This window comes from Nonomuraea insulae (assembly GCF_042656245.1).
Map to the genome: position 1 here is coordinate 1 of NZ_JBHSPA010000020.1, position 102372 is coordinate 102372.

Here is a 102372-nt window from a genome sequence, read left to right on the forward strand (position 1 = left end):
CGGCGGACTGACTACACGCACGCCAGACAACCTCGCAACGTGAGCAAGCATCACGGGTCGCCAAAAAGAGCAGCGTGGAAGCACGAGCGTACTCGCTTCAAGTGTATTTGTCCACGCGAAAACAGACCCATCCAGCCGGTCGCATTTTCAGGATTACGCACGCTGCGACGCTTGTCAAGCTTCCAAATTGCGTCGGTCCTTCGCGCCGGTCAGCGGTGGAGGCTGGCCAGGAGGGGAGGCTCAGCAGCAGGTTGAGTGCCGGGAGCGGTCCGCTGGGGAACTGCTGGAGTAGACCGCCTGCACCGAGTTCTATCAGGACGAAGTCAAGCTCATCGACGAACCCCGCCACCTGTTTGCGCGAGTCATCGTCGCCCGACATGAAGATCACTCGTCGGCCCCTCAGGTGACGGGGATCGGCGGCGATCAGGTGAGGCGGCAGCGCATGTTGAGCGCCTTGACGGTGTGAACGGTCGGCGCGAGACCTCCGACACCGGCCGCCGAGGGGGTGCCGCGGAGCGGTGTCGGGCAGAATCCACGCACGATCGCGTTGGTGCCGTGGCGGGCACGTGGCAACGCCGGTAGACGACCAGCGACCCGCCTCGCTCCAGGTGCATCAGTCCTCCGGGATCGTGTACATCGTGTGCGCCGCCTCCAGCCACGCCGCGTCGATCTCCCGGCCGGTCAAACGACCTATGAGGACCAGGGCGGACGTGATGCTCTCCGAGGTTTCTGCTGCGTCGTCCCCGTGCCGCCAGTTGTCACCAAGCCGGAACCGCAGCCCGGCGGCGTGCGAGTCGAGGTAATTCGGCTCCCACCCGCTTCGCGACTCCGGGTCGGTGATGGCGAACTGCGTCATCAGTCTGCCGCCCACGGAGTACTTGACGGAGCCGGCGCCGCTCATGCTCCAGCCCATACCGATCGCCCGCGCCCCCTCGGCGGACAGCATGGCCATGGAGGTGTTGCTCATGCACTCCCCATCACCGATCAGGAGTGTCCAGCCGCCCGCTCTGCCGACCAGGATGACGCGTTCGTCGTAGCCGCCGTACATCGTGATGCTGGTGTTGTCGCGGAAGCTGCCGCGGAATGCCGAGCTCAGGTCCGCGTTCAACCGGCCGGCCACCTCCTGCGGGCTCAGGCCTTCGCACCATACGGCGCAAAAGGCCGGGATGGGCAGCAGATCCTCCACGTCGCCATAGGAGCAAATAAGGTCATAGAGGCATGTCGGGGATGTCATGGATCCTCTGGTGCGACAGAAGAAGGACGGCTGCCCAGCCGGAGCCGGGCGTTGGTGGCGGGCGCTGATGACCCGGATAGCCCAAAGCTAGGGTTGACCTGCGGAACGCCGCTAAGATCATGCCGCATATGCTGCAGACCACAGCAGCCCGCGTATCCGGTGGCAAGCCGACCCGGAGCGCAGGGCCGCCAGGCCCGAGCACCGGAAGTGGCGCGGCAGCTTGAAGGACACCCACAATAGGAGTGGTGGAGTGCATCCTGACTCTCCCCTCTGCGGCATGGGCTTGCACATAAACCGCCCGTGCTCGATCCTATGAGCGTGTCCCTTGAGACGATCACGTATATCGGAAACTTGATGGGGGTGTTCCTAGCCCTTACGATTGGGGTACGTCTCGGATATGTTCTCGCGAATCGCGGCACTAGGCGAGATATCGAGCTAATTGACCGTCACTTCGAGAGTGGTCTGCAGTCAGCTCGACAACAACATGAGCTTCAGCTTGGGGCGGATCGACAGAGACAATTCCGAGAAGAGCTCAAAGCAGCGTATGATGCCCTGGGTATCTGGCTATATGATCTTGAACGTACTTTTGACGAGCTCTACTGGGGCACAAGAACAGAGGACGATCGCGCAAGAAATAAAGCGCGTATGATTCTGGATAAAGGGCCATGGGAAGTAGTGAGAGCTCCGGTCGCGCTCACATCTGCCGAACTCTATTGGAGTGGCGAGGTTCGTCGCCTTATACGGATGCTACAAGGTGCATATATAGACCTCGACGCACGGGTCCGTGTGCGACTGCCCATCGAAGGCGATCAGGGAGGTCAGGGTAAAAGCTGGAGGCCGGATCTAGAGCAGTGGGATGCAAAAGAGAAACTGCTCGAAATCATTGGCGAGATTCGCGATCAGATGAGATCAGATTTGAGTGCTTAGCAAGCTCGCTTTATTGAGTCGCCCTATGGATTTCAAACGCGATGGTTTCGGCTATCCTTGCGACCCATCCACCCAAAGCGCCTTTTAGGGTTCTGCGGTGGAACCTCGACATATAGTGGCGATGCAACGACAAGGCGACGAATCCAATGTCGAGGATTATCAATGTCCATCAGTACGGTTGCATACCCGCGCAATCGGGAGCGTGATCGCGGTGGGTAGTCTCGCGATGTCCAACCGAATACCGCTTGCGCTGCAGCTTCCCGTTCCCTATCGGTGCCTTTGTGGGGAACTATCTCGGTGAGAAACTCGGGAACTACATGTATGCCCTCGGACTCTCGTCGCTCAAGCTCATTTATCAGGTTGTATAGCCATCCCGTATCTGATCCCATACGACCATTAGGGTTGGCTTGCGTTAATAGGTGTCGCACTGACCCGCAAAGCATCAGTCCTATTCCGGGCATGCCATCCATGTAGCTGCCCACGGTTGCTTCGCCGACAAAAAGTGCGATATCCTCAGGCGGGCGGCCACTGTCTTCATGAACCGCAGCATGCGCCATCGACAGGTCAAACTTGATCCACTGGTTGGGCGTTAGGCCCTTCGTTGTAAATTCCTGCGGACTATGAAGTTTGTCAATTTTCTTAATTCCTTTGGCAAGTGCGGCTCGGCTTGCCTGTCCTTCTGTAGTCGTAGTTCTGGCATGAGTTGCTGACCATTCAAGAATTGGAGCCACGGGCGGCAGTTTTATGCCTCCACGCATCTCAGCGTTGGCAGCTACGCTGGGTATGCCGAGCCTTCCGTGCAACTTTTGGCTCGACAAATATATGAGCTCGCTCACGGTTGCACCTTAGCGCGTGGGCGGCGCAGGCCGCGACCGGCCGTAGAGCCGCAGCGCGGCCGGCGGTCGCCCGACGCGCGCCAGGCCGCCGCAGGCGGGCTGGCCTTGAAACCGTGGAGAAAAGTCTCATCCAGTCGATCTAGCCTGCCCCTGAGCTGCTGTTATGTGCCAGATCTCTGCAGCGGGCGTCGCGGTTGATGCTTAACGCTACTGGCTCGGACCGGCTCAGCCGATGTGCGGACTGCCGCCATGGAGGTAGTGACTGATCCTGAGGCGCATGGAGTCGTGCATGCTGTTGCCGACCTCGTGCCGCGGTACCCAGCGAACTTCTCGGGATTCGCTGCTCGGCGTCGGCTCCCCACCGACGAGCCGGGCCGTGATGACGAGGGAGAACTCCTGCCGGACCTCGTCGTTGCTCGTGTAGTGGATGACATGGCCGGGGTCGCTGTAGGTGCCGACCAGGCCTGTGATCTCGCAACGGATCCCGGTCTCTTCGAGAGTCTCCCTGACGGCTGCCTGAGGAATGGACTCGCCGAGATCGATGGCGCCGCCGGGTAGGGCCCAGTTGTCGTTGTCGGAGCGGCGGATGAGCAGCAGTTCGCCGGCCTCGTTGGTGACCACGACGTTCACGGACGGGACGAGGCTGTTGGCGGTAGGCGCGCTCGGGTCGTTGTGGTAGTCGATCCGCTGGCTCACGTGCCGGGAGCCTACCCCGCTGAGGGGCTGTCGTTGAGACGCTCGGTGTCCCTGCTCTACCCGGCCTCGTCGCTGGTCTTAACGAAGCTGCCCAGGTTAGGGACGGTGTAGACCTTGTCGGCATCTCTGAGGCGTTCCATCGCCTTGCGTATGGTTGGGCGGGCGACTCCGAACTCTTCCATGAGCTTGACCTCGGAGATCTTGAACTTGGGACCCCACTCACCCGAGTCGATGCGCTCGATCAGGACTTCGAGGATTTGCTCCCACCGCGAGCGGTCCTCATCGAACTCCCAAGTGCGCGTGTGCTCGACATATCTGGCCACGCTATGAGACTAGGAGGGCGTTTCACGGCCCTTCACGCCGGATCGTGAAGCTTCATGGAATTCCATGGAGTAGACAGGGGCTTACAGGATTGCTAGCTTGGAGGCATGGCGTTGGTGAGCGACGGTCCAGGGCCCCTCCGGGTGGGGCTTCGCAGGTGCGCTCCGGCTGGCCGCCCCGTGAGGGCGCACCATGCGGCTGGAGATGGCTCCTCGCTCACCAACGTCGGTTCATCGATCGCGGTCTTTACGAGCCCAGCCGGCGCCATGTCGGCGATCGCGCACTATGAAGGACGGTGAGCCCCTGTGGCAGAGGATGACGACTTTCACGGCTTGCACCCCGCCTCGCCTCGTCCGGACGCGGTGCCGGTGAGGTGGTACCCCGTGGAGCGGCGCCCGGATCGGGCCCGGGTCCGGGCCCACACCTGCGAGTGCCTGTCTCTGGTCTTCGAGCAGTGCATGGCCGGCGGGCAGGGGTTCATTCGACGCTACGACCGGTCCGTGTTCCCCTGGGGCATCGCAGAGAGCCCGCGCGTGCGGGTCGTCGATGCCCTGGCGCTGTGGCGACAGCTCATGAGCGGGGAAGCGAGGTAACGACGCACAGACCCGCGAGCCATGCACACGTAGCGTCACTTTCTGTATCTGATCAGTGACGAGCGTTTCCGCAGGTCGAAGGCCGACCTGCGGTTTCGCGTGCCCTGCGACTGGCAGTTTTTCTGCCAGTGGCGCAGGCCATCCGCCTTATCGTCGAAGCAAGCGACGGCGAGAGGGAGGGCTCGGACGTGGCAACAGAGTACGTGACGCAGGGCCAGCGGATCGCGAGGGCTCGTTCACCGCAAGGGGTGGGATCAAGCCACCCTCGCTGAGAAGGTCGGCCGTTCCGTCTCCTGGTTGTCGAAGGTGGAGAACGGTCGGTTGCCCCTGGACCGGATGAGCGTGGTCGGCAGCTCGGTGTGGAGGTAGCCGAGCTCACGGGTCAGCCGTACCAGCACGAGACGACGGAGCTCGACTCCGGCCACGCGGCGGTGCCGGGACTGCGGCTCGCGCTTCAGCAAGCCTCACGCCCAGCGGAGTCCTACTGCGGGCGACCAGGGAACCGCGGCGGCTGCAGGAGCTTGAGGCGAATGTCCGCCTCGCCGAGCAGCTCCGCCAGGACGCCAAGTTCACTGCGCTGGGGGAGATGTTGCCCAGCATCCTTACCGATCTCATCGCCAAGACCACGACTCATCCGACGAACGCGATCGGGCCGAAGCGTTGATGCTGCGGGCCTGCCACATGGCACGGGTGTCGTCCAACCTGCTGGGACATCACGACCTCGGCTGGACCGCCGTGCAGCATGAGCTGGTCGCCTCAGCGAGTGAGCGCCCTGACCTGGTGGCTGCGGCAAGCTGGGATCTGTGCGGGGTCTGGCTGCACGAGGCACAGCTCGACCCGCCAAGGACGCGGCGCTATCGGCGCTCGAGTTCCAGTTCTCCGAATCCAAGCTAATTAGCTTGTCTCTACGCGTCTATTTGGCTGCGTCCTGCGCTAGGTCGCTTTAGGGGTGCATTGATGTATTTCGCCATACCGGTCGCGCGCTATGCGGAGCAACGCGATCAGGTCTGTGACCACGTTCCGGTCCTTTCCCACCTCCGAGAAGTCGATGCCCATCCAGGGCCGTTCGTCGCCGCATCGGAACAGCATGAAGGCGACGTAAGGGCCTGTCCTGGGCTCGCCTTCGGTGTAGGCAACCAACCCCTTTCCGAGGTCAGGTGGCAGGTCGGCCAGACGACGGCGACCGAAGTTCTCGTGAGCGAGATCAAGCGCCTCGTCGCCACCACGGATGGACCAGTTGAGGGAGAAGCGGGTGTACTCATTCCTCAGCAAGCATCCACCATGGGTGGTCGGCACGCCATCTTTGCTCTCCTCCAGCGGTATGGACAAGCCGCTGATCAGACGCACTGCCTGCTGCGGGATGACATCACACCAGTAAGGACCTGAGTCACTCACCGGGCGTGGGTCCGCCGTCGCCGTCGCCAGGGGCGGAGGTGGAGGCTCATTCTGCTTGCTACAGCCAGATGTCAACGTTAGTGCGAGCAGAGCGCCTAGGATGGTGGACAGAGTGCGTTTGGCCATATCAGGATTCCCGCTTGATGCCAAGGTTCTCATGAACATCCACGCCGGCGCTGTTGTCCATCGCCTCTTTCACGGTTTGTAAATCGCTCTCGATCTTGGAGTGCCAGCGTGCCCATTTGATGAATTGATCGAACATGGCCGGATCCGCCATGATCTCGTCGAGCGGCTTAAGAGTAGGAGGCTGACCGTCTGTGGCGAAGGATTTTCCTTTGAGATCCGCTCGGGCCTCGTCGCTCCACTGACCGTGTGCGATCCTGGCGCTGAGCATCATCGTCTTGATCATTGACATGGTCATCGTACGATCAGTGCTCGCCTGTTGCATCGCAGATCCTGTGGTCATGCCGTCCTGCAGCATCCGGTCGACCAATAACGCAGAGATTTTCTCAAACACCATCGGTGTGAGTTTCTCATTCGCTTTCTCTCCGAAGAATCCGAAGCGGGTCGCGAACTTCCCCGCAGGCCCGGTCAACTCGCTCAGCACACTGTTTATCAGGCCTTTCATTTCCTCTTTGACCTGCTCATCACTCTTGGCTTGCGCCAGCAAGTACAGCCTCCGGGTTTCGAGGATGTGCCCCATGAAGCGTGCCTCCGGAATGAGAACTTCCTTGATCTGCTCCCCGCCGTCCCGCCGGTAGGATTCCTGGATCATGCTCAGCATTCGTTGGGCCTCGGCCTCTACCAATGCTTTCGTGGCAGCTGCGTCGGTTCCCGCGAAGGTCAGCAGCCGATCCATATCAGCGTGTTCGATGCCTGTCAGCTTTGGCTTGTCTTCATCGAAAACGCCGAAAACTTCATCGATGTGCGCGGCCATAACCGATCCGATCGGCCCAGCCAAGAACGATAGCCGCTCCAACTTCTCCTTGTCTGTGATCTGGAGCTTGCCGTCGCTCCCAGGTCCGAAGACGCCGTCGAGTTCGTCTTTGAGGATGATGAGCGCCTCGTTCGCATATTTGAGCGACTCCTTGTCCTTGCCGCTCAGCGCTGTCCGCAGCAGCGCCGCGAACGGGGCTTGGTTCCCCGTTTTGTTGAAGCCGTCCAGCCGGTCGGTGAGCAGGTACGCCATGATGGTCTTGTTCCAGCCCTTCGGGGTGTGGAAAAGCAATGCCTGTGCCGCCGGCAGTGAATACTGTGCCGCCTGAGCCAGGTCATCGATGACGCTCGCTTTGATCGGTTCTCCCGGCTGGCCCATGCGCGGCCCACCTGGCTGCATGGAGTCGCTGATCCCGAGCACTGTGGCCAGGTCCATGCTGTTGGCGTAGGGAGATCGCGAGTCGGACAGCTCCTTCTGATGCACGATGGCGTCTCTGCCGACCACTTCCATGAACCGCTTGGAGAAGGGCGGCTTGCCGTCGCTGGCTCTCCAGATCAAGGCTTGCGCCTGGTAGCCGACGTAGGTCACTTCGAGCGCCTTGTGCTCCGCCCGTCCTTCCTTGACCAGCTGATCCAGGAAAGCCTCTCCCATGAAGGCCTCGTCTTTGGGATTGGTGCCCTTCGCCAGTGCGGTGGCCAGCAGTTTCATGACCTGCTGGACGTTCTTCACCTGCTGCGGATCACGTTTCGAGGTGACATTCGCGCGAACCTGAAGGCCCAGTGCGGCCGGAAGTTCGGTGATGCCCTTGGCTCCCAGTTTGGCGAGGAAGGTCTTGATGAATTCCTGATCGTTGACCCTGCCCGCGTACTTCTGGAGCTCCGCCATGGCCTTCGAGTCGCCGCGGCCGGCGGCGATCGCCGCCTTGGCAGCCAGCGCGCCGTCGAGTTGTCCTTGGGCTTGGCGGAGCGAGTCCGGCACCGCGATGAGGGATCCCGTCGCTACGGACGCTCCGAGGGTGATCTTGTGGCGCTCTATCTCGCGGACGATGCGCTGCCGTTTGCGAAGGTCTTCGGCTTCCTGACCGACCTGTGCGGCGAGTCTTCTGATCCGTTCCGCAGGGGTGGTGTCGAGTCCTGCGCTGGTGAGCTCCCCATATAACAGGGAGGCTAGCTCTTCCATCTGCATGGCGGCTGCCGTGTGGCGGGTGACGAGAGTGTCGAACTCCGGCAGCTTGACTCCGCTGAAGCTCATTTCGCCCTCGCCAGCTCGTCCTTGGCCATGGTGACGGTCTGGGTGAGCATCGCATGCAGTTCTCGCTGGCAGTTGTGCACCGATTGGCCGAAGCGGTTGCCGGTGGGGCCCACCCATGCGTCGGCTTCCGTGAGCTGACAGGAGGCATGCAGGGTCCACCAGTTGTCGTCGGACAGCTTCTGGATGCGTAACATCGCTGCCTGCATTGCCTCGCGATCAAGACCAGGCATGCCGATCTCCTCGTACCGCTGTCAAGGGCCCCAACCGACGATAACCCCGTACGAGTCGAATGCCCCTGGAACCAACTTTCTCGCGATTCCTCCCCAATGCATTGACCCAAATGGCGGAGTCCTTGCGTACAAGTAGGAATCGCTATGCAGGTGAGCGCGTGAACGGCTTCGAGTCCGACCAGCCCTGCCCATCGCTTGGCTTGATGAGGCAGATGCCCCTGAAGGAGAGGTTGTCGCCACGGCGGCCACGCCGCCGTTCTTCGATGGGCGTGTGCAACTCGTTGGCCGGGGTGTCAGGCGGCAGTCGTACGCTGTCTCGGGATATGTCGGGGGGCGCACGACTTCGAACCGGTCGGCATAGGCTCACCGTCGTGCCTGAGCCGATCATGCGTCCCACCGCCCGCATTCTTCTCATCGACGAACGTGACCGGATCTTCCTCTTCCAAGGCAGAGGACCGACCAAGAACCCGGCCCTGGCGTGGTTTACTCCGGGCGGCGGGGTTCACACGGGAGAGGACCTGGCGGTGGCTGCTGCCCGCGAACTCCGCGAAGAGACCGGCCTGCACGTCGAACCGGAGGTCTTCGGCTCGGTGGTCGCGGTCAGCGGGGGCCACTGGATCGGGCAGGACGACACCATCTACTACGCCACAGATCACTACTTCCTGCTGCGCGTCGAGGCAGTGAGCGTGGACATCTCGGCGATGGAAGAGCTCGAACGTTCCCTGCTGGTGACCTACCGCTGGTGGAGCGTGGAAGAGCTGCGGGCCACGACGGACAAGCAGATCCCACGTGTCCTTCCCGATCTGCTCGAATCACTGCTCACTGGCCACCTGCCGGCCGAGCCGTACATCATTCCCTGGGATCATCCTGAGCCGGTCTCCTTCGTCGCCTCTCGAGTGATCGTCGTCGACGCCGAAGACCGCGTGCTGCTCTATCGTGCGCTGCGGCTGGCAAGAAGCGGTGGGTTCGCTTGGTTCACTCCCGGCGGTCGTCTCGAGTTCGGTGAGACGCCCGCTGCCGCAGCGGCCAGGGAACTGCAGGAAGAGATCGGCTACTGCATCGAGCCCGCCGTACTCGGCCCGGCGGTGGCGCTCAGTGCCGGGATCTGGGTTCGCGACGACGGACTCTTGGTGCGTTCGGAACACCACTTCTTCTTCCACCGAGTCCTCACACTGGAGGTCGATACCTCGGGCATGGAGGAGTTCGAACGGTCCAGGCTCAGCTGTTTCCGCTGGTGGGCCTTAGACGAACTCCAGGCCACCGGTGAGCGCATCCTGCCTACCCGCCTTCCCGATCTCCTCGAGCGCCTGCTCGCGGGTGATGTCTCGTCCGAGCCGCTCGTGGTTACCTGGGATCGCTGAGCTGTAACTGGAAACGTGTGGGCGGTTTGGTTTGGCGCTGCTCGCCATGCCGGGCCTCCTCTATGGACGCGAGGAGTCTGAAAGCGAAAACATGTCAAACCCGGTGAGACGTCATGCTACTTGCGTGTTATGCGGTGAGGTGCCGATCCTGAAGGCCCCGGGCGGCTGGTTGATCCACACCTTGGTCGGCAGCGCCGGTGGACAGAGTCGCCGGCCGCGGAACCGTTCCGGATGCGCCTGGCTGACGTGTTCGTGTTGACGCGGGCGACCGACAATGCCTGATTGTGGGAGCACTCCTGTCGGAGCTATGGCTTGTCAGGCCACTTGTCTCGGGGTGCTACGAAGGTGCCTCGTCCCTGAATGGTGATGACCCAGCCTTCCTCGCGCAGGAGTTCCATGGCGCGCCGAACCGAACCGCGAGCGATGCCGTGCTCCTGCTGCAGCGAACTCTCGGATGGTACGAGTTGCCGCTCCTCCAGTTCGCCGGCCTTGATCTTCTTCCTGATGATCTGCGCTATCTGCTCGTAGATCGGCGTCGGGTCAAGCTGGTCGACTGTCACGAACAGCACGTTAGAGACGGGCATGCACGGGCCTTACGCCCGGTACGTGTTAGACGTACTGGACGAGCTGTACGAGTTGAACGTACGCTGCATGGGAATGCGAGCCCGTCACGGCGGTGGAAGAGCTACGGCGGGCCCTTGATCGGACACAGGAGGTTCGACGCATGAGTAGTCCAACCAAGGATGTGCGATGCGAGTCTGGCCTGGTTTCGGAGGTTCAGGCCGTGCTGGAGAAGCACGGCTATCGACTACCGCGGGGAAGTAGCTACGTCCACCAACTCGTCATGGAGCGTGTCGACGTCGCGCTCAAGAATCTCGTCGAGGTCTTCGAGGGGCGGACGGCCTGACATGGCGGAGATCCCCCGACTACCACGGCCCGCATGCCGAGCCTCCGCAAGCTGGCTGCGTCGAGATCAGCTGGTGCAAACCGACTGATCGAGTGCCGCGCATCCGCGTGGTGGCGCACTCTTGCGAGTGCGTGCCGATCCTGTTCGAACTATGTGCCGCCGGTGGGCGAGGATTCGTCCGCCGGACCGATCGCGCCGAAGGCAGCACGTACGAGTCCGCGTGGATGGCGACCACAGTGGCGAGAAGCCTCTACGGTCAGATCCTGCGCGGTGAGGCTCGCTAGCGCGATGTCCACGAACCTTCACTGCTTTGGCTCTGGCTGGACGCCCCAGCCAGAGCGTCTCCTCGAAGCAGCGGATCAAGGAGGAAGCCCAACCTCGGCGGTTAGCGGTTCTGGAGGGTGGCGAGGAAGTCCGACTGGAGGGAGTTCAGGCGGGCGCGGGCCTCGGCCGGGTCCATGGGCAGGGGGTCGGTGTGGTCGATGCCCACCGCGCGTACCTGCTTCTCCATCTGCTCCCGTACGGACAGCTGGGCCGCGCGCAGGGCCGTCACGATGGCTTCGGACAGTTCGTCGGTGCCCATCGTCCGTAGTACGCGCGGGTCGAGCCGGAGGTCGCGGACCAGGCCGTCGGCCTCCACGGTGGCCTTGATCTTTCCGCCCGCCGTCGTGGCCTCGCCGGTGACGTCACGAAGGTTGCGCATCGCCTCGCCCAGTTTCGTCATGGCCTCGTCGGCTTGTCTGCTGATCTTCTCGAGTTCTTCGGGCGTGACGTCGAACATGATGACGAGTCGATCAAGGTCGTCTGCACCGGTTCCCAGTGAACGATGGCATTCCGCCGAACATCGGGTGAACCGAGACGATCAAGGTCTGGTGAGTCGCGAAGATGACCTTCGACGAACCGCATCATGAGGAGCCGCATGTCTTCCCGGGAAGAGACACGTTTCATCACCTCGAACACGATCAACGCGATGAGCGAGCACTACAACGACATCTGGGATGACTTCCTCCTCAGCAAGAAACGTGTCTGGCTTGAGGCCGACCTCGACGAATCCACCTTGGGCACGACCATGTTGCAGATCTTCAAGCCGGCGTACGACAAGGCGTACGAAGGCTGCGTTGATGCGCTGGACTACGGCCGCTTGGCGGCCGAGGAGATGGCCGGCGCGCTGTCCATCTGCGGGCGCAACTGGCGGAGGGCCGAGCAGGCGAGCGAGGTGAAGTACCGGTGATCGCGCCCAGGGAAACCCTCTTTGCGATCCGGCGGCTCAGCGTCTACGCGGGCGTGCCCCTGGTGGGACTTACCCTGCTGGAGAACTTGAACGTAGACGAGGACAAGATCGAGCAGGCCGCCAAGCTCTGGAGAAATGCGGCCAGAGCCCTTGATCGGCCCGTCGGGACGCTCGACGGGCTTCCCGCTGCGGCGCGGAAGGGCTGGATCGCCGATGATCAGCGGGAGTTCTCCCGGGTGACGGGTCAGATGCACACGTCTACCGAAGACCTGCGGGACGCGCTCGACAAAATGGCTGAGACCCTTGAGATCACGGCCTTCGCGTTCCGGGTGTTCGGGAAGGCGATGGCGGGCTTGGGCCTCACGATCGCGGCGGCCTCCACATATGCGCTCACGATGATGATGACGTCGCCTCTCACCGCTCGCGTGTACCTGAGGTATCTGGCGAGTGCCGCGGACAAGGTGCTGACCGGGATGTGCGCTGTGCTGCTCACGTACGTCATGGGGCAGGCGACCGCTCTTGGCGTCGTCGCCGGCCAGGCCGCGCAGCTGGACGACGTGGCGAAAACGGTATTCGATCAAAGCGGTTTTTCGAGGGCGGAGCTGAGCGAGGTGGACTTCTCCTCCGTGGAGATCGACACCAAGAAGTTCCCCACCTTTACGGAGCTGGAGTCCGATCAGAAGGTGCCCGACGATTTCTGGGTCGCCCCCAAGCCCAAGACGTCCTAGCCTGCAGGCGGTGATCGGCGTGGACTGCTGTCGAAGGGTCCGCGCGACCGGCATCTGGTGCCCGTAGGGCCGTTCCAGTACGGTCGCTCTCGGCGAGCGCGAGCGCGAGCCCGTGTGCGTGTGGAGAGGACCGACATGGACGATTCCAGCCGCGGCAGGCGCGTGCCCACCACCGTGGGCCCTGGATCCGCCGATACGACTGCGTGCGGCGATCGCCTTGAGCAAGATCGGTGATTGTCGAGGGATCGATGGATTTGAGGAGCTGACCGCCGCTCCCGCGATCCCGAGCGCGGTTCGGTTGTCGGCGGCCAACGCTCTGGATCGGCGGTCCGACCAGCGTGCCGTACGCGCGTACGCCGCGCTAGCCACCGACGCCGATGACATGGATCGGTTGTACGCGCTGGCTGCTCTGGCCCGCCACGGGTACATCACGCCTCTGCCCGATCTGTTCGGTGCCCTTGCCGCGGAAGGTCTGATCGACGAGATGGCCAGGCAGCGTGCGGAGGAGTGGTTCGCTCGCCTGGACGACTGACCGATGTGAAGTGTCGGCACGAGGCGGTCGCAGTAGTGACGCATCCCACATGACTCCGTCGATGAGACGAAGCGGCGTCGGCGGTCAGCCAGTCCGTAAGCACGAGACGGGACGTACTGATGAGTGACCTGAACAACCTGCTGAAGACCTACGTCGCCGACGGCTCGATCCCTGGGGCCGTGGGCCTGGTGGCCCGCGGCGACCGGACGGAGGTGGCGGCCGTGGGCTCCGCCGCCCTCGACGGCGTTCCGATGGCCAGGGATTCCATCTTCCGCATCGCCTCGATCACCAAGCCCATCACGGCCGCGGCCGTCATGATGCTGGTCGATGACGGCCGGATCGCGCTGGAGGACCCGGTCGGCCGGTGGCTGCCGGAACTCGCCGAACCGAAGGTCGTCCGCACCCCCGCGAGCCCGGTGGACGATGTGGTTCCCGCCGTCCGGCCGATCACCGTGTTCGACCTGCTCAGCTCCCAGGCCGGGTACGGCTTCGCGTCCGACTTCACCTCGCCGGCGATCCAGGCGCTGTCCACCGTGCAGAAGGACGGCCGCGAGCCGCGAAGCTTCCCTGAGCCGGACGTGTGGATGGCCGAACTCGCCAAGATCCCGCTGCTCTACCAGCCGGGCCAGGCGTGGCTGTACGACACCTGCTCCACCCTCCAAGGCGTGCTGATCACCCGGGTCACCGGCCGGTCACTGCTCGACTTCCTGGCCGAGCGGCTGTTCGAACCGCTGAGCATGACCGACACCGCCTTCCACGTCCCGGACAACAAGCGCGACCGGCTCACCAGCTTCTATCGGGCCTCTCCCGGCGGTGGTCTGGACCAGGCCGACGCACCGGACGGGCAGTGGAGCAGCCCGCCGCCCTTCTCCCTGGGCAACGGCGGCCTGGCGGGAACCGTCGACGACTGGCTCGCCTTCGGCCGCATGCTCCTGAACGGCGGCCGCACCTCCGACGGCCGCCAACTCCTGTCAGCCGAGTCGGTACGCCTGATGACCACCGACCACACCACCTCGGCCCAGCGCGAGATCGGCGCGTTGTTCCTGGAGGGCCTGGGCTGGGGGTTCGGCGGCGCGGTGGACATCGCTCGCACCGACCCGTGGAACGTCCCCGGCCGCTACGGCTGGGTCGGCGGCACCGGGACGTCGGCTCACGTCATTCCGCAGACCGGCACCGTGGCCATCCTGTTCACACAGGTGGGGTACGACAGCCCGATCCCGGCCCCATGGATCCGCGATTTCTGGCGGTACGCCGGGGTTTAGTACGTCCCTGCCGTGTTTCGGTGGTACGCCAGATACTGCGGGTCAATGTCGTGACCGGGGACGGTACGCAAGGGCCCTCGCTGCTCGCCGGTGAGCCGGTTGATCACGGTGAGGTCGTCCTTGATGATGGTCGCGCCCTGGTCGAAGAGCACATGGTCGTTCGGGCACAGGCACAGGAGGTTGCCGGGCACGTCGTGGCCGTCGTGCGGTTGGCCGAGCGGGCGGATGTGTGCGCCCTCGGCGTAGGGGCCGCGGGGGAGCAGCAGCTGAATTCCGCAGATCTGGCAGGTGTGATCGTGCAAGGACTTGATCAGCCGTGAGAGCGCGTTGTCCCGGATGATCCGCCTGACCGTGGTCGGGCGGCGCCCCGGGAGAGGCGGCTCAGCGACCGTGGCGCCAAGACCGACGCGGGTGAGCAGCGCGTTCTGGTCCACATCTGGGAAGTACGTGCTCAGGAGGTACGCGATGGCCTGAGACCGTACCTTCTCGTTCTCCGTCATCAGGTCGTACACCCATGCACGGAGACCCGAGACGGGCTGGTTCCGGTTCATCCACCCCAGAGGCGCGCTGCCAGTGGAACGAGGCGGTTCCTGGTGGTCGGGCAGCGTCCATAACCCGAAGTGAGTGAGCTTCAGGACCGGGTACTCGGGGTTGGGCCGGTCGCCGTCCAGGCCGAACTCCGTGATGAGCGCGCTGATCTCGGCCCGGGTGACATTCCAGGGGACGAGGCGTTCTTCTCGGTGAGCGGCTCGGCCGAGGGCCCAGAGCAGGGTGAGCGGCTGGTGCCGCTTGGGCCGGCCGTTCGAGACGGCGGTATCGAGGGTTCGGACCTTGTCGAGGAACGTCTCAGTAGGGGACGCATCCTGGCGCTGGGTGACGAGGAACCCGAGGTGGCCGAGGGTCCTGCCGACCGTCGCGGCTCCTCCGGAGAACTCCGCCGCACGAAGTGCACGCCCGCCGACGCCACGGTGTGCCACGCCGGCGATGGCCTTGGAGTCGTAGCGGTGCCCGTTGTGAATGATGAAGTAGTCGCGTGCCTCGTGGTAGCCGTACCGCTTGAGGAAGGCGTCGCGGCCCAACTGGTCATATTCCTCGATGGTCGTCAGGACCATCCCGCGATCAAGGTCGGATAATGCCATTGGATCACGATATGTCCAGTGACTGACAGTCCATGGGCGCTCAGTACCTGTTCGGCCGTCGAGGGCAATCCAGACGGGCGAGGTCGCTGCTCACACGCCCGCGACCGCGGCTGAGCTGGCCTGGGCTTGGATCGGGTTCGTCCTGGTTCATGGTCTGGATGTCGGTGGTGCCGATGCCGGGGTGGTGCATGGTGAGGCAGGCGTTTCCCAGTCCAGGGTCGGCAGGATCCCTGGCCGGGCTATCGGGCCGATAGGTGATCATTTCGCCATTATGGTGCCCAGACGTGTGGCGATGCCAATTTTGCATCTATCCGCTATTGCGAAGTGTAATTCCCGTTGTTTATAGGGATGCGTGGGGCGTTTACCGTGATTGGCCGGGTGTGCTTGACTCCTTCCTTGTAACCCACACCCTCGGGGAGGGTCCATGGGGGAGTTCGTCGGGATCGACCCCAGCGGGGCGGAACGGCTGAGCCGCGAGATGAACATCGGCAAGAACGTTCTGGGCCAGACGCGGCCGAAGCTCGAGGCGGCCATCGCCGAGGCCGGCGCGTCGTGGACCGGTCAGCAGGGAGTGGCCGCCTTGCATCGGTCCTGGGCGTTCTTCGACGACACACAGCGGGATCTTCAATGGCGGATGGACACGCTCAAGCAGATGGTCCCGAGCTCGGGAAACGGTCTGTTGAGCGGGTTGTTCACGTTTGACAACGAAGCGGAGGCCGCTCGGCAGGGAAAAGCTGATGCGGCGCCCATCGCCGAGGCACTCAAACAGCATGAAATCGAGAACTCGCTGAAGAGTTGGCAGAAGGTGGCGGCTGCCGTGGCGGCGACGAAAGAGAAGCTGAAGGATCCCGCCTACGCCGCTTCCATGCTGGCTGCACTCGGGCCGGAGAGATTCCGTGCGCTGTTCATGCAGTGGATGAAGGACAAAGGTCTCGCGGCCACGGACAAAGGGCTTCCACCATCTGTTGTTCAGCAGGGTCGTGAGAGTCTGGGTCCGCTGGCTGAGGCTTACGCCAACGCTGAACGTGCCGGCCGGCTGGGTGAGGAGTGGGGCAAGAAGTTCATTGAGAGGACCGATCCCGGCGTCCTGACGACGCTTGTCGCGATGTCCAAACCTTCGAGCACGCTTCTCAACCAGGTGGCGCTACGCGTCCTGGGTCGACCTCTTGCTGCCGATGGGGCGACGAGCCCGAACTGGAATCTCAGTGCGCTCGTGGAGGCATACGACGCCGACCCGGAGGCGCTGCAAACGCTGCTGGCTCAAAACAAGGACGCTGCGGGCTGGTTACTGCACCCGGGACGGTTCCGGCAAACTGGCATTCCCAACTTCGAGGAACGGTTGGCCGGTGTGCTGGACAAGGCATTGAGGCCGGGTGCGGGTGATGATCGCGTACGCGAGCAGGCCTGGATCAATGTTATCAATGGTGTAGGTGCCGAGGATACTCCGTGGCTTGGCGGCCAATGGAATCGGAGAATCTTTGTTCTCCCCAAATTCGAGGACTCACCGGTCAGCCAAATGCTGGCCAGAAACGTGGCACCCTATCTCGATGAGCTGGCGCGTGGCCAGTCCATGCGTGACTCGCCGGACCTTACCGGGGTGTTTCCGAGGCCACCATGGGACAAGCTCGCCCCTGAGACTGCTTCCCGGTTCATGGGAGGGCTGATGCAGGACAACGAAGCGGCGAAGACGTTGCTGAAGGCAGCACAGGACTACGCATCGACCTTGGACATCGGTCGGTTCCGGCCGTTCGGGGACGAGAAGATACAGGACGAATACACCAATCGCGAGGCGCTCGCCGGCGCAGCGGCGAATCTGTTGCTGAGCGGTTCGGCGTATGCGGAGTGGTCTGACGACGAGTACGCAGATTTTGTCGCCACTGTCGTTACGCTACCGATCGACTGGCTTTCTAACAAGTATTGGCATATTGAGGGCGCCACGGCATCAACTGCCCGAGACGCCGGTCTGGATGCATCCAAGGACTCCATAAAAGAAATGGTCAAAAATTACCTCGACAAGGCAACACCTGGCACCGCAGGAAGTCTCGCTGACGAGCTCGTGAGGAAGCTGGCCGAGTGGGTGAATGTATCGCTTGAGGAGCACAACCAGAAACCGCTGACAACCGCCCAGCGGAATCAGACGAGGATGGCGTTGCGCGGACGAATATACGAAGCTTTGAAAAATGCCCTGGAGGCGCGAGGAGGCTGACTGTGACCGTCCCCAATCAAGGTCAGCTGTTCAGGCAGGCCGCCGAGAAGGAACTGCTCGCCACCTCGCTCACTCGATATGCCGATGAGCTGGAAGGAGTCTTCTCGGGCACGCTGGCGAAGCCTCAGGAGGCTCATGCGTTCTGGAAAGGACCGGCCGCAGACCGTTTCGCCACTCAAGCCGGGCAGTTACGTCGCGAGGTCGGCATCCTCGCGGAGAACTGCAGATCGACTGCGCACCATCTTCGTCATCAGGCCCAAATTCTACGGAACGAGGCGGGCCAGCTGCCTGCATGAACAAGCCAGATCACGCGCCGCGCTCGTAGCAGCTGGTCTTGCCGACGATCATGATGTTCGGTTGTTGCCCGTTCCGCACGGTGGCCAGGAATGTGATCCCTGTCTTCGGGTTGAGCAGGACGGTCGTGCCCAGATTCTCGTCCTCAAGATCGAGGTCATCCACGATGGTCTGGTAGCCCTGCGTCGCCAGTAATCCACGAATCAGACCTACCGCCGTGCCCGGTGAGTGCACGTAGGGCGGACCTGTCAGTTGGCCCTGTGCGCGAAAGAATCGCTGGATCTGACCTTTCACACATCCTGCTTCGGTCTCTTGATCGGCGCTTTCTGTCGCGGTCGCCGATCCCGTGGCAGCCAACTCCCTGGAGCTCAGAAGTTTGTTGCCGTCCGCGATGAGCTGCTTTGTTGCTTCGTCCAAGGTGGGCTTGTCGGAGTCTCCACTGCAACCGGTCGCAACCGCAAGAGAGGCGAGCATTGCGGCGACATAGAGTCGGCGGATATCTGAACGCACGCCCCGGAGACTACCTAACCCCTACTCCCACGTACACCTTGTATGCCTGCTATGTACTGAAATCCTCATTCTGCTCGCGAATCAGAAGCGCGGATAGCCTTGATCAGTATCAAGGAAGATGATAGCCCCCGTGTCATCGGTCCTCCGGGCCCGGATGCCTTGTACGGCGGAGACATCGGAATGCTCGGTCCGATCATGAGATGACCGCGGTCGGGGAGCAGCGCCTTCGAGTACGGCGGAATTGGTCGTCGCCGGGCTGTACCGCTATCCACGCCGTAGACCCGCCCTCCCCGAAGAGCAGGTGTGGTTCGACATTGGTACGCGGACGGGAAACGCTGTGGCACCCGGCGCCGTAGGCCGAGGAGCCGCCACCTGGCCCGCGCTCACGTCCTGCCGCGAGCTCAGCAGATCGTCCAGCTACGCATGGTCACACGGACGTTGTAGCACCGGACGGCTGGGCGATCACGACCGGGCACGTCAGGGTTGGAGAGAGCGAGCATGAGGCGGTCGGCCTGTGGAGGTTGCTTTCCTGAACTACGGCGCATGTGACCGATCAGCAATCCACCTACGACACGAAGATCATCGCGACGACGAAACGCTCAGAAGTTGGAGAAGACCGAGGCGAAGACCTCGTCGATCAGGTCGGGATTGGTCGCATTGTAGGCGTGAGCCTCCGTCGCGTCCGCGATGCGCTTGAGCACCTGCTGGTCCGCCTCCTCCCCGTAGCCGATCGTGAAGATCCGCACCGACTCCGCGAGCGGCTTGTCCAAGACCTCCAGCAGGCGGTTCAGATCCCTGCCTGGCTTCCTCTTCTCGTTCTTGCCATCGGTGAGGAAGACGACCGCGTTGATGGCGTCGCCCCGCTTGTCCTTGCGCATCTGCTCGAACGCTGCCGCCATGGTGTCGTACAGGCCGGTCTCGCCCCGTGGCTTGATGGCCTGGATCTGTGTCTTGACCTGCTGCCTGACGCGTGACATCGGCCCGAGCGGCACTAACGGGCGATGGTCGATCTCGCCGTCCAACTCGGAGGAGAACTCCCAAAGCGCTACCTCGTCGTCGGGGCGGAACTGCGCAAGCGTGCCGACGGCCGCCTTCTTGGCCAGGTCGAGCCGGGTCCTGCCGTCACCGGGTACCTGGGTCTTCATGGAGCCTGACTTGTCGATGACAAGAAGGACGCTCGCCTTCTTCCGGAGCTCCGACCAGCTCGACAACACCGCGTTGACCACTTCCGGTGCGGGCATGTTGAGCGTGGCTATCTGGCTGCCGTCCCGCAGACCGGGCGTGCCCTCGACGGGAGGCGCGGCGTTGCCGTCGTCGACGCGGTATCCGGCGTTGTGCAGGTACGGCTTGGCGTCGCTCTTCAGATAGCGCAGGAAGTCGTCGGCCACTGCCTTCTTGCTCGGTGGCATCCAGGTCAGCGGCACGTAGGGGTGGTCGGAGTACATGGTCCCCTCTCGGGGGTAGATGGGGACCAGCCTGGTGCTCGGAGCGGCCTGGGTGCCGCGTGTGTCGGGATCGCCCGTGGGATTGCCGCGGTTGTAGTCGATGACCGAGTTCTCCTCCACGGTCAGCGCGGACATGTATTCCAGGGCCCGCCCGTCCCGGTCGGCGCGGTAGAGGTTCTCCAGGAAGGTCAGTGTGATGTCGCCGTAGTGCTGGATCGAGTCCTCGATGCCTTCGACGAAGCGGCGAACCTCGGCGCGCTGAATGTCGTCCACGGTCATGTCGGAGATGCTGCTGAGGCTGGTCGCGGCGAAATAGGCGCCGATCGTGGCGTTGAGCCCCGAGGTGGAGTAGTGCGGGTTGGTCTTGCCGAGCTTGAACGATCCCCACTCGGGGTGGTCGTACGCGCCCCAGCCCTTCTCATCGACGCTGAGCTTGGCCAGGTCTGCCCATCCCAGCGACTTCTGCGGCCAGCCGAGTGCTCTGGCCTGGGGCTCCGGCATGGCGATGACCAGCGGTGTACGTACGATCGAGGGATGTTGTTGATGTGAGGCGGGGTGCGTGCCGTCCTGGGTCGGCTGCTGATTGAGGATCGTCACCCACACAGAGGAGGCCGGGCTCCAGACATCGGGCCGGGGCCCGTACTTGTCCTCATCCCAGCCGTTGGTCAGCCTGCGCATCGCGGTGCCGGAGTTCACGGCCTTGACAGTCACCGTGGCGCACGAGTCGCCGACCTTGTGCCCGCCGCCCGCGCTGTACGTCTGCGCGACCTTGGCCAGGTCGCGGTCCTTCTCCTGGGAGGAGGCGAGGATCAGCCCCACGCGCTTGCCCTTGCATGCCATCGGCACGGCATCGAGGTCGGGGAGAAGGGCGAGGAAGACGGCCAGGACCACCGCGTGCGCCACCAGCGTCAGGCTGAACACCGCGAGAATGGGCGACGGCCGACCCCCCGGCTGCCGACGGCGGACAAATGACCCCAAATCGCGGATGGAGTGCCGAAACTCCAGGAAAGCCGCCTTCGTATCGACAAATCGCTTTTGTATCCATTCGGCGAATGCGAACGACAGCACCGTCAGGATCACCGCAGTGACCAGGCAGGCGATGACGGCGATGCCCCTGCTGTCGGTGGCCAGGTTGACCAGCACGTTGCTGACGACGGTCACCGTGCAATACGCCACGAGGGCGAGAACGCCAAGGATTGACCGCTTCACACAAACCATTGTCATGCAATGGGTACGGCTGTCGGCGGAATCCTTCGGCGAATATGTGCGCAATCGCAACCTTTGGGGCTCGATTTCGCATCCTGGCTGGTTGGCCGTGTCGCAGGTCAGGAGGTCTCGGGGTGCGGGATCACGTCCGGAGTTGGCGGGTGATGGAAGGGTCGGTGATGGCGGTGTCGTTGGCCAGGAGGAATGCCTTGCTGAGGATGAGGGCCAAGCGGCCGTCCTGCTCGAAGGGGAGGAACAGGCCGGCCTGGGGGGTGCGGGCGGAGACGATGCACAAGTAGGCGTCGTTGGGTTCCATCAGGATGTTCGCCGAGCCCATGTGGATCTTGTAGGTGCGTAGATCGCCTCGGACCACCAGGAAGCGGTCGGTCATGGTGCAGCGGTCGGCGATGGTCGTGCGGCCGATCAGGCGGGACAGTGCGTCGCGGCGTACCTCGGCGGAAGGGGGCAGAGGGGCGAACGAGCCGGTTTGCCAGTAGTTGCGCAGTTCGTCTGGGCCGTGGTCGGCCCACTGGGGGTCGGTCGTGATTGAGGCGACGGCCACGAACAGGTCCACGTCTCGCATTGCTTCGCTGAAGACCAGCTCGGGGACCTCCGTCAGTCGCGTCGGCTGCCATCCGGTTCCGGTCAGTCGGTGGAAGCTGATCTGGTCGGTGATCGCGTGGTGTTCGTCGTACATGCCGTGTTCCAAGGTGGCACGCCAGCGGCCGCCTGCCAGGACGCGGTGGGCCTGGCCGTCGGAGCCGCCGTCCCACGGTCCCAGGAAGTTGGACTGCCAGCCTCGTTGTTTGAACAAGGCACGGAGTTTGCGGTAGTCCACGACGTGGCCGTCGAACCGGTGGGAATGGATTCCGGTCGTCTCCTCTGCCGGGGTGAGCAGGTAGACCTCGCGGAAGGCCTGTTTGAACGGCTGGCGTAGTTCCTTGTCCTGGACCACCTCGCGCCAGGTGCGTACCTCCTCCACTGACGCGCGGGCGGGGTGCCACAGTCGTACGGGTACGTCCGGCACGGTCATTCCCAGCTCGCTGCGCCACACGCCGGGGGAGACCTCGAACTCCCAGATCAGCCGGTCGGTGAGCGAGCGGCCCTCCAGTTGGCGGTACGGCGCGGGCTTCTCGCTGGTGTAGCCGGCTTCCAGTGCTCTGAACAGGGTGGCCTGCTGCTGTACGGTCTGCTTGGCGAGGTCGCGGAGTCGTTTGACCTCGTCGGGGTGGTCCCGTCTGAGGGCGGCCGGGACCGACTTCAGTTTCTTGTCGCCGTGCCACCACGATAGCTCGACCTCGCCGTCGGTCGAGATCACCGCCGTGTGTTCGCCGACGGTCTGTCGTACTCGGCCGTCGGGCAGTCTGAAGGCCACCTCCAGGCGGCTCGCCAGGGCGGGCTCGATGCGCTGGAACTGGCGGTCCAGCTCCTTGGGCACCCCGGCGTGCCGGGTGATCTGGCGGGCGGCGCGCAGTGCGGAGATGGCCTCGGGGGTCGGGAAGTCCCGCACCGCGCGGGCGATCTCGAACAGCAGTCCTTGGGAGGGCAGGGTCTTGGCTTGGGTGGGGGCTACGGCGATCCCGCGCAGCAGGTTGTCGAGCAGGTCGGGGAGCCAGGGCTCGTCCTGGAGGAGCGCCAGTCGCGCGGCCCGGCCGAGGGTCGCCTTCTCGCCGTCGCCGAACGCCTTCTCCGCCTTGTACGGAATCTTCCCGGCGTGGATCGCCGCCACCCGGGCCTCGGCCGCCTCCAGAGCCGGCCGGGTGAAGCCCAGGTAGCCGGGCAGGCCGCTGAGCCATTCGATCAGGGCGGGCGGTGGATCGTAGGATCGCACCGCCTCGGCGAACAGCGCCCGCCGCTCCACGTCCCAGGCCAGCAGCACGTCTATCTCGGCGAGCGCGATCGGGCCGCACCTCTCGGCGAGCCAGGCGCGCACTTCGGTGTCCATGCCCGACAGCCCTGCCGCGACCAGCAGGGGGAAGGGGGTGCTTGCTGCTCTCCGGTCCTGCAGCAGGTGTTCGACCAGCTCGCGAGCCGGCACGACCAGCCGCTGCCTGGCGTGCTCGTTGATCGCGTAGCGCACCGGGATCGGGGTGCCGTGGTCGGCCTGGACCGTGCCGTCCAGCCCGACCAGCCCGACGCTGAGCTGGGAGGCTTCGGGCCAGTAGGTGGGGTCGTCCGCGGTTCCGTCGATCAGTTGGAGCAGGCGCTGCGCGAGGGGGGAGGGGTGCATGCCGAACTTCCTGGTTCGTGAAGATCAGGTGGTTGGGCAATTCATAGCAGCGGTGAACGACAGAAACGTCGGGGACGGCGGTGCTCCGCGGCTCTTCACCCCGTTCGTCAGCCACAGCGCCGAGGCATGGGCGTGGACCAGGCTGTGGAGCCGGTACCGGCCGGGGGCAGGCTCCTGCAGGAGGTGGGCGTCCAGCAGGTGGTCCAGCAGCCTTCTCGCCCCCATCGTGGTCGTGCCCAGCAGGGCGGCGGCCGCGTCGAGGCCGAGGTCTGGGCGGACGGCCGAGCCCAGCAGCCGGTACGCCCGCTGTTGCTCCGCGGGCAGCCGTTCGTAGGAGCGGTCCAGGGCGGCGGCGACACTGTGCCCGCCGGCCGTCAGTTCGGCGAGCCGGTCGCCGGCCAGGCGGTCGAGCAGGTGCCACACGTTCCAGGCGGGGTGCGCCCGGAGCCGGGCGGCGGCGATGCGGATGGCTAGGGGCAGCAGCCCGCAGCGGCGTACGACCTCGGCCAGGACGTCGGCCGGCGTGTCCGCGTCCTGCTCCCGCGCCGGTGTGTCCGCGTCCTGCTTCCGCGTCAGTGTGTCCGCATCCTGCTCCCGCCCGGCCACGCGGGTGAACAGGGCGATCGCCTCCGTCACCGGTAGGACGTCCAGCGAGAGGATTCTGGCGTCGTCGGGGAAGGTCAGGCGGCGACGGCTGGTGATGATCACTCGGCAGTCCGGGGCGGCGGGCAGCAGGGGGCGGAGCTGGTGTTCGTCGGCGGCGTCGTCCAGGACGACGAGGATCTTGCGGCCGGCCAGCACGCTGCGGTAGAGCGCGGCGCGGTCGTCGAGATGTGAGGGGATGTGCTCCTCGGGGACGCCGAGTGCGCGCAGTACGCGGGCGAGGGCCGCGCCCGGTTCGACCGGTTCCGTCCGGGCATGGGCGTGCAGGTCCACGAAGAGTTGCCCGTCGGGGAACAGTGGTGCGAGCTGGTGGGCGGCGTGTACGGCCAGCGCCGTCTTGCCCATCCCCGCCATGCCGTTGACGCAGACGACGCCGTGCCGGTCCAGCACGATCGCCAGCTCGCGCTCCCGGACGGCCGGCGCGGCGATGTCGGCGGGCAACTGGCGGGGAACGGCCCAAGGCCGCGGGCCGCCTACGCCCACCGCCAGTTCGACGTGACCGAGGGGAGGGGGCCAGCCGTGAGTGTCGGCATCGGTGGCGGCGGGCCAGCCGTGAGCGACGGGCTCGGCGGACGGGGCGGGAGAGGCGGACGAGGCGGGAGAGGCGGGAGAGGCGGGTTCGGCGGGTTCGGCGGGGTCGGTGGGAGTGGGTCGGCCGCGGGCGACGGCGTTCAGCGTTGCGCGCTCCCCCCGGCTCAGCTCCAGCGCCTTCGCCAGCAGCAGAACAGAGGTGGCGCGCGGCCGCAGAAGCCCGTTGTTCTCCAGCCGCCGCACCGTCCTGACGTTCAGACCGGCCCGTTCGGCGACCTGTTCCTGAGTAAGCAGCGCCCGCCGCCGCCACATGCGCAGCAGTGCCCCCAACGACATCCCGGCACCGGGATCCACGATTCCGACACCCCCCGTTCTGACCAGCGCGGATAAAGCGGATCAACAGCACCATCGAAACCGTGTTCGGGCTGTTCAGGCCACCAGTCGGACGGAATTGCACGGAATTGGACGGGCAAGACGATTCCGGCTATTCGTCCAAACGTGATTGATGGGGATGCGAGCGATGGCCAGAATGAGCGCCATGGCGGAGCGAGGCGGGGGTTCCCACGATGTGTGCCCTTATCAAGGTCTTGTGCCGTTCGAGGGCGGGAAGGCCGAGCTGTTCTTCGGGCGTACGCGCGCGACCCACAGCCTCCTGGACCGTCTGGGACGGCGACTGACGCGGCACGGCTCCATCCTGCTGGTCTCCGGCGCCTCGGGCGTGGGCAAGTCGTCGCTGCTGCGAGCGGGGCTGATGCCGGCGCTCTCGGAGGGCATGTTGCCGCTCGCCGGATCGCGGGACTGGCCGCGCCTGCTCATCACGCCGACCGCGAAGCCGTTCAACGCGCTCGCGGAGGCATGGGCGCGGGCCTTCGGCGGGAGCGTCGAAACGGTGGAGGCGCGGCTGCGGGACGATCCACAGGCGCCGCTGCGGGACGATCCACAGGTGCGGCTGCGGGACGATCCACGGGCGCGGTTGCCGGACGATCCACGGGCGCGGTTGCGGGACGATCCACGGGCGCGGTTGCGGGACGATCCACGGGCGCGGCTCAGGGACGATCCGCGGGCGGTCGGCCGGTTCGTCCTCGTGGTGGACCAGTTCGAGGAGCTGTTCACCCTGGTGGCCGGCGAGCACGAGCGCCAGGCCTTCGTACGGGCCCTGCACCTCATGGCCGAGGGCCGGGACGGCGCCGCGGTGATCGTCGGGGTGCGCGCGGACTACTGGGATCGGTGCGCCGCCTACCCGCAGTTCGCCGAGGCCATCCAGGACGGTCAGGTCATCGTCGAGCCGATGACGGAGCCGGACCTCCGCCTGGCCATCACCGGCCCCGCGGCCGTGGCGGGCCTGGAGCTCGAACCCGGCCTGGTGCAGATCATCCTGGACGAGCTGCGCGCCGGCGACAGCTACGTCGCCGGCGCCCTGCCCCTGCTCTCGCAGGCACTGCGCAACACCTGGGAGAGACGCGAGAAGGACACCCTGACCGTCCGGGGCTACGAGGACTCCGGCCGGGTCCGCGACTCCGTGCGGCGTACGGCCGACGAGGCTCTCGCGGGGCTGCCGCCGGAGGATCGCAAGGTCGTGCTCAGGTACTTCCGGCGGATGGCGGTGATCATCGCGGGCGGTCAGGTGGCGCGGCGCAGGGCGACGCTGACCGAGCTGTACGCCGCCGCGTCCGCGCACTCGGCGGCGGAACGGGAGCGGGCCGAGGCGCTGCTGTCCGCGTTCGCCGACCGTCGCCTGCTCACCCTGCACGAGGACACCGTCGAGATCGCCCATGACGCGCTCCTGACGGCCTGGCCCACCCTGCGGCAGTGGCTAGAACCCGACCTCGCCGCCCAGTCGGTGTACGACCTGCTGCTCGACGCCGCCACGCAGTGGGCCGACAACCACCGCGACCCCGCCTTCCTCTACCGGGGCCCACGGCTGCTGGGCGTTCAGGACAGCCGGCCACGCTGGGAGCGCGACCCCGACAGCTTCCCCCCGCCAGGCCCCACGGCGGAGAGCTTCATCGCGGCGTCCACGCGGGAGGCGCGGCGGGCGAGCCGCCGCCGTCGGCTCGTCATGTCCGGTCTGATCATGCTGACGGTGCTCGCCCTCACCGCGGCCGGCGCCGCCGTCAACGCGGGGATCGCGGCCGAGCAGCAGCGCGGGCTGGCCAGCTCCCGCCAGCTGGCGGCGCAGAGCGAGGTCACCGGCGACCCCGCCCTGGCCTCGATGCTCGCTGTGGCGGCGTGGCGGATCGCCGACACCAATGAGGCCCGCAACCGCCTGCTGACCGCGGCGACCCGTACCGGCAGGGGGTCGCTCAGCGCGGACACCAAGGGCTTCACGGCGCTGGCGTTCAGCCCCGACGGCTCGATCATCGCGACCGGCAGTGACGGCGGCACCGCGCGGTTCTGGGACGCGGCGACGCGGCGGCAGCTCGGCGCCCCGATCACCCGTGCGAAATACGAATGCACAAAGGTCTACGTGGACTTCAGCCCCGACGGCCGTACGCTGGCCGTGGCCTGCTTCGACAAGGTCCGGTTCTATGACGTGGCCACCCATCGCGAGCTGGGCTCCCCGCTGAAAAGCGAGCGCCTGGTGACGGCGTTCGCGTACAACCCGGACGGGAAGACCTTCGCGATCGGTGACAACGCCGGCGTCGTCCAGCAGTGGGACGCGGCCACACGCCGCCCGTACGGCACTCCCATGGGCCGCCCCGACGAGAGGATGAGCCGCTCGAGCGCCATCCACAGGGTGAGATACAACAGGGACGGGAAGATCCTGGTCACCGCCGGTGAGGACAAGACCGCACGGCTCTGGGACACCGCCGCGTCCCGCCAGCTGGGCGCGCCGTTCGTAGGGCACGCCCAGCCCCTCATCGACGTCGCTCTCAGCCCGGACGGCTCTACGCTGGCGACCGTGAGCTGGGACCGCACCGGCCGGCTGTGGGACGTGGCCACGCGCAAGCAGACGGGGAGGCTCAAGGACCGCACGGCCGGCTACTACTCGATCGCCTTCAGCCCGGACGGCACCCGGATCGTCACCGGCGGCGACAGCGGCCGCACCGTCCTGTGGGACACGGCCAGCCGGCAGCAGCTGGTCGCACTCGCCGACAACTACACCAGCGTCGAGGGCGTGGCGTTCAGCCCGGACGGGAAGTTGCTGGCCGCCGCGGCCGCCGACGGCGTGGTCCGGCTGGCCGACCCGCAGGTCCTCCAGCAGAAGGGGACTCCCATGCCGGCGCTGGCGGCCGTCGCGCTGAGCTCTGACGGACGGATCCTGGCCGCCGGTGTCGCCGACGACCAGAACCCGGACATCCAGCTCTGGGATGTGGCCACCCAGCGTCCCCTCGGCCCGCCGCTGCATCCTGAGGGCGCTCGCCGTTCGGCCTACCAGGTCGCCTTCACCCCCGACGGGCGCACGCTCCTGTCGGAAGGCTCGGACGGCCTGCGGCTCTGGGACGTCGCGAGCCGCCGCGAGATCTTCCGCGAGAAGTCGCTCTCGGGTGCCAGGATCAGCCCGGACGGCAGGTTCATCGTCGCGGAGCGGGACAAGTCGATCGTGTTCTGGGACCTCGCGAGCCGCCGGGAGGTCGGAGCGCGCATCACCGTCCCCGACCACACCGACCTCGTCACCGCGATGGCGATCAGCCCCGGCGGCACGATCGTGGCGACCACGGGTTTCGACAATCGGGTACGGCTCTGGGACGTCGCCACCCGCCGCGAGATCCCGGGTCCGTCGTTCTCGGCCCAGGGCGGATTCGTCAATGCCCTGGCGTTCAGCCCCGACGGCAGGAGGCTGGCCATCACGGCTGCCGACAACAGCGTGCGCCTGTTCGACGTGCCGCGTCGGCGCCCGGTCGGCATCGGCCTGATCACCAAGGAGGGCATGGCGAACACGCTCGCCTTCAGCCCGGACGGCCGGGTCCTGGCCACCGGCCTCACCAACGGCGAGGTGCAGCTATGGGACATGCTGACCTACCGGCCGCTCGGCGCCCGGCTGACCGGTCACACCAAAGGCGTGACCGCGCTCGTCTACAGCCGCGACGGGACGACCGTCGCCACGGTCTCGGGCGACAGGACCGCGCGGCTGTGGAACGTCCGCACACCCCCCGACCTGGTGGCCGCGGCGTGCGCCAACGCGGGCCGCTCCCTCACCCCCGACGAATGGGAGAATCTCGTGCCGCAGGAGGAGTACCGCCAGACGTGTCCGTGACCCTGGAACCGACCACGGAGGCAGCGAGCATGTTCCTGCGAGGCTTACGGCGGCGGACAGGCAGGCCGGTCGCGGAGCTGGTCGCGTTGTTCCGTTCGATCGTCGAAGGCGGCCGCGACTACCATCCGATCGCGTCCGACTTCCTGGAGCACTTCATGGACGGCGCGGGCGCGTCGAGGACGATGTCGCCGCGGTGGCTGCGCTCGTTCAAGGTGATCAAGAAGGCGGAGCGCAGGAACCAGCGCCGGTTCGAACGGCAGCTCGCGGCGAAGGCGAGGTCGTTGCGCGACGGAGAATCGAGCTGGGTGCACGACTACTGGGACGCGCGGATCAACGCGTTCATCGGCACCGAGCTGTTCTACGTCAGCAGGATGAGCCTGCTGCGCTCGCAGGGATCGTTCGTCCTGACCAGGGACGGGCCGGAGGTGCGCGTGTCGGGCACGGTCCGCCACCGCTGGTTCGACCCCTATGACTGGGACCGCGGCCGATGGGTCTACATTCCCCGGCACGGGTTCGTGCCCATCGCGGTCGGCCGCGACCTGGTCGAGGCCGACGAGGCCCGCAACTTCCTGATGGAGTCGCGCCACGTTCAGACACTGGAGGGCCAGTGGTCGCGCCGCGGCGGGGAGCGGTTCCGGTGGTCGCTGGTGCGGACGGAGGAAGGATGACCGAGGAGCGTCCCCGTCCGCCCGATCCCGCCGAGACGGGCGGCCCGGCGGACTTCGTGGCGTCGCTGATCCTGCTCAGGCAGTGGGCGGGCGAGCCGTCCCTGAGCAGGTTGCGCTCCCTCGGCGGCCAGACGGAGGCCTCGGACGGAGCCACCGTCGACGCGTTGCCGAAGAGCACCACCTCGCATGTCCTGCGGCAGACCGACAGGCTGCCGCGGTGGGATTTCGTCCGGGCCTTCGTCACCGCCTGCTTCCACTTCTGCGACTATCCGGCCGAGCTGATCCCCGGCGAGCTCGAACGCTGGCGGGCGGCCAGGACCGCCCTGGCCGGATCGGCCGCCCGTGCCCCCGAGCCTCCTGCGGCCCCGGTGGAGACCGTCTCCAGGCCGGATCCCGTGGTCGAGCTGCTGACCCGGCGCGTGGTCAGGGAGGAGGACAGGGCGCGCAAAGGGCTGCTCGGCGGCTACACCATCGCCTCACTCTCCTTCAGCCTGTACGGCGGCGCCGGCGAGATGGAGCACGACCTGCTCGCGATCGGCCGGTTCTTCGGCGACCTGAACCCGCGGCGCCTGCTGGTCGTGGGCGAGTCGGGGGCGGGCAAGACGGTGCTCGCCATCGAGCTGGTACTGCAACTGCTGGAGCCCGTGCTGGCCGCCGGCGGACACCCCGACCGAGGACAACTGGTGCCGGTACGCCTGAACGCGGCCCGCTGGACCCTGGGCAGACCGTTCGAACCATGGCTGGCCGAGCAGCTGGCGCAGGACTTCGGCCTCTCGGCCAGGGACGCGCAGCGGCTGGTACGGGACCGCCGGGTGCTGCCGGTGGTGGACGGGCTGGACGAGCTGGACCCCGAGCCGTCGTCGGGCCCGCCGCGCCGGGCGATCGGGCTGCTGGCCGAGCTCAACCGCTACAGCGACCTGTCCGGGCGGCGGCCGGGCGCGGTCGTCGTGACCTGCCGCGCCGATCGTCACACCGAGCTGCGCGAGGCCGGGGCCGGGCTCGACAACGCCGTACGCATCCATCTGCACAACCTGACCACCGAGCAGATCGGCACGTACCTGCGCGCCCGCTGGCCGGACGGACATCCCTGCGGCAGGCACCGCGACGCCATCCGCGCGGCGCTGTCAGGACCGGCGGGCAAGGCCGTGCACGCCGCGCTCGCCACACCTTGGCGGTTGTTGCTGACCGTGACCGCCGTGGAGTCCGGCGCCGACCCGGTCGAGCTGCTCCGCGCGGACCCGGACGCCGACCCGGCCGAGGGGGCGGCGCGGATCACCAGGAGGTTGCTGGAGGCGTACGTGCCGGCGGCGACCGTCCTGACGCCCCGGGCCGCCCACAGAGCTCCTTACCAGCCGGACCAGGTGCGATCGTGGCTCGTGCACCTGGCGGCCCACCTCCGCCGCCAGGCCGCGACGGACCGGCCGATGCCCGGTCTGACGGCGATCGACATCGTCCCCCACCTGCTGTGGCCGATCGGCGGCCGGCACCGGGTCCGGGCGTTGCACTGCCTGGTCTGTGTGATCCTCGCGGTCATCGCGATGCTGGCGTTCTGGACGGGTTCGGCGGTCGACGGCCCCGGCGGTCCCGCGGAGGTGCTCACCCTGGCGCTCATGGCGGGCTGGGTGGCCATCGCCACCGGCCTGTCGTTGTCGGCCTGGCCGGCCGCCGCCGGCGGGCGGAGCGAGGTCCCTCGGCGGCGGCGCGTGATCGGTGGCCTGCTGGGCGTCCTGGCGGGGGTGCCCGTCGGGGTGCTCGGTGGGCTGGCCGGGCTCGTACTGACCGAGGGCAAGGTCTTCGGCCCCGTCTTCGCCGTCGCCGCGGGCGGCACCGGGGGACTGGTGCTGGGCGCGGTCATCGGGCTGACCGCGGCCGGCCGGCGGGGAGCCGAGCGCATGACCGTTGCCGAGGCGGTCCGCGCCGAGCCTCTCACCCTGCTGGGCTTCGGACTGTGCGGCGCGCTCACCGGGCTGCCGCCGCTGCGGCTGGCCCACGCGGACCCGCTGCCGCTGGCCGTGGGAGCCGCCGGGGCCTTCGCCCTCGCCTTCGCGCTCGGGGTCGTCTTCAAGATCGCTACCGGGGGCTGGAGCAAGGACGCGGAGCTGGCGCACCCACGGGAGGCCCTGCACCGCAACCCGATGATCGGGCTGGCCTTCGGCCTCACCGGCGGTGTCGCGGCCTTCCTGGTGTTCGTCATGAACCACGACGTCGTCGAGTCGCTGGTGTGCGCGCTCATCGGCGGGGTGACCTTCGGCCTGGCGTTCGGGGCGATCGCCTGGGCCCGCACCATGATCGGCCTGGTCGTCGCGGCCGCGCGCGGCCTGCTTCCGCTGCGCCTGTGGGCGTTTCTCGACTGGGCCTGCGAGGCGCGGCTGCTGCGGGTCAGCGGGGCGACGTACCAGTTCCGGCACCGCGAGTTCCAGGACTTCCTGACGCCCTCCGACCTCAGGGCCGCTCCGCCGAAGGCAGGCAGACCATGAGCGCGCCCGCCGCGGCCCTGGCCTTGATCCGGGTGGTGGGCTCGCGTTCCCCGCCGTCGAGCTCGTACGTCAGCGGGATCCCGAACCGGGCGGACACCTTCTTGGCCCGGGTGATCCGGATGAACGGCGAGTCGTCGGAGCGTCCTAACGTCATCCGGCCGATCACCCGCGCCCATTGGACCGGCCCCTTGGCGGTGGCGACGCCGACCTCCAGCCAGCCGTCGTCGGGCCGCGCGTCGTCGAACGCCTCGATGCCGCCGCCGATCGTGCTCACGTTGCCCAGCAGCAGGCAGCTCGCCTGCCCGTCGAACCAGGTGGTCCCGTCGACCTTGATCTTCATCTGCACCAGCGGCTCGCCGACGTGGCGGACGGCCGTCCTGACGTAGCTCAGCTTGCCGAGCCGCTTCTTGGCCTGGCCGTCGGCGTCGGCGATCATCTCGGCCTCGAAGCCGGCCCCCGCCATCACCGCGAAGTGCTCGCCGTTGAGCAGCCCCAGGTCCAGCTTCTCCCGGCGCCCGTGGAAGCCGATCCGCACCGCCTCGTCGAGATCGGCGGGGATGCCGAGGTTCGTGGCGAACAGGTTGGCCGTCCCCGCGGGGAGCACGGCCATCGGCACGCCCGAGTCGGCCAGCACGTCGGCGCAGCGCTGCACCATGCCGTCGCCGCCCCAGACGAACACCAGGTCGGCGCCCTGGTCGAGGGCTTGGCGGACCTTCTTGGGGGCCTTCTTGCTCTTGGGCACCTCGTACCAGAGGAGCTCGCCGACGCCCTCTTCGGTGATCAGCACGCGCAGTCTGTCCAGACCTGCGCCGAGGACCTTCTTGCGGTGCGCGACGACTGCCACGGTGGGGGACATAGGTCCCCGACTACCCTGGATGCCGGATTTCAGGCGGAGGAATCGAACTGTCGAGCCGGGGTAGCGGTGCGCGGATGCGTACCAGAAAGGGGCGACTGGGGCTGCGGCTGACGCTCGCCGGCCTCGCGGCCGCGCTCGTCATGATCCCGTTCAACCTGCTGCTCGTGGTGGCCAGGAGGCCGGTCAACGCACTGGACGCGGGGGCCGCGTGGAACCTGCACGAGTACGCGCTCGCGCATCCCGATGTGACCAGGCTCCTCATCGTGTGGACTGATCTGTTCGGGCCGTGGCCGTGGCGTATCGCGGTCATCACGTACGCGGCCTGGCTCCTGCACAAGGGCGCGCCGAGACTGGCCGCCTGGGCGGTCACCACGGTGACCGTGGGCGGGCTGCTCGGCCTGGCACTCAAGATCATCTTGGCCCGGGCCAGGCCGCACCTGCCGGACCCCGTCGCGCTGGCGCCGGGCGACTCCTTCCCGTCCGGTCACACGGTCAACGTGACGCTCGGCGCGGGAGTGATCGTCCTGCTCGTCCTGCCCATGTTGTCCCGGTGGGAAAAGGTGCTGGCCTGGGTGCTCGCGTGCTTCCTGGTGGTGTCGGTCGGCTACACGAGGATCGCGCTCGGCGTGCACTGGGTGAGCGACGTGGCCGCCGGGATCGTGCTGGGCGTGGCCGTGATCGCCGCGACGACGGCGGCGTTCGAGACCTGGCGGCGAGAGCAGGGGCGCAGACCCGCCTCGCCGCCGGCGGACGGAGTGGAACCCGAATCCATGAGAGTGACCCATGACCAGAACTGAGCACGTGAAGCGCTACTCGTTATCGATCCTGCTGCCGATGCTCCTGATGGCCGGGGTGACGTACGGCGTCGGCAGGGCGCTCCTCGCCTGGCCGACCGGGGAGGCGTCGGTGAGCCGGATTCTGGCCGCCGACCGCACCCCGCTGTGGAACGGCCTCACCGACTTCGGCAGCAGCCTGTCGGACACCCCGTACATCGTGGCCCTCACCGCGGTCGCCGTCATCGTCTTCAGGCTCGTCTACCGGCGCTGGCGCGAATCGATCTTTCTCATCGCGGCCGTCTGGGGCCAGTCCCTCATCTTCCTGGCCACCACCAACATCGTCGATCGGCACCGGCCGCCCGTGCAGCACATCGACCCGGCCCCGCCCACCTCCAGCTTCCCGTCGGGGCACGTCAGCGCGGCCGTCGCGTTCTACTGCGGGATGGCGCTCGTCCTGTCCACGCACGTCCGCAACAGGGTGCTCCAGGTGCTGATCTGGGCGCTCGGGATCGCCCTCCCGCTCGCCGTCGCCTTCTCGCGCCTGTACCGCGGAATGCACTTCCTCACCGACGTGCTCTGGGGTGTGCTGCTCGGCATCGGCTGCGTCGTCATGGCCGCCCGCGCCATCCTGTACCGGCGCGGGCGGCTCGTATGAACTCCTATGTACGCCGCCAGCGCGCCTCTCCCAGGCAGTACCCGGCGAACAGCAGCAGCCCGCAGGCCACCACCACCAGCAGCCACGGCCCCGCGGGAGTGTCGGCGAACGCCCTGAGCGTCGCGTCGATCCCGCCGGCCTTGTCCTCGTCGAAGGTGACGGCCGCCTGGATCACGAAGACCCCCGCCAGTCCGGCGATCACGCCGCGTGCGAGGTACCCGGCGGTCCCCAGCCGGTCCATCACCGCGCCGGCCCGCGGCGGCATCGGCCTGAGCTCCTCGCGGAACTTCTTCTTGAGGCCGGAGCGCACCCAATAGATGCCGAGCGCGATGACGCCGAGGCCGATCGCGCCCACGATGACCTGACCTGCGGGCAGTTCGAGCAGTGTGCCCGTCAGGTCCTGGGTCTTCTGGTCGTCGGAGCCGGACTTGTGCGACAGCAGCATGGTCAGCAGCGCGGTGCACACGAACGCGTAGACCGCGACCCGGCTGATCGGCTCGATCCGGTCCTTGAGCTTGTGGGCGCCGAAGGCCGCCTCTGACGCCTGCCACACGGTCAGCGCGGCGAATCCGACGACCATGATCCATAAGAGCACGGACCCGAACGGCAGTGACGCGACCGTGCTGATCGCGCCGCTCTTGTCGGCCTGCTCCCCGTCGCTCCCGAAGGCGATCTGCACTGCCAGCACGCCGATCAGCGCGTACAACACGCTGCGGCACACCAGCCCGACCCGCGCCAGCTTGTCCATGGCCTGGCTGTTCGTCGCCCGTCTCGCCGCGGCTTGAGCTTCGCTCATGACCTGCTCCTAACAGTTGCACCAAAAGCGGCGAACTGCCCTGAATTCCGCGTCCTAGGCGTTCGACCTGTCAGATCCCTGTTCTGGAAGCTTCCAGATTGGAAGCCGGCGCGACCCTCCGCACCATGTGACTAGGGCAGCGAGCGCTGCTCATACGGGGAGGATCGATCATGAGCACGAAGAGGATGAGGACTGCCGCAGCCGCTCTGTGTGTCGCCGCGGCGGCGGCATCGGCACTGGCGACGGCGGCTCCGGCGTCGGCGGGGGATAGCACGTACAAGGGATGCCGGGCGGGCAACGTCTGCCTGTACAAGGGCGACCTCAGCGAGAACTACCTCTACTACCAGACCGCCGGAAACATCCCGGACGGGAAGACGTTCTGGGTGATCGTCAACAACGGGCGTCAGCAGCAGGGCGCCGATCACGTGCGCTTCGAGTACCAGTACTACGGCGCCACGAAGTGGTACTCGAAGTGCCTGCACTTCTACCCCGGCAGCGGCTTCAAGCTCGACCTGCGTGACGGGGCGGTGAACGCGAAGATCAGGAACATGTCCTGGGGCGGCGAGTGCTAGCTGCCCCTGCGGACCGCCGCTGACCAGCCCGTACGCTCTACTCTGGGCTGGTCTCGGTGCGGTCGGTGAGGCGTTCGCAGCGCTGCCTGGCGGCCTGCGCGGTGCCCAGCCCGAGCCCGAAGGCGATCTCCTGCCAGGTCATGCCGCGGCCCCGCGCCATCTGCAGGAGGCCGGCCTCCAGCGCGTCCATCTCCCCGCGAACCAGCGGGACGAGGCTCAAGGCCGCGGTGATGTCGGCGTGATCGACTTCCGGCTCGCCGTCCACTGGCTGCGCGGCCCCGCTGAGCAGGAACGACACGAGCCTGACGGCCTCGTGCGGAGCGATGGCCGATGGATGGGTCTGCCGGCTGCGCTGCTCGTCGGTGGCCGCATGCCGCTCGGCGATCCGGAACAACGACGCGTGTACGCGTCGCGCGCGCGCCTGCTCGGGATGCGGCTGGGTGAAGGGGTCTGACATGAGAGCCACGATGCCCTATGAAGCAAATTATTGTCAACTTAATGTGTTGAACAATCTGTTCATAAGCGCGATCGTCGATGTAGCCGTGGTCGTCGGTGCGACGAGGTCCTTCAAGCCAAAGACCTCGGCGGTCGCCTCGTGCGGGTACGGCACGTCCATCGCCTGCGAGGCCATGCGGGCGTAATGGGCCAGCAGCCGCGTCATCGCCGCCCGCCGGTCGTCCGCGCTCACCTCACGGGCCGCCCGGGAGGCGTGATCCCGTACCAGAGGGTGGAAGCGGTAGCGGCCGGGCGCGGGCTCCTGCAGCAGGTGCACATTGAGCAGCTGCTCCAGCAGCCGCTCGGCCCGCGCAGGGGGGATGCCCAGGAGCGCGGCGGCGCCGTCGGCGTCCTGGTCGGCGGGGTGCAGGCTCAGCAGCCGGTACGCGTGCCGCTGCGGCCCGTCGAGATCCCGGTACGACAGCTCAAAGCCGGTGTCCAGCGGCTGGTGGTCGTCGCCGAGGCGGCCGAGCAGGTGGGCGAGGTCCCAGGTGGGGTGGGAGCGCAGCCGGGCGGCGGCCACGCGCACGGCCAGGGGCAGCCGGCCGCATCGTTCGACGGCCGTGGCCAGGAGCGGCCGCGGCTCGCCCGCCACGCGGTCCTCTCCGGCGGTGCGGGTGAACAGGGTGACGGCGTCGGCCTCGGTCAGGACGTCGAGGGACACCGCGCGGGTGGCGGTCAGGCCGGCCAGGCGGCGCCGGCTGGTGATCAGCACGTGGCAGCCCGCGCCGCCGGGAAGCAGCGGCCGTACCTGGGCCTCGCTCGCCGCGTCGTCCAGGACGATCAGCAGGCGCCGGCCGGCCAGCAGGCTGCGGTACAGGCCGGCGCGGTCGTCGAGGTGCGCGGGAATCCGCTCGCCTGGCCGGACCAGGGCGCGCAGCAGGCGGTCGAGGGCGTCGGCGGGGTCGAGCGGGGTGGTGCCCTGGCTGTGCCCGTGAAGGTCCACGAACACCTGCCCGTCGGGGAACCGCGGAGCCAGCAGATGCGCGGCGCGCACAGCCAGGGTGGTCTTGCCGATGCCCGCCATGCCGTCGATCGTGGTGACCACCATCGCGGCGGCGTCCGGGCCGCCGTCCAGCACGGCCAGCTCGTCGGCCCGTCCGACGAACACGGGCACGTCGGCGGGCAGCTGGCGCGGCGGCACGGGTGCGGGCGGAGCGCTCGCCGCCGGGGCTTCGACGGGCTTCTCCATGAGCATGCCCTGGTGGAGGCGGCGCAGCTCGGCGTTCGGGCTGATGCCGAGCTCGTCCTGCAGGAGCCGGAAGACGGTCCGGTAGGTTTCCAGGGCCTCGGCCTGCCGGCCGGTGCGGTAGAGGGCGGTCATGAGCTGCGCCCAGAGCCGCTCCCTGAAGGGGTGTTCGGCGGTCAGGGCCCGCAGCTCCGCGATCAGCGTGGCGTCCTCGCCCTGGTCGGCGTCGATGCCGATGCGGCGTTCGAGGGTGTGCAGGCGCAGCTCGGCGAGGGGCGGGACGTCGATCTGCTGGAGCGTCTCGGACGCGATGCCGGCGCACACCTGGCCGCGCCACAGGTCGAGCGCCTCGTGGAGGAGACGCCGCTCCGTTTCTGGGTCCGTCGCGTGGCCGGCCTCCTGGACCAGCCGGCGGAACTGGAGCAGGTCGAGCTGGTCGGCCTGCAGCCGGGCGAGGTAGCCGCCCGGCATGGTCAGGATCAGGTGACTCAGGCCCAGGGCCTGGCGCAGGCGTACGACGTAGATCTGCAGGACCTTGCGGGGGTTCGCCGGAGCCCGCGGGCCCCATAGCCGCTCGATGAGCAGGTCGGACGGGACGACCTCGTTCGGCCGCAGCAGGAGCGTGGCGAGCAGGATCCGGATCTTGCCGACCGTGATGGGGGCCGGTGTCCCGTCCAGGACCACCGTCAAGGGGCCCAGCACCGAGAACCGTACAGTGGTCACCGGCCTCGCTCCTCAGTCTCGTCGACGCGTTCCGCCGCTCGCACCTCCGTAGTGTGCGGCACCGAGGAAGGCGTGATCGAGGACATGAAGCGGTCATTGTCCGGACATTGCGGTTCAGATGGCGAGTACGCGAGCTGTATGCGCGATCATCGACGAGCGTGGCTTCAGCGCGGCTTCGTCCGGCCTTCTCGCTCCGGTCGCGCAGGACCTTAAGCGATTCGTAAGCAGGTCCCGCGAGGCTGAAGGCACATCAGAACGGCTGGGCCGGACGGCCCGCCCCCCTTACCTGGAGGACGTCATGAGGACGATCGCCGCAAGCCTGTTCATCTCGCTCGATGGGGTCGTCGAGAGCCCGGAGGAGTGGCACTTCCCGTACTTCAACGACGAGATGGGCGCCGCGGTGACGGCGCAGATGGCCGACACCCTGCTGCTGGGGCGCAAGACCTATGACAGCTTCGCCGGAGCGTGGCCGGAGCGGGAGGCCGAGGGCGGCGAGGAGGCCGGCTTCGCGAAGACGATCGGCGACGCACGGAAGATCGTCGTGTCACGCCAGCCGCTGGAGTTCTCCTGGCGGAACTCCGAACTGCTCCAGGGCGACCTCGTCGAGGCCGTGACCGCGGTGAAGAACGAGCCGGGCGGCACCATCGCCATGAGCGGCTCGGTCTCGGTGATCCGCCAGTTGCTGGCCGCGGGACTGCTGGACGAACTGCACCTGCTGGTGCACCCGATCGCCGTCCGCAAGGGCGAGCGCCTGTTCGACGAGGGGGACACCACCGTCCCGCTGGAGCTGATCAAGTCGGAGACGTTCTCGACGGGTGTGCTGTACCTGGTCTACCGGCCCGCGGCAGTGCTCACTCCGGGCGTCTGAGCAGCTTGTCGAGGTCGCGGCGCTCACGCTTGGTGGGACGGCCCGCGCCACGGGCCCGGACGGCCACCGTCACCGCCTCCTCGCGAGGAGGAGGCGGAGGGCTCTTGTCGACGTAGCACTCGGCGGCCACGGCGGCGCCGACGCGCTTGGTGATGATCCGGGAGACGACCACGATGCGTTCGCGCCCCTCGTGCCGGAGCCGGATCTCGTCACCGGCCCGCACGGCGTGCGCGGGCTTGACCCGCACCCCGTTGACCCGGACGTGCCCGCCCCTGCAGGCGTCGGACGCGATCGACCGAGTCCTGGTCAGCCGCACCGACCAGATCCAGCTGTCCACCCGAGCACTCACCTGCTCACCTGCCACCCCGACACTGTACCGAGTGCCGCGGCTGTCAGCCGGTGGGGAGGGTCAGCCGCCACGCGCGGGCTTCGACGGTCCACGTGCGTCCGGTGACGGGGCCGGTGACTTCGCCGTCAGCGTTCACGTGCACCTCGGGGCCGGAGATCCGGATGCGCGTGCCCCGCACGGTGGCCACCTCGGGCCTGCCGGTGTGCCGCCCGAACCGCAGCAGCACGCCGTACAGCAGTCGTTGGAGTGGGCCGGTGGCGAACGAGACGACCACGTCGGCGAGCCCGTCGGCGAGGCGGGCGTCGGGGGTGAGGGGTGTGCCGCCGCCGATGGACCTGCCGTTGCCGATCCCGGCCATCAGCACCCTGCGCCGCCCGTCCGCGACGATCCGGCCGTCCACCTCCACCCTGAGCGGCAACCCTCTGGTACGCACTCCCGCGATCACGCTCCCCACCAGGTAGGCGAACCGGCGCAGCACCGGTTTGAGCGGCTTGGCCGCCCGCACCGCCTCGACACCCACGCCGACGTGCACGGCGTTGACCACGATGTCGCCGTCGTCGTCACGGAGCAGGTCCAGCGACCGGGGCTCGCCCAGGGCCGCCGCCCGCGCCGCCTCGACCGGGTCGAGCGGCACGCCCAGTCCGCGTGCCAGGTCGTTGCCGGTGCCCAGCGGGATCAGCCCGACGGTACGGCTCCCCAGCTCGCCCCTTTCCGCGAGGGCCGCGACGAGGCTGTGCAACGTGCCATCCCCGCCCAGGACGACCGGGTCCCGCCGCGGATGTCCGGCCAGTGCCCCGGGCAGTTCGGCCGGATCGTCGATGCGGACCTCCACCGTGTCGGCGTGCTCGGCCAGCACGGCCAGGACCTTCGACACGACCTCTTCGCCGGCGCTTCCCGCCGACAGGTTGACGATCGCCAGCAACCGGCGCATCCTGCCCCCTCGCCACGTCCTCCGGTGCAGGCGTCTACCCGTCCGCCCACCGGCAAACGCGTGGTCCTACGAGCCGGCCGGTAAGCACCGCGCGGCACTGGCCCGCGCCGTACGGGGGCTCACCGGCCCGGCTCGGGGGCGAGGGGCGGGCCGTCCGGGAGGCCGCCCGGGTCACGCCAGGTGGCGAGGAACCCCTCGGCCACGGCACACGAGCCCGCGAACGGACCGCCGGGATGCTCCAGCGCCGTCGCGGTGAGCAGGCCGACCCGTTCCTCCACCAGGGCCCGCGCCGAGTCGGCGTCGGAGACCAGGCCGGACCGTTCCGAGAGGTAACCGATCGTGGCGCCCGCCCCGCAGACGAAGTCCGCCAGCGTCACCACGCCACGCTCCCGCAGCGTACGCAGCCCGGCCGCCGTGTAGGGCACGTTCGCCGCCGGGGCGACCACGCGGGCGCGTACCCGGGCGGCGCGCTCGGCGGTCAGGGTGCCGGTGCGCGCGCCGGGCACCAGCACGTCCGCGGCCACCTCGTACAGCGCCTCGGCCGGATGCACAGGCAGGCCGAGCCGCCCCACACAGGCGTCACCGTGCTCCGCGCGCAGACCTTCCAGAGCGGCGACGTCCAGCCCGGAGGGGTCGGCCACACAACCGTGCAGCGTCGAGAGGGCGACGATCCGCGCACCCCGCCGCACGGCCTCCCGCACGACGGCGCCACCCACCTTCCCGAACCCCTCCACCGCGAACGTCCGCCCGGCCAGCCCGCCGAGCGCGGCCTCCGCGGCGACGACCACCCCCAAGCCGGTCACGATGGTGTCCACCAACTCGCCGCCGACCTCCTGGTGCATCACCGAGTCCGTACGGTAGCCGGGCAGCGGAGCGAAGTCCTGCGTACGCGTGCCCAGATCCGAGGCCGTGATGAAATCCCCCTTCTCGACCAGCGGAGTGATCTCGTGGCAGTAGCGCGCCACGGTGTCCGCCCGGTTCGCGGCCTCGGCCCGCAACACCGCCTTGGCGCCCCCGATCCGCTCGCCGAGCACGGCCAGCTTGTACGTCATCGCCCGCGCCAGCAGCCCCGCTTCACCACGGGTGACGTCCGGGGCGAGCCGCGTGCCACCCGCGCTCGTCGGGCAGTCCAGGTCGAAGGCGATGTACCCGTCCACCGAGGCGAGTTCCACGATCCTCATGCGCGCTCCTCACGTCGTCCGATCGGCGCCGGCCAGGCGATGCCCACACGATGCCTACGCCTGCCGACCAATCTCGACGCGAACCGCTGCCATGTCCATGGCCGGCCCCTGACCCTGGCCTGCTCGAAGCGAGGGGACGGGTTCTCATGGAGTTCTCAGGCGGACTTTATGGCACTTTTCGCTGATTTTGCGGACTATGGGGCAATGGACCACGTGCCGCAGGAGGCCGGTGCGGCCGAGGCTCAGCGAGCCGTGGCCGGGCGGGCTCGGCGGTTCGCCGTCGGAGGTGGCGCGCTTGTCGTCGTGGCGGTGCTGGCGTACTGGCTGGGAAGTGGCGGTGGGAACGGCGAAGGGGCCGCGCCCAGGCCCAGCGCGACGCCGACGCCCAGTGCGACGCTCACGGTGCCCGACGTCTTCAAGAGGGTCGGGCCGTCGGTGGTGGTCATCCAGGCCGGGCGGTCGCTCGGAACCGGGGTGATCGCGGCCGAGGACGGGACGATTCTGACCGCGTACCACGTCGTCAAAGGCGCGAAGAACGTCAACCTGACGTTCGCTGACGGCACCAAGGCGAAGGCCGTCGTCGCGTCGTCGAACCCCAAGCTCGACGTCGCGGCCCTCAAGCCCGCGGGGCTGCCGGAGATCGTCGTCCCGGCGACGCTCGGCGGCGGCGTGACCGTGGGCGCGCCCGTCGTGGCGATCGGCAATCCGCTGGGCCTGACCTACAGCGTCTCCACCGGCGTCGTGTCGGGCCTGAACCGGGCCGCCGAGGACGGCGACCTGAGCGGGCTCATCCAGTTCGACGCCTCCGTCAACCCGGGCAGCTCCGGCGGTCCGCTCCTGGACGCTCGCGGCCTGGTCATCGGGATCGTCGTCTCGATCGCCGACCCGGGAGGCGACGAGGCGTTCGCCGGCATCGCGTTCGCGGTGCCGATCGGCGTGGCGCTGGGTGGCGGCGAAGGCGACGGACCGCCGGGTGACGGGCCCGAGATCTGACCTCACGAGAAGGAACCCCATGACCTCGACCAAGTCCCCCGAGTCGGCCCATCCGCTCGAACAAGTGTTGTTCGAGGTCAAACGTACGATCGTCGGGCAGGACGTCCTGCTGGAGCGCATGGCCGTCGCGCTGATCGCCGACGGCCACCTGCTCGTCGAGGGCGTGCCCGGCCTGGCCAAGACGCTCGCGGTGCGGTCGCTGGCCGCCGCGATCGACGGGAGTTTCCAGCGCGTCCAGTTCACCCCCGACCTGGTGCCCGCCGACCTCGTGGGCACGCGGGTCTACCACCAGCACTCCGGCGAGTTCCGAACCGAGCTCGGCCCTGTGTTCGCGAACCTGCTGCTCGCCGACGAGATCAACCGCGCCCCCGCCAAGGTGCAGAGCGCCCTGCTGGAGGTGATGCAGGAACATCAGGTGACGATCGGCCGTGAGACGTTCCGGGTGCCCGAGCCGTTCCTGGTCATGGCGACGGAGAACCCGATCGAGTCGGAGGGCACCTACCCGCTGCCGGAGGCGCAGGTCGACCGTTTCATGATGAAGGTGGTCGTCGACTATCCCACGCAGGCAGAGGAGCAGGCGATCGTCGGACGGGCGCTGCACCCGCCCGAGCCGCCACAGCCGATGGTGACGGCCGAGGACCTGATCGCGATGCGGGCCCGCGCCCATCAGGTGTACGTCGATCCGGCGATCGTCGACTACGCGGTCCGGCTCGTCTCCGTGACACGTTCCCCCGCGACGGCCGGGCTCGGCGAGCTGGAGCGGTACGTCACCCACGGGGCGAGCCCGCGGGCGTCCATCGCGCTCGTCACGGGCGCCCGGGCGCTGGCGTTCCTGCGGGGCCGCGACTACGTCCTGCCGCACGACCTGACCGAGCTCGCGCTCGACGTGCTGCGGCACCGCCTCGTGCTGTCCTACGAGGCCCTCGCGGACGACGTCGACGCCGACACGATCATCACCAGGGTGTCCGGGGCCGTCCGGGTGCCCGACGTCGTCCTGCAGAATCGCTGAGCCCATGGCCACCGCCCCCGACAAGCTCCTGCTCCGCCTGGAGTGGAAGGTCGTCCGCAGGCTCGACGGCCGGCTCCAGGGCGCCCACCGCACCGCGCACCGCGGCTCCGGGATCGATTTCACCGGATTGCGCCCCTACAGCGACGGCGACGACGCCCGGCACATCGACTGGAACGTGACCGCCCGGCTGGACGCGCCGCACCTGCGCGTGTTCACCGAGGACCGCGAGCTGACGGTGTGGCTCGTGCTCGACAGATCGGCGTCCATGGCAGCCGGCCGGCCTGGGCGCGGCAAACACGACGTGCTCGCCGAGCTCGCGCTCGTCCTCGCCCGGCTGTTCGGCCGCGGCGGCAACCGCGTCGGCGCCCTGCTGTTCGACGCCGGGATGTTGCGCGTCGTGCCGCCCGGCACCTCACGGCGGCACGCGCTGCGGATCGGCGCCGAGCTGGAACGCACCTCGGAGGCGCGCGGCGGCGCCACCACCGACCTGGCGGAGATGCTCGACGCGGCAGGCCGGCTCGCGCGCCGCCGCGCACTCATCGTCGTGCTGTCGGACTTCATCGGCGACGGCGACTGGGAACGCTCGCTCCAGCGCCTGGCCCGGCGGCACGAGGTGGTCGCCCTGCGGATCGTGGACACCGCCGACGACGTGCTGCCGGAAGCAGGACTGATCGTGGTCGAGGACGCCGAGACCGGCGAGCAGCTCATCGTCGACTCCGCCGACCCGCTGCTGCGGGTACGCTTCCGCGCCGCCGTCGACGCCCGCGACGCCCGGCTCACGGCGGGCATGCGCCGGGCCGGGGTGCCCGTCCACCGCATCGACACCGACCGCGATCTGGCCGAGGCGCTCGTCGAGGTCGTCGCCCGAACCCGGGACCGGTCGCCATGACCGGGGCCGCCGCAGGAGGCGTCCTGCCCCTGAACTCGCCGCTCTTGCCGGCCGTCGAACTGCGGGAGGCGTCGTGACCCTGAGCTCGCCGCTCCTGCTGGCCGTCGGACTGCTCATGACCGCGGCGCTCGCCTGGGCGGGCATCGTCTCGGCGCGCCGCCGTCCGGCCGCGCTCGGCGCGGCCGGCGTCGCGACGCCGGGCGGCGGCCGGGCGCACCTCGGCATCGGCCTGACGATCGCCGGCGTCGGGGTGCTCGCGATCGCCACCGCGGGACCTGCGGCGATGGTGCCGGTCCCGCGGACCGCGGGCACCGTCATCCTCGCCATGGACGTCTCCAACAGCATGGGGGCCGACGACGTCGCGCCCACCCGGCTGGCGGCCGCGCAGCGGGCGGCCCGCGCGTTCGTGGCGGCGCAGCCCGGCAGCGTCGACATCGGAGTCGTCGCGTTCGAGCGGGGCGCGCTCACCACCGCACGGCCCGACGCCGACCACTCCGTCGCGCTCGCGGCCATCGCCCGGCTGAAGGTCACCGGCAGCACCTCGCTGGGGACGGCCATCACGGCGTCGCTGATGGCGATCACCGGCAAGCCGGTGGCCATCGGCCGTGACGGCACCGCCCCGGACATCGGCTACTGGCCGTCGGCGACGATCGTGATGTTCTCCGACGGCCAGAACCGGGGCGCGGACGTCGAACCGGCCGCGGCCGTGGCCCAGAAGGCCGGCGTCCAGATCCACACCGTCGGGGTCGGCACCACGGCCGGGGCGACGGTGGAGGTCGACGGCTACCACCTGCAGACCTCGCTCGAAGAGGACACCCTCACCTTGATCGCGCAGACCACCGGCGGCGGCTACCACCCCGCCTCCGACACCGCGCGGCTCGACGGGATCGCCGACACGATCGATCTGCGGCTCACCGTCTCCGACGAGCCGCTGCCCCTCGCCGGCGGGCTGATCGGGCTCGCCCTCGTGCTGCTCGCCGCGGGAGCGGCGCTCACCGTGCTCCGGTCAGGACGGGTGATCTGAATGGTGTTCTCATGGCCGTGGGCGCTGCTGTCGGTCCTGGTCATCCCGCTGATCCTCGCCATCCGCTGGTGGGCGCTGCGCCGCCGCCGGCGGGCCGCCGTGCGCGTCACCTCGATCGCGCTCGTACGCAGCGCCCTGCCCGGCCGTACGCGCTGGACGCGGAAGATCCCCGCGGCACTGCTCATAGCCGGGCTCGCGCTGCTCGCGGTCGGAGCAGCGCGACCGCAGGCGTCGGTGCCGGTGCCGCAGACGTCGGCGACGATCCTGCTCGCGCTCGACACCTCCGCCTCCATGTGTTCCACGGACGTCGACCCCAACCGCATCACCGCCGCGAGGAAGGCCGCCGCGGAGTTCATCGAGTCGCAGCGGGGCGGGCCGCGCATCGGCCTGGTCACCTTCGCGGGCACCTCGGGCCTGCTCGTGCCGCCCACCGATGACACGGACTCGCTGATCGAGGCGCTGGAGAACCTCACCGTGTCCCGCGGCACCGCGATCGGGCAGGCCATGCTCACCTCGATCGACGCGATCGCGGAGGTCGACCCGTCGGTCGCCGCCACCGGGGCGACCCCCGCCGCCGGCGGGGAAGGCTACGCCGGCGCCGCGATCGTCGTGCTCACCGACGGCGCCAACACCCAGGGCGTCGACCCGCAGACCGCCGCCCAGGAGGCGGCCCTGCGCCGCGTCCGCGTCTTCCCCATCGGCTTCGGCACCACGAACCCGGCCCCGTCGGTCTGTGACAGCTCACAGTTCGACGGCGGCTTCGGCGGCGGGTTCGGCGGCCGCGGCCGCGGCGGATTCGACCGAGGCCGCAACCCCCGCACCATCGACGAGCCCGCACTCAAACGGATAGCCGAGACCACCGGCGGCTCCTACCATCGCGCCGAGAACGCCGACCAGCTCCAAAGCGCCCTCCGCGCCCTGCCCGGCAGCTTCACCGTCATCCGTCAGCAGGTCGACACCGCCGCCGCCTTCGCCGCCGGCGGCGCCGTCCTCATCACCGGGGCCCTGTCCCTGTCCCTCTGGTGGAACCGCCCCCGGCCCCTGACTCGCTGACGGTCATGACAGGCGCCTGCGGATCCACCAGAAGCACAACCAGGTGAGGGCGAGGGTGAGCAGGGCGTAGATCCCGGTCTCGATCCACTGGAACGGCCAGAAACGGGCGAGCGGATGGTACGTCACCTGCTGCCGGAACCCGAGCCGGTTCACCTCGACCATGCACCCGTCCCCGCCCCGTGGTCCGCCCGACGGCGCGCAGGGTCCCGACGTGGTGGAGACCGGCAGGGCGGCTTCCTCGTTCCCACCGGCGATCCTGCGTCCGGACGCGTCGATGAGGGCGTTGGTCAGGACCCACGCGCCGCCGTCGCCGGGAACGGCCGACTTCAGCATGATTCGCGCGGGGCCGCTTCCGGCCGGTGGTATGCCGAGATGCTCCACGTTCGCCGGGCCGAGCTCGAAGGTCGAGGTGACCGGAGCGCTGAGGTGGGGCCGGACCAGCAGCGGCATGGTGAGCTGGATCGCGGCGAAGACGGCCAGCGTGAGAGCCATGGCGGGCAACGTGCGGCGCACCAGCATGCCCACGGTCACGCCCAGGACGAAGGCGAAGGCCGCGTACCCCATCGGGGTGATGCCGCGCGCGCCGAACACCAGGGGAGCCATCAGCGCCAGGCTTTGCGTGGCCGACTTGTCCAGCGGGTCGGACCACCAGGTCACGGCCAGGCCGCACAGGCCGACGGCGGCCACGGCGGTCAGGCCGGTGAGCCCGAGCTTGGCCGCCAGCCAGCGGCCGCGGGTGATGCTCTGGTTCCACACCAGCAGGTGCGTGCCCGCCTCCAGCTCGCGGGTGATCAACGGTGCTCCCCAGAAGAGCCCGACGAGAGCGGGCAGGAGCAGCACGAGGAGGCTGACGGCCATGAACGGGATCTGGTGGCCGTCGAAGAAGACGTTGTAGAACCGGTCGCAGGTGTCGTCCGGGCTGCACTGGGCGATCCCGGCAGCGTAAAGGGAGGCCAGGTCCGGGCCGGTCAAGGCCAGGGTGGCGGTGAGGACGACGAGCAGGGCGGCCATCATCGCGGCCGAGCCGCGGAACTGCCGCCAGGTCAGCCAGATCATCGCCGCACCTCCAGCGGGACCCGCCGCTCGTCGGTGGCGCGCTCGTCCATGTAGGCCAGGACGAGGTCCTCCAGGCTGAGCTGGGTGACGGTCCAGGCGGGGTCGTGGATCGGGGCTTCGGTACGGATCACGTACGTGCTCTGCCGGTCGGTGTGCCGTTGGGAGATCACGCGCTGGTCGGCGGGGAGCCGGTCGGGGTCGCGGCGCGGGCCGGTGAGCCGGTGGTGGGTGGCCAGCAGCTGGTCGGTCTCCCCGGCCAACCGCACGCGGGAGTCGACGAGCACGATCAGGAAGTCGCAGACCCGTTCCAGGTCGGAGACCAGGTGGGAGGAGAGCACGACGCTGAACTCGTGCTCGACGGTGGCCTCCATCAGGTGCTGCAGGAACTCGCGGCGGGCCAGCGGGTCGAGCGAGGCCACGGGCTCGTCCAGGATCAGCAGCTCGGGCCGCTTGGCCAGGCCCACGGTGAGGGCCAGCTGGGCGCGCTGCCCACCCGACAGCTTGCCCGCCCGATGGTTGAGTGCCAGACCCAGCCGCGCGATGCGCTCCCGCGCCATGCTGGCGTCCCAGCGGGGGTTGAGCCGTGCTCCCAGCTCCAGGTGCTCGGCGACGGTCAGCCCGGCGTAGATGGGGGTGTCCTGGGCGACGAAGCCGACCTTGGCCAGCTGCGCCGGGCCGCCCGCGGGACGGCCGCCCAACACGGTGATGCCGCCCGCCGTCGGTTCGAGCTGGCCGCAGGCCAGCTTCAGCAGCGTGGTCTTGCCTGCCCCGTTGGGGCCAACCAATCCGACGACGTGGCCCGCCGGGATGTCGATGGTGCAGTCGCGCAGCGCCCAGCGCTTGCCGTATTTCCTGCCCAGACCCTGGGCATGCAGGACAGAAGTCACGCTGTGTCCTCCTGAGAGGTGGTCATGAGGAGGGCCTCGTCGAAACCGGCGCGGCGCCGCAGTCCCTCCATTTATCTAGACTGCTAGCACTTTAGAGGTATAGCTGTTAGTCGGTCGTAAGAAATCGCCGTTTCGTCGTGCCTTCCGGCCGGGCTCGACGCCAGCGGCGCGCTAGAGACGCGCTAGAAGAATCAGGAAATATCCCCTGCCGGCGGGGGCTGTTCATGGAAACGCCGGGGAGTGTGTGATGCCGTACCGCCGTAGGCGCATGATCGCGATCGCCCGGGTGGCCGTGGGGACCGCCGTCCGAGCGGCGCCCGGCCTGACGCTCCTCTACGTCCTGGTGATGCTGGCCGAGGCGGTCGCGCCGATCGCCGTGGCCTGGCTGACCAAATGGTCGTCGACACCTTGGTGGGGATGGTCGGATCACTTCTGGTGATCAGCCCTGTCCTGACCGGCATCGTGCTGGCCACCGGGGGTCCCGCGCTGGTGGCGCAGCTGCGCCTGTCCCGTCGTCGTACGGCGATGATGTGGGACATCGGCCCGGCCGAGCGGCGCCAGCTGTTCTACGGCGACCTGCTGGGCACCGTCGAGGCGGCCAAGGAGATCCGGCTCTTCGCCAGCGGCCGGTTCCTGCACGACCGCATGATGAGCGAGCTGCGGGCGACCAACGCCGCCCGCCGCCGGATGGTCGACCGGCGTCGTGCTACGCCAGATTGTCCCGGCTGCAGGCCAGCGGCTATCACGAGCCGGAGCAGGCGACGGTCCTGTGATGGCCTACACGCTGTCGCCCTGAAGGATCTCCTGATGCCGCCGGCGTAACGCGTCGGCCGGCTCGATGCCGAGCTCGGAGCTGAGGATGTCGCGCAACCGGCGGTAGGCGGCGAGCGCCTCGGCACGGCGGCCACGGCCGGCGAGCGCCTGCAACAGCATCCCCCACGAGGCCTCACGAAAGGGATGGGCCGCGACGAGCCGCTCCAGCTCCGGGATGACCCGGTTGTGGTACCCGAGCCGCAGTTCGGCCTCCACGCACAGCTCGCGTGCGGCCAGATGCAACTCGTCCAGGCGGCGGCGCTCGTCGCGGACGAGCTCGACGTCGATCTCCGGCACCACCGGGCCGCGCCACAGCGTCAGAGCCTCCCGCAGCAGCTTGGCCGCGGCTCCCGCCTCGCCTTCCGTCAGGGCGTCCGCCCCCTCGGTGACAGCCGCCTCGAACGCCCTGACGTCGACCGCCCGGTCCGGGACGACCAAGGTGTAGCCGTTTCCCACGGTGGCCAGGTCCACGCCGTCAGCGGAGAGCGGGGACAGGGCGCGCCGCAGGCGATACACGTACGTCTGCACGCTCGCCTTCGCCGTGGCAGGGGGCTCGTCCTGCCAGAGCTCGGATATCAGCCGATCGATGGTGACCGTCTCGCCCGGACGCAGCACGAGTACGGCGAGAACCGCCTGCTGCTTGGCGGCCCGGACAGTGATCGCCCGGCCGCTGCCATCGGTCACCGTCAGACGTCCCAGCAATGTGAACATGAACCCACCTCCGACCGGCATCATGGTCGAAGGCGGTATGTTCCAGGTATGCCTGTCAACCGGGCGATCGTGGTGGCACGTCAGCCGTCAGCAGCCGTTCTCGCTGATGATCGTGTACTTGGTGCAGCCTCCGTCACAGCAGCGAGCCCGGAGCTTGATGGGGTAGATGCACTTGTAGATGTAGTAACACTCCACGGCCGCGGCGCTCTTCTGCGGGACGATCATCGCCAGCAGTCGGTCGCTGAGCATTCCCAGGGCAGACTTCATGACCCATGCCTCTCTGTAGGTGTGCCTGCTTTCTCCGCCCTGCGCGAAGCACGAGCGAAGATCACTACGTCAAGGCTTGTCCGTCGCCCTAGCCCCTCGATCGCGCGCCGCTGGCGCGGGTGGTCAGTGGTGGTCGGCGTAGTGCCGCGCGAGCAGGTCCCCGCCCCAGTCGTTACGCAGGTCGCGCCACACGGAGTGGATGTGGTTGGCGTCGTCCTGGGTGTTGTCGTACTCCAGCAGGAACGTGGGTCCGGCGACGCAGTAGTAGTGGCCCTGCCCTCGCTGGTCGGATCCCATCCACGCGAACGTCACCTTGTCGAGGCCGGCGTCGAGCGCGTCCCGCCAGCAGGTCTCGCCGTACCCGCCCGGGGCGCGATCGAAGTAGCGGCGGACGAGCCGTTCGAGCAGATCCTTCGACGGCGTGGACATGTCGGCGTAGGACAGCCCGCGGGGGATGCGGTCGAGATCGGCCACCGGGTCGTTGCGGGTGAGGACGTCGTCGGGGGCCATCTCGCCGGTGATCGCGATCGATCGCAGGCGCGGCGGGAGTTCGGCGAGCAGGGCCCGGCCCATTTCCTCCTCGTCGGCGAGCAGCCGCAGACCCCGCCGCGGCCCGGACGGCACCATGGCCGGCTCGGCGCCCAGGAAGCTCGGCGTGACGGCGATCGAGTCGCCCAGGACCGTGATGTGCACCGCGAGGTGGTGGCCGTTGACCCGCCACGCCCACGGGTCCGCTCCTCCCGGCTCGCCGAAGATCCGGAACCAGTAGCGGTCGCCGTCGATCTCGTCGACGCCGGTCACCAGACGGCGCCGGATGCGCTCAAGCTCGATGACGCCTCTCGCCGCGCGCGCACCGGCCGCGCCGCAGCCGGTGTCGAGAACGGCGAGCGCCAGTTCCTGCTGCGCGGAGGTCATCTCGACCAGTGGCAGCCCCGGACGAGGACCGGGGAGATAGGACCACTCGGTGCGCTCGGGCGAGCCGAACGCCGCCGTCGCCGCGGCCCGCCGCTCGGTGTCGAGCGAGCCGAGGAAGCGCAGCACCGCCTGCCGCATTGCATGGACGTCATGAGCACTCATGGGAGGTTCCTTGGAGGGAGGTCAGAACACGGTCTCTGATGCCACATACTGCGACATTATGGTCACCGACGTCTGGTGTCTTCTGGGCGGTTCATGCTCCTTCTCCGCGCGCGACCGCCGAACGCGCCCCGAACGGCGGCGATCACGGCCGAGCCGACCTCGCCCACCAGGGGCTCCCGCTCCTCCTCCGCGGTGGGTCCCGAGTCGGCGTGCGCGGGCTCGGCGCGGCCGGCTCGGCCGGCTTCCAGCTGCGCCGCGAACGGCCATCCCCAGGAAGAGCGCGATCGAGCTGAGGAACGACCACAACCGCGCTCAGGCCGACCAGCGCGATGGCGCCGGGGATGATGGCCAGGCAGAGCTGGAAGGCGAGCGCCCGCGCGTGGCTCATGCCGTCGCCGTACCGGAACCTGGTCAGCGAGTCGCGGGCGAGATGCCAGCCGCCGTACTTGCGGAGCGTTTCCCACGCGTCGTCGGCGGACAGCTCCGCGCCGTTCATCGTGCGCGTCTGGGGGACGCTGACGGTGGATCCCACGGCGGACGTTCTACCCCGGTTTGCGGCATTCAAGTTGCTGGGGGGAGCCCGTGGCCGATGGTCTGGATCGGAGGAGGCGCAGTGTCGCCGTGCCGGCGAGGTAGGCGATCAGTGCCGGCGTCGGCCAGCCGAACAGGGTGGGGCTCGTACTGGGGTACAGGCTGTTGCCGAGAATGCCCGAGGTGACGGCGGCGAACCCCACCACGGCCAGCGCCAGGCGCGGCACCGGGTGGCCCGCCGCCCGGGCCAGGCGCCGGCCCTGGGCGCCGCGGATCTCGATCGGTCCGAAGATCGCGACCAGCAGCATGAGGGTGAGGCTGAGCATGATCAGCAACGGGAGCCGCCAGGCGAACCAGGCCGTCGAGCCGACGCCGGGAGTGGGCAGCACGCCCGCACCATGGAGTGCGGCCGTGAGCAGGATCGCGGCGCTGACATGCCAGAGGAAGATCGTCAAGATCACCGTGTTCACGGCGACCACCGCGATCCACGCGCGCGAGGTCCGCAGCCACCGCTCAGCCCGGTCACGCAGCAGCAGCGCCGCGCCGAGCTGGGCGGTGGCCACCGCCAGCAGGGCCAGGCTCGGCGGCGACATGTTGTGCAGCCGCTCCCCAGGCAGGTTGATCATGCTGACCGGGTAGGGGCCGACGAGGGTGAGCACCAGCAGCGCGCCGATCCCGCCGAACAACAGCGGCAGCGCCACACGGGCGCGGCTCGGCAGCCGGCCGTCGCGCCAGGCGAACCCCATCTGATGGATGGCCAGCCAGCCGAAGAGGTAGTTGCCGTTGCCCCAGAACGGCTCGCCGAGAAGGCGGGCCAGGTCGCCGGCCGCGACGAGGCCGACCAGCACCACGGGAACCGCCAGCCCGTAGCGCCGGTGCAGGGCGTACATCACCGGGGTCAGCACGACCACGAACAGATAGGCGACGAGGAACCACAGCGGGATCGAGGCGAACCACGCCACCAGGCGAACCCGGGCGGGTTCGGCGCCGTACAGCCGCGCGACCAGCGCGCCACCGGCCATGACCAGCACCAGGGCGGTGGTCGGGCGGAGCAACCGGCCGCTCCGGTTGAGCAGCCATTCGGTGGCGTTCCCGCCTCGGCGGCGTTCGGCGGCCAGCGACACCGCGTTGGCGTACCCGCCGACGAGGAAGAACACCGGCATCACCTGCAGCACCCACGTGAGGGGATGCGCCCAGGGCAGGTCCGGCAGCGCCGACCAGCCGGTCAGCTCGCCGTGCCCGTCGTAGCCGACCGCCGTCACCAGCCAGTGTCCGAGGACCACGGCGAGGATGGAGACCCCTCGCAGCAGATCGATGAACCGCTCCCGCGACGGCGGCGCCTGCTCGGCACGCTGTCGAACACCTCGCAGGACGGCGCCCATGCCGTTCATGTCGTACAGACCCTCGTGATCGTAGGTAACGCCGGACCGGACCCCTGCGTCCGATGTTCCCCGACTCCCGCAATCGGTACGGATCGGCTGCCGTTGCTTGGCCGGCCTTTTCCGTGCGGCTGGCACGGGCGGGGCCCGCGTCCCGCCGCGACCTCAGCCGCGCGAGCGGATCAGCATGACCAGCCCGGCGATGAACGACCCGAGCAGGACCGGCGACAGGACCGCGAGGCCGCCCCACACGACGAGGCCGAGATAGCCGAGCGCGGACGAACTGTGCGTCGAGTCGGCGTCAGCGGCCGCGAACAGCCCCAGGCCGAGGACGACACCGGCCACCGTGACCGCGATCGGCGTCCACAGGAGCACGTGGGCCCACACGCGGTACCTCCGGCTGTAGACACGCCGGGCCGGCCGCACGTTCGGCTGCGGGGGATACCCGACGGATTCACTCATGCCCCAGTTGTACCAGTCCGCGTGGACCCCGCACCGCACGGCCGAAGCACCGCATCACGGGCGCGCCGCCCCGGCCCGTCAGTCCTTCCTGCGGTCCCAGGGGTCGCCGAGCCAGCTGTCGAAGGAGGGGATCAGGGCCGCGAGGGCGGCTCCGAGCCGCCAGTCCAGCTCCGGTGCGTACAGATGCACCGTGTCCCCGGACGACCTGAACTCCAGCGGGACCTGTCCGCCGGCGCGCCACTTGATGCGGCGCGGGCCGCGCGGGAAGTCGCCGCCGCCGTTGAACAGGGCGGCCACGAGGATGAGCGGCAGCAGCGGCGAGCAGAGCCACCACACGCACCACCAGAAGAGCCGGCCCTTGTATCCCACCGCGTCGGGGCCGCCGGCGCGGCTCACCGTCCAGCGTGTGCGCAGTCCCCGGCTGAACGCCTTGTCACGGGTGAACATACCGAGCGGTTCGCCCTGCGGGCCGAGCACCTTGAACTGTGCCCGCCCGTTGCCCGCGGCGACGGTGACCAGGGTGGCGACCCGCGCCCGGCGGTGCTCGTCCGCCCACAGGACGAAGGAGCGGGCTCCGCTCTTCCTGGCCGCGAGGTAGGCGGATATGCCGTCGGGCGGCAACTCACGTTCCACATAGGCGACCGGCCGCGAGGTTCCCGGTCCGTCGGAGAAGCTGATCCGGCAGTCGAGCTGCCCACCGGGGGTGGTCCTCAGCCGCCGCAGCGCTTTCAGGCTCAGAGTACTGGTCACCCGACGGGCTCCTTCATGCGTGTCTGTGCCAAATGGTCAGCACGAAGGTAGTCGTGATCGCAGCCGCCCGTACCACTGCAAGCCGAGCTCAATCCCTGCGCAATGCGCCGCCCTTAGCGTCGCAGTGTGTTCAAACGACTGGTTCTCGGCGGCGCCGCCCTCACCGCGGCCGCGACGCTCACGCTCGCCTCCACCGGCCCCGCCTTCGCCGCTCCCGCCTCGACCGGAGCCCCCGCCCCCGGCAAGGTGGCGAACAAGCTGTTCCGCGCCTGGCTGGCCGCCGACCGCACGGCCGCCGCGAAGGTGGCCACCCCCGCCGCGGTCAAGACGATCTTCACCTACGTCTACCGCGCACCCGACCGCCTCGACGGCTGTTCCGGCAATGTGTGCCGGTTCGTGCACACCAGCGTGCGCGTCCCCGGCGGGCTCGACGGCATCGCGATGGTGGTGACCGGCTCGAAGGTCACCAAGGTCTACCTGTCGCGGCACATCACCAAGCCGCCGACCGTGGCCAAGCACCTCTTCGCCGCCTGGAAGCGGGGCGACAGGTACGCCGGCCTCGAGGTCGCCACCTCCGCCACGGTGCGGAAGCTGTTCAAGGTCAGGTACGACCCCCGCGGCGTCACCCACTTCTTCCAGGGCTGCAGCAAGGAGTCGCAGGGCTACTCGTGCGCCTACTCCTACGAGGGCGGCGCGATGCTCATGCACGTACGCGGCTCCAGGACCACCGGCTACGAGGTCCGCTCGATCTCCTACCTCGCCGACTGACGGTTCGACGGCGGGCGGCCAATTTCAGGTTATATTGTGCCTAATCATTACATGCCCATGCCATCAAGTGCGTGATGCGGCGGCGTTCGAGGACGGACGTGAGCGCGTCGCCGAAGATCGCAAAAGGGGTCCCCCCGACATGACCACCACTCCGCAACTCCATCGCGCGGGCCCCGCCCTGCTCGAACGGGCCCGCGATCTGCGACCCCTCATCGAGCGCGAGGCCGACGCGGCCGAAGCGCAGGGCAGGCTCACCGACCCCGTCGTCGACGCCCTGCACGAGGCGGGCATCACCGGCATGTGGGCGCCCGCGCCGCTCGGCGGCGCCGAGCTGGCACCCACGGAGCTGCTCGCCGTCATCGAGGAGCTTTCCTACGCCGACGCCTCCACCGGCTGGGTAGCCATGATCACCACATTCGAGAACGGCGCGGCCGGCGCCTACCTCGGCGACGAGGCCGTCGAGCGGATCTTCAAGGGCCCGTGGATCCCGCTGTTCGCGGGCCAGGGCACCCGCCCCGGCACCGCCGTGCCTGTGGACGGCGGCTTCCGCCTCACCGGGCGGTGGAGCTTCGGCTCCGGCATGTCGCACGCCCAGTACACCCACAGCCTGGCCATCGTCGAGGGCACCGGCGAGCCCCGGATGTTCGTCACCCCCGTCGAGAACGTCACGATGCTCGGCAACTGGGACGTCCTGGGCCTGCGCGCCACGGGCAGCATCGACTACGCCATCGAGGACGTCTTCGTACCGGAGTCGCAGACGCACTCGCTCGCGCAGAACGAGCCGCTGCGCGGCGGCGCGATCTACCGGCTCGGCGTGCTCGACGAGGCCATGCTCTGCCACTCTGGCTGGGCGCTCGGCGTCGGCCGCCGCCTGCTCGACGAGCTGATCCGCCACACGGGCGCGCGCGCCGGGCGGCCCGGCCAGATCGCCGGCAGTGACGCCTTCCACACCGACGTCGCCCGTACGGAGGCCGAGTTCCGGGCCGCGGCGGCGCTCGTACACCAGACCTGGCACGACATCGAGCGCACCCTGGAGTCGGGCGGCCGGCTCGACGTGCGCCAGGAGACGATGGTGCGGCTCGCACTCAACCACATCACCTCGACCGTCGCCGAGGTGTCCAGGTTCGTCTACACCTCGGGCGGCACCACGGCGCTGCGTAGCGGGCTGATCCAGCGACTGTTCAGGGATGTGCACGCCGGCATGGCGCACATCACCTCCGGGCCCGCGGTGCTCGCCGCGTGCGGCAGGGAGCTGGCCGGGCTGGCACCCGGGGAGTCCTGGGTCGTCCTCGGGCTGGAGGCGTAGGCAGGCGGGCCGGCCGAACCCGGCTTCGCGCTCGCTAACGTACACGCTATGCGAACATATGCTTACTCCCGCGGTTCGCTCCTCGGCAGGCAGCACGAGATCCGGCGCATCGACGAGCTCACCGGCGCCGTTCGGGCCGGCCTGGGCGGAGTGCTGGTCCTGCGCGGTGAGGCGGGCATCGGCAAGAGCGCGCTGCTGGACCATGCCCGGCAGGCCGCGTCCGGGCTCCGGGTCATCGACGCGTCCGGGTCCCAGTACGAGGCTGAGCTGCCGTTCGCCGCACTGCACCAGCTGTGCCTGCCGGTGCTGGGGCATCTCGACGAGCTGCCCGCTCAGCACCGAGACGCCCTCCGGGTCGCCTTCGGGCTGGCCACCGGCACGCCGGACGCGTTCCGCATCGGCCTGGCGACCCTTGGCCTGCTCGCGGCCGCGGCTCGGGAACGCCCGCTGCTGTGCCTGGTCGACGACGCCCAGTGGCTGGACGCGGCGTCGTCGAAGGCGCTGACGTTCCTCGCCCGGCGCGTCGCCGCCGAGCCCGTCGCCATGATGTTCGGGGTCCGGCTGCCCTCTGTGCCGGGCGAGCTGGACGAGCTGCCGAGCCTGACCGTCGAAGGGCTGAGCGACGCCGACGCCCGGGCGCTGCTCGCCGCGCAGAGTCACGAGACGCTCGACGAGCAGGTGCGTGACCGGATCGTGGCCGAGGCCCGCGGGAACCCGCTGGCGCTGCTCTCGCTGCCCAGGGCCGGTGGTTTCGCCCCGCCCGACACGTCCCCGGTGTCGGCCCGGGTCGAGCGCGGCTTCGAGGCCAAGCTGGCCGACCTGCGCACCGAGGCACGGATGCTGCTGACGATCGCGAGCGCCGACCCGACCGGCGACCCCGGACTGCTGTGGCCCGCGGCGCAGCGGCTGGAGATCGACCTGCCGACCGCCGGCGCGGAGGCGACCGCCACCGGTCTCGTCGAGTTCGGCACCCGCGTCCGCTTCTTCCACCCGCTGGCCAGGACGGCGGCTTATCAGGCCGCTGAGGTGAGCGAACGCCGGCTGGCTCATCGGGTGCTCGCCGAGGTCACCGATCCGGTAGTGGATCCGGACCGGCGCGCCTGGCACCGCGCCCAGGCGGGCCCGGGCCCCGACGACGACGTCGCCGCCGAGCTGGAGCGTTCGGCGTCCCGTGCCAGGGCGCGGGGCGGTGTGGTGGCCGCGGCGGCCTTCCTCGAACGCGCGGCGGATCTGTCGCTGGACACCGCCAAGCGCATCGAGCGGACGCTCGCCGCGGTCCGGGCACAGCTCGACGCGGGCGCCGCCGACAGAGCGGCGGAGCTGCTCGCGACTGTCGAGAGCTCGGGCCTGGACGAGTTCCAGCACGCCGAGGCCGACCTGCTGCGGGGTCAGGTCTCCTTCGTGCGAGCGGGCAACGGCGACGGTCCGGGGTTCATGCTGCGCGCGGCGCGACGGTTCGCGGTGCTGGACCCGGAGCGGTCCCGTGACTGCTATCTGGAAGCGCTCGAGATGAGCCTGCTCGTCGGCCGGGCGAGCGGCGTGATGGACATGGTCCTGGACGCTGCGCAGTCGTCGTCGGTGCCGCGTGACCTCCAAGCCCTGGACGCTGCGCAGTCGTCGGCGCCGCGTGACCCCGATGTCCTCGACGCTGCGCAGTCGTCGGCGCCGCGTGACCCCGATGTCCTCGACGCGCTGACGGTGCTTGCCACGCAAGGACACCGTGCGGCGGTTCCCTTGATCAGAGACGTCCTCGACGGCGCCGACGGTGCGATGTGGACCCGATGCCCCGCGCTCGCGGTCATACTCGCGGCAGAGCTGTGGGATCCGCAGGCCCACGCGATGATCATCGAGTGGCTCATGAAGAACGGCCGGGAGTCGGGATCACCACTGGTGTTGCGCCTCGGTCTGGCGCAGGCGGCGTCGGGCGCCGCGCTGTCCGGCGACCTCGATCGGGCGATGGCCGCGATCGCCGAGGAAGAGGCGATCGCCGACGCGACCGGCGGCCCCCCGATCATGTATCACCGGCTACAGCTGGCGGCGATGCGCGGCCGCGGTCAGGAAGCGTTCGAGCTGTTCGAGAGCGCCACGGCGGCGGCGACCGCACAGGGCGCGGGGCAACTGGTCGCCAACGTCCACTGGGCGGCGGCCGTGCTGAACAACGGCCTTGGCGACTACCAGGCCGCGCTGGCTGCGGCCCGGCAGGCTGCCGGCCTCGGGGATCTCTTCATCGCCGGATTCTCCCTGCCCGAGCTGGTGGAGGCCGCGGTCCGGTGCGACGAGCACGACGCCGCCGTCGCCGCGCTGGCCTCGCTGACCGAGCGGACCGAAGCCGCAGGAACCGCGACTGGCCTGGGCATCGCGGCGTACGCGCGAGGACTGGTGACCGGAGCCGAGGACGACTACCGGGAGGCCATCGACCACCTCGCGGACAGCCCGCTGCTCCCGTATCGGGCCAGAGCCCACCTCCTGTACGGGGAGTGGCTGCGCCGCGCGGGTCGCAGACGGGACTGCCGCCCGCACCTGCGCACCGCCCACGAACTGCTGTCCGGCGCGGGGCTCGAAGCGTTCGCCCGGCGCGCCGCCGACGAGCTGCGTGCCACCGGTGAGACGGCCCGCAGCCGGTCCGGGCACACCCGCGACCAGCTCACCATGCAGGAGTTGCACATCGCGCGCCTGGTCGCCACCGGTGCGACGTCCAGCGAGGTGGCCGGCCGGCTGTTCATCAGCCCCCGCACTGTCGACGCCCACCTGCGCAACATCTTCCGCAAGCTTGGGATCAACTCCCGCCGGCAGCTCAGGGACCAGCCGGACCTCGGTTCTACGTAGCTCTCGCCGACGCGACGGCGGCTCCTTTCGCGGGACGGTCGTACCATGAGACGCCGCACAGCCCTGAAGGTCTTCGGCATCGGCATCGGGGGCGCGTTCGTCCTCGGCGGCGGTGGTCTGGGCGCCTACTACTTCGCCGCGAAGGAGGACACCGCCGGAGAGATCGCTTTCGACACGGCCCTGTTCATCCCCTCGCTGGCCGAGTCGGAGAGCGGCGCGTCGGGAGCCCGGGTGTTCACGCTCGGCATCCAGCCGGGCGAGACCCGGTTCAAGGACGGGCAGGCCACTCGCACCTGGGGCGTGAACGGCACCTACCTCGGCCCGACGATCCGCGCCCGGCGCGGCGAGCGGGTCGAGTTCGCCGTGCACAACGGCCTGGACCAGGCGACCTCGCTCCACTGGCACGGCATGCACCTGCCGGCGGCCATGGACGGCGGCCCGCACCAGACCGTCCCGAACGGAGGGACATGGAAACCGCGGTGGACGATCGACCAGCCCGCCGCGACGCTGTGGTACCACCCTCACGTGCACGGCTCGACCGCCGACCACATGTACCGGGGCCTGACCGGGCTATTCATCGTCGACGACGAGGACGCCGAGGCGCTGAAGCTCCCGTCCGAGTACGGCGTCGACGACGTCCCGATGATCGTCCAGGATCGCGCGTTCGACGGGGACAACCAGTTCGAGGAGCGGGTCCCGCTGGCGGGCTCGCTGGGCGTGATCGGTGACGAGATCCTGGTCAACGGCACGATCGGACCGTACTTCGACGTCACGACCAGGCTCGTGCGGCTGCGGCTGCTGAACGGCTCCAACGCGCGCCTGTACAACTTCGGGTTCTCCGACGACCGGAGCTTCTCGCTCGTCGCCACGGACGGCGGCCTGCTCGCCAAGCCGTGGGAGACCGACCGCCTGTACCTCTCGCCGGGCGAGCGCGCCGAGATCGTCGTGGCGTTCAAGCCGGGGGAGCGGGTCGAGCTGCGCTCCTACCCGTCCGAGTACGGCGGTGCGTCGGGACGGCTCGAAGGCTTCGACGACCGCCTCGACATCTGCCAGTTCCGCGCCGCGGGCACCCTGTCCGGTGATGCCAAGCTGCCCGCCGCGCTCGGCGCCGCCCCGGACCTCGCCGGCGGCGCGGTCGCGGCGGAACGCTCCTTCGTGCTCGCGTCGGACCAGATCAACGGCCGGTCGATGGCGATGGACCGCATCGACTTCGGCGTCCGCGAGGGCACCGTCGAGGTGTGGGAGGTGACCAACGACAACGGCTACCTGCACAACTTCCACGTCCACGACGTGCGGTTCCAGGTCCTGACGGTCGACGGCAAGCCGCCGGAACCACCCCTGCGCGGCTGGAAGGACACCGTCCTGCTGGCCCAGGGGAAGCGCTACCGCCTGGCGATGCGATTCAGCGACCACACCGACCCGAACATGCCGTACATGTACCACTGCCACCTGCTGCAGCACGAGGACGACGGAATGATGGGCCAGTTCGTCGTCCTGGGCGAGGGCGAGCAGGTCGGCGTCGTGCCGCGGACGCACGACCACTCCTGAGGTTCGCCGGAGTGACCAGACAGCTTCTGCTCGCCACCTCGGGTGCGCGGCAACACATCAAAGGATCGAGGATCGACTTGTACGTCTCCAACTCGCCGCATCGCCCCGCCACGAAGACCGCCATCGCGGTCGCCGTCGGGATGACCATCGCCGTCACCGGATGCGGCTCCGGCAGCGGCTCCGATCAGAGCGCCGCCGCCGGCACCCAGCCTGCCGCCACCGCATCGGCTTCCGCGTCGGCTTCTGCGTCTGCCTCCCCGTCTGCCTCTGCGTCTGCCTCTGCGTCTGCTTCTGCGTCTGCCTCTGCGTCGGCCCAGGACAAGCAGTGCGGCGGGATGAGCATCGACCATGCGGCGACCATCACCCGCGCCACCGACATCGTGATCGACGCACCCCTCGAACGAGTCTGGGACGTGCACACCGACGTGGAGAGCTGGGACGAGTGGCAGGACGCGGTCCTGACCGTCAAGCGCCTTGACTCCGGCGCCTTCTCGTCCGACTCGCGGTTCCGGTGGACCACCCCCGTGCCGAAGTCGCAGTTCGCTCCGGCCGACAAACTGACGATCACCTCGAGCGTCAAGCAGATGGAACCCGGCACCTGCGTGCTCTGGGAAGGCCCCGGGATCGGCAAGGCGATCACCATCGACAAGGGGACCCACCTGTGGATCTTCACCGAGACCGACGAAGGAACCCACGTACACACCGAGGAGTCCTGGGACGCCAAGCTGCTGGACTCGCTGAAAGGGCCTGACCGCGATGCCGTGGCCGCCATGCTCGGCGGAGGGCTGGACGTATGGCTCCAGGCCCTGAAGACCAGGGCCGAGGCCCTCAAGAGCTGAGGCTCGCCGGCACGATTGCCGGCGGCATTCCACAGTGAGCCACCGACCCTCGATGACCTCGTTGAGTGGCCGCCGACCGGTTCCTGAGCGCTTCGCGCGAAGTCCGGCCAAGGTCTTTAGAGGTGCGGTCACCCGCGAAGTTCGGCCAAGGTCTCCAGGGGTGCGGTCACCCGCGAGAGTTCCCCACACCCCTTCAGGGCACGAACCGCGGCGAGCCTCGCCGAAACTAGACTCCACGGACGCCGACAACCAGCCAGGGAGGCGCCCGGTGCACAACCATGAACCCGCCGACTACCACTGCCCGTTCTGCCACCTCACCCCGGACCGTGAACCCGACGTGGTCTACCGTGACGAGCGCGTCTTCGCGTTGATCTGCCCCCGCTGGTGGCCGCGGAACGCGGGTCATCTGCTGATCATCCCCGTCGCCCATCACGAGAACCTCTACGATCTCCCCGCCGCCGACGGCCACGCGATCTTCGACGCCACCCGGATGCTCGCCCGCGCGATGCGTACCGCCTACGACTGCGCGGGCGTTTCCACCCGCCAGCACAACGAGCCCGCAGGCAACCAAGATGTCTGGCACTTCCACCAGCACCTCTTCCCCCGCTACCCCGGCGACGACCTCTACGGCACGCCCCCGCAGCCCGACTGGCTTCCTGTCGACCGCCGCCGCGCCTACGCGGAGCGGCTGCGCGCCGCACTCAACCCGCGACACGACGACACGTAGGAGGCTTTGCGGGCCAGGGGCGAGCAGGGACGAGTCTCCATGAGCCATCCCTTTTCACCGTCAGCCCGTTGTAGCCGTGCTCGGCCGGCCCGGCGAGGGTCGCCTGCCGTACGGCGTCGCGCACACGGGCGCTGCGACCGCCAGGACGTCTGCCCAAAGTCTACTCCAGTTGCGTTAAAGGTCGCCCTCGTGTTAGCTTAAAGCTACCGACGTTGCAATTGGAGTTCTTCTGACTACACAGCTTTCCCTGCGGGGAGTTTCGAAGTCCTACGGCGAGCGCCCCGTCCTGGACCAACTCACCTTCAGCATCAAGCCCGGCGAGTGCGCCGGGATCGTGGGCGAGAACGGTTCCGGCAAGTCCACGCTGCTCAGGATCATCGCCGGGGTGGACCAGCCGGACGACGGCGAGGTGACGGTGACGGCCGCCGGCGGCGTCGGCTACCTGGGCCAGACTCTCGACCTGCCCGGCGACCACACCGTCCAGCAGGCCGTCGACGCCGCGCTGGCCGAGTTGCGCGCGCTCGAGCGCGGCATCCAGCGGGCCGCCGAGGCGCAGGACCTGGCGGCGTACGGCGAGCTGCTCGCCGCGTTCGAGGCCCGCGACGGATACGAGGCCGACGCCCGCGTCGACAAGGCCATGCACGGGCTCGGCCTGGCCCGGATCGAGCGCTCGCGCCGGCTGTCGACCCTGTCAGGCGGCGAGCAGGCCCGGCTCGGCCTGGCCTGCGTGCTGGCCGCCTCGCCGGAGATCCTGCTGCTCGACGAGCCCACCAACCACCTGGACGAGGCGGCGCTCGCCTGGCTGGAGGACCGGCTGCGCGCGCACAAGGGCACGGTGGTGGCAGTCTCCCACGACCGGGTCTTCCTCGACCGGGTGGCGACGGCGATCATCGAGGTCGAGGGCGGCACGATCACCAGGTTCGGCGGCGGCTACACCGGCTTCCTGGCCGGCAAGGCGGCCGCGCGGCAGCGCTGGGAGCAGGCCTACGCCGCCTGGCGGGAGGAGATCGAGCAGGTCGAGGAGTTCGCCGCGACCACGGCGCGCCGCGTCGCGGTGGGCCGCGACATGAAGGACAACAACAAGATGGCCTACGACCGCAACGCCGGCCGCGTGCAGAGCTCGGTGGCCTCGCGGGTGCGGCAGGCCCAGGAACGCCTGCGCCGTCTGGAGGCCGACCCGGTGCCTCACCCGCCCGAGCCCCTGCGCTTCGGGGGCCGGTTCGCGGGCACCGGCACGCCCGTGGAGCACGGCGGGCTGCGGATCGAGCCGGGCGACCGGCTGCTGATCACCGGGCCGAACGGCGCGGGCAAGTCGACGCTGCTGGCCGCGATCGCGGCCGAGGCCGGCGAGCGGGCCGGCTACCTCGCACAGGAGGTCGCCTTCGACCCCGACAGCACAGTCCTCGACACCTATGGCGGCCGGCCCGACGCCCTGCTCGCGACGGGCCTGTTCCGCCCCGAGGCGCTGCACCTCAAGGTCGGCGCCCTGTCCGTGGGCCAGCGGCGACGGCTCGCGCTGGCCAGACTGCTGGCGGACGAGCACGACCTGCTCCTGCTGGACGAGCCCACCAACCACCTCTCGCTCGCCCTGGTCGAGGAGCTCGAGCAGGCGCTACGGGATTACCGAGGCACGCTCGTGGTGGTCACACACGACCGGGCGCTGCGGCGCCGCTTCACCGGCAGGGAGATCTCTCTTCCTTACGACATCACCCACGGCGCGATGGAGTCCGGCGCCCTGACACCTCACAGCGTGTAGACGAGCGTGAGCACCTGAAACTCGAACTCCATCGCCTGGCCGGAGATCCCAGCCAGGCCCCCGGTCCCGGAGTTGGGGACGATGCTCCCGTAGCTGGACTGGTCAGGCCCGTCGGCCAGGCCGCCGTGCTGGATGACGAAGGTGCCGTGCCGGCCGTCCAGCGTGCCCTCGATCCGTTCGGAGGCCACGTAGCCGCCGCCCGCCGTACCCTGCGCGGTGAGCACCTCGGCGACGCCCGTCCCGTCGATCGTGCCCTGGTAGCGCTTCTGAATCGTGACCCGGGTCAGCTTCGGGCCCTCAGTGGGCTCCTCGTACACGGACTCGTCGAACTTCGCGATCTCGAATCCGGCTTTGATGGTGCGTTCCGTCATGCGGCCGAGGGTAGCCGCTCCTGACCTGGTAGTTCACAGCGGGCCCAGGACACCGAAGGCGCCTGCCCGGACGCCTCCAAGCCCGCCGAATGGTCCCTGACCTGCAAGGGCAACGAGTACGTCCTCGACACCCGCACCGCGCCACGGGCCGGGCAGACGCGGCCTACGGCAGGAGGGCCCGGCACGGATCGCCGATGAGGGCGTCGAGGTCGGGGTCGGCGTCGGCGGCCCAGGCCGCGTAGCCGTCGGGGCGGACCAGGATCGCGTGGGGCAGGCCGTCCACCGGCTGGGCGCGCGTGGCGCCGAGGTCGGGCGGGAGGATCCCGGCCAGGTCGAGCAGGACGGGCTTGCCGGCCAGGAACAGCGACGGGTCGAGGCCGGCGACCCGGTGGCCGACCAGGGGGTGGTCGCCGGGCAGGTCGTAGGAGTGTGACAGCCCCGACATCAGCCCCGCCAGGTGCCTGTTGGCCTCGGGCAGCCGTATCAGGTCGGTGAAGACCTCGCGCAGTTCGCTGACGTCCGCGCTGGGCCCGGGTGTGGCGAAGACACGCTGCGCCTGGGTGATGTGCAGGATCCAGGCCCCGGCGGGGTGCCGTTCGGCGTGGTAGGTGTCCAGGAGGTTCGCCGAGGCGTGGCCGCGCAGCACCGCGGCCATCTTCCAGCCCAGATTGAAGGCGTCCTGCACACCCAGGTTCAGTCCTTGCCCGCCGAAGGGCGGGTGGATGTGCGCGGCGTCGCCGGCGAAGAACACGTTGCCGGCCCGGTAGCTCTCGACCTGCCGGGTGGCGTCGCCGAACCGCGAGGCGTTGTCCACGGCGGCCGGCACGGTTTGCTCGCCGTACACGATGCGCAACTGTTCGGCGATCTCCTCGAACGTGACCGGCCTGTCCTTGGCCTGCTCCTGCTCGCCTGCTACGCCGCCGGTGAAGCGGTAGCGGTCGCCGCCCACCGGCACCAGCATCACCCAGCGGTCGTCGGTGTGGCGGCTGAGCGTGCTGATGTGGCCGATGCTCTTCGGTACGAGGTCGGACACCGACGACAGTCGTACATCGGCCAGCACCGCCGTGTACGTCCCCGGCCTTCCGGGGAACGGCACGCCGAGCAGCTTCCTGACGGTGCTGTGCCCGCCGTCGCAGGCGACCAGGTAGCGGGCCTCGATCCGCCGGTCGCCGGCGGTCACGATCACGCCGTCGTCCGACTGCTCGACCGCCGTCACCGGGGCCTCGCGCAGCACCTTGACCCCCAGCGCCGTGGCACGTTCCTCCAGCACCTCCTCGACCTCCCACTGCGGGATCGAGAGCGGGTAGGGGTGGGCGGTGTCCCACGCCGTGCAGTCGAGCGGTACGGGCAACATCGCGAAGTGCCCGCCCACCGGCTCGCGTGAGATCGCCCTGGCCCGCATCGGCTCCAGCAGCCCGCGCAGTTCGAGCAGTTCCTGGGTGCGCGGCTGGAGAGAGCCGCCCTTGGTCTGCTCGATCCGGTACGGCAGGCGCTCCACCACCAGGACGTCCACCCCGGCCAGGGCCAGCTCGCAGGCCAGCGAAAGCCCGGTGGGGCCGGCGCCCGCCACGATCACCTCGGTCATCGTTCTCCTCCAATACTCGACTAGGTGCAAATGTATACCAAGGGCAATAAACGTGCGAGTGCGAGTTTTGCTAGCCTGGGGACATGACGGGGTTGCGGGAGCGCAAACGGGCACGGACCCATGCCGCCATCTCGGAGGCGGCCATCGCGCTCTTCCTGGAGCGCGGGTTCGACGAGGTGTCGGTGGCGCAGGTGGCGGAGGCCGCCGAGGTGTCGAAGCGGACCCTGTTCGCCTACTTCGCCGCCAAGGAGGACCTGGTCGTCCACCGCTTCGCCGACCACGAGAGCGAGGCGGCCCGCGTGGTGCGCGCTCGCCCGCCGGACGCGGAGCCGCTGGCAGCCCTCCGCGATCACTTCCTGGACGGCCTGCGCAGACGCGATCCGATCACCGGCCTCAACGACGTCCCGGAGATCCTCGCGCTCACCCGCATGCTCCTGGAGACTCCGGCGCTGCGAACGAGGATGATCCGCTTCCAGCAGGGTGCGGAACAGGCGCTCGCCGAGGCCCTCCAGGACACGGTCGGCGTCCCCGCTCTGACCGCGCGCCTGGCGGCCGTCCAGGTGGTGGGCACGAGCCGGCTGCTGTTGATGGACAACTCCCGGGCGCTGGTCGGCGGCCAGTCCGCCGACGAGCGCTACCCGGAGGCGGCCGCCGACGCCGAACACGCCTTCACGGTGTTGTCCGAGGGTCTGGCCGCGTACATGTGAAACGTTCGACCATCCAACGGGGCCTCTGACGCCTGCGGGCGACGGCGCTCAGCTACCGCTCCGTGCCCGGCCGCTCGAAAGCTGGTGCAGAGTGCCGCCGGTCACCTGCTTGAACAGGTACTCGGCGCGCTCGTAGGACAGGCGGCCCCGGCCCGTCTCCGGGCACAGGTCGGCCGGCGCGGGCATGCGGGCGGGAGCCGGGCGCCGGTCCGCGCGGAACAGCGGGCCGCGGGCCCGAGCCGCCACCAGCTCCGCCAGCAGGTCGGCGGTCTCACGCCCCCAGGAGATCCATCCGGCGGCGACGCGGGCGCGCCGCCCCTCCAGGTCGAGGTCTTCGACGTTGAGCGACAGGGCCGTCCTGGCGGCGGCGCCCGACTCGTGGAGCAGTCGCCAGAACGTCCTCTCGCGCAGCGACGGATGCCGCCAGAGGGCTTCGAGGTGCGTGCCGTCGATGGCGGGGCGGCGTTCGCGGTTCTCCGGCTTCCTGTCCAGCTTCGCCGACAGGTCCGCGACGGAGGCCCACGTGGAGAAGGAGCGGACGGCGGCGCGGTGCCGGTTCCAGGTCTTGGGCGCGGCCGTGCCCCAGGCGACGGCGAACACCCTGGCCACCTGCTCGGCGGTGACGTCGGTCAGCGGGGTGTCGGGGCCGAGGTCCAGGCGCAGGCGGCGCAGGGTCTGGCCGTAGGAGCGGACCGTCCCGGGGCCGAGTTCCTGGCGGGCGAGGAACTCCTGCGCGGCCCCGCCCAGCGTGACGTCCGCCGCCCGCGTCCCGCCGGTGGCGGCGCGGGCGCGGAGGAGCACGCGTTCGTCCGCCTGGGTCCTGGTGGCGTGGGCGCGGAGGGACACGCGTTCGTCCGCCCGGGTCCTGGCGGCGCGGGTGCGGAGGAACGCGCGTTCGGCCTCGTTGCGGGTGAGGGCGGCGGCGCGCTCGAACTCCCTGCCGGCCTCGTCGTTCCGGCCGAGCCTGGCCAGCAGGTCGCCGCGGACGACCGACAACAGGTGGTAGTCCTTGAGCGCCGGGTCGGTGACCAGCGTGTCCGCGAGGTCCAGGCCCGCCTGGGGCCCGTGGGCCATGCCCAGCGCCACGGCGCGGTTGAGCTGCACCACGGGCGACGGCATCAGGCCTACCAGCGCCTCGTACAAGGTGGCGATCTGGACCCAGTTCGTTTCCGCCGCGGTCCTCGCCTGGGCGTGGGAGACGGCGATGGCGGCCTGCAGCACGTAGCGGCCGGGCGAGCCGCCGGCCTGCCGGGCCCGCAACATCGCGGCGAACCCGCGGCGGATCAGGAGCTGGTCCCAGCGGCCCCGGTTCTGCTCGTGGAGCTGGACGGGCTCGCCCGCCGGGCCGGTACGCGCGGACGAGCGCGACTGCTGGATCTCCATCAGCGCGACCAGCCCGTGCACCTCGGCCTCGTGCGGCGCCAGCTCGGCCAGCAGCCGGCCCAGGCGCAGCGCCTCCAGGCAGAGCGACGGGCGCATCAGGTCGTCGCCGGAGGTCGCCGAGTACCCCTCGTTGAAGATCAGGTAGATGACCTCCAGCACGGAGGCGAGCCGGTCGGCGAGTTCCGGCCCCGACGGCAGCTCGAAGGACACCTGTTCCCGCGCGAGCGTGCGCTTGGCCTGGGCGACGCGCTGGGCGACGACCTGCTCGGAGACGAGGAACGCGCGGGCGATCTCCTGGGAGGTCAGACCGCCGATCAGCCGGAGCGTCAGCGCGGCCCGTTCCCGGGTGGGCAGCACGGGATGGCAGGAGATGAACATCAGGCGCAGTACGTCGTCGTCCACGCCCTGGCCGAGGCCCGGCTGCTCCAGGGCGTGGGCGATCTCCTCCTGCTTGCGCCGCAGGCGCGCGTCGCGCCGGATGTGGTCGATGGCGCGGCGTTTGGCGGCGGTCATGAGCCATGCGCCGGGATTGTCCGGCACGCCCTGCCCCGGCCACTGTTCCAGCGCGGCGACCAGCGCGTCCTGGGTCAGCTCCTCGGCCAGGCCGACGTCGCGGACCATCCTGGTGAGCCCCGCGACGATCCGGGCGGACTCGAGCTTCCAGACCGCGTCGATCGCCGCGCGGGCGGCCTCGGGCGTCGTCACCCGTAGATCTGCTGCATCCGGCCCTCACCATCGCCGATGATCTTGAAGAAGCGCCGGGCGACCTCGATCGCCTCCTCGTGGGACCTCACCTCGATCAGCGCGAACCCACCCGCCATCTCCTTGGCCTCGGCGAAGGGGCCGTCGGTCAGGGTGATCTCGCCGCCGGCCGACTTGATCACGGTGCCGCCCAGCTCCATCCCGCCCGTGGCCAGCACCACACCCGCGCTGGTCAGCTCCTCGATGAACTTGCCCATCTCGATCTGCAGCGTCTCGTCCGGCGTGTTGTTGTCGCTCACGCTCGTCATGAGGAATCGCATGTCGTACTCCCTTGTCGTCGGTCTTCGCCCATGCGTCGGCCAACCCTATGTGACAGGGAACGGCCCCGCGTTCCCTGTCACATCGCTCCAGCGACGCATGGGCAAACCACCGAAGGGAACGCAGAAATGACCACCGCCACAGTTGCCGGCGACACCACCGTCTCCACCCGCACGCTGCTCACCGCCGCTGCCGTCGCCACTCCCGTCTGGGCGCTCGTGTCGCTGGGCCAGGTGCTCACCCGCGAGGGCTTCGACCCGATCCGCCACCCGCTGAGCGCGCTGTCCACCGGCTCGCTCGGTTGGATCCAGATCGCCAACTTCCTGGTCGTCGGCGCTCTGGTGATCGCCGGTTCGTTCGGGCTCCGCCGTGCCCTGTCGGACCGGCCAGGCGGGACCTGGGCACCCCGCCTGATGCTGGTGAACGGCATCGGCATGATCGCAGCGGGCGTCTTCGTCATGGACCCGGCGGACGGCTTCCCCATCGGCACCCCGGCCGGGATGCCGGCCGCGATGAGCTGGCACAGCATCCTGCACCTGGTGTCGGGGTCGATGGCGTTCATCGCCCTCGCCGCGGCCTGCTTCGTCCTGGGCCGCCACTTCAGCCGCGCCGGCGCGCGCGGCACGGCCGTCGCCTCCCGGATCGCCGGTCTGGCCCTGATCGTGGGCGACGGCTGGGCGATGACCGGTGGCCACGCCGGCTCCCTGACGCTCGCGGTGGGCGTCACGACCGCGATGGCCTGGGTGTCCCTGGTAGCCGCCCGCCTGCGCAAGTCCGCTTGAACCCGAGGAACCGTCATGAGCAAGCCCACCGCCTGGCTGCGCGCCGCCCGTGACCTGGAAGGCTGACCCCGGCCCCGCCGTAGGAAAGCCTGAAGCGATCCGTAACCCGGCTACGCGAAACTCTGAGCACAGGTCAGGGGCGGACGAGCCCCCCAGAACAAACAGACAGAGGAGTGCGCGATGGCGAGCAGGCTTGTGGTGGCGGCGTTCGTTTCGCTGGACGGCATCATGCAGGCTCCCGGCGGGCCGGGCGAGGACGACGACAACGACTTCCCCCACGGCGGCTGGCTGGCCCCTCATGTGGACGAGGGCTTCGGCGAGATCATGGGCGAGGTGTTCGCGAACTCGACCGGCATGCTGCTGGGGCACAGGTCGTACGACATCCTGTCCTCGCACTGGCCCAACGTGCCGGAGGAGGAGGGCGGCTGGATCAACGACATGCCCAAGTACGTCACCACGCGTTCGCCCATGACGGCCACGTGGCGCAACACCGAGGTGCTGGTGGGCGAGGCCGCCGAGACGGTCGCCGAGCTCAAGCGGCGTACCGACGGCGAGATCGTCAGCCAGGGCAGCAGCCGGCTCATCCACACGCTGCAGCAGGCCGATCTGGTCGACGAGTACCGGCTGCTGGTCTTCCCCGTCGTCCTCGGCGAGGGCAAGCGGCTCTTCGCCGAGGGCACGGTCCCGGCCGGCCTGAAGCTGACCGGGACGCGAGCCACCGGCTCCGGCATCGTGTACGTCACCTACGAGTGCGGCGGCAAGCCCCTCATCGGCTCCGTCGCCTGACACCGGCTGAAGGAGCCGAACTGGCCACGGCATCTGGCCTGGAGCGCACTCCAGGTCTTTAGGGTTGAGAGCATGGAATACGTGAACCTCGGACGCAGCGGCCTCCAGGTGAGCCCGCTCTGCCTCGGCACCATGAACTTCGGCCCGGAGACCTCGGAGGAAGACTCCTTCGCGATCATGGACAGGGCCCTCGATCTGGGCATCAACTTCTTCGACACGGCCAACGTGTACGGCTGGAAGCTGGGCGAGGGCATCACGGAGCAGATCGTCGGCCGGTGGTTCGCCCAGGGCGGCGGACGCCGGGAGAAGACTGTCATCGCGACCAAGCTCAACGGCGCGATGAGTGACTGGCCCAACGACCAGAAGCTGTCCGCGCTCAACATCCGCCGGGCCTGCGACGCCTCGCTGAAGCGTCTGCAGACCGACTACATCGACATCTACCAGGCTCACCACGTCGACAGGGACACCCCGTTCGACGAGTTCTGGGAGGCCATGGAGATCCTGCGCCAGCAGGGCAAGATTGTTTACGTCGGCTCGTCCAACTTCGCGGGCTGGCACATCGCCAAGGCCCAGGAGACGGCCGCCAGGCGCAACTTCACCGGGCTCATCAGCGAGCAGTCCCACTACAACCTGCTCACCCGCAAGGTCGAGCTGGAGGTGCTGCCCGCCTGCGAGGACTACGGCCTCGGCGTGATCCCGTGGAGCCCGCTGGCCGGCGGCCTGCTCGGCGGCGTGCTGCGCAAGATCGACAAGGGCCGCTCGGCCTCCGACCGCATGGTCAAGGAGCTGGACAAGCACCGCGACAAGATCGAGCGGTACGAGAAGTTCTGCGACGAGCTCGGCGAGGACCCGGCGCACGTGGCCCTGGCCTGGCTGCTCAAGCAGCGGGCGGTCACCGGCCCGATCATCGGCCCGCGCACCATGGAGCAGCTCGAAGGCAGCCTGCGCACCCTGGAGATCGAGCTCGACGACGCCGCTCTGGCCCGCCTCGACGAGATCTTCCCCGGCCACAAGACGGCCCCGGAGGACTACGCCTGGTAACAGGCAGACGATGAGAGCCCTCTCCCCCGTGGGAGAGGGCTTTCATGTTGTCCGGGCAAGGAAACCCCTGGTCAGTCACGTTTCGGTCGGCCCCGGGAACATACAACAGATTGCCCTAATGTCTTAACAAACGTTGACATCTCGTTCATCGGATGGATAGAAATCGTTCATCGAAGGACGGATGGAGGCGGACACCGCATGATCGGGGCGACCGAGTTGCTCTCGGTACAGACCACCCTGCCTGAACCGGCGTTCGACCTGCACTATCTGCACTATCCGCTGGACGTGCCCGCCGGGACCACCGAGCTGGAACTGGCCCTGGAGTACGACAAGATCGTCGATGTCGTCCAGATCTACGCGGTGCTGCTGGAGCCCGACGGGACCTTTCGTGGCCACGTCCAGTGCCCGGGCGGCCCTGGCCCCCGGCGGCTGGTGATCGGGGTGGGCACGGCCGGCGCCACGCCGGGGTGCGTGCCCGGGCCCATCCCGCCGGGCCGCTGGACGGTGCGGCTCGATCTCGACAGGCACAAGGCGGCGGCGCCGTACAAGCTGACGGTGAGCGCGGCCAGCGTGGCGGCGGCGTCATCGGCTCGGTCACCACCGCGCGGGCCGAGCAGCGCCGGGTCCAGGGCCTCAAGGACGCCGGCTTCAACGCCATCCGCATGTCGCACCAGCCGATGAGCCGCGCCATGCTGGAGGACTGCGACCGCCTGGGCATGCTCGTCGTCGATGAGACGTTCGACATGTGGACCGCCACCAAGAGCGACTTCGAGGCGATGGTGGCCAAGGACTACAACCACCCCAGCGTCATCATGTACTCGATCGGCAACGAGATCCCCGAGGCCGGCTCTCCGGCCGGCGCGGTCTGGGGCCGCGAGCTCGCCGAGAGGATCCGCACCCTCGATTCCACGCGGTACGTCACCAACGCGGTCAACAACATGCTGGCCGTCCTGGGCGAGCTGGCAGCCCAGGCGCAGCGGGCCGGCCGGCAGCTCGACGAGGGCGCGGGGATCAACACGCTGATGTCCCAGGCGGGTGTACTCATGAACCAGATCGCCGCTTCCGAGCTGGTCACCAGCCGCACCGCCGAGTCGTACGCGGTGCTCGACGTGGCGGGCATGAACTACTCCGACAGCCGCTACGCGATGGACCGCGAGCTCTTCCCTGACCGGATCATCCTCGGCACCGAGACGTTCCCGACCCGTATCGCCGAGCTCTGGGACCTCGTCCAGGAGCACGATCACGTGATCGGCGACTTCACCTGGACCGGCTGGGATTACCTCGGCGAGGCCGGCATCGGCCGTCCGCAGTACGCCGGCCCGGATGCCGCGCCGGGTCTCACCGGCCCTTACCCCCACCTTCTCGCCGGCGCCGGTGACATCGACATCCTCGGCCACCGCCGCCCGGCGTCCTACTACCGGGAGATCGTCTACGGGCTGCGCTCCCTGCCCTACCTCGCGGTCCGCCGGCCCGAGCACCACGGCAAGACCTTCACGGGTTCACCGTGGGCGTGGAGCGACGCCATCGCCTCGTGGACGTGGCCCGGGTTCGAGGGCAAGCCGATCGCTGTCGAGGTGTACGCCGCCGCCGACGAGGTCGAGCTCCTGGTCAACGGCGAGTCCGCGGGTCGCCGGGCGATCGAGCGGTTCCGCGCGGAGTTCGACATCACCTACGAGCCCGGGGAACTGGTCGTCATCGCCTATGCCGAAGGGGCGGAAACCGGTCGCGACCTCCTGCGCACCGCGAGCGGGCCGATCAGCCTGCACGCGGAAGCCGACCGGCCGGTGATCGCCGCTTCCGGTGGTGACCTCGCCTACGTCACGCTGGCCCTCGCCGACGCCGCGGGCGTCGTGCACACTGCGGCGGACCGGCCGATCACCGTCGAGGCCGGTGGGGACGGCGTCCTGCTGGGCTTCGGCAGCGCCGCCCCGGTGAGCGAGGAACGCTTCGACGCCGCCACCCACACCAGCTACGAAGGCCGTGCGCTCGCCGTGGTGCGTCCGACCGGGCCGGGAAAGATCCGGCTGCTCGCCTCCGCCGCGAAGTGCGAACCGGTCGAGGTACTCATCGCCGTCGAGGGCCGGGGCGCCCGCTGACGAGCAGCAAGGCGGCCGGCCGATCACTCGCTCTCTGATCGCAGCGCGTTGAGCAGGAAGGGAGTGACCACCTCCGCCGTCGCGTCCGCCGTGCCCGGGGCACGCACCACGCGGAGCACGGCGGCGTGCATGGTGCCCACCATCAGCTCGAAGGTCAGCTCCGCATCGGCGACCGGCGCGAACTGTCCCGCGTCGATGCCGTCCACGACGATCCGCAGCACGTGTGTCCGTACGGCGTCGAAGGGTGCGGCGAGCTTGGCCCGCTCGGCGGCCGGCAGCGCCGCGGACACGTCGTGCAGGAGCAGCAGGCGGCGTGTCCCACTGGCGAATGAGACCAGCAGCAGCCTGACGACGTTGCTCAGACGCATCGCGGCGGGGCTGTCGCGATCCTCGGCGATGCGCCCGATCTCCTCGCTCAGTGAGCGGCCCGACCGTTCGAACGCCGCGGCGAGCAGCCCTGCCTTGTCGTCGACGTAGTTGTAGATGGTGTTCCTCGCCATGCCGGCGCGCGTGGCCACGTCTGACAGCGAGATCGCCTCATATCCGCGCTCGTCCAGCAACGCGTCGAACGAATCGAGCAGCGCGTTCCAGGTCAGGGTGCGGTGTTCGGCCAGGTTGCCGGCGCGGATCTTCGGCATGTCTCTCGTTCTCACGGCGGAAGGACGGCTTGGTTTTTACGACACTGTATCGTAAAGCTTTGCGACGCACCGTCGGAACGATTGATGAGGTGAGCGGCATGAGCAGCGGCAAGCGTGTACTCGTGGTGGGATTGGGCATCGCCGGAATGTCGGCGGCGGTGCGGCTGGAGCGGGCGGGGTGGACTCCGGTGATCGTCGAACGCGCACCGGAGCGGCGTACCGGTGGCTACTTCATCGGCCTGTTCGCCGAAGGCAAGCAGGCCGCGCAGGCGCTGGGCATCTCCGACGTGCTGCACACGCGCACGCCGGAGCGCAAGCGCAGCTGGGAGGTCGGCCGCTACGGCGAGCGTCACCGCGGTGTCGGCTTCCTGGAGCAGCCGGGCGAGCCGGAGGCGGTGCTGCGCGGCGATATCGAGCAGGCCCTGTGGTCGCGCATCGACGGGCGCGTCGAGGTTCGCTTCGAAACCGTCCCCGCCTCCATCAGCCCCCACGGCGACGGCGTGTCCGTCACGCTCCGCGGCGGCTCCGGAATGACCACCGAAGAGGAGTTCGATCTCGTCGTCGGCGCCGACGGCCTGCGCTCCACCGTGCGGGAGCTGGTCTTCGGGCCGCACGAGCGGTTCATGAAGCCGCTCGGCGCGGTCATCTGCGCCTTCCAGATGAGCCGGCAGATCCCCGAGTTCCGCTCCGAGGACGCGCTCGTGATCGCCGAGGCCCGGCGTTCACTGTGGGTCTTCCCACTGGGCGACAGCGCGCCCACCGCGCTGTTCACCTACCGGCCCGACAACGTCGACGCCCAGTTCTCACGGCCCCCCGTCGAAGTGCTCCGGGGCGCCTACGCGGGGCTGTCCGCGGACGGAGCCGTGGAGGTCGCGCTCAACGAACTGGCCCACGCCCCGCAGTACCTGTTCGACTCCGTGCACTATGTCGAGATGCCGTCCTGGCACCGCGGCCGGGTCGTGCTGCTGGGTGATGCGGCCTGGTGCCTGACCCTGTACTCCGGCATGGGCGCCACCTCGGCGATGCGGGGAGCGGCGCTGCTCGGCGACATGCTCGACAAGCACGGCGGGAGCATCGAGCAGGCGCTGCAGGAGTGGGAACAACAACTGCGGCCCTTCATCCGCAAACACCGGCGGCAGGCGAGCTTCAAAGCGCAGGTGTTCGTCCCCTCCAGTCGCCTGCTCAACCGTGCCCGCTCGGCCCTGCTGGCCTGGGGCGCCAGGCGCAAGCTCAGGGCCGCACTGGCCGCCCAGACGGCCGGCTGATGCGCCGTGCCTCGCCGAGGAAGGCCTCACCGGCCGGCGTGAGCGCCACGTGCCGGTTGTCGCGTTCCAGCAATCGCACGCCCACGACCGATTCGAGTTTGCGGATCTGCCGGCTCAGCGGCGGCTGCGTCATGCGAAGCCGCACGGCTGCCCGGCCGAAGTGCAATTCCTCGGCCACAGCGACAAAGCCTCGGAGTTGCTCCAAGGTGTACATCATTCGGGGAAGGTATCACTCGATGCCCAAATGGTGTCGGGCCGGCATTTTAGGCGGTCAGAATGCGCGTCCGGGCACGGCTGTGGGGTGGTGGCAAGGAAGCTCATGCTGGTTCACACAGCCGGACGGAGACGCCGACGATCTCGTCTCAGCCCTGTTCATGCGATCGGCCCACGCACTCGCACTGGAGACACGGCTGCCGACCGGGCTCGGGCCGATGCAGAACGACGAGTGCCGCTACCCCAACCTCACCGCTGGCGCGTCCGGGCCTTTGGAGGTTTCCGGGCGTTCGATGCGGGTCGGGTTGCCGCGTACAAGCTCGTCGTGGATGCGCCACCGGGCGGTGGTGACGGCGCGCTCTGCCACCTCGTCGCTGTGTTCGATGCGTTGTCGCAGGAGCTGTATGGCGATGCGGCGGTTGAGGCTGAACTGCCGCTCGGTGTCGACCACGATGACGATCCCGGTAGGCCGGTGGGTCGCGCGTACGGCCGTGCTGGCCTTGTTGCGGTGTTGACCGCCGGGGCCGCCGGTGCGGCAGGCGACGATGTCGACGTCTGCTTCCGCGAACGTCGTGCGCGGGGTGTCGACCTGGCACGGCCGGGCGATGACGTACCAGTTCTTTCGGCTGGTGTTGGACCGGTAGGGGCTGGGGGCCTGCCAGCACAGGGTTCCTGTCCACGAGGCGGCGAAGGTCTCGGCGCCGTCTCCGGTGATGCGGATGAGGACCGATCGGTGGGTGCCGGGCCGGTCGCCGGGGACGGTCTCGGCCCGGTGGGTCTGCAGGTTGTGCCGGGTGGCGTCGGTTTCCAGGCGGTGCAGCAGCTGGGCCAGCGCCCAGGCGCATTCCTGGGGGCCGCGCCCGGCAGACAGGAGCAGGTGGACGCTCATGGCCGGCCCCGCCTGCGGCGCCGGTCTCTTCGGGGTGTGGACCCGAGGTCGGGCGTCTTGTAGGTGACCAGCGGGATCGTGGTGGCCACAGGTGTGGCCAGGTCATGGTGGACGAGGTCGTCGATCACCTGCTCGATGCGCTTGTAGGCCGTCGGCGCCTCCTCGAAGAGCAGTTGGCGGTCGCCGCACACCACCAGCGATCCCACCGGGGTTCGGCGCAGCTCCTCGACGGTGTGCTTGGCCCGGCCGCGGCGCAGGGCGTCGGCGCGTGACATCTTGCGGCCCGCGCCGTGCGCCACGGAGTGGCCGGCGTCCGGCCCGGCGTGGGCGGCCACGAGGTAGGAGGGGGTGCCTCGCGTGCCGGCGATGAGCACGTCGCGGCCGTCACCGGGCGCCGCCCCCTTGCGGTGCAGGTAGGCCCCGTCGCGGAGCTCGACCAGGTTGTGGCATTGGTCGACGATCGGCTCGGTGGGCTCGGCCCCCAGGGCATAGGCGACGCGGGCGGCCAGCAGCCGCCGGTTGAGTGATCCCCAGCGTACGGCGTCGTCGTGCATGGCCAGGTAGGCGCCGGGGTCAGGGGCGGGGCCGGCGCCGTGGACCTCGGTGTGCGCCCGCAGGATCCGTTCGCCCAGCCCTCGGGAACCGCTGTGGACGATGAGCACCAGGTCGCCGGCGGAGAGTCCGAGGCGGCTGGCGTGGTCCGGTTCGAGGACGGTGCCGATGCGGGCCAGCTCGACGAAGTGGTTGCCCCGGCCGACCGTCCCGAGGCCTTCGAGGTGACCTGCGGGGATGTCGCCCTTCACCACGTCCCAGGCGGGGTCGTCGGCATCCTGCTCGGGGTCGAGCGCGCGATCGAGGTCGGGGAAGCGGGCGGCGAGCTTCTCGGGTACGGCGCGTTTGAGCTTGACGGGGAACACGGCGATGCCGCAGCCGATGTCGGAGCCGACCAGGAAGGGGTACAGCACGGTCGAGGTCATGGCGGCGCCGATGGGGGCGCCCTTGCCGGGGTGCAGGTCCGGCATGGCGGCGACGTGCGTCATGCCGTCGAGGGCGGCCACCTGGTGGCATTGCGCGACGGCATCGGACTCGATCCAGCTCGTGGGGGAGGCGAACACGGTGACCGTGGCCGGGGTGGACGGCGGGGAGGGTTGCTGAGACAAGACGCTCTCTTCGCTGAACAGGGGTGTGGGCATGCGGCATCACGGCGTGAATGGGTGCCGTGGCATCTCGAAATAGCGCTGTCCGTCAAAGCCTCATGGACACCACGTTCCCCGAGGCCCACCACCCGAGGCAAGCGATTTTCGGCCGGACCCGATCGCGGAGCCGACGATACGAGCCGTCCCATCACCGTTGATCGTGTGCGCGCCGTCGTGTCACAGGGGTTCGAAGCAGGCCCCTGTGACACGAGGCTGACACCCCATCAGGCGGCGTCGAGAGCTTCGGTGATCTTGCGGGCCATCTCGGCCATGGTGGGGCTGGGCTCGCCCTTCTGGCCGTGGCCGGCAGCTTCGATGGCCACGGTGACGGTGCGGCGGAAGTTGTCGGCCTCGGCGGCGTCCAGCTGCTGGAGCAGGGTCATGGACGCGGTGAGGGCGGGCAGCACCTGGTCGGCGAGTGCGGCCGTGGTCTTGCTGCCGTACAGACCTTTGGGGGCCTTGGTGAGCACGTGCCCGACGGCGCCGGTGGCGGAGGTCAGGGCGATGGAGGCCTCGGTGGCTGCCTTGTGCGGGGAGCCGGCGGCGCCGGCGGCGGTGATCAGGGAGACGGCGCCCCAGGCGGCGGTGCGGAGGGTCTGCTGGTCCTGCTCGGAGAGGGTGATGGCCATGGTGTGCTCCTTGAGAGATGTGCTGGTGCCCGGCGGCCTCTTGGTCAGGATCGCCGCGCCGTTCATGGCTTTACGATCGCCGACCGCTCTGATACAGGGCCGTTGCCGTGCTGACGCGACCGCTGACACGGCACGCGTGGCCGGCGCCGGAACTCTCAGCTCCGATGACCTCAAGGGCCATCTCGGACAGGAACATGGCCACAAATAGGCTGCTCAGGGCGCACAATCTGCGACGTTGTCCCGCAAACCCAGACGGCCCTCGTAGATGGCCACCTTGTGGGTGATCAGCTTGAGGCACTCGTCGAGTTCGTGCATCTGGGTGAGCACCCGTTCCCGATGTTCGCGCAACACCTCCAGCCGTTCCACCTCGTTGCCTTGGCCCACCCTGACGAGCTCGGTATAGCGCCGAATGTCGGTCAGGGGCATGCCGGAGGCCCGCAGCCGGATGCACACGCCCAGCCAGTCGACGTCATCCTCGCTGTAGACCCGGTGCCCTGCGGCGCCCCGCCGTACCGGCTGGGCCAGCAGCCCCTCCCGCTCGTAGAACCGGAGCGTGTGTACGCTGAGCCCGGTGCGCTCGGCGACCTGGCCGATGCTCAAACCCGACATGTGGCTCAGTTTGCCCTAGAGTCGGCTCTAGATCCTACGGTTCCGAAGCATGAGATATCGCATCCTCGGCGGCACCGGCATCGAGGTCAGCACCCACTGCCTCGGCACCATGATGTTCGGCTCGGCCGGCAACCCCGACCACGATGACAGCATCCGCATCATCCACACCGCCCTCGACCACGGGATCAACTTCGTCGACAGCGCTGACATGTACTCGGCGGGCGAGTCCGAGGAGATCGTGGGCAAGGCACTGCAGGGCAGGCGGGACGAGGTAGTGCTGGCGACCAAGGTGCACTTCCCCATGGGGGAGGGGCCCAACAGGGGCGGCAACTCGCGGCGTTGGATCACGCACGCGGTCGAGGCGAGTCTCAAGCGGTTGCGCACCGACTGGATCGACCTCTACCAGATCCACCGCCCCGACTCCCGGACCGACATCGAGGAGACCCTCTCCGCACTGACCGATCTGGTACGGCAGGGCAAAATCCGGGCCTTCGGCACCTCGGCCTTCCCGGCGCACGAGACGGTTGAGGCCTACCATGTGGCCCGGCAGCGCGGCTTGTACCGGTTCCGCACCGAGCAGCCGCCGTACAACATCCTGGCCCGCGGCATCGAGGGCGACGTCCTTCCCACGGCGCAGCGGCTCGGCATGGGCGTGCTCACCTACAGCCCGCTGGGCTGGGGGTTCCTGACCGGCCGTTACCGCAAGGGGCAGCAGGTCGACATGTCGCGGGGCCGCGCCGCGCGTGCGCCCGAACGGTTCGACCCGTCCATCCCGGTCAACGCGACCAAGTTGGAGATCGTCGAGGAGCTGGTGAAACTGGCGGACGAGCTCGGCTGCACCCTGCCGGCGCTGGCCGTCGCCTTCGCCGCGTCACATCCGGCGGTCACCTCGGTCATCCTCGGCCCGCGCACGATGGAGCAGTTGGAGGGCTTGCTGAAGGGCACCTCGCTGGTGCTCGACGACACCGTGCTCGACCGGATCGACGAGCTCGTGCCGCCCGGCACCAACGTCTACCACCCCGTCGGTCTGTGGAGCCCGGCGCCCCTGAGCAACCCCGCATTGCGCCGCCGCCCGCTCGGCGACCGCGCCGCGAGCTGACCCAGGAACGAAATATCGGCGGACGTGACTTTGCCAGCTCGGCCCTTCACGTCCTGGACACGCCTCGCCGACGCTCGGGGCACCTCCGCGTAGGCCGGGGGTGCCCCGATCCGGCTGGCTACCAGTTATGGCCGCCACCAGCCTCGACGCCACCAACGCGTGATTTCAAGATCCAGTAGACGTCTTGAGCATCTTCACCTGCTGGTCTTACCGTCGTGGTCATGCGACACATCGATGACCCGGACGTGCTCAAGGTCATGACCAGCCGGTTTCGGATGAAGCTCTTCAGCCTCTTGTTCCGGATTGGCCCGGTCACGGTGAGCGAGCTCGCCAGGCGGATGGATGCCGACCCCGGTCAGGTGAGCTATCACCTGCGGCAGATGCAGAGACATGACTTGATCGAGGACGTGCCGGAGCTCGCCCGGGACAGTCGGGAACGTTGGGTGCGGGCAGCTATGGGCGGGTTGGCAGTGGTGGATCTTAAAACCCCGGAAGCCAGAGCCGTGGTGCGGGCGTGGAGTTCACAGTGGGTGATCGACCAGTTCGAGCGGCTGCGCGACTTCGAACGCACGCACATGACGCTTCCCGAGGACTGGCAGGACGCGTCCTTCGGAAGCAGCCGCCATTTACGGCTCACCTCGGATGAGCTCGCGCAGCTCGCTGACCAGCTCAATGCCGTGTTGAAGCCATGGCGCGAGCTGACTCAGTCGCGCGTCGAATCGGGCGAGGCTCCGCCGGATACTCGCCCGATCTTCGTCTTCTACCACGCGTTCCCCGAAGATCCCTGAGGAGCTTTCCATGCATGAGGAGATGGTCCGCGCGTACCTCGCTGAGTGGCGGGCCGAGGCCGCACGGTTACGCATGATCCCGCCGCGCTCGCGCCGGCCTGTTTTTCTGCGCCTCCGCGGCAGGTTCGCGATCACCCTCCGCCGCCTCGCCGACCACCTCGAACCTGCCTGATACGTCAGGTTCGCCGAGACGGCGTCAGCTCAGGTGAGACGTCAGCAGCCAGTCGCCGGCGCCTGGCTCCAGTGACCCTAGGTGGCGTCGATGTCGTCGACGAAGGCGAGGACGGCCTTGGCCAGTTCCTCGGGGGCCTCCATCGCGACGTAGTGGCCGACGCCGTCGAGCTGAACGGAGCTGATGCCCGACGACGCGGCCTGGGACATGGTGCTGGCCGTGAATGGGCCGCCGCCGGCTCCGACCGCGAGCCGGTCAGGTGGACACCGAATTGACGCTCGTCGACGGTTGAAGCCGATACGCCAAACCTCTTGTGGGAGAAATGTCCGGTTTGGTATAACGTTTGATCTGGGTGGTCAAACGTTATACCAGGGGAAGGCGGGCTTCGTGCAGGTGATCGAACGGCACTTCGAGGACTACGAGATCGGGGAACGGCGGCAGAGCATGGGCCGGACCGTGACCGAGTCGGACATCGTGCTGCACGCCGGCCAGACCGGTGACTGGTTCCCGCATCACGTCGACGCCGAGTGGTGCGCGACCCAGCCGTTCGGCGCGCGGATCGCGCACGGGACGCTGATCATCTCCATCGCCGTCGGGATGACGGCCGGTGACATCAACCCGGCGTCGATGAGCTATGGCTATGACCGCATCCGGTTCGTCAAGCCGGTCCTCATCGGCGACACGATCACGGTCACCGCGGAGATCGTGGAGAAGCGGCCGCATCCCCGGCGGGAGGACGCCGGTTTCGTCGACGAAAAGGTGACCGTGACCAACCAGCGCGGTGAGGTCGTGCTCACGCTGGTCCACCTCTACCTGGTGACGCGCCGGTGAAGCGGCGTCCGGGACTGTCCACGGTCGCCGAGCGGGCGGGCGTGTCGGTGTCGCTGGTGTCGCGCATTCTCACCGGGGACGCGAACGTCCGGGTCCGGGAGGAGACCAGGCAGCGGGTGCTCCAGGCGGCGGCCGAGCTGAACTACGTGCCGCAGGTGTCCGGACGTGCCCTTCGGCTGGCCAAGTCCGGCGCGATCGGACTGGTGGTGCAGGACGTGAGCAACCCGATCCACGCGGAGATCATCCGTGGTGCGCAGCTCGCCACCGCCGCGCATGGCCAGGTGTTGCTGCTGGCCGACTCGACCGAGCTGTCCTCGCGGCCGGAGGCGTTCGACCGGCTGATCGGCGAGGGCAGGATCGACGGGCTCCTGTGGCAGAGCAGCGGCTTCGCCTCCGACGAGGAACTGTCGAGCCGGGCCGCGAAACTGCTGCCGACGATCCTGGTCAACAACCGGCCGCGGGCGGGGGTCCAGGGGATCAGGCTGGCAGACGAGGAAGCCGCCGCGCTCGCCGTACGGCATCTGATCGAGCTCGGGCACCGCGACATCGGTTTTGTCGGCGGTATGGGGGCCACCGACATCTCGGTACGCCGGTTCGACGGGTTCACCAGGGCCATGCGGGCGCACGACCTCCCGGTCCGGCCCGAGTGGACGGTCTTCAAGGAGTGGGATGCGGCCGCCGGTCATGCCGCGATGTCCGAGCTGCTCGCCGTGCCTGACCGGCCCACCGCGGTGTTCGTGGCCAACGTCGTCGTCTGCGTCGGCGCGCTGGCCGCGGCCAGGGAGAGCGGGCTCGACGTGCCCGGCGACCTGTCGCTCGTCGCGCTGCACGACACCTGGTTCGTCGAGCACGGCGCGCCGCCGCTGACCACGGTACGGCTGCCGCTGCGCGATCTGGGCCGGCAGGCGGCGGAACTCATCATCGCCGGTGACCTCGCCGGGCCCGAAGACGGCTTTCTCATCACCGAACCGCCCCCGGAACTGGTCGTGCGCGCCTCGACCGGCCGACCGTAAGCCTGATTGGACAGTTGGATGCCACATCTGCGCGGGATGACCTGGAACCACACCCGTGGAGTCGACTCGATCGAGGCGGCCACCGCGGCCTTCGTCAAGGATCGCGACGATCTCACCGTGGAATGGGACGCCAGGTCGCTCCAGGAATTCGAGGACACCCCCATCACCGAGCTGGCCGCCCGGTACGACCTGGTGGCGATCGACCACCCGCACGTCGGGCTGGCCGCGGCCGCGGGAGCGCTGCTCGATCTCCACACCCTGCTGCCCGCCGAGGTGATCGACGAGCAGCGGACATACAGCGTGGGGCCCAGCCTGCGCAGCTACGAGCTGGCCGGCGCGCTGTGGGCGCTGCCGATGGACGCGGCGGCGCAGGTCGGCGCCTACCGCTCTGACTTGTTGCCGGGCGAACCGCCTCGGGATCTCGACGCGGCGATCTCGTTGATGGGCGAGGTCAGCGCCCAGGTGCCGGCGAATCCGACGCATCTTTGGGCGACGTTTCTTTCGCTGTGCCAGCACGTCGCCGACGACGTCGCCCCCGGCGCGAGCGGCAGGCCCGCATGGTGGCCCGACGGCGGTATCGATCCCGGTGTCGTCACCGACGCGCTCGCCCTGCTGCGTGCCCTGCTGGCCGTCGCCGATCCGGTCTCGCTCACCCGGGATCCGATTCAGACGTTCGAGGCGATGGCCGACGGCGAGCCGATCGCGTACGTGCCGTTCATCTTCGGCTACTCCAACTACGCCCGCGCCGGTTACCGGCCGCACCTGATCAGGTTCACGGACTCGCCGGTACGGCACGGCACCATGCTCGGCGGCGTCGGGCTGGCCATCTCCGCCCGCTGCGCGCACCCGGCGGCGGCCGCGGAGCTGGCCGGCTGGGTCGTGTCCAGGCAGTGCCAGACCGGGGTGTTCACCACCTCGGGCGGACAACCGGGGCACCGGGCCGCCTGGACGGACGACCAGCTCAACCGCCTGACGCACGGCTTCTTCGCCGATACGCTCACCACGCTCGACCGGGCCTTCGTCCGTGGCCGTACCCCCGGATATCCGCTCTTTCAGCAGCGCGCCGGCGAGGCGCTGCACCGGCTGGTCACCTCCGGGGCCGGGGACAAGGAGGTCCTCTCCGCGATCGGCGAGCTGTGGAGCGCGTCGTGAACACGCTCGCCGCACTGACCAGGAACGCGCACGAACGGTACGCGGACCACCCGGCGGTGTACGACGGCTCGGCCTGGCTGACCTTCGCCGACCTCGGCGCGCGGGCCAGGGGCGTCGCGGCCCGGCTGCGCGAGCGGGGCGTGGGTCCCGGTGACCGGGTCGTCATCGCGCTGCGCAACCGGGCGGAGATCCTGCAGATCGAGCACGCGCTGTTCCTGTCCGGGCTGGTCAGGGTGGCGGTGAGCAGCCGGCTGCACGGCAGGGAGATCGCCGGGATCGCCAGGGACTGCGCGGCCGCCCTGGTCGTCTGCGAGCCGGAGCACGTGAGCGCGCTGGAGTGGCCGCACATCTCCTCCGCGGATCTTGACGAGCTGACCGCGCCCGGGCCGGAGCTGCCTGCCGTATCCGAGCCTGGTCCTGGCGATGTCGCCGCGCTCATGTACACGTCGGGGACCACCGGCGAGCCCAAGGGCGCGATCGTCACCCACCGGCAGTGGCTGGCGATGATCGGGGCGATCAGGGAGCGGCTGCCGGTGCGCGGGCCGGGCGACGTCGTGGTGCACGCGGCGCCGATGAGCCACTTCGGCGGCTCGATCGGTTCCGCGTACACCTTCTCGGGCGCCGCCGCGGTGCCGCTGCCCAAATTCGGGGCCGACGTGGTGCTCGGCGCGGTCGAGGAGTTCCGTGCCACGGTGCTGCCGCTCGTACCGACCATGCTCAAGGAGCTCACCACCGCGGCCGAGCTGGGCAGATACCGGCTCCGCAGCCTGACCGCCGTGCCGTACGGCGGGGCGGCGATCTCGGCGCCGTCGGCGCTACGGGCGGCCGGGGCGTTCGGCGAGGTCCTCTACCAGTGCTACGGCCTGAGCGAGGCGCTCGCCCCGCTGACCGTGCTGCCGCCTGAGGCGCACATGAGGGCCGGCGATTCGCGACTGGCCTCGGCGGGCCGGGCGGTGCCGGGTGTGGAGATCGAGATCGTCGACCCGGTGGGCGGGATCGGTGAGGTGGTGGTGCGGGGCGCGCCCGTCATGCCCGGGTACTGGAACCGGCCGGAGCAGTCGGCCGAGGTGCTCGATCAGGATGGCCGGTTCCGCACCGGCGACATCGGCCGGCTCGACGAGGACGGTTACCTGTACCTGGTCGACCGGCGCCGCGACGTGATCGTCTCCGGCGGGTTCAACGTCTATCCGGGCGAGGTGGAGCGGGCCATCTCCGAGCTCCCCGACGTGCGGGAGGTCGTCGTGTTCGGCATCCCGCACGAGCGCTGGGGCGAGGCCGTGGCCGCCGCGGTGGTGCTCGCGCCGGGCAGCCGGCTCACCGGTGAGGACGTCGTCCAGGCCTGCCGTGATCGGCTGGCCGCCTACAAGAAACCGCTGCACGTCGACCTGGTCGGCGAGCTGCCCATGTCGAGCACAGGAAAGATCAATCGGCGCGAGGTACGCGACCGTTACTGGTCGGTGAGGAGCAGGAATGTCGGCGACTGAGGTGAAGACGGAAAGGGGCGGCCTGCGCTACCGCTGGTTCGTGCTGAGCGCGAACTTTCTCGTCCTCGGGCTCAACTACGCGGATCGGGCGGCGATCGGCGTGGCCGCCCCACTGATCATCGCGGAGTACGGCTTCTCCAAGGCGACCTGGGGCTGGATCTCGGCGATCTTCTTTGTCGGGTACGCGCCGTTCTGTTTCATCGGCGGTTTCACCGCGGACAAGTTCGGCCCGCGCAAGGTCATGGCCTGGGCCATCGGCTGGTGGTCGCTGTTCACGGCGCTGACCGCGACCGGGTTCAGCGCGGCCAGTTTCATGGTCATCCGCTTCCTGTTCGGCTTCGGCGAGGGGCCGCAGGCCTCCGTCACCGCCAAGACCATGTCGAACTGGTTCCCGCAGCGCCGGCTCGGTACCGCGCTCGGCCTCTCCCAGGCCTCGACCCCGCTCGGCGGCGCGATCGGCACCCCTGTCGTCGTGGCGATCATGTCGGCGTTCGGCGGGAGCTGGCGGGCGCCGTTCATCATCCTGGGCGCGCTCGGTGTCTTCTTCCTGATCGGCTGGTGGACGATCGTCCGCGACCGTCCCGCGGAACACCCCAGGGTCTCCGCGGCCGAGGTCGAGGAACTGGCCGCGGACGAGCGCGAACTCGCCGCCGCCCAGAACCTCGCCACCTCCCGGGGCGAGGGAGCGGGCGGCGAGAACGCCTCCCTGACCAGTTACCTCCGCCAGCCGCTCGTGCTCACCACCGCGCTGAGCTACTTCGGCTACTCGTGGGTGTTGTACACCTTCCTCACCTGGTTCCCGATCTTCCTGACCGAGGCGCACGGCGTCGATCTCAAGGGCCTCGCCGTGGCCGGCGCGCTCCCCTGGGTGGCCGGCTTCGTCGGACTGGCGCTCGGCGGAATCTTCACCGACGCTCTCGGCCGCAAGGTCGGCCTGTTCGCCGCGCGCAAGTGGACCGTGGTCGTCGGACTGATCGTGGTGGCGCTCGCCTTCACCCCCGTCGGCATCGTCAGCTCCACCGGTGCCGCGGTCGCCCTGATGGGGGTCGTGGTCTTCGTCCTCTACATCGTCGGGGCCCAGTTCTTCGCACTGATCGGACCGGTCATCCCGAAGGCGAGGTACGGATCCGTCTCGGGCTTCGTGCACTTCATCGCCAACCTGTCCGGCATCTTCGCACCCATCCTCGTGGGCTACCTCGTCGAGGACACCCAGTCGTGGATACTCGCCTTCGGCGTCTCGGCACTGATCGCCGCCGTCCCCGCCGTCCTCCTCGCGTTCTTCGGCCGCGCACAGACCCTCACAACTCGGAGTTAGGGAGCAACCATGCCAGGAGCACTTGACGGAATCCGCATCCTCGACTTCACCCAGATGATGCTCGGCCCGTACGGCACGCAGCTGCTGGCCGACCTCGGCGCCGACGTCATCAAGGTCGAACGGCTCGACGGGGAGTGGGAACGCGGCCTGGAAATGATGGGCGACCTGGTCGCCGGGGAGTCGGCCGCGTTCCTCGCGATGAATCGCAACAAGCGGTCCGTCGCGGTGGACCTCAAGTCGCCCGCCGTACGGGACGCGCTCCTGAAACTGGGCGCCACCTGCGACGTCGTCGTGGAGAACTTCCGCCCCGGGGTCCTCGACAGGATGGGGCTCGGCTACGAGGACCTCAAGGCGGTCAAGCCCGACATCATCTACTGCTCGGGCTCGGGCTGGGGCCAGGACACGGTCTTCGCCAAGGAGGGCAGGCCCGGCCAGGACCTGCTGATCCAGGCCATGTCGGGGCTCGCCGCGGCAGGTGGGCGGGCGGGCGACCCGCCCACCCCCGCGGGCACCTCCATCGTGGACGCCTCCACCGCGCTCTGCCTGGCCAACGGCATCCTCGCCGCGCTGCTCGCCAGGGCCAGGCACGGCATCGGCCAGCGGGTCGAGGTCGACCTCTACTCCACCGCGATCGCCCTGCAGTGCCAGGAGATCTCCGCCATCGTCAATCAGGGTCAGGAATGGGAGCGCTCGCGCGCCGGGATCGGGCAGGCGTGGTTGTCCGCGCCGTTCGGCGTCTACCGGGCCGCGGACGGCTGGATCGCCATCGCCATGGCCCCGGTCGCCAAGGTCGCGGAGACGCTGGGCGTCACCGGACTGGACGGGCTCGACGCCTGGACCGACCGGGACGAGATCAAGGACAGGTTGGAGACGGTCACCGCAGGTCGTACCGCGGGCGAGCTGGTCGAGGTGTTGCTCGGCGCCGGGCTCTGGTGCGCCCGGGTACGCAGCACCCGCGAGGCCGTGGACGAGCTCAGGGAGCAGGGCCACGACCTGATCGTGGAGGTCGACCACCCGAACGCCGGCAAGCTCGAACTGATCGGCTGCCCGATCCGGCTGTCGGAGACGCCGTGGCAGCTCCGCCAGGCGCCGCCGCTGGTGGGCGAGCACACCGACGAGGTGCTCGGCGAGGTCCTGTCCGCCACCGAGATCGCCGCGCTCCGCCAGGCAGAGGTGGCCAGGTGAGGGTGCACGAGAACCTGGTCGAGACCAGGGAAGGCGGTGTCGCCACGCTCCGCGTCGACAGGGAGGAAGCGCTCGGCGCGCTGTCCAAGTCGATGGTCACCGCCCTCGGCGACTACCTGCGCGACCTGCGCGGCTGCCGGGACGTACGCGTGCTCGTGCTGACCGGCACCGGGCGTGGCTTCATCGCGGGCGCCGACATCGGCGAATATCACGGCGTCACGCAGGCCGAATTCGACGCCTACCAGCGCATGTCCAGGGCGGTGTTCGAGGAGCTGGAACAGCTTCCCCAGCCGACGATCGCCGCGGTCAACGGCTACGCGCTGGGCGGCGGCTTCGAGGTCGCCCTCTGCTGCGATCTGATCATCGCGTCCGAGGCCGCCCGGTTCGGCCTGCCCGAGGTCAAGCTCGGCCTGCTGCCCGGCGGCGGGGGCACGCAGCGGCTGTCCAGAGCCATCGGCATCCGCGCGACCAAGGAACTCGTGATGACCGGCCGGATCATGCGCGCCGACGAAGCCGACCGGCACCGGCTGCTGCACAAGGTCACCCCCGTGGACGAGCTCGTACCGGCCGCGATGGAACTCGCGGGACGGCTGGCCACGGCCGCGCCGCTCGCCGTACGGGAAGCCAAACGGCTCATCGACGACGGCGTCCAGCAGGCGCTCGGCGCGGCGCTCACCAGCGAACAGGCCGTGCTCTCCCGCCTCTACGCCACCGCCGACGCGGCGGAAGGCATCGAGGCGTTCGTCGCCAAGCGGGAGCCGCGCTTCACCGGGAACCTGCCCGACTGACAACAGACGTGCCGCCGCGCGCGGCTCCTCGTGGACCTGCGCCGGTTCCAGCCGGTGCTCCAGGGTCCCGCAGCGTCTCCATCAGCTCACCCCGCTGGACCGGCTCGGGTTCGTGCGATGAACCCGTCCTCTGGACCGGCTCGGGTTCGTGCGATGAACCCGTCCTCGGATCGACGGCTGGTCAGGGCATGGGCGTGGACCCCGGGGCGGCGATGGTGATCCCATGGGCGGCCCACACCTCGGAGACACGGTCGGGATCCGGCATGGGGATGTCCGGGCCGGGGATTTCCGTCTGCGGGGCAGGGTCGCCCAGCTCGGGGATGACCTCCTCGAACCCGGCTGGGTTACCGATGAGCAGCAGCCGGCCCGGTCCGTCGTCGGACACCCGGAAACCGTGGGGCACGTCGCGCGGCAGGAACACCAGCGACCCTGGGGTGACCTGCCACGACCGTGCCCCGCACACGAAGGAGAACCGACCGTCGAGGATGTAGAACGTCTCGTCCTTGCCGTTGTGGATGTGCACCGGCGGCGCGTAGCCGGCGGGCACCAAGGATTCGACAATGCTCAGGCCGCCGTGCGTCGATCCTCCGACCACCTTGTTGATGGCCAATGACCCCAACCACCAGAACGCATCGCCCTGGTCCCTGTCGAGGACAAAGCCTTGGGGAGCCGTTTCGGGTTCCGAGGGTGAGCTCACTGTGTGGCCTCCTGTGGCGTCTTGACGGGTTGGTCGACATCGATCCTCACTCTAAGTGATGTATGTCAACGTTTAGTAGTCAGGGTGGCGTCGACTGGAGCGCTCAACGTCAGGAAAGGGCGATGGGCGGTCAGTCACGAGAGGTGGCCGGCGCTGTCGATGTCGACCTCGGTCATCGTGGTTGGCGGTCAACGTGCGACTGCTGGTTCGCGCTATCCGTGGCCCGGAGCGGCGGTGGGCCCCGCGGGCCGACCCAGGGCGGCCAGGACCGAGGTCGGGTCGAAGGCCGGGTCGAGTCGTGCGGCTTGACGGAGTAGCTCGGCCAGGGTGGCAATCACCATCTCGACCAGGTCTTCTGCGGGGAACAGGCGGCCGTCCTGGAGCCAGACGATCGCGGCCGCGCCGACCGCGCCGAACCACGAGCGCAGGGCCAGCCGGACGGCAGGCCGCTCCGGGTCCAGGTCGAGGATTTCGCCGGTGGCCTGGATGGCCAGTTGTGTGGCGGAATCGATGATGGCGCGGCTGTCGGGGTCGGCGCCGAGCATCAGCCCGAGGTAGGCGGCCGGGTTCTGCTGGATGGAAGCGAAATGGTGGTGGACGAACTGCCGGATCCGCGTGCCGGCGGGACCGGGCGGAGGCGGCCCTTGTTCGAGGCCGCGGGCGATCTGCCGCATGGCCTCCAGGTGAATGCCCCGTTTGTTGCCGAAGTGGTGGGCGACCAGCCCGTAGGCGACCCCGGCGGCGCTGGCGAGGTCGTGGACCGACACCTCGTCGTAGGGCTTGTCGAGGAACAACTCGATCGCTGCGTCGAGGAGTTTGCTCCGGGTGGAGGCGGCGCGTTCCGCTCGGGTGGAGGCCATGCCGTCCAGCCTAGTTGATTGGGTATCATTGATTCGAAATCAACAAGGGAGGCGCAATGGCAAACATCGCGATCATCGGAGGCGGACCCGGAGGGTTGACAGCGGCCATCGCGCTGGCCCGGCGCGGCATCCGCAGCACCGTGTTCGAGCGCGATGCCCACCCCGCGCGCATGCCGCGTTTCAACCCCGATCGCTCCTACCCGATCGATATCACCGGCCATGGGCTGCGGGCGCTGCGGCACATCGATGCCCCCGCCCATTTCGACGCCCACCTGACTCGGTTCCGCGGGATCAGGTTCGGCAGCCGGGTGATCGACCGCTGGGCCGAGCCGGGGTGGATCGGCTCGCGGGGCGACATCATGCGGGCGCTCATGTCCCTCGCCGAGGAACGGCACCGCGACCTGATCGACTTCGCCTTCCACAGCGACATACGCGCCCTCGACGTGCACGCCGGCGAGGTGGCCGGGCAGCGCTTCGACCTCGTCATCGGCGCTGACGGCGCGGGCTCGGCGGTGCGTACGGCAATGCGGGAGCAGGTCGAAGGCTTCACCGTCGAAACCTCCAGCATCCCGAACTACGGGCTCATCCTGGAGTTCGACCGGGTCGGCGACCGGCTGGACAAGCACTATCTGAACGGGCTGGCGGCCAGCCCGCTGGTCCTCGCCGGGGTGATCGCTGATGAGGACAAGCCGGAAGGCGTGCGCTGGCTGTGCGTCATCGGGGTGAACAAACCGATCACCTTCGACTCCCCCGCGCAGGCCACCGCGTGGCTGCGCCGGCACGTCCCTCGCGCCCTAAACCTGGCCGGCGAGCAGGCGATCGCCGAGTTCTCCCGGCGTGAGAGCGTCCACCTGGGACAGCGGCTGACCTGCTCCCATCTGCACGGCGGCCGGGCCGTGCTGCTCGGCGACGCCGCGGTCGCCTTCCCGCCGATCGGCCAGGGCGGCAACGCGGCGCTGGAGTCTGCGATGGTGCTCGACCAGTGCCTGGCCTCCGGACCCCTGGACAGCGCCGGCGCCCGCTACGAGGCGGCCTGGAAACCCGAAGCGGACGCGCTCTCCTGGATCGGCTGGCAGATCCGCTACCAGAACCGGTGGGCCGCCGTCCGAGCGATCACCGCCACCGTCTTCGGCGCCCATGTCACCAGCCAGGCCAAGAGCTCCACCCGCTCCTACGCTGACGTGCGACGAGCGGCCCGCCGTCTCGGACCGCTCTGGGCCTGACCTGCCGGCCGAGGGTCAGGATCGACGCCCCACCCAGACAAGGGAGCACACTCATGCCCAGTCAACGTATTGACGTCCACACTCACGCCATGCCGGAGGAAGCGATGGCGGCGGTCGCGGCCCGGGGCTTCCGGCCGACGGGCGGCTACAAGATCTCCGTACGGTGGACGCCGCAGGCCGCACTGGCCTACATGGACCGGCACGACATCGCTGCCCAGATCGTGTCCATGCCCTTGGCGTTCGCGGGGTCGGCCGACGACCCCGAGTTCGGCACCCGCGTCTCCCGGATGATCAACGAGGGACACGCCGAGCTGATCGCCGAACACCCAGACCGCTTCGGAGCCTTTGCCACGCTCCCAGCGGACGGACCCGATGAGGCGTTGACCGAGCTCGGCTACGCCCTCGATGAACTGCGACTCGACGGCGTGGTGCTGACCTCGAACATGGCAGGGCACTACTTCGGCGATCCCTCCCTCGAACCGGTACTGGCGGAGCTGGCCCGCCGAGAGGTACCTGTCTTTGTGCACCCCACCGACTGCCCGCACATCGACGTCCTCGGCTTCGGCCGACCGAGTTCGATCGTGGAATTTCCCTTCGACACGGCACGCACCATCACCAACGCCCTCTACACCGGTGCCTTCCAGCGGACTACGGGGCTGCGCCTGATCCTGGCGCACTGTGGAGGCGTGCTGCCAACACTCGGCTGGCGGATCGGCGAGCACACCATCATGGGACGGGGACCACACGACGCGGACATCGACCCCGCACACGTTGCCGAGGTGCTACGCGGCCTCTACTACGAAACTGCGCTGGCCGGTAGCCGCAACTCACTGCTGCCCACGCTTGAAGTCACCACCGCGGACCACATCCTGTTCGGCACCGACTGGCCCGCCGCCCCGGAGCCCACCGTCGAACACAACATCGCCAACCTCATCAGCTTCGACGGCTTCACCGAGGACGAACTGCGCGGCGTTGAACGGGACAACGCGCTCAGACTTTTCCCCCGCTTCGCTTGACAGCCGGGCACAGAACTACGGGAAACACACACGTCCGATCCGCAACGCCCCCTTAACGGTGACGTTCGAACTCGGTCATGTTCGGTCCGGGAAGGGCGGCGTGAGCGGCTCAGCCTCCGGACGCTCCGCTACCCGCGGATAGGTCGCCCGCACCAGTAGATGCCGTTTTCAGCGTCGGGTGTCGCCGTCCGGGGTGGGCACTCCGGGCCTTGTGAGGCGTTCGGGATTGACGATCTTGTCGTAGGTGTCCTCCGCTATGCCGCATTGGAGTGCGGCGTCTTTGAGCGCCAGACCCTTGTCGAGCGCGTAGTGGGCGATGTGGGCGGCTTGGTCGTAGCCGATGACGGGGCTGAGCGCGGTCACCATCATGATCGAGTGGTCGATATTGTGGTGCAGTCTGTCGGCGTTGAGCTTGGCTCCTTCGATGAGGAACCTGCGGAAGTGGTCCATCATGTCGGCCAGGATGTGCGCCGAGTGCAGGACGTTCTTGATGATGACGGGGCGGAAGGCGTTCAGCTCGAAGTTGCCCTCGGCGCCGGCCATCGACACCGCGGCATCATTGCCCATCACCTGGATGGCGACCATCAACGTGGCCTCGGCCTGGGTCGGGTTGACCTTGCCCGGCATGATCGACGAGCCAGGCTCGTTGGACGGCAGGATCAGCTCGTGCAGGCCGGTACGCGGCCCGGAGCCGAGCCAGCGCAGGTCGTTGGCGAACTTGAACAGCGGCACGGCCAGAGCGCGCAGCGCCGCCGACACTCGCACGAGGTGGTCGCAGGAGGCCTGGGCGGCGAACTTGTTGGGCGCGCCGGTGAAGGGGCGCCCGGTGAGCTCGGTGATCTGCTTGGCCATCTCCTCGCCGAACCCCGGCGGCGCATTCAACCCGGTGCCGACCGCGGTGCCGCCGATCGCCAGCTGGTACAGCCCTGTGCGGGTGCGCTGGAGGTGGTCGATGGCGTCGCCAAGCTGGGCGGCGTAGCCGGACCACTCCTGTCCGACGGTCAGCGGGGTCGCGTCCTCCAGATGGGTACGCCCGATCTTGACGACATGCTCCCATTCCCGGCTCTTGGCCTCGGTGGCCTCGCGCAGCCTGGCCGCGGCGGGCAGCACATGATCGTCGATGGCCTCGACGGCGGCCACATGCATGGCGGTGATGAAGGTGTCGTTGGACGACTGGCCCATGTTCACGTGGTCGTTCGGGTGGATGGGGTCCTTGCTGCCCAGCCGACCGCCCACGAGTTGGATCGCCCGATTGGAGATCACCTCGTTGACGTTCATGTTGGACTGGGTGCCTGAGCCGGTCTGCCAGACGTACAGCGGGAACTCGCCGTCCAACTCGCCGCGGATGACCTCGTCGGCGACCCGGCTGATCAGATCGGCCTTCCACTGGGGTAGTCGGCCGGCGCGGGCGTTGACGATCGCGGCGGCCTTCTTGATGTAGCCGTAGGCGTGGTAGACGGCCTTGGGCATGCGGTCGTCGCCGATGTCGAAGTGGATCAGGGACCGCTGGGTCTGCGCGCCCCAGTAGTGCTCGGCCGGGACTTCCACCTCGCCGAGGGAGTCGCCTTCCGTCCGGGTGCCGGTGGCCTGCAGGCCGATCGGCACATCGCGGACCTGCGGCGCGCTCATCTCCCGTTCCCGTGGATGCGGCGATACGTGGGCTGCCACATGGCGTCCTGGACCTGCTGGACAGTGTTGCGCAGCGTGGTGCCCGCCAGGTGCTCCTCGGCGGCCTGGTCGGCGACGGACACGGCGACCGTGGCCGAGACCTCGCGCAGATTCTCCACCTGGGGCAGCAGGGACGCGCCCGGCGCCGAGACGTCGACCATGCCGCCCACGGCCTCGGCGGCGGCCTGGAACATGCCAGAGCTGACCCGGCGGGCCCGCGCGACCACCACGCCCAGCCCGAGGCCGGGGTAGAGCAGGGCGTTGTTGGCCTGGGCGATGGCGTAGGTGACGCCGTTGTGCGTGATCGGCTCGATCGGGATGCCGGTGGCGATCAGGGCTCGACCGTCGCTCCAGCGGATCAGGTCGGCGGGCATCGCCTCGATCCGCTCGGTCGGGTTGGAGATCGGGAAGATGATCGGGCGGTCCACGCCTGCCGCCATCGTGCGCACGATCTTCTCGGTGAACGCACCGTGGGCGGTCGAGGTGCCCAGCAGCATGGTCGGCTTGACCCGCTCGACGACCTCGGCCAGCGAGATGCCGTGCTCGTCTCGGGGCCAGTCGGCCACCTCGTCGCGCGGGCGGGCATACGGCTGCTGGAAGTCACGCAGGTCGCTCATGTCGTCGATGAGCAGGCCCTGCTTGTCGATAGGCCAGATCCGTCGGGCGGCGGTGTCGTGGTCCAGTCCGTCGCGGACCATGGCGTCGCGCAACTGGTCGGCGATGCCGATGCCGGCCGTACCCGCCCCGAAGATGACTATCCGCTGCTCGCGCATCGGGGTCTGCGACACCTTGACGGCGCTGAGCATGGCTGCCAGCACGATCGCGCCGGTGCCCTGCATGTCGTCGTTGAAGGTGCAGATGTGGCCGGTGTACTTCTCCAGGATCCGGCGGGCGTTGGACGGGCCGAAGTCCTCCCAGTGCAGCAGGGCGCCGGGGAACATCCGGGTGGCAGTGGTGACGTAGGCGTCGATGAAGTCGTCGTAGCGTTTGCCCCGCACCCGCGCGTGCCGGTTCCCGACGTAGGCCGGGTCGTTCAGCAGGGCTTCGTTGTCGGTGCCCACGTCCAGGGCGATCGGGATGACCCGGCCGGGGTCGATGCCCGCGGCGGCGGTGTAGACGGCCAGCTTGCCCGTCGCGATGCCGGCGCCGCCGCCCACTCCCCAATCGCCGATGCCCAGGATCTCCTCGGCGTCGGAGGCCACGATCAGATCGACGTCGTCCGGGCCCAGCCCGACGTTCTTGAACGCCCGCTCGATCCCGCCGACGTCGTCGATGGACAGGTAAACGCCCCGGGGGCGGCGGTACTCATGGCTGTAGAGCTTGATCGCCTCGCCGACGGTCGGGTCGTACACGATGGGCAGCATCTCGCGCAGATGATCATCCAGAAGCCGGTAGTACAGCACCTCATTGCGATCCCGCAGCGCCTCCAGGTAGACGTTCTTGAGCAGGTCGGTCGGCTGCGCCCGGTACTGCACGTACATCCGGCGCGCCTGTTCCTCCAGCGTCTCCACCACCGGCGGAAGCAGGCCGTCCAGGCCCAGCTCTTCCCGCTCCTCAGGCGAGAACGCCGTGCCTTTGTTCAGCAGCGGCTCCGCCAGCACCGCCTGGCCCCGCAGGCACGTCACAAAACTCCCGTCCGCCTGCTCGGCGAACATCAAGCCCACCTGATCCGGTTTCCTCTTCCCAGGTGACATCGTCGTCATCCCCCTATCGAGCACGGCGCCCGGGGAACCCAGCGCCAGTTCAACGGGCAAATACCCCTCCCGCAGACGCTTCCCTGGCCAGGGGCGTGGACACGCAACCGCAGCTCCCGACTGTCCCAAGTCCGCAAAGAACGGGGAGATTGGAGCGGGAGAAGAGCGTGCTTTGCTTATCAACGCGTTCCGCGCCGGCGCTGGCCGCCCCCGAGTTCGGCCGCGCGGCCGCCGCCCGCGACCAGCTCATTCTCACCAGCCGTACCGCGGAGTTCACCGCCGCCGTCATCGGTGCCGGCCGGCTGGACTGGCTGCTGGCCTCGCTCGATGAGGTCCAACGTCAGCCGGCCATGCGGTCCGGTCGCCGATCACCTCATGGCGGACACCAGGCGCCCTTTCATGCGGCGGCCTTTTCGAGTGTCGGCGATTTCGTGCAGGTGCAGCCGATCTCGCACCAGACGCCGGTGTGGTCCGGCTTGTGGGTGATGCCCCAGTCGCGGGAGAGGTGGTCCACGAGGAACAGCCCGCGCCCCCGGGTGGCCTCCGCATCGGCCACGCCGGGCCGCGGCCTGCCCGCGCCACCGTGGTCGTGCACCTCGACGCGGACGGCGTCGGCCAGATGGGTGATCCGCACCTCGAAGTTGTCGTCACAGCTGGCGGCGGAGTGCTCGACGGCGTTGGCGGCCAGTTCGGAGACGGCCAGGACCACGTCGTCCGCGGCGGGGTGGCCGGCCACGACGCCGCCCGCGAAATGACGCACGTGCCCGAGCTCTTCGAGCAGGGCCGGAAACTCTCGCATCTTGGTGCCGATCATTCCCCATCGCCTCCGCGAGTGCATCGGCTGGTACCGCCTGACACCTACAAGGATGCCGATCCCGCTTGTCGGTTCCCTGCCGCCCGCTTGCGGCTCGCTGTCGTCAGGCCGAACCCGCGCCCGGCCGCCTGGCCGGGCGCGGAAATCAGACACCCAGTGAACTCGCTCGGCATCGTCCTGGCGGGCAGGCTCAACAGCATCGACACCCGGCGTCTCCGCCCGCGGACCCTGCTCGAAAGCGGCGTCGGCGGGCGGGCCGGCAGCGCCTCGGCTGTCCTTCTTGGAGGCGAGCCCTGGATCTATGCCGACCGGCTCAACTCCCGGTGACGATCGCGCACCGGTGCCAGCCGCTCGTGGAATCCGCCGTCCGGGGATCGGGTGATGATCCCGGTCTCCACGCCATGCTCGGCCACGTCGCGGTCCGACTGCTGGAGCGCGAGGCAGATCCACCGGGTGACGACGAAGGCGACGACGGGTCCGATGACCACGGCGTACCGGAAGAAGATCGTCACTGTGTTGACGTTGAGGTGGAACTGGTGGGCGAGCTGGTCGTTGGCCGCGGCCGCCCACAGCAGGCCGTAGAAGGTGATGCCGGCGGCGGCGATGGCGGTCTTCACGGGCGTGTCGCGCGGCCGGTCGAGCAGGTCACGCGCGGGGGTCCCGCGGGCGATGCGGCGCGTGCTCTTCGGCCGGCCCAGCGCGTCGTGGCGACCGCGTCGCGCCAGGAGGAAGCGCTCGGCCATCGGGTACGCGGCCAGCGCGGTGAAGAAGACCCCCGGTACCACCACCGTGGGAAGGAGGACCGCGAGGCTGAGCGTGTAGTCCCCGAGGGTGAGCTCCCACCCGGGCATGATGCGCAGGGCGCCGTCGAGGAACCCCATGTACCAGTCGGGCACCGAGCCCGCCGAGATCTGCGTCGGCTTGGACGGGCCGTACAGCCAGATCGGGGCGATCTGGAACCCGAACCCGAGAATGATCAGCATGCCGACCGTCGCGGCCGCCATCAGCGGGCGGGCGCGTCGCCGCGCCGGCTGCGAGGCGACGAACCGCGAGTGGCCGTTTCGCCGCACCAGCAGCCCACGGGCGATCAACAGCGCGCCTATGACGGCCGCGAGCAGCAGGTGCCCCCCGTACATGACTGGAATGATCGTGTCGCCGGGAAAGCCCGAGCCGAACAGCAGCGACATCACCCACGCGCCCACCACCGGGACGGACTGCACGACCGACATGACCAGCCACAGGCTCCCGCCCGACAACATGTCGTCGGGCAGGGCGTTGCCGGTCTCGCCCGCGAACATGCCCAGCGCCAGCAGCGCCACCCAGATCAGCCACTGCCGGGCGCGCGGGCGGCGGAACGCGCCGGTGAGGAACATGCGCAGCAGTTGCGCCACGACGGCCGCCACGAAGATGAGCGCCGACCAGTGGTGCATCTGGCGGATGAGCAGGCCGCCGCGCACCTCCAGGCTCAGGTGCATGGTCGAGTCGAACGCCTTGCTGACGAGGAGCCCGCGCAGCGGCCCGTAGGAACCGTCATAGGTCACCTGGGACATGCCGGGGTCGTAGAACAGCATGAGCATCGCCCCGGTCACCAGCAGGACGACGAACGACCAGACGGCGATTTCGGCGAACATGAACGACCAGTGGGAGAACTGGAACGAGCGGCGTATGCCCGGCAACGAACGCATCTGAGGCCCCCTAACCTTGCCTACACACATGACGAGATCGGGCCGGCAGGTGTGACGTCGGCAGGGGCCCTTGTGACCGTGAATCACGTCACTGTGGAGGCCGGGCCGAGAGCTCTCCGCCGGGTAAATGGCCGCTCAATGTCCGGTGGATGCCCTGGTTCGCCCAGGTCGTGGCTCCCACAATCGTGCCGTGAACCTCCAGCGAATGATCCGGTTATTACACATCACAACCCTCTCCTTCTTATTGGTCGTCTCCTCGGCCGTGCTCTGGGCGGAGGCGACGCCTGCGCATGCGGTGCGGGGCGGGAGCCCGGTCGCCGACGGTACGTGGGGTTTCGTGGCGAAGGTGAACGTCGGTGAGACGCACGGATGCACCGGAGCCCTGGTCAGCCCGCAGTGGGTGATCACCGCCACCAGTTGTTTCGCCGCTGACGGGCAGCCCGTCAAGAGCGGGGCGCCGGCCGTGGCGACGACGGTGACGGTCGGCAGGACGGACCTGTACGGTTCGGGCGGGCGGGTGCTGCCCGTGGAGTGGATCCACCCGAACCGTGACCGGGACATCGTGCTGGTCCGGTTGGCGTTGCGGGTCATGGACGTCACGCCTGTCACGCTCAGCCCCACCGTTCCCGCCGCGGGGGACGCGCTACAGGTCGCCGGCTATGGCCGGACCGCCGAGGAGTGGGCACCCAGCCGCCTGCATGCCGCGCCGGTCACCGCCGGGGCCGTGGCCGCCGGCTCGTTCGGCTGGACCGGAGTGAGCGGCGGCGACGTGAGCGCCTGCCAGGGCGACGCGGGTGCGCCGGTGTTCCGTACGGGCGGGAGCCGTCCGGAGCTCGTCGGGCTCAGCATCGGCGCGGGGCAGGGGGGCTGCCTCGGCGCGGCCGCCGACGGGCCGCGCGGCGCCGACGCGGTACGGGTGGACGACCTGGCGACCTGGATCAGGCAGGTCGCGGCCGAGCCCACCACGTCCTTCCGCAACTACGGGAACAGCGAGACCGGGATCGGCGGCTATGACCTGAAGGATGCCCGGGACCAGGTGGTGGCCTTCGACTACGGGCATTCGGGGAAGGTGGATCACCTGCTGTTGTACCGGCCGGGGACCGGGATGGTCTCCATCGTCAAGCGGGGCGCGGACGGCGCCTACGCTTCGGTCTACTCCTCGGCCGACGGCGGGCTCGGTGGCTACGACCTGAAGAGCCCGGCGGACCGGATCACCGCTTTCGACTACGACGGTTCGGGCAAGCTTGATCATCTGGTGTTGTATCGGCCGGCGACCGGGATGGTACACATCCTCAAGCACGGCAGCGGCACCACGTTCACGCCGGTCTACTCCTCGGCCGACGGCGGGATCGGTGGTTATGACCTGAAGGGCGCGACGGATCAGATCATCGCCTTCGATTACGAGGGCTCGGGGAAGCTGGATCATCTGCTGCTCTACCGTCCGGGCGGGCACACGGCCTGGATCCTCGAACACGGCGCGGGCAACACGTTCAGGGCGGTGTTCCACAGCTCGGCCGGCATCGGTGGCCAGGACCTGATGAACGCGGCGGACCGGATCACCGCTTTTGATTACGACGGTTCGGGCAAGCTTGATCATCTGGTGTTGTATCGGCCGGGGACCGGGATGGTCTCCATCATCAAGCGGGGCGCGAACGGCGCCTACGCTCCGGTCTACTCCTCGGCCGACGGCGGGATCGGTGGTTATGACCTGAAGGGCGCGGCGGACCAGATCATCGCCTTCGATTATGAGGACACGGGGAAGCTGGATCACCTGCTGCTCTACCGGCCGGGCGGGCAGACGGCCTGGATCCTCGAACACGGGACGGGCACCACGTTCAGAGCCGTGTTCCACAGCTCGACCGGCATCGGCAGCTATGACCTGAAGAGCCCGAGGGATCGGATCATCGCCTTCGACCTCCAGGGGTCGGGCGGGCAGAGCCATCTGTTCCTCTACCGGCCGATCGACGGGATCGCGTGGTTCGTGGGCCGGGCCTATCCGTCCGCGATACCGGCTTGGGTCACCGTGCAGCCCGTCATCCGTCCGGACTCCATCCTGGAGAACTTCGCCTATCCCGTGGACTTCCATCACGAGTTCGCAGGCACCTCCGGTCGGGACGACTGGGGCACGGACGAGGCCGAGGCGCAGCACTTCCAGCTGATCTCCGGAAACGGCGGGATCATCTGGGTCTCGTGCACCGCGTCCCCGGAGAACGGGGTCGGTGTGATCAAGGTGTTCCCCGGCCTGTTGAACGGCCAGACCGAGGTCGGCGAGCCGCACCTCGGCGTGACGGCGGTGTGCTTCAAGGTCATCGCACCCAAGGGATACGTGAAGCTCCGGATCCCGAACGTCTACGAGGTCCAGGGGGACAGCCGCTCACCGGGGGCCGGCCACGACGTGGACGCCAAAGTTGTGAACGTGACGTCCGGCGCGGAGCGCACCAAGCGCGTCGAGCGGGACGAGAGCGAGCAGTTCGGACGTACGGACACCACCTGTGACGAGAGTCACCCGGACTATCCGGACAACTGCCGAGAGACCCTCCTGGAACTGCGGGTCGTCAACTGAGAACGGAACGGCCGGCTGACAGATGACAGCCGGCCGTTCCGCCCATTCATGTGTGGAAACAACGGGTGGAAGTGACTGGCATGCGCGACAGCGCCTTATGGCAGAAGACAAGTGTTATCGGCACCGTACTCTCGCTGCTTCTCATGGGCAGCCCCCTCGGCGAAGCACAGGCGGCATCAGCGCCACCCGCCGCGCCGGCCTGCGAACGACAAGTGGCGCTGGATGCGTGGGTCACGGGCGGCCTGAACGTCCGTCCGGCCGCGGAGGAGGCTCTGCTCGGAAACGAGGCGGCGATCTGCGCGTTCACCGCCCAGCTTCCCAGGCTCGCGGCGCAGGACGAGCGCGAGCAGCTCGGCCGCGTCAAGTCCCACGGAGGTCCCGAGGTCTCCGCCGCCGCCAACGCCGCCCTGCTCTCGGACGGCGCCGGTGCCGTGACGGCGTTTCTCGACGGCGGCTGGGAGACCGCTCGGGAGATCGACCTGCGCGCCAGCGTGAACGAGATGAAGGCGGCTGGTGGGCCGGAGGTCAAGGCCGCCGCGAACGCGGTGCTGCGCAACGGGACGCGTGCGGCCTTGGGGACGTTCATCGAGTCGGGATGGCGGCTGCCGTACAGGCTGGACCTGCGGGCGGTCGTCAATCGCGCGATGGCCGACGGCGGCCCGGAGGTGCAGGCCGCGGCGAACCGGGCGCTCGGGGACGGCAGCCTGGAGATGCAGGAGCGATTCATCCAGATCGACTGGGGGGTGGCCCAGGCCAGGGACAACGAGAACCAGACCTTGGGCGATCTGCGGGCGAGCGCCACGGAGGCGACGCGCCGCGCGGCGTTCGAGGCGATCTCCGCGGTCGCGCAGGCCGACCGCGCGAAGGCGGAGTCCCTGGCGGCCAAGAACGACGCGGCGGAGGCGGAACGCCTCGCCTCGCTGGCCGGACAGGCGTCGGCGGAGGCCAAGCGTCAGGCACAACGTGCGGCTGAGGCCGCCGACGGTGCCGCGGTGGCGGCCAGCGTCGCCGTACAAGCCGCGCGGGCGGCGGCGGACGCCGCGCG

98 protein-coding genes and 2 pseudogenes are annotated in these 102372 nt (G+C 69.0%); 53 read left to right on the forward strand and 47 right to left on the reverse strand.

Translation table 11 applies throughout. The annotated features are described in order from the left end of the window. Window positions 1-613 precede the first annotated feature (613 nt). The gene (locus ACFPZ3_RS15340; protein ID WP_379514760.1) at window positions 614-1234 is read right to left on the reverse strand and encodes a DUF6461 domain-containing protein; all 621 of its coding nucleotides are present in this window, start codon (window positions 1232-1234) and stop codon (window positions 614-616) included. Between the two features lie 318 nt (window positions 1235-1552). Between ACFPZ3_RS15340 and ACFPZ3_RS15345 the strand changes: the two genes are divergently transcribed. After that, on the forward strand, window positions 1553-2161 hold the full coding sequence (locus tag ACFPZ3_RS15345) for a hypothetical protein (protein WP_379514761.1): 609 nt from the start codon (window positions 1553-1555) through the stop codon (window positions 2159-2161). 32 nt (window positions 2162-2193) lie between these two features. On the opposite strand, the gene ACFPZ3_RS15350 is transcribed toward ACFPZ3_RS15345, so the two are convergent. From ACFPZ3_RS15350 to ACFPZ3_RS15360, 3 genes are all read right to left on the reverse strand, one after another. After that, on the reverse strand, window positions 2194-2997 hold the full coding sequence (locus ACFPZ3_RS15350; RefSeq protein ID WP_379514762.1) for an SAVMC3_10250 family protein: 804 nt from the start codon (window positions 2995-2997) through the stop codon (window positions 2194-2196). Between the two features lie 225 nt (window positions 2998-3222). Next, complete coding sequence (locus ACFPZ3_RS15355) at window positions 3223-3693, reverse strand: NUDIX domain-containing protein (protein WP_379514763.1); 471 nt, start codon at window positions 3691-3693, stop codon at window positions 3223-3225. A 56-nt stretch (window positions 3694-3749) separates the two neighbouring features. Further along, a complete protein-coding gene (locus ACFPZ3_RS15360) occupies window positions 3750-4016 on the reverse strand; it encodes a winged helix-turn-helix domain-containing protein (protein WP_379514764.1) in 267 nt (88 codons plus the stop codon). Window positions 4017-4892: 876 nt separating this feature from the next. On the opposite strand from ACFPZ3_RS15360, the pseudogene ACFPZ3_RS15365 reads away from it, so the two are divergent. Beyond that, window positions 4893-4976: pseudogene (locus ACFPZ3_RS15365) on the forward strand (hypothetical protein); the annotation flags it as partial. 564 nt (window positions 4977-5540) lie between these two features. On the opposite strand, the gene ACFPZ3_RS15370 reads toward ACFPZ3_RS15365, so the two are convergent. The 3 genes from ACFPZ3_RS15370 to ACFPZ3_RS15380 all read right to left on the reverse strand — a co-directional run bounded on the left by ACFPZ3_RS15370 (window position 5541) and on the right by ACFPZ3_RS15380 (window position 8420). Next, window positions 5541-6002, reverse strand: coding sequence for a hypothetical protein (locus ACFPZ3_RS15370; RefSeq protein WP_379514765.1), 462 nt, complete (start codon window positions 6000-6002; stop codon window positions 5541-5543). 127 nt (window positions 6003-6129) lie between these two features. After that, window positions 6130-8190 carry a hypothetical protein gene (locus ACFPZ3_RS15375; RefSeq protein ID WP_379514766.1) on the reverse strand — a complete coding sequence of 687 codons (2061 nt, stop codon included), beginning with the start codon at window positions 8188-8190 and terminating at the stop codon, window positions 6130-6132. Further along, window positions 8187-8420, reverse strand: coding sequence for a hypothetical protein (locus tag ACFPZ3_RS15380; RefSeq protein ID WP_379514767.1), 234 nt, complete (start codon window positions 8418-8420; stop codon window positions 8187-8189). The genes ACFPZ3_RS15375 and ACFPZ3_RS15380 overlap by 4 nt, the downstream gene beginning before the upstream one ends. 371 nt (window positions 8421-8791) lie before the next feature. Here ACFPZ3_RS15380 and ACFPZ3_RS15385 point away from each other — a divergent pair, with 371 nt between their 5' ends. Next, entirely contained in the window at window positions 8792-9781 is a 990-nt protein-coding gene (locus tag ACFPZ3_RS15385) for an NUDIX hydrolase (RefSeq protein WP_379514768.1), read from the forward strand. Window positions 9782-10086: 305 nt separating this feature from the next. Here ACFPZ3_RS15385 and ACFPZ3_RS15390 read toward each other — a convergent pair whose 3' ends face one another. Further along, window positions 10087-10341 (reverse strand): GntR family transcriptional regulator, encoded by a 255-nt coding sequence (locus tag ACFPZ3_RS15390; RefSeq protein ID WP_379514769.1) that lies wholly within the window; start codon window positions 10339-10341, stop codon window positions 10087-10089. Between the two features lie 224 nt (window positions 10342-10565). Here ACFPZ3_RS15390 and ACFPZ3_RS15395 point away from each other — a divergent pair, with 224 nt between their 5' ends. Continuing rightward, on the forward strand, window positions 10566-10688 hold the full coding sequence (locus ACFPZ3_RS15395) for a hypothetical protein (protein WP_379514770.1): 123 nt from the start codon (window positions 10566-10568) through the stop codon (window positions 10686-10688). A 385-nt stretch (window positions 10689-11073) separates the two neighbouring features. On the opposite strand, the gene ACFPZ3_RS15400 is transcribed toward ACFPZ3_RS15395, so the two are convergent. Continuing rightward, window positions 11074-11469, reverse strand: coding sequence for a YbaB/EbfC family nucleoid-associated protein (locus tag ACFPZ3_RS15400; protein ID WP_379514771.1), 396 nt, complete (start codon window positions 11467-11469; stop codon window positions 11074-11076). 138 nt (window positions 11470-11607) lie between these two features. On the opposite strand from ACFPZ3_RS15400, the gene ACFPZ3_RS15405 reads away from it, so the two are divergent. The 4 genes from ACFPZ3_RS15405 to ACFPZ3_RS15420 all read left to right on the forward strand — a co-directional run bounded on the left by ACFPZ3_RS15405 (window position 11608) and on the right by ACFPZ3_RS15420 (window position 14441). Then, on the forward strand, window positions 11608-11919 hold the full coding sequence (locus ACFPZ3_RS15405) for a hypothetical protein (RefSeq protein WP_379514772.1): 312 nt from the start codon (window positions 11608-11610) through the stop codon (window positions 11917-11919). Continuing rightward, complete coding sequence (locus tag ACFPZ3_RS15410; RefSeq protein ID WP_379514773.1) at window positions 11916-12647, forward strand: WXG100 family type VII secretion target; 732 nt, start codon at window positions 11916-11918, stop codon at window positions 12645-12647. Before ACFPZ3_RS15405 ends, ACFPZ3_RS15410 begins: the two co-directional genes overlap by 4 nt. Window positions 12648-12864: 217 nt before the next feature. Continuing rightward, window positions 12865-13179, forward strand: coding sequence for a hypothetical protein (locus ACFPZ3_RS15415; RefSeq protein WP_379514774.1), 315 nt, complete (start codon window positions 12865-12867; stop codon window positions 13177-13179). A 119-nt stretch (window positions 13180-13298) separates the two neighbouring features. Then, complete coding sequence (locus ACFPZ3_RS15420) at window positions 13299-14441, forward strand: serine hydrolase domain-containing protein (RefSeq protein ID WP_379514775.1); 1143 nt, start codon at window positions 13299-13301, stop codon at window positions 14439-14441. On the opposite strand, the gene ACFPZ3_RS15425 is transcribed toward ACFPZ3_RS15420, so the two are convergent. Continuing rightward, window positions 14438-15580, reverse strand: a complete 1143-nt coding sequence (locus tag ACFPZ3_RS15425) for an HNH endonuclease (RefSeq protein WP_379514776.1) — start codon at window positions 15578-15580, stop codon at window positions 14438-14440. The genes ACFPZ3_RS15420 and ACFPZ3_RS15425 overlap by 4 nt on opposite strands. Before the next feature lie 424 nt (window positions 15581-16004). Here ACFPZ3_RS15425 and ACFPZ3_RS15430 point away from each other — a divergent pair, with 424 nt between their 5' ends. Further along, window positions 16005-17786, forward strand: coding sequence for a hypothetical protein (locus tag ACFPZ3_RS15430; RefSeq protein ID WP_379514777.1), 1782 nt, complete (start codon window positions 16005-16007; stop codon window positions 17784-17786). A gap of 2 nt (window positions 17787-17788) precedes the next feature. Further along, window positions 17789-18082, forward strand: coding sequence for a hypothetical protein (locus tag ACFPZ3_RS15435; RefSeq protein ID WP_379514778.1), 294 nt, complete (start codon window positions 17789-17791; stop codon window positions 18080-18082). Window positions 18083-18092: 10 nt separating this feature from the next. Here the strand turns inward: ACFPZ3_RS15435 and ACFPZ3_RS15440 are convergent, their stop codons facing one another. The 4 genes from ACFPZ3_RS15440 to ACFPZ3_RS15455 form a co-directional block, all read right to left on the reverse strand. Then, window positions 18093-18590: a hypothetical protein gene (locus ACFPZ3_RS15440; RefSeq protein WP_379514779.1), complete on the reverse strand. Its 498-nt coding sequence runs from the start codon at window positions 18588-18590 to the stop codon at window positions 18093-18095. A gap of 599 nt (window positions 18591-19189) precedes the next feature. Further along, complete coding sequence (locus tag ACFPZ3_RS15445; RefSeq protein WP_379514780.1) at window positions 19190-21244, reverse strand: VWA domain-containing protein; 2055 nt, start codon at window positions 21242-21244, stop codon at window positions 19190-19192. 139 nt (window positions 21245-21383) lie between these two features. Continuing rightward, complete coding sequence (locus ACFPZ3_RS15450; protein WP_379514781.1) at window positions 21384-23471, reverse strand: DUF4132 domain-containing protein; 2088 nt, start codon at window positions 23469-23471, stop codon at window positions 21384-21386. 24 nt (window positions 23472-23495) lie between these two features. After that, complete coding sequence (locus ACFPZ3_RS15455) at window positions 23496-25019, reverse strand: helix-turn-helix domain-containing protein (RefSeq protein WP_379514782.1); 1524 nt, start codon at window positions 25017-25019, stop codon at window positions 23496-23498. Between the two features lie 184 nt (window positions 25020-25203). Here ACFPZ3_RS15455 and ACFPZ3_RS15460 point away from each other — a divergent pair, with 184 nt between their 5' ends. From ACFPZ3_RS15460 to ACFPZ3_RS15470, 3 genes are read left to right on the forward strand one after another with little or no spacing between them, the layout of a single operon-like run. Beyond that, a complete protein-coding gene (locus ACFPZ3_RS15460; protein WP_379514783.1) occupies window positions 25204-28863 on the forward strand; it encodes an NACHT and WD repeat domain-containing protein in 3660 nt (1219 codons plus the stop codon). Further along, window positions 28854-29531 (forward strand): hypothetical protein, encoded by a 678-nt coding sequence (locus ACFPZ3_RS15465; protein WP_379514784.1) that lies wholly within the window; start codon window positions 28854-28856, stop codon window positions 29529-29531. The genes ACFPZ3_RS15460 and ACFPZ3_RS15465 overlap by 10 nt, the downstream gene beginning before the upstream one ends. Beyond that, window positions 29528-32008 (forward strand): NACHT domain-containing protein, encoded by a 2481-nt coding sequence (locus tag ACFPZ3_RS15470; protein ID WP_379514785.1) that lies wholly within the window; start codon window positions 29528-29530, stop codon window positions 32006-32008. Before ACFPZ3_RS15465 ends, ACFPZ3_RS15470 begins: the two co-directional genes overlap by 4 nt. Here ACFPZ3_RS15470 and ACFPZ3_RS15475 read toward each other — a convergent pair. Then, entirely contained in the window at window positions 31974-32864 is an 891-nt protein-coding gene (locus ACFPZ3_RS15475) for a diacylglycerol/lipid kinase family protein (RefSeq protein ID WP_379514786.1), read from the reverse strand. The two genes, ACFPZ3_RS15470 and ACFPZ3_RS15475, sit on opposite strands and share 35 nt — an antisense overlap. Before the next feature lie 74 nt (window positions 32865-32938). Here ACFPZ3_RS15475 and ACFPZ3_RS15480 point away from each other — a divergent pair, with 74 nt between their 5' ends. Then, window positions 32939-33661, forward strand: coding sequence for a phosphatase PAP2 family protein (locus tag ACFPZ3_RS15480; RefSeq protein ID WP_379514787.1), 723 nt, complete (start codon window positions 32939-32941; stop codon window positions 33659-33661). Next, window positions 33648-34295, forward strand: a complete 648-nt coding sequence (locus ACFPZ3_RS15485) for a phosphatase PAP2 family protein (protein ID WP_379514788.1) — start codon at window positions 33648-33650, stop codon at window positions 34293-34295. The genes ACFPZ3_RS15480 and ACFPZ3_RS15485 overlap by 14 nt, the downstream gene beginning before the upstream one ends. A gap of 4 nt (window positions 34296-34299) precedes the next feature. On the opposite strand, the gene ACFPZ3_RS15490 is transcribed toward ACFPZ3_RS15485, so the two are convergent. Then, window positions 34300-35091, reverse strand: a complete 792-nt coding sequence (locus tag ACFPZ3_RS15490; protein ID WP_379514789.1) for a DUF1206 domain-containing protein — start codon at window positions 35089-35091, stop codon at window positions 34300-34302. A 170-nt stretch (window positions 35092-35261) separates the two neighbouring features. Between ACFPZ3_RS15490 and ACFPZ3_RS15495 the strand changes: the two genes are divergently transcribed. Beyond that, the gene (locus ACFPZ3_RS15495) at window positions 35262-35663 is read left to right on the forward strand and encodes a hypothetical protein (RefSeq protein ID WP_379514790.1); all 402 of its coding nucleotides are present in this window, start codon (window positions 35262-35264) and stop codon (window positions 35661-35663) included. 37 nt (window positions 35664-35700) lie between these two features. Here ACFPZ3_RS15495 and ACFPZ3_RS15500 read toward each other — a convergent pair whose 3' ends face one another. Continuing rightward, window positions 35701-36120: a DNA-binding protein gene (locus ACFPZ3_RS15500; RefSeq protein WP_379514791.1), complete on the reverse strand. Its 420-nt coding sequence runs from the start codon at window positions 36118-36120 to the stop codon at window positions 35701-35703. A 33-nt stretch (window positions 36121-36153) separates the two neighbouring features. Continuing rightward, a complete protein-coding gene (locus ACFPZ3_RS15505; protein WP_379514792.1) occupies window positions 36154-38070 on the reverse strand; it encodes an AfsR/SARP family transcriptional regulator in 1917 nt (638 codons plus the stop codon). A 298-nt stretch (window positions 38071-38368) separates the two neighbouring features. Between ACFPZ3_RS15505 and ACFPZ3_RS15510 the strand changes: the two genes are divergently transcribed. After that, window positions 38369-38938, forward strand: coding sequence for a dihydrofolate reductase family protein (locus ACFPZ3_RS15510; RefSeq protein WP_379514793.1), 570 nt, complete (start codon window positions 38369-38371; stop codon window positions 38936-38938). On the opposite strand, the gene ACFPZ3_RS15515 is transcribed toward ACFPZ3_RS15510, so the two are convergent. The 3 genes from ACFPZ3_RS15515 to ACFPZ3_RS15525 all read right to left on the reverse strand — a co-directional run bounded on the left by ACFPZ3_RS15515 (window position 38922) and on the right by ACFPZ3_RS15525 (window position 41399). After that, window positions 38922-39302 (reverse strand): RNA-binding S4 domain-containing protein, encoded by a 381-nt coding sequence (locus ACFPZ3_RS15515; RefSeq protein WP_379514794.1) that lies wholly within the window; start codon window positions 39300-39302, stop codon window positions 38922-38924. The two genes, ACFPZ3_RS15510 and ACFPZ3_RS15515, sit on opposite strands and share 17 nt — an antisense overlap. Before the next feature lie 28 nt (window positions 39303-39330). After that, the gene (locus tag ACFPZ3_RS15520; RefSeq protein WP_379514795.1) at window positions 39331-40218 is read right to left on the reverse strand and encodes a diacylglycerol/lipid kinase family protein; all 888 of its coding nucleotides are present in this window, start codon (window positions 40216-40218) and stop codon (window positions 39331-39333) included. Between the two features lie 119 nt (window positions 40219-40337). Then, complete coding sequence (locus ACFPZ3_RS15525; RefSeq protein WP_379514796.1) at window positions 40338-41399, reverse strand: Glu/Leu/Phe/Val dehydrogenase dimerization domain-containing protein; 1062 nt, start codon at window positions 41397-41399, stop codon at window positions 40338-40340. A gap of 204 nt (window positions 41400-41603) precedes the next feature. Here ACFPZ3_RS15525 and ACFPZ3_RS15530 point away from each other — a divergent pair, with 204 nt between their 5' ends. From ACFPZ3_RS15530 to ACFPZ3_RS15550, 5 genes are all read left to right on the forward strand, one after another. Then, window positions 41604-42392 carry a S1C family serine protease gene (locus ACFPZ3_RS15530; protein ID WP_379514797.1) on the forward strand — a complete coding sequence of 263 codons (789 nt, stop codon included), beginning with the start codon at window positions 41604-41606 and terminating at the stop codon, window positions 42390-42392. A 19-nt stretch (window positions 42393-42411) separates the two neighbouring features. Next, window positions 42412-43401 carry an AAA family ATPase gene (locus ACFPZ3_RS15535; protein WP_379514798.1) on the forward strand — a complete coding sequence of 330 codons (990 nt, stop codon included), beginning with the start codon at window positions 42412-42414 and terminating at the stop codon, window positions 43399-43401. A gap of 4 nt (window positions 43402-43405) precedes the next feature. Continuing rightward, entirely contained in the window at window positions 43406-44290 is an 885-nt protein-coding gene (locus ACFPZ3_RS15540; RefSeq protein ID WP_379514799.1) for a DUF58 domain-containing protein, read from the forward strand. 73 nt (window positions 44291-44363) lie between these two features. After that, a complete protein-coding gene (locus tag ACFPZ3_RS15545) occupies window positions 44364-45314 on the forward strand; it encodes a VWA domain-containing protein (RefSeq protein WP_379514800.1) in 951 nt (316 codons plus the stop codon). Beyond that, window positions 45315-46367, forward strand: coding sequence for a vWA domain-containing protein (locus tag ACFPZ3_RS15550; protein WP_379514801.1), 1053 nt, complete (start codon window positions 45315-45317; stop codon window positions 46365-46367). 3 nt (window positions 46368-46370) lie between these two features. Here ACFPZ3_RS15550 and ACFPZ3_RS15555 read toward each other — a convergent pair whose 3' ends face one another. Continuing rightward, a complete protein-coding gene (locus ACFPZ3_RS15555; protein WP_379514802.1) occupies window positions 46371-47423 on the reverse strand; it encodes an ABC-2 transporter permease in 1053 nt (350 codons plus the stop codon). Then, entirely contained in the window at window positions 47420-48310 is an 891-nt protein-coding gene (locus ACFPZ3_RS15560) for an ABC transporter ATP-binding protein (protein WP_379514803.1), read from the reverse strand. Before ACFPZ3_RS15560 ends, ACFPZ3_RS15555 begins: the two co-directional genes overlap by 4 nt. A gap of 247 nt (window positions 48311-48557) precedes the next feature. Here ACFPZ3_RS15560 and ACFPZ3_RS15565 point away from each other — a divergent pair, with 247 nt between their 5' ends. Together ACFPZ3_RS15565 and ACFPZ3_RS15570 are read left to right on the forward strand one after the other, a co-directional pair. Further along, window positions 48558-48749, forward strand: a complete 192-nt coding sequence (locus ACFPZ3_RS15565; protein WP_379514804.1) for a hypothetical protein — start codon at window positions 48558-48560, stop codon at window positions 48747-48749. Continuing rightward, entirely contained in the window at window positions 48728-49132 is a 405-nt protein-coding gene (locus ACFPZ3_RS15570; protein ID WP_379514805.1) for a hypothetical protein, read from the forward strand. Before ACFPZ3_RS15565 ends, ACFPZ3_RS15570 begins: the two co-directional genes overlap by 22 nt. On the opposite strand, the gene ACFPZ3_RS15575 is transcribed toward ACFPZ3_RS15570, so the two are convergent. From ACFPZ3_RS15575 to ACFPZ3_RS15605, 7 genes are all read right to left on the reverse strand, one after another. After that, window positions 49088-49834 carry an AfsR/SARP family transcriptional regulator gene (locus ACFPZ3_RS15575; protein ID WP_379514806.1) on the reverse strand — a complete coding sequence of 249 codons (747 nt, stop codon included), beginning with the start codon at window positions 49832-49834 and terminating at the stop codon, window positions 49088-49090. The genes ACFPZ3_RS15570 and ACFPZ3_RS15575 overlap by 45 nt on opposite strands. 87 nt (window positions 49835-49921) lie before the next feature. Continuing rightward, window positions 49922-50101: a hypothetical protein gene (locus ACFPZ3_RS15580; protein ID WP_379514807.1), complete on the reverse strand. Its 180-nt coding sequence runs from the start codon at window positions 50099-50101 to the stop codon at window positions 49922-49924. 123 nt (window positions 50102-50224) lie between these two features. Next, window positions 50225-51178, reverse strand: a complete 954-nt coding sequence (locus ACFPZ3_RS15585; RefSeq protein WP_379514808.1) for a DUF3500 domain-containing protein — start codon at window positions 51176-51178, stop codon at window positions 50225-50227. Between the two features lie 142 nt (window positions 51179-51320). Beyond that, window positions 51321-51710, reverse strand: coding sequence for a hypothetical protein (locus tag ACFPZ3_RS15590; RefSeq protein ID WP_379514809.1), 390 nt, complete (start codon window positions 51708-51710; stop codon window positions 51321-51323). A 10-nt stretch (window positions 51711-51720) separates the two neighbouring features. Continuing rightward, a complete protein-coding gene (locus tag ACFPZ3_RS15595; protein WP_379514810.1) occupies window positions 51721-53100 on the reverse strand; it encodes an acyltransferase family protein in 1380 nt (459 codons plus the stop codon). Window positions 53101-53253: 153 nt separating this feature from the next. Continuing rightward, complete coding sequence (locus tag ACFPZ3_RS15600) at window positions 53254-53550, reverse strand: hypothetical protein (RefSeq protein ID WP_379514811.1); 297 nt, start codon at window positions 53548-53550, stop codon at window positions 53254-53256. Between the two features lie 78 nt (window positions 53551-53628). After that, window positions 53629-54300, reverse strand: coding sequence for a hypothetical protein (locus tag ACFPZ3_RS15605; RefSeq protein WP_379514812.1), 672 nt, complete (start codon window positions 54298-54300; stop codon window positions 53629-53631). Between the two features lie 126 nt (window positions 54301-54426). Between ACFPZ3_RS15605 and ACFPZ3_RS15610 the strand changes: the two genes are divergently transcribed. The 7 genes from ACFPZ3_RS15610 to ACFPZ3_RS15640 all read left to right on the forward strand — a co-directional run bounded on the left by ACFPZ3_RS15610 (window position 54427) and on the right by ACFPZ3_RS15640 (window position 64070). Continuing rightward, window positions 54427-55068 (forward strand): hypothetical protein, encoded by a 642-nt coding sequence (locus tag ACFPZ3_RS15610; RefSeq protein WP_379514813.1) that lies wholly within the window; start codon window positions 54427-54429, stop codon window positions 55066-55068. A gap of 139 nt (window positions 55069-55207) precedes the next feature. Then, a complete protein-coding gene (locus ACFPZ3_RS15615) occupies window positions 55208-56374 on the forward strand; it encodes an acyl-CoA dehydrogenase family protein (RefSeq protein ID WP_379514814.1) in 1167 nt (388 codons plus the stop codon). A 48-nt stretch (window positions 56375-56422) separates the two neighbouring features. Then, complete coding sequence (locus tag ACFPZ3_RS15620) at window positions 56423-59200, forward strand: AAA family ATPase (RefSeq protein ID WP_379514815.1); 2778 nt, start codon at window positions 56423-56425, stop codon at window positions 59198-59200. Window positions 59201-59245: 45 nt separating this feature from the next. After that, window positions 59246-60748 carry a multicopper oxidase family protein gene (locus ACFPZ3_RS15625; RefSeq protein ID WP_379514816.1) on the forward strand — a complete coding sequence of 501 codons (1503 nt, stop codon included), beginning with the start codon at window positions 59246-59248 and terminating at the stop codon, window positions 60746-60748. A gap of 335 nt (window positions 60749-61083) precedes the next feature. Beyond that, a complete protein-coding gene (locus ACFPZ3_RS15630) occupies window positions 61084-61587 on the forward strand; it encodes an SRPBCC family protein (RefSeq protein WP_379514817.1) in 504 nt (167 codons plus the stop codon). A gap of 268 nt (window positions 61588-61855) precedes the next feature. Further along, the gene (locus tag ACFPZ3_RS15635) at window positions 61856-62314 is read left to right on the forward strand and encodes an HIT family protein (protein ID WP_379514818.1); all 459 of its coding nucleotides are present in this window, start codon (window positions 61856-61858) and stop codon (window positions 62312-62314) included. Window positions 62315-62543: 229 nt separating this feature from the next. After that, window positions 62544-64070: an ABC-F family ATP-binding cassette domain-containing protein gene (locus ACFPZ3_RS15640; RefSeq protein ID WP_379514857.1), complete on the forward strand. Its 1527-nt coding sequence runs from the start codon at window positions 62544-62546 to the stop codon at window positions 64068-64070. Here ACFPZ3_RS15640 and ACFPZ3_RS15645 read toward each other — a convergent pair. Beyond that, window positions 64058-64441 (reverse strand): DUF3224 domain-containing protein, encoded by a 384-nt coding sequence (locus ACFPZ3_RS15645; protein WP_379514819.1) that lies wholly within the window; start codon window positions 64439-64441, stop codon window positions 64058-64060. The two genes, ACFPZ3_RS15640 and ACFPZ3_RS15645, sit on opposite strands and share 13 nt — an antisense overlap. A gap of 163 nt (window positions 64442-64604) precedes the next feature. After that, window positions 64605-66026 (reverse strand): FAD-dependent oxidoreductase, encoded by a 1422-nt coding sequence (locus tag ACFPZ3_RS15650; protein ID WP_379514820.1) that lies wholly within the window; start codon window positions 66024-66026, stop codon window positions 64605-64607. Between the two features lie 83 nt (window positions 66027-66109). Here ACFPZ3_RS15650 and ACFPZ3_RS15655 point away from each other — a divergent pair, with 83 nt between their 5' ends. Further along, window positions 66110-66733, forward strand: a complete 624-nt coding sequence (locus tag ACFPZ3_RS15655; RefSeq protein ID WP_379514821.1) for a TetR/AcrR family transcriptional regulator — start codon at window positions 66110-66112, stop codon at window positions 66731-66733. Between the two features lie 48 nt (window positions 66734-66781). Here the strand turns inward: ACFPZ3_RS15655 and ACFPZ3_RS15660 are convergent, their stop codons facing one another. Further along, a complete protein-coding gene (locus ACFPZ3_RS15660; protein WP_379514822.1) occupies window positions 66782-68821 on the reverse strand; it encodes a sigma-70 family RNA polymerase sigma factor in 2040 nt (679 codons plus the stop codon). Continuing rightward, entirely contained in the window at window positions 68818-69138 is a 321-nt protein-coding gene (locus tag ACFPZ3_RS15665; RefSeq protein WP_379514823.1) for a YciI family protein, read from the reverse strand. The genes ACFPZ3_RS15660 and ACFPZ3_RS15665 overlap by 4 nt, the downstream gene beginning before the upstream one ends. Before the next feature lie 126 nt (window positions 69139-69264). On the opposite strand from ACFPZ3_RS15665, the gene ACFPZ3_RS15670 reads away from it, so the two are divergent. The 5 genes from ACFPZ3_RS15670 to ACFPZ3_RS15690 all read left to right on the forward strand — a co-directional run bounded on the left by ACFPZ3_RS15670 (window position 69265) and on the right by ACFPZ3_RS15690 (window position 73841). Next, window positions 69265-69918 (forward strand): DUF998 domain-containing protein, encoded by a 654-nt coding sequence (locus ACFPZ3_RS15670; RefSeq protein ID WP_379514824.1) that lies wholly within the window; start codon window positions 69265-69267, stop codon window positions 69916-69918. A 180-nt stretch (window positions 69919-70098) separates the two neighbouring features. Then, window positions 70099-70704: a dihydrofolate reductase family protein gene (locus tag ACFPZ3_RS15675; RefSeq protein ID WP_379514825.1), complete on the forward strand. Its 606-nt coding sequence runs from the start codon at window positions 70099-70101 to the stop codon at window positions 70702-70704. A 72-nt stretch (window positions 70705-70776) separates the two neighbouring features. Beyond that, window positions 70777-71745 carry an aldo/keto reductase gene (locus ACFPZ3_RS15680; protein ID WP_379514826.1) on the forward strand — a complete coding sequence of 323 codons (969 nt, stop codon included), beginning with the start codon at window positions 70777-70779 and terminating at the stop codon, window positions 71743-71745. Window positions 71746-71943: 198 nt separating this feature from the next. Continuing rightward, window positions 71944-72426: a hypothetical protein gene (locus ACFPZ3_RS15685; protein WP_379514827.1), complete on the forward strand. Its 483-nt coding sequence runs from the start codon at window positions 71944-71946 to the stop codon at window positions 72424-72426. Continuing rightward, window positions 72408-73841 (forward strand): DUF4982 domain-containing protein, encoded by a 1434-nt coding sequence (locus ACFPZ3_RS15690; protein ID WP_379514828.1) that lies wholly within the window; start codon window positions 72408-72410, stop codon window positions 73839-73841. Before ACFPZ3_RS15685 ends, ACFPZ3_RS15690 begins: the two co-directional genes overlap by 19 nt. A gap of 23 nt (window positions 73842-73864) precedes the next feature. Here ACFPZ3_RS15690 and ACFPZ3_RS15695 read toward each other — a convergent pair whose 3' ends face one another. Next, on the reverse strand, window positions 73865-74479 hold the full coding sequence (locus tag ACFPZ3_RS15695; protein ID WP_379514829.1) for a TetR/AcrR family transcriptional regulator: 615 nt from the start codon (window positions 74477-74479) through the stop codon (window positions 73865-73867). A 98-nt stretch (window positions 74480-74577) separates the two neighbouring features. On the opposite strand from ACFPZ3_RS15695, the gene ACFPZ3_RS15700 reads away from it, so the two are divergent. Next, complete coding sequence (locus ACFPZ3_RS15700) at window positions 74578-75744, forward strand: FAD-dependent monooxygenase (RefSeq protein ID WP_379514830.1); 1167 nt, start codon at window positions 74578-74580, stop codon at window positions 75742-75744. On the opposite strand, the pseudogene ACFPZ3_RS15705 reads toward ACFPZ3_RS15700, so the two are convergent. The 5 genes and pseudogenes from ACFPZ3_RS15705 to ACFPZ3_RS15725 form a co-directional block, all read right to left on the reverse strand. Next, window positions 75743-75958, reverse strand: a pseudogene (locus tag ACFPZ3_RS15705) (LysR family transcriptional regulator); the annotation flags it as partial. The gene ACFPZ3_RS15700 and the pseudogene ACFPZ3_RS15705 overlap by 2 nt on opposite strands. A gap of 237 nt (window positions 75959-76195) precedes the next feature. Further along, entirely contained in the window at window positions 76196-76846 is a 651-nt protein-coding gene (gene prfH / locus ACFPZ3_RS15710) for a peptide chain release factor H (protein WP_379514831.1), read from the reverse strand. Further along, window positions 76843-78006 carry an RNA ligase RtcB family protein gene (locus tag ACFPZ3_RS15715; protein ID WP_379514832.1) on the reverse strand — a complete coding sequence of 388 codons (1164 nt, stop codon included), beginning with the start codon at window positions 78004-78006 and terminating at the stop codon, window positions 76843-76845. The genes prfH and ACFPZ3_RS15715 overlap by 4 nt, the downstream gene beginning before the upstream one ends. Window positions 78007-78266: 260 nt before the next feature. Beyond that, window positions 78267-78737, reverse strand: coding sequence for a hypothetical protein (locus tag ACFPZ3_RS15720; RefSeq protein ID WP_379514833.1), 471 nt, complete (start codon window positions 78735-78737; stop codon window positions 78267-78269). Window positions 78738-78884: 147 nt separating this feature from the next. Continuing rightward, window positions 78885-79280 (reverse strand): MerR family transcriptional regulator, encoded by a 396-nt coding sequence (locus tag ACFPZ3_RS15725; RefSeq protein ID WP_379514834.1) that lies wholly within the window; start codon window positions 79278-79280, stop codon window positions 78885-78887. Window positions 79281-79329: 49 nt separating this feature from the next. Between ACFPZ3_RS15725 and ACFPZ3_RS15730 the strand changes: the two genes are divergently transcribed. The 3 genes from ACFPZ3_RS15730 to ACFPZ3_RS15740 all read left to right on the forward strand — a co-directional run bounded on the left by ACFPZ3_RS15730 (window position 79330) and on the right by ACFPZ3_RS15740 (window position 81339). Further along, window positions 79330-80379 (forward strand): aldo/keto reductase, encoded by a 1050-nt coding sequence (locus tag ACFPZ3_RS15730; RefSeq protein WP_379514835.1) that lies wholly within the window; start codon window positions 79330-79332, stop codon window positions 80377-80379. Between the two features lie 221 nt (window positions 80380-80600). Next, window positions 80601-81167 carry an ArsR/SmtB family transcription factor gene (locus tag ACFPZ3_RS15735; RefSeq protein ID WP_379514836.1) on the forward strand — a complete coding sequence of 189 codons (567 nt, stop codon included), beginning with the start codon at window positions 80601-80603 and terminating at the stop codon, window positions 81165-81167. Between the two features lie 10 nt (window positions 81168-81177). Further along, window positions 81178-81339 carry a hypothetical protein gene (locus ACFPZ3_RS15740; RefSeq protein WP_379514837.1) on the forward strand — a complete coding sequence of 54 codons (162 nt, stop codon included), beginning with the start codon at window positions 81178-81180 and terminating at the stop codon, window positions 81337-81339. A gap of 77 nt (window positions 81340-81416) precedes the next feature. On the opposite strand, the gene ACFPZ3_RS15745 is transcribed toward ACFPZ3_RS15740, so the two are convergent. Continuing rightward, window positions 81417-81548 carry an alpha/beta fold hydrolase gene (locus tag ACFPZ3_RS15745; protein ID WP_379514838.1) on the reverse strand — a complete coding sequence of 44 codons (132 nt, stop codon included), beginning with the start codon at window positions 81546-81548 and terminating at the stop codon, window positions 81417-81419. A gap of 178 nt (window positions 81549-81726) precedes the next feature. Here ACFPZ3_RS15745 and ACFPZ3_RS15750 point away from each other — a divergent pair, with 178 nt between their 5' ends. From ACFPZ3_RS15750 to ACFPZ3_RS15780, 7 genes are read left to right on the forward strand one after another with little or no spacing between them, the layout of a single operon-like run. Continuing rightward, window positions 81727-82170, forward strand: a complete 444-nt coding sequence (locus ACFPZ3_RS15750; RefSeq protein WP_379514839.1) for a MaoC family dehydratase — start codon at window positions 81727-81729, stop codon at window positions 82168-82170. Further along, window positions 82167-83183: a LacI family DNA-binding transcriptional regulator gene (locus ACFPZ3_RS15755; RefSeq protein WP_379514840.1), complete on the forward strand. Its 1017-nt coding sequence runs from the start codon at window positions 82167-82169 to the stop codon at window positions 83181-83183. Before ACFPZ3_RS15750 ends, ACFPZ3_RS15755 begins: the two co-directional genes overlap by 4 nt. 18 nt (window positions 83184-83201) lie before the next feature. Then, the gene (locus tag ACFPZ3_RS15760) at window positions 83202-84335 is read left to right on the forward strand and encodes an extracellular solute-binding protein (protein ID WP_379514841.1); all 1134 of its coding nucleotides are present in this window, start codon (window positions 83202-83204) and stop codon (window positions 84333-84335) included. Beyond that, window positions 84332-85819: a class I adenylate-forming enzyme family protein gene (locus tag ACFPZ3_RS15765; RefSeq protein ID WP_379514842.1), complete on the forward strand. Its 1488-nt coding sequence runs from the start codon at window positions 84332-84334 to the stop codon at window positions 85817-85819. Before ACFPZ3_RS15760 ends, ACFPZ3_RS15765 begins: the two co-directional genes overlap by 4 nt. Beyond that, on the forward strand, window positions 85806-87134 hold the full coding sequence (locus tag ACFPZ3_RS15770) for an MFS transporter (protein WP_379514843.1): 1329 nt from the start codon (window positions 85806-85808) through the stop codon (window positions 87132-87134). Before ACFPZ3_RS15765 ends, ACFPZ3_RS15770 begins: the two co-directional genes overlap by 14 nt. A 9-nt stretch (window positions 87135-87143) precedes the next feature. Beyond that, on the forward strand, window positions 87144-88319 hold the full coding sequence (locus tag ACFPZ3_RS15775) for a CaiB/BaiF CoA transferase family protein (protein WP_379514844.1): 1176 nt from the start codon (window positions 87144-87146) through the stop codon (window positions 88317-88319). Then, window positions 88316-89107, forward strand: a complete 792-nt coding sequence (locus ACFPZ3_RS15780) for an enoyl-CoA hydratase/isomerase family protein (protein WP_379514845.1) — start codon at window positions 88316-88318, stop codon at window positions 89105-89107. The genes ACFPZ3_RS15775 and ACFPZ3_RS15780 overlap by 4 nt, the downstream gene beginning before the upstream one ends. 181 nt (window positions 89108-89288) lie before the next feature. On the opposite strand, the gene ACFPZ3_RS15785 is transcribed toward ACFPZ3_RS15780, so the two are convergent. Further along, window positions 89289-89717 carry a cupin domain-containing protein gene (locus ACFPZ3_RS15785; RefSeq protein ID WP_379514846.1) on the reverse strand — a complete coding sequence of 143 codons (429 nt, stop codon included), beginning with the start codon at window positions 89715-89717 and terminating at the stop codon, window positions 89289-89291. A gap of 299 nt (window positions 89718-90016) precedes the next feature. Then, on the reverse strand, window positions 90017-90664 hold the full coding sequence (locus ACFPZ3_RS15790) for a TetR/AcrR family transcriptional regulator (protein WP_379514847.1): 648 nt from the start codon (window positions 90662-90664) through the stop codon (window positions 90017-90019). A gap of 56 nt (window positions 90665-90720) precedes the next feature. Between ACFPZ3_RS15790 and ACFPZ3_RS15795 the strand changes: the two genes are divergently transcribed. Both ACFPZ3_RS15795 and ACFPZ3_RS15800 read left to right on the forward strand, forming a co-directional pair. Next, window positions 90721-91887, forward strand: coding sequence for an FAD-dependent oxidoreductase (locus ACFPZ3_RS15795; protein WP_379514848.1), 1167 nt, complete (start codon window positions 90721-90723; stop codon window positions 91885-91887). A gap of 53 nt (window positions 91888-91940) precedes the next feature. Then, a complete protein-coding gene (locus ACFPZ3_RS15800) occupies window positions 91941-92903 on the forward strand; it encodes an amidohydrolase family protein (RefSeq protein WP_379514849.1) in 963 nt (320 codons plus the stop codon). A 168-nt stretch (window positions 92904-93071) separates the two neighbouring features. Here the strand turns inward: ACFPZ3_RS15800 and fumC are convergent, their stop codons facing one another. From fumC to ACFPZ3_RS15815, 3 genes are all read right to left on the reverse strand, one after another. Further along, a complete protein-coding gene (gene fumC / locus ACFPZ3_RS15805; protein ID WP_379514850.1) occupies window positions 93072-94532 on the reverse strand; it encodes a class II fumarate hydratase in 1461 nt (486 codons plus the stop codon). Further along, entirely contained in the window at window positions 94529-96226 is a 1698-nt protein-coding gene (locus ACFPZ3_RS15810) for an NAD-dependent malic enzyme (protein ID WP_379514851.1), read from the reverse strand. Before ACFPZ3_RS15810 ends, fumC begins: the two co-directional genes overlap by 4 nt. A gap of 436 nt (window positions 96227-96662) precedes the next feature. Next, window positions 96663-97064: an ATP-binding protein gene (locus ACFPZ3_RS15815; RefSeq protein ID WP_379514852.1), complete on the reverse strand. Its 402-nt coding sequence runs from the start codon at window positions 97062-97064 to the stop codon at window positions 96663-96665. A 171-nt stretch (window positions 97065-97235) separates the two neighbouring features. Here ACFPZ3_RS15815 and ACFPZ3_RS15820 point away from each other — a divergent pair, with 171 nt between their 5' ends. Next, a complete protein-coding gene (locus ACFPZ3_RS15820; RefSeq protein ID WP_379514853.1) occupies window positions 97236-97406 on the forward strand; it encodes a hypothetical protein in 171 nt (56 codons plus the stop codon). On the opposite strand, the gene ACFPZ3_RS15825 is transcribed toward ACFPZ3_RS15820, so the two are convergent. Further along, on the reverse strand, window positions 97379-98764 hold the full coding sequence (locus tag ACFPZ3_RS15825) for a cytochrome b (RefSeq protein ID WP_379514854.1): 1386 nt from the start codon (window positions 98762-98764) through the stop codon (window positions 97379-97381). The two genes, ACFPZ3_RS15820 and ACFPZ3_RS15825, sit on opposite strands and share 28 nt — an antisense overlap. A 190-nt stretch (window positions 98765-98954) precedes the next feature. Here ACFPZ3_RS15825 and ACFPZ3_RS15830 point away from each other — a divergent pair, with 190 nt between their 5' ends. Both ACFPZ3_RS15830 and ACFPZ3_RS15835 read left to right on the forward strand, forming a co-directional pair. Next, window positions 98955-101327 (forward strand): S1 family peptidase, encoded by a 2373-nt coding sequence (locus ACFPZ3_RS15830; protein ID WP_379514855.1) that lies wholly within the window; start codon window positions 98955-98957, stop codon window positions 101325-101327. Window positions 101328-101539: 212 nt separating this feature from the next. Then, window positions 101540-102372, forward strand: an 833-nt coding sequence (locus tag ACFPZ3_RS15835; RefSeq protein ID WP_379514856.1) for an ALF repeat-containing protein, incomplete at its 3' end; no start/stop codon positions are given.

What these genes read in the sequence shown, in the direction of transcription:
- ACFPZ3_RS15720 (WP_379514833.1), bottom strand. Translation starts at nt 78,737, where the DNA reads ATGAACGGCGCGGCGATCCTGACCAAGAGGCCGCCGGGCACCAGCACA.
- ACFPZ3_RS15570 (WP_379514805.1), top strand. Translation starts at nt 48,728, where the DNA reads ATGGTCGGATCACTTCTGGTGATCAGCCCTGTCCTGACCGGCATCGTG.
- ACFPZ3_RS15800 (WP_379514849.1), top strand. Translation starts at nt 91,941, where the DNA reads ATGCCCAGTCAACGTATTGACGTCCACACTCACGCCATGCCGGAGGAA.
- ACFPZ3_RS15535 (WP_379514798.1), top strand. Translation starts at nt 42,412, where the DNA reads ATGACCTCGACCAAGTCCCCCGAGTCGGCCCATCCGCTCGAACAAGTG.
- ACFPZ3_RS15625 (WP_379514816.1), top strand. Translation starts at nt 59,246, where the DNA reads ATGAGACGCCGCACAGCCCTGAAGGTCTTCGGCATCGGCATCGGGGGC.
- ACFPZ3_RS15580 (WP_379514807.1), bottom strand. Translation starts at nt 50,101, where the DNA reads ATGAAGTCTGCCCTGGGAATGCTCAGCGACCGACTGCTGGCGATGATC.
- ACFPZ3_RS15380 (WP_379514767.1), bottom strand. Translation starts at nt 8,420, where the DNA reads ATGCCTGGTCTTGATCGCGAGGCAATGCAGGCAGCGATGTTACGCATC.
- ACFPZ3_RS15685 (WP_379514827.1), top strand. Translation starts at nt 71,944, where the DNA reads ATGATCGGGGCGACCGAGTTGCTCTCGGTACAGACCACCCTGCCTGAA.
- ACFPZ3_RS15790 (WP_379514847.1), bottom strand. Translation starts at nt 90,664, where the DNA reads ATGGCCTCCACCCGAGCGGAACGCGCCGCCTCCACCCGGAGCAAACTC.
- ACFPZ3_RS15695 (WP_379514829.1), bottom strand. Translation starts at nt 74,479, where the DNA reads ATGCCGAAGATCCGCGCCGGCAACCTGGCCGAACACCGCACCCTGACC.
- ACFPZ3_RS15460 (WP_379514783.1), top strand. Translation starts at nt 25,204, where the DNA reads ATGGCGGAGCGAGGCGGGGGTTCCCACGATGTGTGCCCTTATCAAGGT.
- ACFPZ3_RS15530 (WP_379514797.1), top strand. Translation starts at nt 41,604, where the DNA reads ATGGACCACGTGCCGCAGGAGGCCGGTGCGGCCGAGGCTCAGCGAGCC.
- ACFPZ3_RS15510 (WP_379514793.1), top strand. Translation starts at nt 38,369, where the DNA reads ATGAGGACGATCGCCGCAAGCCTGTTCATCTCGCTCGATGGGGTCGTC.
- ACFPZ3_RS15430 (WP_379514777.1), top strand. Translation starts at nt 16,005, where the DNA reads ATGGGGGAGTTCGTCGGGATCGACCCCAGCGGGGCGGAACGGCTGAGC.
- ACFPZ3_RS15795 (WP_379514848.1), top strand. Translation starts at nt 90,721, where the DNA reads ATGGCAAACATCGCGATCATCGGAGGCGGACCCGGAGGGTTGACAGCG.
- ACFPZ3_RS15340 (WP_379514760.1), bottom strand. Translation starts at nt 1,234, where the DNA reads ATGACATCCCCGACATGCCTCTATGACCTTATTTGCTCCTATGGCGAC.
- ACFPZ3_RS15480 (WP_379514787.1), top strand. Translation starts at nt 32,939, where the DNA reads ATGCGTACCAGAAAGGGGCGACTGGGGCTGCGGCTGACGCTCGCCGGC.
- ACFPZ3_RS15615 (WP_379514814.1), top strand. Translation starts at nt 55,208, where the DNA reads ATGACCACCACTCCGCAACTCCATCGCGCGGGCCCCGCCCTGCTCGAA.
- ACFPZ3_RS15540 (WP_379514799.1), top strand. Translation starts at nt 43,406, where the DNA reads ATGGCCACCGCCCCCGACAAGCTCCTGCTCCGCCTGGAGTGGAAGGTC.
- ACFPZ3_RS15725 (WP_379514834.1), bottom strand. Translation starts at nt 79,280, where the DNA reads ATGTCGGGTTTGAGCATCGGCCAGGTCGCCGAGCGCACCGGGCTCAGC.
- ACFPZ3_RS15655 (WP_379514821.1), top strand. Translation starts at nt 66,110, where the DNA reads ATGACGGGGTTGCGGGAGCGCAAACGGGCACGGACCCATGCCGCCATC.
- ACFPZ3_RS15485 (WP_379514788.1), top strand. Translation starts at nt 33,648, where the DNA reads ATGACCAGAACTGAGCACGTGAAGCGCTACTCGTTATCGATCCTGCTG.
- ACFPZ3_RS15555 (WP_379514802.1), bottom strand. Translation starts at nt 47,423, where the DNA reads ATGATCTGGCTGACCTGGCGGCAGTTCCGCGGCTCGGCCGCGATGATG.
- ACFPZ3_RS15500 (WP_379514791.1), bottom strand. Translation starts at nt 36,120, where the DNA reads ATGTCAGACCCCTTCACCCAGCCGCATCCCGAGCAGGCGCGCGCGCGA.
- prfH (WP_379514831.1), bottom strand. Translation starts at nt 76,846, where the DNA reads ATGAGCGTCCACCTGCTCCTGTCTGCCGGGCGCGGCCCCCAGGAATGC.
- ACFPZ3_RS15600 (WP_379514811.1), bottom strand. Translation starts at nt 53,550, where the DNA reads ATGAGTGAATCCGTCGGGTATCCCCCGCAGCCGAACGTGCGGCCGGCC.
- fumC (WP_379514850.1), bottom strand. Translation starts at nt 94,532, where the DNA reads ATGAGCGCGCCGCAGGTCCGCGATGTGCCGATCGGCCTGCAGGCCACC.
- ACFPZ3_RS15585 (WP_379514808.1), bottom strand. Translation starts at nt 51,178, where the DNA reads ATGAGTGCTCATGACGTCCATGCAATGCGGCAGGCGGTGCTGCGCTTC.
- ACFPZ3_RS15470 (WP_379514785.1), top strand. Translation starts at nt 29,528, where the DNA reads ATGACCGAGGAGCGTCCCCGTCCGCCCGATCCCGCCGAGACGGGCGGC.
- ACFPZ3_RS15620 (WP_379514815.1), top strand. Translation starts at nt 56,423, where the DNA reads ATGCGAACATATGCTTACTCCCGCGGTTCGCTCCTCGGCAGGCAGCAC.
- ACFPZ3_RS15680 (WP_379514826.1), top strand. Translation starts at nt 70,777, where the DNA reads ATGGAATACGTGAACCTCGGACGCAGCGGCCTCCAGGTGAGCCCGCTC.
- ACFPZ3_RS15650 (WP_379514820.1), bottom strand. Translation starts at nt 66,026, where the DNA reads ATGACCGAGGTGATCGTGGCGGGCGCCGGCCCCACCGGGCTTTCGCTG.
- ACFPZ3_RS15550 (WP_379514801.1), top strand. Translation starts at nt 45,315, where the DNA reads ATGGTGTTCTCATGGCCGTGGGCGCTGCTGTCGGTCCTGGTCATCCCG.
- ACFPZ3_RS15405 (WP_379514772.1), top strand. Translation starts at nt 11,608, where the DNA reads ATGTCTTCCCGGGAAGAGACACGTTTCATCACCTCGAACACGATCAAC.
- ACFPZ3_RS15745 (WP_379514838.1), bottom strand. Translation starts at nt 81,548, where the DNA reads ATGTCCCAGGCCGCGTCGTCGGGCATCAGCTCCGTTCAGCTCGACGGC.
- ACFPZ3_RS15735 (WP_379514836.1), top strand. Translation starts at nt 80,601, where the DNA reads ATGCGACACATCGATGACCCGGACGTGCTCAAGGTCATGACCAGCCGG.
- ACFPZ3_RS15575 (WP_379514806.1), bottom strand. Translation starts at nt 49,834, where the DNA reads ATGTTCACATTGCTGGGACGTCTGACGGTGACCGATGGCAGCGGCCGG.
- ACFPZ3_RS15400 (WP_379514771.1), bottom strand. Translation starts at nt 11,469, where the DNA reads ATGTTCGACGTCACGCCCGAAGAACTCGAGAAGATCAGCAGACAAGCC.
- ACFPZ3_RS15700 (WP_379514830.1), top strand. Translation starts at nt 74,578, where the DNA reads ATGAGCAGCGGCAAGCGTGTACTCGTGGTGGGATTGGGCATCGCCGGA.
- ACFPZ3_RS15670 (WP_379514824.1), top strand. Translation starts at nt 69,265, where the DNA reads ATGACCACCGCCACAGTTGCCGGCGACACCACCGTCTCCACCCGCACG.
- ACFPZ3_RS15525 (WP_379514796.1), bottom strand. Translation starts at nt 41,399, where the DNA reads ATGAGGATCGTGGAACTCGCCTCGGTGGACGGGTACATCGCCTTCGAC.
- ACFPZ3_RS15665 (WP_379514823.1), bottom strand. Translation starts at nt 69,138, where the DNA reads ATGCGATTCCTCATGACGAGCGTGAGCGACAACAACACGCCGGACGAG.
- ACFPZ3_RS15565 (WP_379514804.1), top strand. Translation starts at nt 48,558, where the DNA reads ATGCCGTACCGCCGTAGGCGCATGATCGCGATCGCCCGGGTGGCCGTG.
- ACFPZ3_RS15730 (WP_379514835.1), top strand. Translation starts at nt 79,330, where the DNA reads ATGAGATATCGCATCCTCGGCGGCACCGGCATCGAGGTCAGCACCCAC.
- ACFPZ3_RS15450 (WP_379514781.1), bottom strand. Translation starts at nt 23,471, where the DNA reads ATGCACCCCTCCCCCCTCGCGCAGCGCCTGCTCCAACTGATCGACGGA.
- ACFPZ3_RS15740 (WP_379514837.1), top strand. Translation starts at nt 81,178, where the DNA reads ATGCATGAGGAGATGGTCCGCGCGTACCTCGCTGAGTGGCGGGCCGAG.
- ACFPZ3_RS15810 (WP_379514851.1), bottom strand. Translation starts at nt 96,226, where the DNA reads ATGTTCGCCGAGCAGGCGGACGGGAGTTTTGTGACGTGCCTGCGGGGC.
- ACFPZ3_RS15645 (WP_379514819.1), bottom strand. Translation starts at nt 64,441, where the DNA reads ATGACGGAACGCACCATCAAAGCCGGATTCGAGATCGCGAAGTTCGAC.
- ACFPZ3_RS15375 (WP_379514766.1), bottom strand. Translation starts at nt 8,190, where the DNA reads ATGAGCTTCAGCGGAGTCAAGCTGCCGGAGTTCGACACTCTCGTCACC.
- ACFPZ3_RS15775 (WP_379514844.1), top strand. Translation starts at nt 87,144, where the DNA reads ATGCCAGGAGCACTTGACGGAATCCGCATCCTCGACTTCACCCAGATG.
- ACFPZ3_RS15770 (WP_379514843.1), top strand. Translation starts at nt 85,806, where the DNA reads ATGTCGGCGACTGAGGTGAAGACGGAAAGGGGCGGCCTGCGCTACCGC.
- ACFPZ3_RS15675 (WP_379514825.1), top strand. Translation starts at nt 70,099, where the DNA reads ATGGCGAGCAGGCTTGTGGTGGCGGCGTTCGTTTCGCTGGACGGCATC.
- ACFPZ3_RS15760 (WP_379514841.1), top strand. Translation starts at nt 83,202, where the DNA reads ATGCCACATCTGCGCGGGATGACCTGGAACCACACCCGTGGAGTCGAC.
- ACFPZ3_RS15690 (WP_379514828.1), top strand. Translation starts at nt 72,408, where the DNA reads ATGTCGCACCAGCCGATGAGCCGCGCCATGCTGGAGGACTGCGACCGC.
- ACFPZ3_RS15420 (WP_379514775.1), top strand. Translation starts at nt 13,299, where the DNA reads ATGAGTGACCTGAACAACCTGCTGAAGACCTACGTCGCCGACGGCTCG.
- ACFPZ3_RS15475 (WP_379514786.1), bottom strand. Translation starts at nt 32,864, where the DNA reads ATGTCCCCCACCGTGGCAGTCGTCGCGCACCGCAAGAAGGTCCTCGGC.
- ACFPZ3_RS15595 (WP_379514810.1), bottom strand. Translation starts at nt 53,100, where the DNA reads ATGAACGGCATGGGCGCCGTCCTGCGAGGTGTTCGACAGCGTGCCGAG.
- ACFPZ3_RS15825 (WP_379514854.1), bottom strand. Translation starts at nt 98,764, where the DNA reads ATGCGTTCGTTGCCGGGCATACGCCGCTCGTTCCAGTTCTCCCACTGG.
- ACFPZ3_RS15495 (WP_379514790.1), top strand. Translation starts at nt 35,262, where the DNA reads ATGAGCACGAAGAGGATGAGGACTGCCGCAGCCGCTCTGTGTGTCGCC.
- ACFPZ3_RS15425 (WP_379514776.1), bottom strand. Translation starts at nt 15,580, where the DNA reads ATGGCATTATCCGACCTTGATCGCGGGATGGTCCTGACGACCATCGAG.
- ACFPZ3_RS15815 (WP_379514852.1), bottom strand. Translation starts at nt 97,064, where the DNA reads ATGCGAGAGTTTCCGGCCCTGCTCGAAGAGCTCGGGCACGTGCGTCAT.
- ACFPZ3_RS15520 (WP_379514795.1), bottom strand. Translation starts at nt 40,218, where the DNA reads ATGCGCCGGTTGCTGGCGATCGTCAACCTGTCGGCGGGAAGCGCCGGC.
- ACFPZ3_RS15490 (WP_379514789.1), bottom strand. Translation starts at nt 35,091, where the DNA reads ATGAGCGAAGCTCAAGCCGCGGCGAGACGGGCGACGAACAGCCAGGCC.
- ACFPZ3_RS15630 (WP_379514817.1), top strand. Translation starts at nt 61,084, where the DNA reads ATGAGCATCGACCATGCGGCGACCATCACCCGCGCCACCGACATCGTG.